Source organism: Klebsiella sp. KP20-425-1 (genome assembly GCF_025813515.1).
Lineage (GTDB): Bacteria > Pseudomonadota > Gammaproteobacteria > Enterobacterales > Enterobacteriaceae > Klebsiella > Klebsiella pneumoniae.
Genome location: NZ_CP109614.1, coordinates 2034256 through 2147995 on the forward strand (window position 1 = coordinate 2034256; position 113740 = coordinate 2147995).

The following is a 113740-nucleotide window of genomic DNA, read 5'->3' on the forward strand; positions in this document are numbered from 1 at the left end:
ATCGCGAAAAATGATCGGCGTCGGAATACTGACCCCCGGGTGGGCCACCAGGTACCATTTTTCCTCGGGTTCTACCGGCGTCAGTATTTCACCCACCCCCTCGGCGAAGGCGGCATGGCCGCGTACGAAAACCGGCACATCGGCCCCCAGCTGAAGGCCAAGAGTCGCCAGCTCATCTTCCGAGAGACCGCAGCCCCACAGATGGTTGAGCGCCACCAGCACGGTGGCGGCATTGGAGGAGCCACCGCCCAGGCCGCCGCCCATCGGCAGGCGCTTATCGATACTGATATCGGCGCCGCTGCCCGCCGGCAGGCGATCGCTTTCGCTGGCGGCATGCATCAGCAGACGCGCGGCGCGAACGATCAGATTCTCCTCGTCCGGCACGCCGGCCACCGGCGTCAGCAGGCGCAGTTGGCCGTCACTACGCGGTTCGATGGTCAACGTATCGCCGTAATCGAGAAACTGAAACAGCGTTTGCAGGGTATGGTAACCATCGGCCCGCTGGCCGGTGATATATAAAAACAGATTCAGTTTTGCAGGAGAGGGCCAGCGGGTCATCATTTCACGATCCAGTTATCCATCTTCAGCTTGATGCGCTGAGCGCCATTGTTCAGCTCGACATTGGACGGTAGGGCTGGCTGGGTATCGCTGGTGTAGCCGCCGTAGGTCACGTGCCAGGTTTTGCCGTTTTGCGTATAGTTCAGTTCACGCAGACGGTACCGATCGTCCAGCGAATAGTCGGTGGCGTCGCCCGGCAGGCCGATGATCCACTGGCGCAGGCTGTTCAACGGGATCGGCATCCCGGTCAGACGGCCAATCATCTCTTCGGCATCAGTGGCGGTATAGGTCTGGCCTTTGTTATCGATCAGCTGCACGCTGCCCGGCTGCGCGGTCAGCGACAGCTCGGTGCTGCCCAGCGGGTTGGTCAGCAGCAGGCGATAGCGGTCCTGGCCGGTTTGCTGCCAGAAGAAGCGGGCATAGACTTTTTGCTCATCGGAAAGATAGGCAAACGCCCCGCGGGTCTGGAACTGATTGAGGCTGCGGACAGCCTGCTGGTGCTGACGCCACTGCGGCGAATCCGGGCTTTTGCCAGGCCCTTGCGGCGTATGAAGAGAACAGGCGGTGAGGACGAGGCTGGCCAGCGGCAGCAGGCGGAACAGTCGATTCATAATGATGACAAATCCTTGATGTCTACAGGGAAAAACGGCGACAGGGAACAGCGGGCCGATTTGTGTAGCAGGTTACATTTATAACCCTTAATGCTAGCGTCGCCGGGCCATAGCGTCTACGTTCAAGTTGTCTGAAATCAAAAAATTAACCTTAATGGCGGTCTTGCTTTAACTATTACTCCAAAAGGGGAGCCTCTCTTTTATTGATTACGCGCATCCTGTATGATGCACTCAGACTAACCTTAGCAACGCTGGTACTACTCCCTCACAATGACCCTTTTAGCTCTTGGCATCAATCACAAAACAGCTCCGGTCGCCCTGCGAGAACGCGTCACGTTTTCGCCGGAAACGCTCGATAAGGCGCTGGAGAGCTTGCTGGCTCAGCCGATGGTGCAGGGGGGGGTGGTGCTGTCGACCTGCAACCGCACGGAACTCTATCTCAGCGTCGAAGAGCAGGATAACCTGCAGGAAGCGCTGATCCGCTGGCTGTGCAACTACCACGGCCTCAACGAAGAAGACCTGCGAAAAAGCCTTTACTGGCATCAGGATAATGACGCCGTCAGCCATCTGATGCGCGTCGCCAGCGGCCTCGATTCGCTGGTGCTGGGCGAGCCGCAGATCCTCGGCCAGGTGAAAAAAGCCTTCGCCGACTCCAGCCGCGGCCATCTTAACGTCAGCGAGCTGGAGCGGATGTTCCAGAAATCGTTTTCAGTGGCTAAGCGCGTGCGTACCGAAACCGATATCGGCGCCAGCGCGGTCTCTGTGGCTTTCGCCGCCTGTACCCTGGCGCGGCAAATCTTTGAATCGCTCTCCAGCGTCACCGTGTTACTGGTCGGCGCCGGTGAAACCATTGAGCTGGTAGCGCGCCATCTTCGCGAACATCACGTGCGCAAAATGGTGATCGCCAACCGCACCCGTGAACGCGCCCAGGCGCTGGCGGAGGAAGTGGGCGCCGAGGTGATAGCCCTCAGCGATATCGACGAACGGCTGAAAGAGGCCGACATCATTATCAGCTCCACCGCCAGCCCGCTGCCGATCATCGGCAAAGGCATGGTGGAGCGTGCGCTTAAGGCGCGGCGTAACCAGCCGATGCTGCTGGTGGATATCGCCGTCCCGCGCGACGTTGAACCAGAGGTCGGCAAACTGGCTAACGCCTACCTCTACAGCGTCGACGATTTGCAAAACATCATTCAGCATAACCTGGCGCAGCGTAAGGCTGCCGCGGTGCAGGCGGAATCGATCGTCGAGCAGGAAACCAGCGAATTTATGGCCTGGCTGCGCGCGCAGAGCGCCAGCGAGACCATTCGCGAATACCGTTCTCAGTCTGAGCAGGTCCGTGAGGAGCTGACGGCGAAAGCGCTGGCCGCGCTGGAGCAGGGCGGTGATGCCCAGGAAATTATGCAGGATCTGGCGCGCAAGCTCACTAACCGCCTGATCCACGCGCCAACCAAATCTCTTCAGCAGGCCGCCCGTGACGGGGACGACGAACGTCTGCATATTCTGCGCAACAGCCTCGGGCTGGAATAGCGCACCTTTCTCTTATTTTCAGGACAGGGTGAATTCACGCCTATGAAGTCTTCTATTGTTGCCAAACTGGAAGCGTTGTACGAGCGCCATGAAGAAGTGCAGGCGCTGCTCGGCGATGCCGCGACGATTGCCGATCAGGATAAATTCCGCGCGCTGTCGCGGGAGTATGCTCAACTGAGCGATGTGGCGCGCTGCTATACCGACTGGCGTCAGGTGCAGGAGGATATTGAAACCGCGCAGATGATGCTCGACGATCCGGAAATGCGCGAAATGGCGCAGGAAGAGCTGCGTGACGCCAAAGAAAAAGGCGACCAGCTGGAGCAACAGCTGCAGGTTCTCCTCCTGCCGAAAGATCCTGATGACGAGCGTAACGCCTTCGTGGAAGTGCGCGCCGGGACCGGCGGCGACGAAGCAGCGCTGTTTGCCGGCGATCTGTTCCGCATGTACACCCGTTACGCAGAATCGCGCCGCTGGCAGGTAGAGATCCTCAGCGCCAACGAAGGTGAGCACGGCGGCTTTAAAGAGGTGATCGCCAAGATCAGCGGCGACGGCGTTTACGGTCGGCTGAAATTTGAATCCGGCGGCCATCGCGTGCAGCGTGTGCCGGCCACCGAATCGCAGGGGCGGATCCACACCTCCGCCTGTACGGTGGCGGTGATGCCGGAGCTGCCGGAAGCCGAAATGCCGGACATTAACCCGGCGGATCTGCGCATCGATACCTTCCGTTCCTCCGGGGCAGGCGGTCAGCACGTTAACACCACCGACTCGGCTATCCGCATTACCCACCTACCCACCGGCATCGTGGTGGAGTGCCAGGACGAGCGTTCTCAGCATAAAAACAAAGCCAAGGCGCTGTCGGTGCTGGGCGCGCGCATCCGCGCCGCCGAAGTGGCCAAACGTCAGCAGGCGGAAGCCTCCACGCGCCGCAACCTGCTGGGCAGCGGCGACCGCAGCGACCGCAATCGCACCTATAACTTCCCGCAGGGCCGCGTGACCGACCACCGCATCAACCTGACGCTCTACCGTCTGGATGAGGCGATGGAGGGCAAACTCGACATGCTGATTGAGCCGATTGTCCAGGAACATCAGGCCGATCAGCTGGCGGCGCTGTCCGAGCAGGAATGATGACCTTTCAGGCCTGGCTGCAGCAGGCGATCGCCCGCCTGGCGGAGAGCGACAGCCCGAGACGCGACGCCGAGATCTTGCTGGGACACGTTACCGGCCGGGCGCGAACCTGGATTTTGGCCTTCGGTGAAACGACGCTCTCTGCTGACGAGGCGGCGAGGCTGGAGGCGCTCCTGGTGCGACGCCAGCGCGGGGAACCTATTGCTCATCTGGTCGGGCAGCGCGAGTTTTGGTCGCTGCCGCTGTTCGTCTCCCCGGCGACGCTGATCCCCCGCCCGGATACCGAATGTCTGGTAGAGCAGGCGCTGGCGCGTCTGCCAACCGCGCCGTGCCGTATTCTCGACCTCGGCACCGGGACCGGCGCCATTGCCCTGGCGCTGGCCAGCGAACGTCCGGACTGTGAGGTCACCGCGGTGGACGTGATGCCGGACGCCGTGGCGCTGGCGTTGCGCAATGCCGAACATCTGGGCATCGCTAACGTGACGATAAGTCAAAGCGACTGGTTTAGCGCGCTGGCCGGGCAGCGCTTCGCCACGATCGTCAGCAATCCCCCCTATATCGACGCCGCCGACCCGCATCTCGCCGAAGGCGATGTGCGCTTTGAGCCGTTGACGGCGCTGGTCGCAGGCGACCAGGGGCTGGCCGATCTGGCGCATATCATCCGCGAGGGACGGCAGTATCTGCAGCCCGGCGGTTGGATGCTGCTGGAGCATGGCTGGACTCAGGGCGAGGCGGTTCGCGCGCTGTTCCGCGAAGCGGGCTATCTGGACGTCGCGACCTGTCGCGACTATGGCGACAATGAGCGTCTGACCCTCGGACGTTTACCCGACATGGAGAATGTTGGCTGATGAACTTATTCACGGCTGTCCTCTACCTGCACATTGCCACAGTGGCGGTGTCGGTAGGATTGTTCGTTTTACGTTACTGGTGGATGTATCACCAGAGCCCGCTGCTGAACCAGCGGTGGGTGCGAATTGCACCGCACTGCAGCGATACGCTGCTGTTTCTCAGCGGCGCGGGGTTAATGGCGATAACGCACTACCTGCCGTTCACAGAAGACGGCGCATGGCTGACTGAAAAGCTGTTTGGCGTTATCATTTACATCGCATTAGGTTTTATCGCGTTGGGCCGTCGTCGTCCGCGCAGCCAGCAGAGCCGCTTTATCGCGTTCCTGCTGGCGCTGGTGGTGTTGTTTATCATCATTCAACTCGCCATCACAAGAATACCGATACTGGGGTAGGTCATGGGGTCATTAGCGGATTTCGAATTTAACAAAGCGCCATTGTGTGATGGCATGGTCCTCATTTCTGAACAGGTCCGCGACGATTTTCCGTCGCGTTTTGTCGAGGAAGAGCTGCAGCGATTGCTGCGCCTCGCGCAGGAGGAGATTGCGCCGTCGTGGGACCAGGAGCGCCAGATAGAACGATTGCTGGAGCTGTTTTACGACGAGTGGGGCTTTGGCGCCTCGCAGGGCGTGTATCGTCTTTCCGACGCGCTATGGCTGGATAAAGTGCTGGTTAACCGCCAGGGGAGCGCGGTGTCGTTAGGCGCGATCCTGCTGTGGATCGCCCAGCGCCTGGCGCTGCCGGTGGTGCCGGTGATCTTCCCGACCCAGATGCTGCTGCGTGCGGACCCGGAAACCAGCGAAGAGATGTGGCTGATTAATCCGTTTAACGGCGAGACCCTCGACGAGCATACCCTGGAGGTATGGCTGAAGGGCAACATCGGGCCGGTGGCGGAACTGTTTAATGAAGATCTCGACGAAGCGGATAACGCCGAGGTGATCCGCAAGCTGCTGGACACCCTGAAGTCGGCGCTGATGGAAGAGCGGCAGATGGAGCTGGCCCTGCGCGCCAGCGAAGCGCTGCTGCAGTTTAATCCGGAAGATCCGTATGAGATCCGCGACCGCGGGCTGATATACGCCCAGCTGGACTGCGATCACGTGGCGCTGTTGGATCTGAGCTATTTCGTTGAGCAGTGCCCGGAGGATCCGATCAGCGAGATGATCCGCGCGCAGATCAACACGATTTCGCATAAACAAATTACATTGCATTAGTCTGGAACCATTCCGGTTACACCCTGATAAGGCGAACTTATGAAACAAAAAGTGGTTAGCATTGGTGATATCAACGTAGCGAACGACCTGCCGTTCGTGCTGTTCGGCGGGATGAACGTGCTGGAGTCGCGCGACCTGGCGATGCGTATCTGCGAACATTATGTCACCGTTACGCAGAAGCTTGGTATTCCCTACGTATTCAAAGCCTCCTTTGATAAAGCCAACCGTTCCTCCATCCACTCCTATCGTGGGCCGGGTCTGGAAGAAGGGATGAAGATTTTCCAGGAGCTGAAGCAGACCTTTGGCGTGAAAATCATCACCGACGTTCATGAAGCCAGCCAGGCGCAGCCGGTAGCTGACGTGGTGGACGTGATCCAGCTTCCGGCTTTCCTCGCGCGCCAGACTGACCTGGTGGAAGCGATGGCGAAGACCGGGGCGGTGATCAACGTCAAGAAGCCGCAGTTCGTCAGCCCGGGTCAGATGGGCAACATCGTCGATAAGTTTATCGAAGGGGGTAACGACAAAGTAATCCTCTGCGACCGCGGCGCGAACTTCGGTTACGACAACCTGGTCGTGGATATGCTTGGCTTCGGCGTGATGAAGAAAGCCTCCAACAACTCGCCGGTCATTTTCGACGTCACCCACGCGCTGCAGTGCCGCGACCCGTTTGGCGCAGCCTCCGGCGGTCGTCGTGCGCAGGTGAGCGAGCTGGCCCGCGCCGGTATGGCGGTAGGTATCGCCGGTCTGTTTATTGAAGCGCATCCGGATCCGGACCACGCGAAATGCGACGGCCCGTCCGCGCTGCCGCTGGATAAACTGGAGCCGTTCCTCAAACAGATGAAAGCGATTGACGATCTGGTGAAAAGCTTCGACGAGCTGGATACCAGCAAGTAAGCCTGACTGCATCAGTAAAAAAGCCTGCCGGCGTCAAAACCGGCAGGCTTTTTTTCGCCCGGACTCCGCCGGGTGGGAAAACGGGGTCAGGCGAAAATGGTCATCAGATAGGCGGCGAACAGCGCCATGTGGGCCGCGCCGTTCAGCACATTGGTGCGTCCGGTGGAGAAGGAGATATGGCACAGCACCAGCGAGGCGACCATCACCACCATCTCCGGGGCGCCAAGGCCAAAGCGCAGCTCATTGCCGGTCAGGAAGGCGATGAGGGTGACCACCGGGACCGTCAGCGAGATGGTGGCCAGCACTGAGCCGAAAAACAGATTCATCGCCCGCTGAACCTGATTGTTGAGCACCGCTTTCAGGGCGCCAAGGCCTTCCGGCGACAGGATCAGCAGAGCCACCAGGAAGCCTGTAAATGCCACCGGGGCATTCATGTTGGTCAACAGCGTTTCCAGCGGGTTAGCGTTCATTTTGGTAACCGCGATCACTGCCACCAGGTGCACCAGCAGCCAGGCGGTATGCCACCCGCTGCTGTGGGCGGACGGTTTACCGTGGTGCGGGTCGTCATCGTCGCTGTCGTCTTCATGCTCATAAACAAACAGGCTCTGATGGGTTTTGGTCTGAATAAGCAGGAAAACGCCGTACATGGCCGCCGAAATTACCGCCACCAGCAGCGATTGCCCGGTGCTGAAGTTCGCGCCCGGCAGCGCCATCGGAAAGACCAGCACGATAATCGCTAGCGGAAACAGGGCGATAAGATACTGCTTAATGCCGAACAGATTCATATATTGGGTGGCGAATTTACGCCCGCCCAGCAGCAGAGAGAAACCGACCAGACCGCCGGTGACGATCATAATAATGGAGTAGAGGGTATCCCGCATCAAGGTCGGCGCGGCGTCGCCGGTGGCCATTAAGGCAGAGATCAAACTGACCTCAAGGATAACCACCGACAGGCTTAAAATCAGGGAGCCATAGGGTTCGCCCAGGCGGTGGGCGAGGACGTCGGCGTGGCGGACCACGCTGAAGGCGCTGCTCAAAATGCCGACCAGTGCGAGGATATTGATCGCGATAACCACTGGCAGTGACTGGCTGCTGCCCCAGAAAAACAGCACCGCCAGCGCCAGCACCGGAAAGACGAGGGAAGACTCCTTATGGCGGGTTTTTACCGCCTCATGTGCATGGGTCATGAACCATCTCCATTTATGCAGGTGTTATAATTATAAAAACGTAGGGCGGTAAAGTAACAGATCTTGCTAAATTACCGCTGGTTTTTTACTTAAATTTACGGGTATCGAGGGATATCTTGATTAGTTTATTATAATTTATGTTTACTTATATTTAGTTCTTATTATTCAGATAATTACTAAAATAATTTTTCTACTCATTTTGACCTTGATAGCCAGCCGACTGCGTACCAGACTTAAACTTAATGCTCAAACAGGAGGTCAGTATGCCCTATCGCAGTAAACAAGAACTCCCCGACAGCGTTCAGCATGTACTGCCTGCCCATGCGCAGGAAATTTATAAAGAAGCGTTTAACAGCGCCTGGGATCAATATAAAGATAAAGACGAGCGGCGCGATGACGCCAGCCGCGAAGAGACGGCGCACAAAGTCGCCTGGGCGGCGGTGAAGAACAGCTATGAGAAAGGCGATGATGATAAGTGGCATAAGAAAAAATAATCGCTGACGCCGCTTTTTCGCTTGCCAGCGCCCCGCTGATTGCTTATTGAAAGATAAAGCTGGATAATATTTCAGCAATATTGACGGATGCATGAGACGAACGCCGGGAAGCGGGCAGTGGCGGAGGTAGTAAACAGTGTTAACTCGTGATTTCTTAATGAATGCGGATTGTAAGACAGCGTTTGGCGCTATTGAGGAATCGCTACTCTGGTCGGCAGAACAACGTGCAGCCTCGCTGGCGGCGACGCTGGCCTGCCGCCCGGATGATGGCTCAGTATGGATCTTTGGCTACGGTTCGCTTATCTGGAACCCGGCGCTCAATTATCGCGAGTCCTGCACCGGCACGCTGCCGGGCTGGCACCGCGCGTTTTGCCTGCGGTTGACCGCCGGGCGCGGTAGTGCCTGCCAGCCGGGACGCATGCTGGCTCTCAAAGAGGGCGGCCGAACCACCGGCGTCGCCTATCGTCTGCCTGACGACACGCTGGAGGAGGAGCTGACCCTGCTGTGGAAGCGGGAGATGATCACCGGCTGCTATCTGCCCACCTGGTGCAAGCTGGAGCTGGACGACGGACGGACGGTGAATGCCCTGGTGTTTATTATGGATCCGCGCCATCCACTGTTTGAACCGGATACCAGTGCCCAGGTTATCGCCCCGCTGATCGCCCGGGCCAGCGGGCCGCTCGGCACCAACGCCCAGTATCTGTTTTCGCTTGAGCAGGCGCTGCGCAAGCTGGGCATGCACGATGCCAGTCTCGATGACCTGGTGGCCAGCGTCCGCGCGCTGTTGGGCGAGAGTCCGACGCCGGGCCTGGCCTGAGCGCGCGCAAAAGAAAACGCCCGGCATGACCGGGCGTCCGATTGCTGACCAGTAAGGAAAAAGCGTGGTTTTTCCTTACTGGTGGTTATCAGCCGAAAATCAATAAATTGATTTTCCTTGTTATTTTTCTGGTGCAATCTGCAAGTACAATGATTGCATGAGGTTTGTCATGAATCTCACGCCCGGCATGACCGGGCGTGTGTTCTGGCAGTGACGGTCAGGCCGGCACGTAGCTGATGGAGTGCTCCAGCGACTGGCTGTGACTGTCGATAAGTACGTTCCAGGTGCCGCTGTAGGGCACCGTCAGATACGCGCTGTCCCGATCCTGCACGCTCAGAATATCCGCATGACTGTCGCCCGGGACCTTCGCGCTCATCAGATGAATATGGCAGCGCTCTGAGCACCGCACCACCAGCGTGTCACCACCAAATAACGTCAAACTTGCTTTAACCATCGCCATTTTATACCCCGTTTCTGTCCCGCTACAGCATCCTGCCCACCCAGTCCTCGCGTGATATTGTTCACACTTTGCTCTGTGCATCACACCAAACGGCGCGGGTCGGGATGCTGATTTTGATCAAAAAAAGGGATAAAGATTAAACAAAAATGACGTTGTTCCTGAAAGCATTCAGCTAACGTTTTTTTTACCTCTGCAGGCGGCGAAACCTGATATTTCCTGCCGTTTGGCGCCCCAGATTCAGAAGGTCAGCACTTTATCTGCCGCCAGGGTCCACTGGGCCAGCTCAACGAGAGTGCCAACCTCCACGCCGTCAACCAGCGGCAGTGCGCTGACCCCGCGGCCGTCCGCGCAGGTTTTACACAGCTTCACGGGAACCTGCTGGGCGGTGAGGATCTCCAGCATCTGCTGCACATTATACCCTTCTGCCGGCTTCTGCCCCCGCAGCCCGGCGGTGACGGCGTCGGACATCAGAAACAGCTTGAGATCGAGGTCGGACTGCTGCTCGCGCAGGGCAATGGCCAGGCGCAGGCTGTTGAACAGGGATTCGCTGCCGTAGGCGGCGCCGTTGGCGATGATCACAATACGTTGCATACAAACTCCTTCTTAAAGGCACGGTTATTGCTTTAGGCAGTATAAAGCGTTAACCCGGAGGAGGGGTATGAATAATACGACTGGTCATGCGCACGATGCGACGGCCTGGCTGCAGCTGGCGCGTCGCCTGCAAAAACAACAGCTTCAGCAGCTTAGCCAACTGGGGGAACTGGCCAGCCAGCTCAGCGCGCTGGTGCATATGCTGCAGTGTGAGCGCGGGGCGTCGAATATCTATCTTTGCTCGGGCGGCTTGCTGTATACAGCGGAGTGTCGGGCGGGAGGGGCGCTGGTTGACGAGCGGCTAGCCCTGTTTTATGCCAGCCTCGAACGGGCGCGCGCGGTAGCCGGCAGCGCGCTGTGCTGGCGTATCGCCAGAGCGCTTGACGAGCTGGCGCAGCTCCCGGCGCTACGCGCGCAGATCGGCCGCCGGCAAATTGCCGCTGAAGCCGCGACGGAGCAGTTCAGCCGCGTCATCCGCCATCTGCTGAACATCGCCCCGCAGCTCAATGACAGCATTGACGATCCGCCGGTGGCTGGTCGGATGGTCGCCCTGTACAGCTTTATGCAGGGAAAAGAGCTGGTGGGCCAGGAGCGCGCGCTGGGAGCATTGGGCTTTACCCGCGGCGAGTTCAGCGACAGCCTGCGCCAGCAGCTGGTGGACCGTATTGACGGTCAGCAGCCCTGCTTCGACAGCTTTCAGGCGCTGGGCAGCCCGGCGACCGTCCAGTTGTTCAGAACCCAGTGCCACGCCGGTCTGGATATTGAACAGCTGCGGCGGATCGCCTGTACCCGCCAGCCGGCTGCCGACGGCGGGGAAACGGCGCTGCGCTGGTTTGGCCTGCAAACCCAACGGCTTGAGCAACTGCGCGAAGTGGAAGAGCAACTGATCGACGATCTGCTGGATGCCACCGACGCGCTGTTAGCAGACGACGCGCCTGGCTGGCAGGCCGGAGAGGAAGACGATAGCGTGACGCCACGGCTCGATAAACAGCTACTGCCGCTGGTGCGCCAGCAGGCCTATGAGCTGCAGCAGCTCTCCAGCCAGCTGGCCTCGCTGAAAGACGCGCTCGAAGAGCGCAAGCTGATCGAAAAAGCGAAAAGTCTGCTGATGACGCACCAGGGAATGCAGGAGGAGCAGGCCTGGCAGACGCTGCGCAAGATGGCCATGGACAAAAATCAGCGCATGGTTGAGATAGCCCGCGCGCTGCTGATGGTGAAGGCGATTTGGCCGCTAACACCAAAGGAGTAGATGCACAATCGATGGGCATTCTTTGCCTGCCGGCGGTGCACTTTTAGGTGAAAAACCGGCCAGCGTTGGGAAAAAGCCCGCCAGCGCGCTATTGCCAAAGCTGGCATCCCGTTTGCATTACTTATTAAGTGAATAAAAGTCCGGGTAACGAACCAATGGCGGTTCGGGGGCCCGTGGATAAAGGCGTCCTGCAGTGCGTATGCACTGTCGGGCGCTTTTTTTTTGCGCATGGTGGAGCGGATATGGGCGACAAATTTTCAATTTCCCGGCGGCGCTTGCTGCAGGCAGGGGCCGCGCTGGGCGGCGCGATGCTGCTGCCGGGCGTGATGCAGGCCGCCTGGGCCGGCGGCTCGGACAAACCGGAGCAAACCCGCGTGCGGGTCGGATTTATTCCGCTGACCGATTGCGCGCCGCTGGCCATCGCCGCGGCGAAGGGGTTTGACCAAAAATATGGCATCACCCTGGTGGCGAGTAAGGAAGCCAGCTGGGCGGCGGTGCGCGACAAGCTGGTGGCCGGCGAGCTCGACGCGGCGCATATTCTCTATGGCCTGCTGTACGGCCTCGAACTGGGGATCGCCAGCAAGCCGCAGGCGATGGCCAATTTGATGACCCTCAACCGCAATGGCCAGGCGATTACCCTCTCCAGCGAGCTGCAGGAGAAAGGGGTGACCGACCTCGGCGGGCTGAAGCGGCTGATCGACCGCAGCGCGCCGGGCAGTTACACCTTCGCCCATACCTTTCCTACCGGCACCCATGCCATGTGGCTTTACTACTGGCTGGCGAGCGCCGGCATCGATCCCTTCAACGATGTGCGCACCGTCGTGGTGCCGCCGCCGCAGATGGTGATGAACATGCGCATCGGCAATATGAGCGGCTTTTGCGTCGGCGAGCCATGGAACGCCCGCGCCATTAACGACCGTATCGGCTTCACCGCGGCCACTTCCCAGGATATCTGGCCCGAGCATCCGGAAAAGGTGCTGGGCACCCGTCGCGACTGGGTGGAACGCAACCCGAACACCGCCCGCGCGCTGGTGGCGGCCCTGATGGAGGCGCAGCGCTGGATCGCCGCCTCGCCGGAGAACACCCGGGAGACGGCCCGCCTGCTCGCCAGACGCGGCTGGCTCAATACCAAGGAGCAATACCTCACCGGCCGGATGCTTGGAGAGTATGACAACGGCCTTGGCCGCCGCTGGCAGGATGCCCATCCGATGCGCTTCTGGGCCGGGGGCGAGGTGAGTTTCCCGTGGCTATCGGACGGGATGTGGTTCCTCACCCAGTTCCGCCGCTGGGGGTTGCTGAAGCAGGCTCCGGATTACCTCGCGGTGGCGTCGCGCATTAACCGCATCGATGTCTGGCAGGCTGCCGCCCAGGCGGTAGGAGGGATCAGCGCGCCGGCAGCCAGGATGCGCAGCAGCACACTAATGGACGGGACGGTCTGGAACGGGTCCGACCCGGAAGGCTACGCCCGCCATTTCTCTATTCAACGTAAGGGGGCATGAGATGAAGCAGGCACAACGTAAGCAACCGGTCGTCAGCGTGGACAACGCGCCTGGCGAAGTGATTATCCTGCCGCCGGTGCAGGTCCGGCGCACCACGCCGACCGTCACGCGCTGGCTGCGTGAGCTCACCCAGCGCCTGCTGCCCCCGCTGTTGGGGCTGGGTGTGCTGCTGCTGGCCTGGCAGCTGGCGGCGATGCATAGCAAAGGCTTTCCCACGCCGCTGAGCACGCTGGACTCGGCGCTGACCCTGTTTGCCGATCCGTTCTATCAGGACGGGCCCAATGACATGGGCATCGGCTGGAACGTGCTGGCCTCCCTGCAGCGCGTGGCGGTGGGCTTCGGCCTGGCGGCGCTGGCGGGCATTCCGCTGGGGTTTTTGATCGGCCGTTCGCTGTTCTTCGCCCGCATGTTTAATCCGCTGATTGCTCTGCTGCGCCCGGTCAGCCCGCTGGCCTGGCTGCCGATTGGCCTGCTGCTGTTCCAGAAGGCGGAGCCGGCTTCCAGCTGGACCATTTTTATCTGCTCCATCTGGCCGATGGTGATCAACACCGCGGAGGGTGTGCGGCGGATCCCGCAGGACTATCTCAACGTCGCCCGCGTCCTCCAGCTCTCGGAGTGGACGGTGATGCGCAAAATCCTCTTTCCGGCGGTGCTGCCGGCGGTGCTTACCGGCGTGCGCCTCTCCATCGGCATCGCCTGGCTGGTGATCGTGGCGGCGGAAATGCTTACCGGCGGGCTGGGGATCGGCTTCTGGATCTGGAACGAGTGGAACAACCTCAATGTGGAAAACATCATCATCGCCATCGTCATTATCGGCGTCGTCGGCCTGCTGCTGGAGCAGGGCCTGATGCTGCTCGCTCGCCGCTTTAGCTGGCAGGAAAAATAAGGAGCCAACATGAAACCATTAATTCAGGTGCAGGCCGTCAGCCAACGCTTCAACACCGCCAGCGGCGAGTTCCTGGCGCTGCAGAATGTCTCCTTCGATATCGTCGAAGGGGAGACCATTAGCCTGATCGGCCACTCGGGTTGCGGAAAATCGACCCTGCTAAACCTGATCGCCGGGATCACCACCCCTACCGAGGGCGGACTACTGTGTGATAACCGGGAAATCGCCGGTCCCGGGCCGGAGCGGGCGGTGGTTTTCCAGAACCACTCGCTGCTGCCGTGGCTGAGCTGTTTCGACAATGTGGCGCTGGCGGTGGATCAGGTGTTCCGTCGCACAATGAGCAAGAGTGAGCGCCGGGAGTGGATCGAACACAACCTGGCGCGCGTACAGATGGGTCATGCGCTGCACAAACGTCCCGGGGAGATCTCCGGCGGCATGAAGCAGCGGGTGGGTATCGCCCGGGCGCTGGCGATGAAGCCGAAAGTGTTGCTGCTTGATGAGCCCTTCGGCGCCCTGGATGCGCTGACCCGCGCCCACCTCCAGGACACGGTGATGCATATCCAGCAGGAGCTCAATACCACCATCGTCATGATCACCCACGACGTTGATGAAGCGGTGCTGCTCTCGGATCGGGTGCTGATGATGACCAACGGTCCGGCGGCGACGGTCGGCGAGATCCTCGCGGTCGATCTGCCGCGTCCGCGCCACCGCGTTCAGCTGGCGGACGACAGCCGGTATCACCATCTGCGCCAGCAGATCCTCCATTTCCTGTATGAAAAACAGCCGAAAGCGGCGTAAGGAGGCGGTCATGACGCGGCGACTGGTGGTGATCGGTAACGGCATGGCGGCCACCCGGCTGGTGCAGCGGCTGGTTGAGCGCGACCCCGCGCGGTTTGCCATTACCGTCGTCGGCGACGAGCCGCACCCGGCCTATAACCGCATTCAGCTCTCGCCGCTGCTGGCAGGTGAAAAAACGGCGGCGCAGATCCCGTTGCTGCCGGCGGAGTGGTACACCCGGCACGGGGTGTGCCTGCGGTCTGGCGAGGCGGTCGATGAAGTCGATATTCAGCAACGGCGGCTGCGCATCGCGGAAACCTGGCTGCCGTGGGATGAGCTGGTGTTCGCCACCGGTTCGCGGCCCTTTATCCCGCCGCTGCCGGGCATTGATCGTCCGCAGGTTATGCCCTTCCGCACCCTGGCGGACGTGGAACGTATTCTGGCGATACCCGGCCCGGCGGTGGTGATTGGCGGTGGCGTGCTGGGGGTGGAAGCGGCGGCGGCGCTGCGTCGTCACGGCGGAGAGGTCACTCTTCTGCATCGCGGCAGCGGATTAATGGCGCCGCTGACCGACGCTTTTGCCGCCGATGAGCTCAGGCAGCAGCTTGAAGCGCGCGGCATTCGCTGCGTGCTGGAGTGCCGCATCGCCGCCATCGACGCCGATGGCGTGCGGCTGGCGGACGGGCGCGTATTCCGCGCCGCCAGAGTGGTGCTGGCTACCGGCGTGCAGCCCGACAGCCGTCTGGCGGCGCAGTCCGGCGTGCTGTGCCAGCGGGGGATCGTGGTCGACCGTCAGATGGCCTCCTCGCTGCCGGGGATCAGCGCCATCGGCGAATGTTGCGAAATTGACGGCCAGACCTGGGGGCTGGTGGCTCCCTGCCTGCGTCAGGCCGAGGTGCTGGTGGATCGCCTGTGCGGCGCCCCCGGCGAGGGCTTTGTCTGGCAGGACGCCGGGACCCGCCTGAAGGTCACCGGCATTGAACTCTTTAGCGCTGGCGAGCAGCAGGCCGGCGAACAGGATGACATTTATACCACCTGGGACCCCATCGACCGCCACTATCGCCGCCTGCTGCTGCGCGATGGCCGCCTGCGCGGCGTGCTGCTGATGGGCGACTGCACCGCCGCCGCCGCGCTTACCGCGCGCCTGGAAAGCGATGAGCCTGCCACCGTGGACTGGCTTTTTGACCCCTCTTCAACGCAGCCGCAGGCTGCAGGAATAATGACGATGACGAAACCTGTATTAGTGCTGGTGGGACATGGCATGGTCGGCCACCATTTTCTCGAACAATGCGTGAGCCGCAATCTGCATCAGCAATATCGAATCGTGGTGTTTGGCGAAGAGCGTTATCCCGCCTACGACCGGGTACATCTCTCCGAGTATTTTGCCGGACGCAGCGCCGAGTCGCTGTCGCTGGCGGCCGGGGATTTCTTTATTGAACACGGTATTGAACTCCGCCTCGGCGAGGCGGTGGCGAGCATCGACCGCGACGCACGGCTGGTGCGGGACGCCGAGGGGCATGAAATCCACTGGGATAAACTGGTGCTGGCGACCGGCTCGTATCCCTTTGTGCCGCCAATTCCCGGTAACGATCTCGCGGGGTGCTTTGTCTACCGCACTCTTGACGATCTCGACCGTATCGCCGCCCATGCCGCCGCGGCGAAGAGCGGGGTGGTTATCGGCGGCGGGCTGCTCGGGCTGGAGGCGGCCAACGCCCTGAAACAGCTGGGGCTGGAGACGCAGGTGGTGGAGTTTGCCCCGAACCTGATGGCCGTCCAGCTGGATAACGGCGGGGCGGCGATGCTCCGGGAGAAGATCGTCGCCCTCGGCGTGGGGGTGCATACCAGCAAAGCGACCACCGCCATCGTGCGCGAGGCCGACGGCCTGCGGCTGAACTTTGCCGACGGCGGCGCGTTGCGGACCGACATGGTGGTCTTCTCGGCGGGGATCCGCCCGCAGGACGCGCTGGCCCGCGGCTGCGCGCTGCAGGTGGGCGAACGCGGGGGAATTCACATCGACGGCCAGTGCCGTACCTCTGACCCGGACGTGCTGGCGATAGGCGAATGCGCCCTGTGGGACAATAAAATTTACGGTCTGGTGGCGCCGGGCTATCAGATGGCGCGCATCGCCGCGGCCACTCTCGCAGGAGAGGACGCCTGCTTTAGCGGCGCCGACATGAGCACCAAACTGAAGCTGCTGGGAGTCGACGTGGCCTCGTTTGGCGATGCGCAGGGGCGCACGCCGGGCTGTCAGAGCTATCAATGGACCGACGGTCCGCAGCAGATTTACAAAAAAATCGTCGTCAGTCAGGACGGCAAAGCCTTGCTTGGCGGCGTGCTGGTGGGGGATGCCAGCGACTATGCCACGCTGCTGCAGATGATGCTGAACGGCATGGCGCTGCCGCCGCGTCCGGAGAGTCTGATCCTGCCCGCGCTGGAGGGAGCCGCGCCGAAGGCGCTCGGCGTCGCGGCGCTGCCGGACAGCGCGCCGATCTGCTCCTGCCATAACGTCAGCAAAGGCGATATCTGTCAGGCGGTGAACAATGGGGCGGGGGATATGTCGGCGATAAAAAGCTGCACCAGAGCGGCTACCGGCTGCGGCGGCTGCAGCGCGCTGGTGAAACAGGTGATGGAGTATCAGCTGGCGGAGCAGGGCGTCGAAGTGAAAAAAGACGTCTGCGAACATTTCCCGTGGTCGCGCCAGGAGATCTACCACCTGGTGCGGGTTAACCATATCCATACCTTCGAGCAGTTGATTAGCCGCTACGGCCAGGGGCACGGCTGCGATGTCTGCAAACCGCTGGTGGCCTCGGTGCTGGCCTCCTGCTGGAACGAGTACCTGCTGAAGCCGGCGCACCTGCCGCTGCAGGATACCAACGACCGCTATTTCGCCAATATCCAGAAGGACGGGAGCTATTCGGTGGTGCCGCGGATGGCGGCAGGGGAAGTGACGCCGGACGGACTGATCGCCATCGGGCAGATCGCCAAACGTTACCAGCTCTACAGCAAAGTGACCGGCGGCCAGCGCATCGACCTGTTTGGCGCGCGGCTGGAACAGCTGCCGGCTATCTGGCGCGAGCTGGCCGACGCCGGGTTTGAAACCGGCCACGCCTACGGCAAGTCGCTGCGCACGGTGAAATCCTGCGTCGGCTCAACCTGGTGTCGCTACGGCGTGCAAGACTCCACCGGGCTCGCGGTACGGCTCGAGCATCGCTATAAAGGGCTACGCGCCCCGCACAAAATCAAGATGGCGGTCTCCGGCTGCACCCGCGAATGCGCTGAAGCCCAGGGGAAAGATATCGGGGTGATTGCCACCGACAAAGGCTGGAATCTGTACGTCTGCGGCAACGGCGGGATGAAACCGCGTCACGCCGACCTGTTTGCCAGCGATCTCGACGAAGCGACGCTGATCCGCAGCATCGATCGTCTGCTGATGTTCTATATCCGTACCGCCGATCGCCTGCAGCGAACCAGCACCTGGATGGATAACCTGGAGGGCGGCGTCACCTATCTGCGGCAGGTGGTGCTGGAGGATAGTCTTGGCATTGGCGAGGAGCTGGAGCAGGAGATGGCCCGGATCGTCGACAGCTACCAGTGCGAGTGGCAGACCACCCTCAACGATCCGCAGCGTCTGGCGCTGTTCCGCTCCTTCGTTAATAGCGACCAGCCCGACGAGGCTGTGCAGCGCCGCGATCTGCGCGTTCAGCCGCAGCCGCTGCTGACTGAGACGTTGCCCGAAGGCGAACTCCCATCCCGACCGTGGCAGGCGGTGTGCGATCTTGACGCCATTCCGGCGCAGGCGGGGATCGGCGCCCGCTTAGGGGAGCGGCAGATTGCCCTGTTCCGCTTCGGCGAGCGGGTCTACGCCCTCGACAACCGCGAGCCGGGCAGCGCGGCCAACGTGCTGTCGCGTGGGCTGTTAGGGGACGTCGGCGGCGAGCCGGTGGTGATCTCCCCGCTGTACAAACAGCGGATACGCCTGCGCGACGGCTGGCCGTGCGACGGCGACGAACAGGCGGTACGCGCCTGGCCGGTGAAAGTAGAAAACGGCAAAGTGTGGGTGGGCAACCAGCAGCTGCTGGCTCGCGCGGAGGCCTCCTGATGAAGACCATCCGAACGACCTGCCCCTACTGCGGCGTAGGCTGCGGGGTGCTGGCGAGCGTGGACGACGCGGGGCAGGTGAGCGTGCGCGGCGACGATCAGCACCCGGCGAACCTCGGCCGTCTGTGCGTCAAAGGGGCCGCCTTAGGGGAGACCACGGGTCTGGCGGGGCGGCTGCTGACGCCGGAGGTCGACGGCCAGCAGGTAGCCTGGCCTCAGGCGCTGGCGGAAACCGCTGCGCGCCTGAGACAGATCATCGACCAGCACGGACCGCAAGCGGTGGCCTTTTACGCCTCCGGCCAGCTGTTAACCGAGGATTACTATGCCGCCAATAAGCTGATGAAAGGGTTTATCGGCGCGGCGAACATCGATACCAATTCACGGCTGTGCATGTCGTCAGCGGTCACTGGCTACAAGCGGGCCTTTGGCGCCGACGTGGTGCCCTGCAGCTACGATGATGTGGAAAACAGCGATCTGGTGGTGCTGGTCGGCTCGAACGCCGCCTGGGCGCATCCGGTGCTGTTCCAGCGGCTGGCGCAGGCGAAGCGGGATAATCCCCGATTGCGGATCGTGGCGATCGACCCCCGACGCACCGCTACCTGCGAGATCGCCGACCGCCATCTGGCGCTGGCTCCGGGAAGCGACGGCGGGTTGTTTGTGGGGCTGCTTAACGCCCTGGCTGAGGCAGGAGCCTGCGTCGATGGCTTTCGCGACGGCCCGCAGGCGCTGGCCGCCGCCCGCGGCTGGGACGTGGCGAGGGTGGCGGCCTTTTGCGGTCTGCCTGCCGATGAGGTGGCGGGATTCTATCGCGAGTTCATCGCCGCCCCGCGGGCGATCACCCTCTACACCATGGGAATCAATCAATCCGCCAGCGGCAGCGACAAATGTAACGCCATCATCAACGTCCATCTGGCCAGCGGGAAGTATGGCCGCCGCGGCTGCGGCCCCTTTTCGCTGACCGGTCAACCCAACGCCATGGGCGGCCGCGAAGTCGGCGGGCTGGCGACGATGCTGGCGGCGCACATGGATTTTGTGCCAGACGATCTGCAGCGGCTGGCCCGCTTCTGGGGGACGGAACGGCTGGCGCAGACCCCCGGGCTGACCGCCGTGGAGCTGTTTGCCGCCATTGGCCGCGGCGAGGTCAAAGCGGTCTGGATCATGGGTACCAACCCGGTGGTGTCGCTCCCTGACAGCCACGCGGTGAGCCAGGCGCTGGCCGCCTGTCCGCTGGTGATCGTCTCGGATGTCGCCGCCCAGACCGATACCGGACGTTTCGCCCACATCCGCTTTCCGGCGCTGGCCTGGGGCGAGAAGAATGGCACGGTCACCAACTCGGAGCGGCGGATCTCCCGTCAGCGCAGCTTTCTGCCGCCGCCGGGGGAGGCGAAAGCGGACTGGTGGATCATCGCCAGAGTGGGCCAGGCGCTGGGGTATCGCGAGGCGTTTGCCTGGCAGCATCCGCATGACGTCTTCCGCGAGCATGCGGCGCTGTCCGGTTTCGAAAACGACGGCCAGCGGGCGTTTGATATCGGCGCGCTGGCGGATCTCAGCCGTGAGGCGTGGGACGCCATGCCGCCGGTGCGCTGGCCGGTCAGCCGCAGCGAGGCCGCCTGGGATATCACGCGCGGCTGGCATGGCGATGGCAGGCTGCGGATGGTGCCGGTGACGCCTCAACCGACCCGGGCGACAACCGATGCCTTTTATCCGCTGATCCTCAACAGCGGGCGGATCCGCGATCAGTGGCACACCATGACCCGTACCGGCGCAGTGCCGCGGCTGATGCAGCATATCGCGGAGCCAATGGTGGAGGTGGCGCCGCAGGATGCCGTTCGCTATCAGCTTCCCGCTGACGGGCTGGCGCGGATCTGGTCGCGGCATGGGGTGATGGTGGCGAAAGTGGCGATCAGCGAAGGGCAGCGCCCCGGCTCGCTGTTTGTTTCGATGCACTGGAACAACCAGTTTGCCCGTCAGGGGCGGGTGAATAACCTGCTGGCCGCCGTCACGGACCCGTATTCCGGCCAGCCGGAAAGTAAACAGGCGGCGGTGGCGATCGCCGCCTGGCAACCGGCCTGGCACAGCGAGCTTTTTTGCCGCGAACCGCTACCATTTCCTGCGGCCTGGCATTGGCGGCGGCGGGCGGCGCCAGGCGTGCTGCACTACTCGCTGGCCGGGGAGGCATCTGCCCGACAGTGGCTCAGCGCGTGGTGCGCCCGGCGCGGCTGGCAGTTACAGGTGGCTGACGGCGGCGCGGTGTGGAACCTGCTGGCCTGGCATCAGGGAAGGCTGATGCTCGGCTGGTGGAGCGATGCGCGCGAGCCGGCGGTGGATTGCGCATGGATAAGCGCTGCCTTTGCCGCGCCGCCGTCCGATGCTGTCCAACGACATGCCTTGCTTAGCGGCCGACCGGGCGCCGCCGTCGCGCCGCGGGGGCGGATCGTCTGCAGCTGCTTTGGGGTGGGGGAATGGTCAATTAACGAGGCCATCGCCAGCGGCTGCGCCAGCGTCGGGGCGCTGGGTGGGAAGCTGAAATGCGGGACCAACTGCGGCTCTTGCGTGCCGGAGCTCAACGCGCTGCTGGCGGCGCAACGAACCCGGGCGTAACGGTGGCGCGCAGCGACGCCTCCGGTTGGGCGGCACCTTACCCAACCGGTTTCAGCTTATTCCTGGAATTGCCCACAGGGCTGCGGGAGCAGGGAAAAAACGATAAACTAACACTTCTATCCATTTTTGTGAGCTTGCGCAAACTCTGTTAATGCCTGTGTCGTTCCGTTTGTTGCCAACGTTGACCTTTCTCCTGCTGTTGCCGGGCGTTCCCGTCTGGGCGCTGACCGCCAGCGACACCACCCGCCCTGCGCAAGCGCAAGATCCGCTGCCCGATATGGGGATTGCTCCCCAGGTTGATGACGACGCCCGGCACTTTGCCGAAGTGGCGAAGAAGTTTGGCGAGGCCAGCATGAGCGACAATGGTCTGACGGCGGGTGAACAGGCGCAGCTGTTTGCCATCAGTAAAATCGGCAATGAAGTGAGTCATCAGCTGGAGAGTTGGCTCTCGCCGTGGGGCAACGCCAATGTCGACCTGCTGGTCGATAAAGAGGGGAAATTCACCGGCAGTAAAGGGAGCTGGTTCGTGCCGTTGCAGGATAACGACCGTTATCTGACGTGGAACCAGTACTCGGTGACCCGGCGCGAGCACGATCTGGTGGGCAACATCGGGCTTGGCCAGCGTTGGCGGGTCGGCGGTTGGCTGCTGGGCTATAACTCGTTTTACGATAAAGTGCTGAGCGAAAGCCTGGCGCGCGGCAGCGTTGGCGCCGAAGCGTGGGGAGAATATCTCCGCCTGTCGGCAAACTATTACCATCCGCTGGGCGACTGGCAGCTACGCGATAATCAGACTCAGGAGCAGCGGATGGCCGCAGGGTATGACGTCACCGCCCAGGCGCGGCTGCCGTTCTACCAGCACATCAACACCAGCGTCAGCGTCGAACAATATTTCGGCGATAGCGTCGATCTGTTTCACTCCGGCACCGGCTACCATAATCCGGTGGCCGTCTCCGTTGGGCTCAATTACACCCCGGTCCCGCTGGTCACGGTGACCGCTAAGCATAAGCAGGGGGAAAATGGCGTCAGCCAGAACAATGTGGGCCTGAAGCTAAACTACCGCTTTGGCGTACCCCTTAAGCAGCAGCTTGCGGCAGACGAGGTGGCGATCAGCAACTCGCTGCGCGGGAGCCGCTTCGATAGTCCGGAGCGGGATAATCTGCCAGTGGTGGAGTATCGTCAGCGCAAAAATCTGACGGTCTATCTGGCCACGCCGCCCTGGGATCTGCAGTCCGGGGAGACGGTGCAGTTGAAGCTGCAGATCCATAGTCTGCATGGCATCAAGGCGCTGCACTGGCAGGGAGACACCCAGGCCCTCAGCCTGACGCCGCCGGTAGATGCCAGCAGCCCCGATGGCTGGAGCATCATTATGCCGGTGTGGAACAGTGAACCGGGCGCCGCGAACCGCTGGCGCCTGTCGGTGGTGGTGGAGGATAAACAGGGGCAGCGCGTCTCCTCCAATGAGATCGCCCTGGCGCTGACCGAGCCGCTGGTCAAGTTTACCACGCCAGGCGTCTCCTGGACGGACTCGCCTTAGAAGATTCGCTCCTGGTGGACCCATACCGCCGCTTCCACGCGGGATTTGAGCTTCATTTTCTTCAGCATGTGCTTTACGTGTACTTTGACGGTGCTTTCGGTGATATCCAGGCGACGGGCGATCATTTTGTTCGGCAGTCCCTGGGCTATCAGCTTGAGAATGTCGCGCTCGCGCGGGGTCAGCTGGCTGATGTCGCGATCGGAGGTGGCGCGGTTGGCGCGCAGGCTGGCGGCCAGCACCGGCGTTAATGCTTCGCTTAATACCATCTCTCCGGCGGCCGCCTGCTGCAGCGCTTTCAGCAGATCTTCCGGTTCCATGTCCTTCAACAAATAGCCATCGGCGCCGCGCTTCAGGGCGGTGACAACGTCCTCTTCATGGTTGGAGACGCTGAAGACCACTACCCGGCCAGAAAGGGATTTCTCACGCAGCTTATCCAGCGTCTCCAGACCGTTCATGCCCGGCATATTAAGGTCCAGCAGGATCAGGTCAGGATCCAGCGACTCGGCCAGCTCGATACCTTGCGCGCCATTGCTGGCCTCGCCAATCACCTGGATGTCCGGCGCCATGCTGATCAACTGTTTCACGCCGGTGCGCAGCATCGGATGGTCGTCAATGAGAAGGATAGTTGCCCGTTCCTGTTGACTCATGAGGGTCTCCTTATTGGATGGAAAACGTTTTTTCCGGGATAAACGTGACGATCACTTCGGTTCCACCGGTTTCCCGGCGTCGTACCTGACAGTCACCGCGCAAGCTCTGGGCGCGATCCCGCATAATAATTAAACCGTAATGGTTACTCCGTTCGGCGTGGTCCGGTACGCCGCGGCCGTTATCCGCTACCACCAGACGAACCTGATTATCGCGTTGTGACACCGTCACGGTTACTTCGGTTGCGCTGGCATGCTTCAGAGCGTTGCTCAACGCTTCGCGAGCGATCTGCAGCAGGTGGATCGCCTGATGCGAGGGCACAAAGCGCGGCGGGAGCTGGTAATCAAGCTGCACCGTAAAGCCGAAGTGGGCGCTGTACTCCTGACAGCTGGCCTCCAGCGCCGGGCGCAGCCCCGGCTCGGTCAACTGCAGGCGGAAGGTGGTTAACAGCTCCCGCAGCTGGGCCCACGAGGTATTCAGTTCGTTACGGATCTGCCCCAGCAGCTGGCGGCTTTCCGTCGGCAAGGCGTCGCCTTGCATCTGCAGACAGCTAACCTGCATCTTCATACAGGATAGCGACTGGGCGATGGAGTCGTGCAGCTCGCGGGCGATAGTGGCCCGTTCTTCCATGACGATCAGCTGCTGCTGCTTCTCCTGATGGCGGTCCAGCGCCAGGGTGCTGGTCAGCTGTTCCACCAGGGTATCCACCAGCTGCTGCTGATCGTGGCTGAGATGGCGGCCAACCGGCAGCGTCGCCAGCAGGATGCCGTACTGACTATGCGCATCCGACAGCCGCCACTTCAGCGTTGTTCCCCCATCCGGCAGCGGCGGCAGATTGCGTGGACAGAGGTAGCAGCCTTTATCATCACAGTCATCATCCGAGTGGCAGGTAAACTCCTGGTGATTATCTTCGTCTTCCAGGTCGTAAACCCGTACCTCGATATCGCGCAGCAGCGTCAGCCCCTGCAGGCCATTCAGTACCGGCGAAATACGTTCGCAGAGCGGGGCGCTGGAGTGCAGCCGGCGGTTGGCCTGCCATAAGAAAGCGAGGATCTCGTTCTTCTGCTCCAGTCCGGCAGTCTTCTCCTGCACCCGCCGCTCGAGCACGGCATAGCTTTCCGCCAGCTCTTCCGACATGTTATTCAGCGCCATGCCCAGGGTCGCCATTTCGTTGCGGCCGCTGATGTGCGCCCGCTGGGTGAAATCACGCTGACTCACCGCGCGCGCCATGCTCAGCAGCTGTTTCCACGGCCGCAGCAGGCGGGCGCGTAGCCAGATGATAGTGAAGATCAGCAGCAGCGCCATACCAATGGCGAGGATGCGATGGATCCAGACCACCCGTTCGATACGCTGCTCGGTGGTGTGGTCGAATGCGGTGACCAACTGGTCGATACGATCGACAAAGTCGGCGACATCCTGGGCCACTTCCGCCTGATTGACTGCGCGCTGCATGCCGGGGGCCAGCGCCAGCTGCCAGTACTGCTGCAGGGCTTTAAGCTGGATTTCCTGGCCGTCGCGGCGGGCGGAATTTTGCAGCTCCGGGCTGAAGACGGTGGCGGTCATGTCCGCCACCAGTTTTTGATCGTTTTCATTCAGCGGGATCGCCGCCAGCAGCCGGTAGCTTTGCATACGCAATGAACCGGCCTTGTTAATGGCGTGCGCGCTGCCCTGCACGCCGTTCACCAGGCGCGCGGAGATCGCCATGCCGGCGACGCCAATAATCGTGGCGAGCAGCACGATTAACGCCAGTTGATTGACCAGCGTCAGCGGGGTAAAAAGACGTTTTAACATGGAATGCGTGGCTCCTGACCGGTCATGTCTCCGGGAGTGGCGCTTATTCTCGACTATCCCCTGGAGTATACCCATACCCCTAAAGAGTTACTCCTTAATTGTCGGTGGTAGGCGATGTTAGGGGGGGGATTATACGCAACCCGGCAGCAGCGTGAAAAACCACACTTTTTTCCCCACCATTCTCTACTCACTTGGAGGCATGGTTTATTTTTGCACAAATTAGCTCGCGCTTTTCCTTTGATTTATATCAACTTACCGCCCCGGGTAACCCCTAAGGTAGCGGCAGGAAATATGAATAATCAGAGGTATCTATGAGTCAATCTTCCCTCCCGGAGAAGGCTAACCGCTCGGTCATAACCGACTGGCGGCCTGAAGATCCTGAATTCTGGCAACAGCGCGGCCATCGTGTGGCAAGCCGCAATTTATGGATCTCCGTTCCCTGTCTGTTACTGGCGTTCTGCGTTTGGATGTTGTTCAGCGCGGTTGCCGTTAACCTCAACAAAGTAGGCTTTCAGTTTACAACCGATCAGCTGTTTATGCTGACCGCGCTGCCGGCGCTGTCAGGCGCCTTATTACGCGTGCCTTACGCCTTTATGGTGCCGCTGTTCGGCGGCCGTCGCTGGACGGCGTTCAGCACCGGGATCATGATTGTGCCGTGCGTCTGGCTGGGCTTCGCGGTCCAGGATACCTCTACGCCGTTTAGCATCTTCGTGATTATCTCTCTGCTGTGCGGCTTCGCCGGAGCCAACTTTGCCTCCAGTATGGCCAACATCAGCTTCTTCTTCCCGAAAGCGAAGCAGGGCGGGGCGCTCGGCGTTAACGGCGGACTTGGCAATATGGGCGTCAGCGTGATGCAGCTGGTCGCGCCGCTGGTGGTCTCGATCTCTATCTTTGCCGTTTTTGGCGGTAACGGTAGCGAGCAACCGGACGGCTCGATGCTGTATCTGGAAAACGCCGCGTGGATCTGGGTGCCTTTCCTGATTATTTTCACTCTGGCGGCGTGGTTCTTTATGAACGACCTGTCGGCTTCGAAAGCGTCGCTGAGCGAGCAGTTGCCGGTACTTAAGCGCCTGCATCTGTGGATTATGGCGCTGCTCTATCTCGCGACCTTCGGCTCCTTTATCGGCTTTTCCGCCGGGTTCGCGATGCTGTCAAAAACTCAGTTCCCGGATGTGCAGATCCTGCATTACGCCTTCTTCGGCCCGTTCATTGGCGCGCTGGCGCGTTCGATGGGCGGGGCGATCTCCGACCGCCTCGGTGGGACCCGCGTAACGCTGGTCAACTTTGTGGTGATGGCTGTCTTCTGCGCGCTGCTGTTCCTGACCCTGCCGACCAACGGCCAGGGCGGTAACTTTATCGCCTTCTTCGCGGTGTTTATGGTGCTGTTCCTGACCGCCGGGCTGGGGAGCGCCTCCACCTTCCAGATGATCTCCGTGATCTTCCGTAAGCTGACTATGGACCGCGTGAAGGCCCAGGGCGGCAGCGAAGCGCAGGCGATGCGCGAGGCGGCGACCGATACCGCGGCGGCGCTGGGCTTTATCTCCGCCATTGGCGCTATCGGCGGCTTCTTTATTCCGAAAGCGTTCGGTATCTCGCTGGATCTGACCGGCTCGCCGGCCGGGGCGATGAAAGTGTTCCTCGTGTTCTATATTGCCTGCGTGGTGATCACCTGGGCGGTATACGGTCGTAAGCGTCAGTAATCGGCCGCGGTAACGTTGGCGTATAAAAAGGCGCGCTCCCCACGGAGGCGCCTTTTTTCACCGCTTAATTAGTTACAACATACTATGGGATAATATTGTCCGCATCGACCGCTGAGCCAGAACAGGTGGGCTTGCCAGTGAAATGGCTCTACCCCTTAATACCTCCGTTGTTAACAAATCCCGGTGAGGCGCTGCTTTTTGAGGTGAAAATCATTAAAAAACAGGAAGTTAAAAAATAACATCTTATACCACCTTGGTGGTAATCGAGGTTTTGCTACGCAGTAACAAGCCAGTTCGGATTGATCGCTATCAATTCTCGCCCTCTTTCATAGCGTTACCTTCGCTGCAAATCCAGCAATGTCGATTTATCAGAGAGCCGTCAGGCTCCATATCAGGAGAAACCCGATGAGTAAATTCCTGGACCGGTTTCGCTACTTCAAACAGAAGGGTGAAACCTTTGCCGATGGGCACGGCCAGCTTCTAAACACCAACCGGGACTGGGAGGATGGATACCGTCAACGTTGGCAGCATGACAAAATTGTGCGTTCCACTCACGGTGTCAACTGCACCGGCTCATGCAGCTGGAAGATTTATGTCAAAAACGGTCTGGTGACCTGGGAAACGCAGCAGACTGACTACCCGCGCACCCGCCCGGACCTGCCGAACCACGAACCACGCGGTTGCCCGCGCGGCGCCAGCTACTCCTGGTACCTGTACAGCGCTAACCGCCTGAAATACCCGCTGATGCGTAAACGCCTGATGAAGATGTGGCGGGAAGCGAAAGTTCAGCATAGCGATCCGGTTGAGGCATGGGCGTCGATTATCGAAGACGCCGACAAAGCTAAAAGCTTCAAACAGGCCCGCGGTCGCGGCGGTTTTGTACGTTCCTCCTGGCAGGAAGTGAATGAGCTGATTGCCGCCTCCAACGTTTATACCGTCAAAACCTACGGTCCGGACCGCGTGGCTGGCTTCTCGCCGATCCCGGCGATGTCGATGGTCTCCTACGCGTCCGGCGCCCGTTATCTGTCGCTGATCGGCGGCACCTGCCTGAGCTTCTACGACTGGTACTGCGACCTGCCGCCGGCTTCGCCGATGACCTGGGGCGAGCAGACCGATGTGCCGGAATCCGCCGACTGGTATAACTCCAGCTATATCATCGCCTGGGGCTCCAACGTGCCGCAGACCCGCACCCCGGATGCGCACTTCTTTACCGAAGTCCGCTATAAAGGGACCAAAACCGTAGCCATCACTCCGGACTACGCCGAAATCGCCAAACTCTGCGATCTGTGGCTGGCGCCGAAGCAGGGTACCGATGCCGCGATGGCGCTGGCGATGGGCCATGTGATGCTGCGTGAATTCCACCTCGATAAGCCGAGCCAGTATTTCACCGACTATGTGCGCCGCTATACCGACATGCCGATGCTGGTGATGCTCGAGGAGCGCGACGGTTATTATGCCGCCGGCCGTACGCTGCGCGCATCCGACCTCGTGGATTCCCTTGGTCAGGAGAACAATCCGGAATGGAAAACCGTCGCCTTTGACGAGAAGGGCGACATGACCGTACCGAACGGTTCCCTCGGATTCCGCTGGGGCGACAAAGGCAAATGGAACCTCGAACAGCGCGACGGTAAAACTGGCGAAGAGATTGAGCTACGTCTGAGCCTGCTGGGCAGCCATGATGAAGTGGCGAACGTCGGCTTCCCGTACTTCGGCGGCGAAGGGTCTGAGCACTTTAACAAAGTCGATCTGGAAAATATTCTGCTGCACAAACTGCCGGCCAAACGCCTGCAGCTGGCCGACGGCTCTACCGCCCTGGTCACCACCGTGTATGACCTGACCATGGCTAACTACGGCCTGGAGCGCGGTCTGAACGATGACAACTGCGCCGCCGGCTACGATGAAGTGAAAGCCTACACCCCGGCGTGGGCGGAGAAGATCACCGGCGTCTCCCGCGCGCATATCATCCGTACCGCCCGTGAATTTGCCGATAACGCCGATAAAACTCACGGTCGTTCGATGATTATCGTCGGGGCGGGCCTCAACCACTGGTTCCACCTCGACATGAACTACCGCGGCCTGATCAATATGCTGATCTTCTGCGGCTGCGTCGGTCAGAGCGGCGGCGGTTGGGCGCACTATGTGGGCCAGGAAAAACTGCGTCCGCAGACCGGCTGGCAGCCGCTGGCGTTCGCCCTTGACTGGCAGCGTCCGGCACGTCACATGAATAGTACCTCGTACTTCTATAACCACTCCAGCCAGTGGCGCTATGAAACGGTGACCGCGCAGGAACTGCTGTCGCCGATGGCGGATAAATCCCGTTACAGCGGCCACCTGATCGACTTTAACGTGCGCGCAGAGCGGATGGGCTGGCTGCCGTCGGCGCCGCAGCTTGGCGTCAACCCGCTGCGTATCGCTGACGAAGCGAAGAAAGCCGGCATGACCCCGGTGGATTACACCGTGAAGTCGCTGAAAGAGGGCTCGATTCGCTTTGCGGCCGAGCAGCCGGAAAATGGCAAAAACCACCCGCGTAACCTGTTTATCTGGCGTTCCAACCTGCTGGGCTCCTCCGGTAAAGGCCATGAATACATGCTCAAGTACCTGCTGGGTACCGAGAACGGCATTCAGGGCAAAGACCTGGGCAAGCAGGGCGGCGTGAAGCCGGAAGAAGTCGAATGGCGGGATAACGGCCTCGACGGCAAACTGGATCTGGTGGTGACCCTCGATTTCCGTCTGTCGAGCACCTGTCTCTACTCCGACATCGTGCTGCCGACCGCCACCTGGTACGAAAAAGACGACATGAATACCTCGGATATGCATCCGTTTATTCACCCGCTGTCGGCCGCCGTTGATCCAGCCTGGGAATCGAAGAGCGACTGGGAGATCTATAAAGGTATCGCGAAGAAATTCTCTGAAGTCTGCATGGGCCACCTCGGCAAAGAAACCGACGTCGTCACGTTGCCGATCCAGCACGACTCCGCCGCGGAAATGGCGCAGCCGCTGGATGTCAAAGACTGGAAAAAAGGCGAATGCGACCTGATCCCAGGGAAAACCGCGCCGCATATTATTCCGGTTGAGCGTGATTACCCGGCGACTTACGAACGTTTCACCTCGATCGGCCCGCTGCTGGAAACCATCGGTAACGGCGGGAAAGGCATCGCCTGGAACACCCAGAGCGAGTTGGATCTGCTGCGTAAGCTCAACTACACCAAGGCGGAAGGCCCGGCGAAAGGCCAGCCGAAGCTGGAAACGGCCATCGACGCCGCGGAAATGATCCTCACCCTGGCCCCGGAAACCAACGGTCAGGTGGCGGTGAAAGCGTGGCAAGCGCTGAGCGAGATCACCGGTCGCGAGCATACGCACCTCGCGCTGAACAAAGAAGACGAGAAGATCCGCTTCCGCGACATTCAGGCGCAGCCGCGGAAGATTATCTCCAGCCCGACCTGGTCTGGCCTGGAAGATGAGCATGTCTCCTACAACGCCGGTTACACCAACGTTCACGAGCTGATCCCGTGGCGCACGCTGTCCGGACGTCAGTCGCTGTATCAGGATCACCAGTGGATGCGCGACTTCGGCGAAAGCCTGCTGGTCTATCGGCCGCCGATTGACACCCGTTCGGTGAAAGCGGTGATGGGCGAGAAGTCCAACGGCAACCCGGAGAAGGCGCTGAACTTCCTGACCCCGCACCAGAAATGGGGTATCCACTCGACCTACAGCGATAACCTGCTGATGCTGACCCTGTCGCGCGGTGGGCCGATTGTCTGGATGAGCGAAGCGGATGCGAAAGATCTGGGTATCGAAGATAACGACTGGATCGAAGTGTTCAACGCCAACGGCGCCCTGACGGCGCGTGCGGTGGTGAGTCAGCGCGTTCCAGCCGGGATGACCATGATGTATCACGCGCAGGAACGTATCGTGAACCTGCCGGGCTCTGAAATCACCGGTCAGCGCGGGGGGATCCATAACTCCGTCACCCGTATTACGCCGAAACCGACCCACATGATCGGCGGCTACGGCCACCTGGCCTATGGCTTTAACTACTACGGCACCGTCGGCTCCAACCGCGATGAGTTTGTGGTGGTACGTAAGATGAAGAACATTAACTGGTTAGACGGCGAAGGCAACGACCAGGTACAGGAGAGCGTAAAATGAAAATTCGTTCACAAGTCGGCATGGTGCTGAATCTCGATAAGTGCATCGGCTGCCACACCTGCTCGGTGACCTGTAAAAACGTCTGGACCAGCCGTGAAGGGATGGAATACGCCTGGTTCAACAACGTGGAAAGTAAGCCGGGCGTCGGTTTCCCGAACGACTGGGAAAACCAGGAAAAATGGAAGGGCGGCTGGATCCGCAAAATCAACGGTAAACTGCAGCCGCGCATGGGCAATCGCGCGATGCTGTTGGGAAAAATCTTCGCCAACCCGCATCTGCCGGGCATCGATGATTACTACGAGCCGTTTGATTATGACTACCAGAATCTGCATAACGCGCCGGAGAGCAAACATCAGCCGATCGCCCGTCCGCGCTCGCTGATCACCGGTCAGCGGATGGACAAGATCACCAGCGGTCCGAACTGGGAAGAGATCCTCGGCGGCGAGTTTGAAAAACGCGCCAAAGATCAGAACTTCGACAACATGCAGAAGGCGATGTACGGCCAGTTCGAAAACACCTTCATGATGTATCTGCCGCGCCTGTGCGAGCACTGCCTGAACCCGGCCTGCGTCGCGACCTGCCCGAGCGGCGCCATCTATAAGCGTGAAGAAGACGGCATTGTACTGATCGACCAGGACAAGTGCCGCGGCTGGCGGATGTGTATCACCGGCTGTCCGTACAAGAAGATCTATTTCAACTGGAAGAGCGGGAAATCCGAGAAATGCATCTTCTGCTACCCGCGTATTGAATCCGGGATGCCGACGGTGTGCTCCGAAACCTGCGTGGGCCGTATCCGCTATCTCGGCGTCCTGCTATACGACGCGGACGCGATTGAAAACGCCGCCAGCACCGAGAACGAGAAAGATCTGTATCAGCGTCAGCTGGACGTGTTCCTCGATCCCAACGATCCGAAAGTGATCGAGCAGGCGCTGAAAGATGGCGTACCGCAGGGGGTCATTGAAGCTGCGCAGCAGTCGCCGGTTTACAAAATGGCGATGGACTGGAAGCTGGCCCTGCCGCTGCACCCGGAATATCGCACCTTGCCAATGGTCTGGTACGTGCCGCCGCTGTCGCCGATTCAGTCCGCCGCCGATGCGGGTGAACTGGGTAGCAACGGGATCCTGCCGGACGTGGAAAGCCTGCGTATTCCGGTGCAATATCTGGCGAACCTGCTGACCGCGGGCGATACCCAGCCGGTACTGCTGGCGCTGAAACGAATGCTGGCGATGCGCCATTATAAGCGTGCGGAAACCGTTGACGGCGTCGTCGATACCCGCGCGCTGGAAGAGGTGGGGCTGAGCGAAGCGCAGGCCCAGGAAATGTATCGCTATCTGGCGATCGCCAACTACGAAGATCGTTTCGTGGTGCCGAGCAGCCATCGTGAACAGGCGCGAGAAGCGTTTCCGGAGAAAAACGGCTGCGGCTTTAGCTTTGGCGATGGCTGCCACGGCTCTGACAGTCAGTTCAACCTGTTCAACAGCCGTCGCATCGACGCCATCGACGTGACCAGCAAAACGGAGCCGCACGCATGATTGAACTCGTGATTGTATCGCGTCTGCTCGAATATCCTGACGCTGCCTTATGGCAGCATCAGCAGGAGATGTTCGAGGCGCTCGCGTCATCAGAGAAACTCAGCAAAGAGGATGCCCACGCGCTGGGCGTTTTCCTGCGCGATTTAGTGGCTCAGGATCCGCTGGACGCCCAGGCGGCCTATAGCGAACTGTTTGACCGCGGCCGGGCCACCTCGCTGCTGCTGTTTGAACATGTCCACGGCGAATCCCGCGATCGAGGGCAGGCGATGGTCGACCTGATGGCGCAGTACGAGCGCCACGGTCTGCTGCTGGATAGCCATGAGCTGCCGGATCATCTGCCGCTATATCTGGAGTATCTGGCGCAGCTGCCGGAAGAGGAAGCGCTTGGCGGCCTGCGAGACGTCGCGCCGATCCTCGGTCTGCTCAGCGCCCGCCTGCAGCAGCGTGAAAGTCGCTATGCGGTGCTGTTCGAGCTGTTGCTGAAGCTGGCCAATACTCAGGTCGACAGCCAGAAGGTGGCGGAAAAGATTGCCGACGAAGCGCGCGACGATACGCCGCAGGCGCTGGACGCCGTCTGGGAAGAAGAACAGGTCAAATTCTTTGCCGACCAGGGCTGCGGCGAGTCGGAAATTTCCGCTCACCAGCGTCGTTTTGCCGGAGCCGTGGCCCCGCAATATCTGAATATCTCTAACGGAGGACAGCAATAATGCACTTCCTGAATATGTTCTTCTTTGACATTTATCCGTACATTGCGGGTTCGGTGTTCCTGATTGGCAGCTGGTTGCGCTATGACTATGGCCAGTACACCTGGCGCGCCGCCTCCAGCCAGATGCTGGACCGTAAGGGGATGAACCTGGCGTCGAACCTGTTCCATATCGGCATCCTGGGTATTTTCGCCGGCCACTTCCTCGGCATGCTGACCCCGCACTGGATGTATGAGTCCTTCCTGCCGATCGACGTCAAGCAGAAGATGGCGATGATCGCCGGCGGCGCCTGCGGCGTGATGACCCTGGTGGGCGGGTTACTGCTGCTCAAGCGTCGTCTGCTCAGCCCGCGCGTTCGCGCCACCACCACCGGAGCGGATATTCTGATCCTCTCGTTGCTGATGGTGCAGTGTGCGCTCGGCCTGCTGACGATCCCGTTCTCCGCTCAGCATATGGACGGCAGTGAAATGATGAAACTGGTCGGCTGGGCGCAGTCGGTGGTGACGTTCCACGGCGGCGCGTCACAGCATCTGGATGGCGTGGCGTTTATTTTCCGCGTTCACCTGGTGCTGGGCATGACCCTGTTCCTGCTGTTCCCGTTCTCCCGTCTGGTTCATATCTGGAGCGCGCCGGTCGAATACCTGACGCGCAAATACCAGATTGTCCGCGCCCGTCGCTAACTGGCCCGCGACTGCTCACTGACCCCGCCGCGGCGGGGTTTTTTTTCGCCCCAGCCGAGATTATTCCCTGCGGCGGCAAACAGAATAAGCATCCCACCGAGCAATTGCACCGCGGATAACGCATGGTGGAAGACCAGATAGTCAACCACCATCGCCACCAGCGGATAAATAAAGGAGAGCGAACCGGTAACGGGCGTCGGCAGTTTCTGTATCGCGCTATATAAAAGCTGATACATGATCCCGGTATGGACGATGCCGAGGATCAGCAGATAGCGCCAGGGGAAGCTGGCCGTCAATTCGGGGGCATGCACCAGCGGCAGCAGCATCACGACGCCGACGAGAACCTGAATGAAGGCGATATGTTGCGCGGGGAGCGGATGCAGTTTGCGCGCGATGATGGCGGTCAGGGCATAGAAGAATGCCGCGCCCAGCGCCAGCAACACGCCGGTGGTAAGCCCCTCTTCGTGTGCAGGCATCAGCTCGCTCGACAGCAGGATCACTAGGCCGCCAAAGGCCAGCAGTAACCATCCCCATTTCACGGCGCTGACCCGTTCCCCCAGCACCATCCCCATCAGTACCAGCATAAACGGCTGGGTGTTATAGACCACGGTGGCCATACCGATTGAGATCCGCGAATAGGCGGCAAACAGCAGCAGCCAGTTGACGACCAGCGCCGCGCCGCCAATCACCGCCAGAGCGAGAGTGAAACGCGTTAGCCGGTTGAAGGGCTGGCGGCTTAACACGATAAACACCAGCAGGGTTAGCGCGCCAATCAGGCAGCGCCAGAACACCACATCTGTCACCGGCAAACCAGAGAGCAGCACGAACGCGCCGATCGAGCCGGAGATTATCATTGCCAGGCTCATCTGCCAGACGCCGCGGGTAAGTTGCATTTTTCACCTCCACCATTTTTTAGTTATTGTGCGAAAAACCCTGACAGGGTGATATGGCTGAATTAAGGTAGAAGGGGGGAAATGCCTTTTATAATTAGGTGAAATATATGAATGACGTACTTGATGAAATTGACCGGGCGATCCTCACCTGCCTGACTCAGGATGCCAGAGTTTCGCTCAAGGTCCTGAGCGCGCGAGTGGGGCTGACCTCGCCGAGCACCGCCGAGCGGGTGAAGCGCCTGGAGGAGCGGGGTGTCATTCAGGGCTATGGGGCGCGGGTAAATCTCGCCGCGCTGGGCTATAGCCTGCAGGCGCTGGTGCGGGTCCGGCCGCTGCCTGGGCTGCTGCAGAAGGTGGATAAATATATCCAGGCGATGCCGGAATGTATTGAAAGTGACAAGGTGACCGGGGAAGATTGTTTTGTGATGCGTCTCGTGGTGCGCGATATTGCCCAGCTGGATACCCTGCTGGACGGTCTGGCGGAGTATGCGCAGTGTAACACCTCGGTGGTGAAAAGCTCGCCGGTAAAAAGGCGGTTGCCACCGCTGTGAGTTTTTCCGGAGGCGGTGCTGCGCACCTGTCCGGGCTACCAGACGGCACCACTTGTAGCCTCGCTAAGCGAAGCGCGAGCGATGAGACAGCAGAACAGGTGGCTGAGAGTGCAAGAGTGGTGGGGGAAGGATTACTCGGCGCTAAAGCGCCTCGCCTTCGGGCCATTGCCAGCGGCAACGTTCTCTCGCTTCGCTCGAGTCGAACCTTAGTCGAAGCTTCTCATCCTTCCCCGTGGGGCAGAATATAGCGTATCGCAGGTGGAATAAGCTGGGCAATACATGAAGAGATGGTGGTGGGGGAAGGATTACTCGGCGCTAAAGCGCCTCGCCCTTCGGGCCGTTGCCTGCGGCAACGTTCTCTCGCTTCGCTCGAGTCGAACCTTAGTCGAAGCTTCTCATCCTTCCCCATGGGGCAGAATATAGAATATCGTAGAGTAATTGGATTGAGGTGTTTTTTAAGAAGATGGTGGTGGGGGAAGGATTCGAACCTTCGAAGTCGATGACGGCAGATTTACAGTCTGCTCCCTTTGGCCGCTCGGGAACCCCACCAGGGGTAAAATCACATTGTAGGCTATTCAGCAAAATGAATGGTGGTGGGGGAAGGATAACTCGTCGCTATCTCTCCTCGCCCTTCGGGCCGTTGCCTGCGGCAACGTTCTCTCGCTGGCGCTCGAGTCGAACCTTAGTCGAAGGTTCTTACCCTTCCCGCTAAGTGCAAACATCGTTTACGCTTGTCGGGGAAACCATATCACTGTAGTGAATAATGGTGGTGGGGGAAGGATTCGAACCTTCGAAGTCGATGACGGCAGATTTACAGTCTGCTCCCTTTGGCCGCTCGGGAACCCCACCACGGGGTAATGCTTGGTACTGGCCTGCTTCCTTCTCGGGAAGCGGGGCGCATCATACCAAATGATGCGCCCCTGTAAAGCATTCGTTTGACAAAAATAAACTGGTTGCCTGATTTTTACACGTAACGCCGTAAAGCTAACCAATTCATTTCTCAGTCGATTAAAGAATAATCGTCCGGTTACCGTAAACGAAGACGCGCTGAGCCAGTACCTGATACAGCGCCCGGCTCAAGACGTTTTTTTCAACATCGCGCCCAGCGCGCATCATATCTTCTGCGGTATAAGTATGATCGACGTGAATCACGTCCTGCATGATGATCGGGCCTTCATCCAGATTGTCATTCACGTAGTGGGCGGTAGCGCCAATGATTTTCACGCCGCGCTCATAGGCCTGATGATAGGGACGGGCGCCGATAAACGCCGGCAAAAACGAATGGTGGATATTGATGATTTTGTTCGGGAAGCGGGCGACAAATTCTGGCGTCAGGACGCGCATATACTTGGCCAGCACCACGTAATCCGGTTCGTGGGCGGCGATAGCATCGCCCATCCGCTGATCGTGTTCTTCGCGGCTCAGTCCTTCATGGCTGACCAGCTCAAACGGAATACCAAAGCGCTCCACCAACGAGCGCAGGGTGTCATGGTTGCCGATAACCGCGGCAATATCGACATCCAGCCCGCCGTAGTTGGCTTTCATCAGCAGATCGCCCAGACAGTGCGCCTCTTTCGTCACCAGAATCACCACCCGGCGACGGCCTGCCGGATTCAGTTCGCGGATGGAGCCTTCAGGCAGGGCGCTGTCGAGATCGGCCAGCAGAGTAGCGTCGTTAAAAATGCCTTCCAGTTCGGTGCGCATAAAGAAACGACCGGTACGGTGGTCAACAAACTCATTGTTCTGCACAATGTTGAGTTCATGCTTGTAGCAGATATTGGTGATACGCGCGATGAGGCCTTTCTGATCAGGGCAAATAGTGCGTAGTACTTTACGTTGTAATGAATGCATCGCGAGGAAAATCCTGTAATGTTTGCAAGCGCTGCGCCAGCGTTACTGGCCGCAGCATTTTTTAAATTTTTTACCTGAGCCGCAGGGGCAGGGGTCGTTACGGCCAATCAGCGGTCGTGTCCCGTCGATATAGTACCACTGTCCATTTTCTTTTAAGAATCTGGAACGTTCAATAATGGCGCCAGGGCGGTTATTGTCAGTAAAGCGGGCGACAAAGCTGACAAAACCTTCATTTGGAGCTCGCCCCTCATCACTGGCGAACAGGGTTAAGCCCAGCCATTCGGTCTGGGAAAACCCTTTCTCCAGTTCGGCGCGAAATTGCTGCGCCTGACAGGACGGGTGCCAGGTTTTGATTAGATAGTCAGCGTCTTTCATGACGAACGCGCTATAACGGGAGCGCATAAGCTGTGACGGGCCCGGCGCAAGCTCAGCGCCGGACAGATATCGCTGGCAACATGAGCTATACTCCAGTGCGCTGCCACAGGGGCATAATTGCGACAAAACTGCCTCCATGGAAGAAAGAGTAACGGCGCTTCTACGCCAAAGGGCATTATGTTAACTGAGCCGTGACAATGTTGCCACGCTCAGAGTGGAAGGATAGTTATTAGTACTAATGAGAAAGCTTAAAATTGGTCTGGCGCTAGGTGCGGGAGCCGCTCGCGGATGGTCGCACATTGGCGTCATCAACGCCCTCCAGCGGGCCGGTATTGAGATTGATATCGTAGCCGGTTGTTCTATCGGTTCGCTGGTAGGGGCGGCGTATGCCTGTAACCGACTCCCGGCACTCGAATCATGGGTCTGCTCATTCAGCAACTGGGATGTCCTGAAGCTGATGGATCTCTCCTGGCGCAGGGGGGGACTGCTGCGGGGGGAAAAGGTATTCAATCATTACCGCCGCATTATGCCCGTCACCGAGATTGAACGCTGCGAGCGCCGGTTTGCCGCTGTTGCCACCAATTTAAGCACCGGTAGGGAGCTGTGGTTTACCGAAGGCGATCTACATTTAGCCATTCGCGCCTCCTGCAGTATGCCGGGGTTAATGTCGCCAGTAAGGCATAATGGTTACTGGCTGGTCGATGGCGCGGTGGTCAATCCGGTTCCTGTGTCGCTCACCCGGGCAATGGGAGCGGATATTGTGATTGCCGTCGACCTGCAACATGATGCCCATCTTATGCAGCAGGATTTGTTCTCCCTTGAAACGCCGCGGCAGGAAGCGGAAGAGAAAGAGGGGCCATGGCATACTCGTCTGCGCGCGCGCTTGACGCGAATGAGTTCCCGCCGTACGGCCGTGACGCCGACGGCGATGGAGATCATGACCACCTCTATCCAGGTACTGGAAAACCGTCTTAAACGCAATCGTATGGCGGGTGACCCGCCGGATATCCTGTTGCAGCCATACTGTCCGCAAGTTTCGACGCTTGATTTTCATCGCGCCGGAGAGGCGATTGCCGCGGGGCAACTGGCGGTAGAAAAGAAAATGGATGAATTATTACCCTTAGTGCGTACAGCCGTTTGACGTACGAGTTACTGACTTAAGCAAATTCTGACAGGCGATAGTGAGAATAGCGTGCCACTATTGAATTATCGTCAGCCAGGGGAGATATCATGACGCAGCCATTGGCGGGAAAACAGATTCTGATAGTTGAAGACGAACCCGTTTTCCGCTCACTCTTGCATGGATGGCTGACCTCGCTGGGAGCAACAACCTTCCAGGCGGAAGATGGCAAGGATGCCCTGCATAAAATGACGGAGGTGCATCCGGACCTGATGATTTGCGACATTTCTATGCCGAGAATGAACGGTCTGGAGCTGGTGGAAACGCTGCGTAACCGCGGCGAACAGTTACCGATCCTGATGATCTCCGCCACCGAAAACATGGCGGATATAGCTAAAGCGTTGCGACTTGGCGTCCAGGACGTGCTGTTAAAGCCAGTAAAAGATTTCGATCGCCTGCGCGAGACCGTTTACGCCTGTCTCTATCCCGCGATGTTCAGTTCGCGCGTGGAAGAGGAAGAGCGTTTATTTGAGGACTGGGATGCGCTGGTCAGTAATCCCATCGCCGCTTCAAGACTATTGCAGGAATTACAGCCGCCGGTGCAACAGGAAATGTCGCACTGCCGTATTCATTATCGACAACTGGTGTCGGCAGACAAGCCCGGTCTGGTACTCGATATCGCGCCGCTTTCGGAAAATGATTTGGCTTTCTATTGTCTGGATGTCACACGCGCAGGCGATAATGGCGTGTTGGCAGCATTATTGCTGCGCGCGTTGTTTAATGGTCTGCTGCAGGAGCAACTGGCGCACCAGGGACAACGGCTACCAGAAATGGGAAGTTTGTTAAAACAGGTGAATCAACTGCTGCGTCAGGCAAATCTTCCGGGCCAGTTCCCTCTGTTAGTAGGGTATTACCACAGCGGGCTGAAAAATTTAATTCTGGTGTCAGCGGGACTTAATGGCACGCTGAATACGGGGGAGCATCAAATTCAGATTAGTAATGGCGTTCCTTTGGGGACGCTGGGTGATGCTTATCTTAACCAAATTAGCCAACGCTGCACCTCGTGGCAGTGCCAAATTTGGGGGGCTGGCGGTCGTTTACGCTTAATGTTGTCTGCGGAATGAGCAATTGCGTTTATATCTAAGCAGACGGGATTACCTCTTGCCCTTTAGCGGTGGTAACATCGAGCAGTTTTATGCGTAAAAGTCCTAATTCGAGGCTATCGGCAGCTTTTCAGACCAGTAAATACGCGGTTGACTGATATACTCGACACGTTATTTGTAACGAGAAGTTTAAAAAACAAACAGTCCAGGAGATTTCAATGGCTGCCCTTAATTCTAAAGTCAGAAAAGCGGTTATCCCGGTTGCGGGATTAGGCACCAGGATGCTGCCGGCCACCAAAGCGATTCCAAAAGAAATGCTGCCGCTGGTAGATAAGCCGTTAATTCAGTACGTTGTTAATGAATGTATCGCTGCAGGAATTACTGAAATTGTTCTGGTAACGCACTCGTCGAAAAACTCTATCGAAAACCATTTCGATACCAGTTTTGAGCTGGAAGCGATGCTGGAAAAACGTGTAAAACGCCAGCTGCTGGAAGAAGTGCAGTCTATTTGCCCGCCGCACGTGACTATTATGCAAGTTCGTCAGGGCCTGGCGAAAGGTCTGGGTCACGCGGTGCTGTGCGCCCATCCGGTAGTGGGAGATGAGCCGGTCGCGGTTATTCTGCCAGACGTTATTCTGGATGAATATGAATCCGATCTGAGCCGCGATAACCTCGCTGAGATGATCTCTCGCTTCGATGAGACTGGCGCCAGCCAGATTATGGTTGAACCTGTTGAAGACGTAACCGCTTATGGCGTGGTTGACTGCAAAGGCGAATCCCTGAAGCCGGGCGAAAGCGTACCGATGGTGGGCGTGGTTGAGAAGCCAAAAGCTGACGTTGCGCCGTCCAACCTGGCGGTGGTGGGGCGTTATGTCCTCAGCGCCGATATCTGGCCGCTGCTGGCGAAAACCCCTCCGGGCGCTGGTGATGAAATTCAGCTGACTGACGCCATTGATATGCTGATCGAGAAAGAAACGGTTGAAGCTTATCATATGAAAGGCAAGAGCCATGACTGCGGTAATAAGCTTGGCTACATGCAGGCGTTTGTCGAATATGGTATTCGTCACAAAACGCTGGGCGACGATTTTAAAGCCTGGCTGGAAACGGCGGTAGCGAAGTAATCCGCGCGGTTGAAAGTACAAACCGGGAGCGCATCTGGGACTCCCGGTTTTTTTATATCGGCCCTGAGGGCAAAAAAAATCCCGCCGCAGCGGGATTTTTTATAGCGATCAACGGAGATTAGATCAGGAAATCGTCCAGTGATTTACCTTGCTCATCCATTGCTTTTTTGATCACAGCCGGGGTACGGCCCTGACCGGTCCAGGTTTTGGTTTCACCATTTTCGTCAACATAGCTATATTTAGCCGGACGTGCAGCACGCTTGGTTTTGGTACCGGCTTTAACGGCAGCCATGGTGCTCAGCAGTTCATTCGGATCAATACCGTCAGCAATCAGCATTTCACGGTATTGCTGCAGCTTACGCGTACGCTCTTCAATTTCTGCCGCGGCAGCGTTTTCTTCTTCACGGCGCTCGTTAACGACGACTTCTAATTTTTCCAGCATTTCTTCGAGCGTTTCCAGGGTGCATTCTCTTGCCTGCGCACGAAGAGTACGGATGTTGTTCAAAATTTTAAGTGCTTCGCTCATTGTAGTAATCTCAAACTTATATTGTGGGGTGGTTTGTTGAACTAATAATAGAGCGATAAAATGCGTTGTGCAATAGGGGGGAATGTAAGGAATTCAAAATTACTGGTTATTTGTCGCGAGAATTAATTAATTTAAGTTAAAATTCCCGTGCCGCTTCACATCTTTCATCGCTTATAGCGATGAGGCGAAGGCAAGCTAAAACATTGAGACGGTATGCTTTTTGAGAGGTTCAGTGAGAGAAATGATCCTTTACATGGGTAAATAACCCTCGTCAGTATTAGCGCATTTTTGGTTACAAGGCTTAATATAAAACAACCGGCAGCCCTGCTTATAGCCCATGGGCAACCGGTCTATAAGCACGAAAAGACAATGGTTACCGCGCCAGTAGCGTAACGGGGCGTACAAATAGTGGCCCTGAAAATTCAATTCATCTTCTTAATCCTTTCGGTTTGCAGGCCCTTCAGCTTCGCGACAATACCCCTGCTGAAAGCGCGGCTGTGCGCATAAAATATGGTACAATCGTCGCCGCGATAAAACACTTTGATTGGGGTCACGCAGCCGATGGCACAACTTTATTTCTACTACTCTGCAATGAATGCAGGTAAGTCGACCGCTCTGTTGCAATCTTCGTACAATTACCAGGAGCGGGGGATGCGTACCGTCGTTTATACCGCTGAGATTGATGACCGCTTTGGCGCCGGAAAAGTCAGTTCACGTATCGGGCTCTCCTCGCCGGCCCGATTGTATAATCCACAGACCTCGTTATTTGACGATATTGCGGCGGAGCACCAGCTAAAGCCGATTCACTGCGTGCTGGTGGATGAAAGCCAGTTTCTGACGCGTGAACAGGTTCATGAGCTGTCCGAAGTTGTCGATACGCTGGATATTCCGGTGCTTTGCTATGGGTTGCGGACGGACTTTCGTGGTGAGCTCTTTACCGGCAGCCAGTATTTACTGGCCTGGTCAGATAAGCTGGTTGAGCTGAAAACGATCTGCTTCTGCGGCCGCAAGGCCAGCATGGTATTGCGCCTCGATCAGGAGGGGCGTCCTTATAATGAGGGTGAGCAGGTCGTCATCGGCGGTAATGAGCGGTACGTATCGGTCTGCCGTAAGCATTATAAAGAGGCGCTGAGCGTCGGTTCGTTAACCAAGGTACAAAACCAGCACCGTCCCTGCTGATACCCTCAGAAGCTCGTACAGGCGCCTGTGGGCGCCTTTTTTATGTCTGCTATAGGTTGGCGTAGCTGGCGATAAAGAATGGCTGATAGCGGGGATAAAAAAAGCCCCGTCAGGTGACGGGGCTTGTCGCGATGCTATCGCTGTTGGTTAAGCGGATTTTTTCGCTTTTTTCTCAGCCTTTACCGGAGCAACTTCGGCTTTCGCACCGGCTTCGCCTTCGACGAATTCGCGGCCGTAGTAGGTATCCAGCAGGATCTGTTTCAGTTCGGAGATCAGCGGGTAGCGCGGGTTAGCGCCGGTGCACTGGTCATCGAATGCATCTTCAGACAGTTTATCAACGTGGGCCAGGAAGTCAGCTTCCTGAACGCCAGCTTCGCGGATAGATTTCGGAATACCCAGCTCAGCTTTAATGCTTTCCAGCCATGCCAGCAGTTTCTCGATTTTCGCTGCGGTGCGGTCGCCTGGTGCGGAGAGGCCCAGGTGATCGGCGATTTCAGCGTAACGACGACGAGCCTGCGGACGGTCGTACTGGCTGAACGCGGTCTGCTTGGTCGGGTTGTCATTCGCGTTATAGCGGATAACGTTGCAGATCAGCAGGGCGTTGGCCAGACCGTGCGGAATATGGAACTGGGAGCCCAGTTTGTGCGCCATCGAGTGACACACGCCGAGGAAGGCGTTAGCGAACGCGATACCGGCGATAGTCGCGGCACTGTGTACGCGCTCACGGGCAACCGGGTTCTTGGAACCTTCGTGATAGGAAGCCGGCAGGTACTCTTTCAGCAGTTTCAGCGCCTGCAGCGCCTGGCCGTCAGAGAACTCAGAAGCCAGTACGGAAACGTAAGCTTCCAGGGCGTGAGTCACCGCATCCAGACCACCGAACGCACACAGCGATTTCGGCATATCCATCACCAGGTTGGCATCGACAATGGCCATATCCGGGGTCAGCGCGTAGTCTGCCAGCGGGTATTTCTGACCGGTCGCGTCATCGGTCACCACGGCGAAAGGCGTAACTTCAGAACCGGTACCGGAAGTGGTAGTGATCGCCACCATCTTGGCTTTGACGCCCATTTTCGGGAACTTGTAGATACGTTTACGGATATCCATAAAGCGCAGCGCCAGTTCTTCGAAGTGGGTTTCCGGATGTTCGTACATGACCCACATGATTTTCGCCGCATCCATCGGGGAACCGCCGCCCAGGGCGATGATCACGTCTGGTTTAAAGGAGTTCGCCAGGTCGGCACCTTTACGTACGATGGTCAGCGTCGGGTCAGCTTCAACTTCGAAGAAGACTTCCGTCTCAACACCCGCAGCTTTCAGTACGGAAGTGATCTGATCGGCATAGCCGTTGTTGAACAGGAAGCGGTCAGTCACGATCAGCGCGCGTTTGTGACCATCGGTAATCACTTCATCCAGTGCGATTGGCAGGGAGCCACGACGGAAGTAGATAGATTTCGGAAGTTTGTGCCACAACATGTTTTCAGCTCGCTTAGCAACGGTTTTCTTGTTGATCAGGTGTTTCGGACCAACGTTTTCAGAGATGGAGTTACCACCCCAGGAACCACAACCCAGAGTCAGGGAAGGCGCGAGTTTGAAGTTGTACAGGTCACCGATACCACCCTGAGAAGCCGGGGTGTTGATCAGGATACGCGCGGTTTTCATCATTTGGCCGAAGTAAGCCACGCGAGCCGGCTGGTTGTCCTGGTCGGTGTACAGGCAAGAGGTGTGACCGATACCGCCCATGGCGACCAGTTTTTCTGCTTTGGCTACCGCGTCTTCGAAATCTTTTGCACGATACATAGCCAGCGTCGGAGACAGTTTTTCGTGAGCAAACGGCTCGCTCTCGTCAACGTTGGTCACTTCACCAATCAGAATTTTGGTGGTGGCCGGCACGGTGAAGCCTGCCAGTTCAGCGATTTTGGCCGCTGGCTGACCAACGATAGCCGCGTTCAGCGCGCCATTTTTCAGGATAATGTCCTGAACGGCTTTCAGCTCTTTACCCTGCAGCAGATAGCCGCCGTGGCTGGCGAAACGTTCGCGAACCGCGTCATAGACTGAATCAACCACCACAACGGACTGCTCAGAAGCACAGATCACGCCGTTATCGAAGGTTTTAGACATCAGTACGGACGCTACGGCACGTTTGATGTCGGCGGTTTCATCAATGACTACCGGGGTGTTACCGGCGCCGACGCCGATAGCAGGTTTACCGGAGCTGTATGCTGCTTTCACCATGCCTGGACCACCGGTCGCCAGGATCAGGTTGATGTCCGGGTGATGCATCAGCGCGTTAGACAGTTCTACAGACGGCTGATCGATCCAGCCAATCAGGTCCTTCGGCGCGCCGGCCGCGATGGCAGCCTGCAGCACGATATCAGCCGCTTTGTTGGTGGCTTCTTTTGCACGCGGGTGCGGAGAGAAAATGATGGCGTTACGCGTTTTCAGACTGATGAGCGATTTGAAAATGGCTGTTGAAGTCGGGTTAGTGGTCGGTACGATACCGCAGATGATGCCGATAGGCTCAGCAATAGTGATGGTGCCAAAGGTGTCGTCTTCTGACAGAACGCCACAGGTTTTTTCGTCTTTATAAGCGTTGTAAATGTATTCGGAAGCGAAGTGGTTTTTGATCACTTTGTCTTCAACGATACCCATGCCGGATTCGGCTACGGCCATTTTGGCGAGAGGGATTCGAGCATCTGCAGCGGCCAGAGCGGCGGCGCGGAAGATTTTGTCGACTTGTTCTTGAGTGAAACTGGCATATTCACGCTGGGCTTTCTTGACACGCTCAACAAGCGCGTTCAGTTCAGCGATATTAGTAACAGCCATAATGCTCTCCTGATAATGTTAAACTTTTTTAGTAAATCAGTCGCTCGATTCGACATTATAGACAGGCCGTTAACAGCTTGCATGTAAATGTTTATGTAGAAAAATCAGGGCGCTGTTTCACCGATTTACTAAAAAAGCTTTATCTCTTTCGCTTTCAGGTACTGCTGCCTTCCACTCTGTTGGTGTCATCAAGATTACTCACTTCTGAGTACAAATTACGTGATTTAGATCAAGTATTGTCGCTGCTGATACCTTTCAGCTGGCTGCTTTTTGACCGGTTCGATCAAGTGTGATGGGAGGGTTTTGAAATTAAAAAAACGATTAGCATTAAATATACAAATGGCTAACATTCGATACATATCACCGGGTTATGCATATTTATAATGAATATTGCAGGTAAAAAGCGTATGTTTCGCGCAGTTATTTTATGCTGTTAACAGTCAACCGCCAATTTTGATGATGCTGCGGAGCCCAATGTGACTCAATCACTGTTCGATTTTTCTGCATATTTCAAGTTTTTCATCGGCTTATTTGCCCTGGTTAACCCGGTTGGCATTATTCCGGTATTCATCAGTATGACCAGCTATCAGCCGGCTGCGGTGCGTAATAAGACCAACCTCACCGCCAACCTGTCGGTGGCGATCATCCTCCTGACGTCGCTGTTCCTCGGCGATGGCATTCTGCAGATTTTCGGTATCTCCATTGACTCCTTCCGTATCGCCGGCGGCATCCTGGTGGTGACCATCGCGATGTCGATGATCAGCGGTAAGCTCGGCGAAGATAAGCAGAACAAGCAGGAAAAGTCGGAGACGGCGGTCCGGGAGAGCATCGGCGTCGTTCCTCTCGCGCTACCATTAATGGCCGGGCCAGGGGCAATCAGTTCAACTATCGTCTGGGGGACCCGGTACCACTCCTGGGTGCATCTGGTCGGGTTCTCACTGGCGATAGCGGTATTTGCCCTCTGCTGCTGGGGGATTTTCCGTATGGCGCCGTGGCTGGTCCGTTTGCTGGGGCAGACGGGAATCAACGTCATCACCCGTATTATGGGCCTGTTGCTGATGGCCCTCGGCATTGAGTTTATTGTGACCGGGATTAAAGCGCTTTTCCCAGGGCTGCTGAGTTAGTTCGTCGCCAGCAGGCGGGGAGTCTCGCTTCACGCCTGCGCGATTATTAGCAAAACCTATTAGCCAGCGCGGAGCTGGCGGTAGGAATAATATTTTGCGATATCGCTATTAATTTCATGTTTTTCATTAAGATATGAAATATTTCTCTTAACATTCTCCTCACGCCTCCCCCTCCTGTGATGTTATTTTCTTCACATCATTCTCTGGTACTTGCTGTCGGATCATCGAAATGATATTAGTAATTTTAACAAGGCGGCAGATGAATGTGCTAAAAAGTAATCTATTGTTAAATTTTTGTACAAAAAACCATCTTGTGGTCGCTGCTCAGTATGCTGGCTGATGAAATTATCGTAATGCTCTGATAAATAATAATATTTTTACATCGACGTTTTATGGCAAACGCTTGTCACGCTGGCAAAACCGGCAATAAAAGAGAATTCGGTAACATATTTGCAAATTGCATTGGCGGAGGTGTTTACCTTTTGGTACTTTCCGCCGTTATCGTCTGCTGAATTATGTACGCAAATGAGAATTATTTTTAATTAACTCATTTCGCCAGAACGACCCTCCAGCGAGGGCAACGAATCGACGTTAAGACTGCCGTTCGAGCGGTCGTAATAAATAAGTCGGTGATAGCAATCTGCCAATCGCAAACTCCTGCGTTGGACAGAACCCGAAAACGGGAAAAACAGGCTGGTTAAAAAACCAGTAATTATAATGACTGGAGTTACAACACAATGACCATCATCACTAAAAAGCGTTTAATCGCCGCGGGAGTGCTATCCGCACTGATCGCCGGCAATATGGCAATGGCAGCGGATGTCCCGGCTGGAGTGCAGCTGGCAGAGAAGCAAACCCTGGTACGTAATAGCGGCGCCGAGCCGCAATCGCTGGACCCAAATAAAATCGAAGGGGTGCCAGAGGCCAATATTAGCCGCGACCTGTTCGAAGGTTTGCTGAATACTTCGCCGAAAGATGGCCACCCGATCCCTGGCGTGGCGGAGAGCTGGGATAATAAAGATTTTAAAGTCTGGACCTTCCATCTGCGTAAAGATGCAAAATGGTCTAACGGCGAGCCGGTTACCGCCCAGGACTTCGTATACAGCTGGCAGCGTCTGGTAGATCCGAAAACAGCTTCTCCTTATGCCAGCTATCCGCAATATGGTCATATAGTTAACGTCGACGAAATCATTGACGGCAAGAAAGCGCCGAGCGAGCTGGGCGTAAAAGCCATTGACGACCACACGCTGGAAGTCACCCTCAGCGAACCGGTACCCTATTTTTATAAACTGCTGGTTAACCCGGCGATGTCTCCCGTCTACAAACCGGCCATCGAAAAATTTGGCGAAAAGTGGACGCAGCCTGGCAATATCGTTACCAACGGCGCGTATACTCTGAAAGACTGGGTGGTCAACGAGCGGATCGTGATGGAGCGTAACCCGCACTATTGGGATAATGCTAAAACCGTCATTAACACCGTTACCTGGCTGCCGACCTCTTCCGAAGTGACCTATGTTAACCGCTACCGCAGCGGTGAACTGGACATGACTTATAACCAACTGCCGATCGAACTCTTCCAGAAGCTGAAAAAAGAGATCCCCAACGAGCTGCACGTTGACCCCTATCTGTGTACCTATTATTACGAAATCAACAACCAGAAGGCCCCGTTCACCGACGTGCGCGTGCGTACCGCGCTGAAGCTGGGTCTGGATCGCGATATTATTGCTAATAAGGTGAAAGGACAGGGCGATCTGCCGGCCTACGGCTACACCCCACCGTATACCGATGGCGCGAAGCTGAGCGAGCCGGAATGGTTTACCTGGTCGCAGGAAAAACGCAACGAAGAAGCGAAAAAACTGCTGGCCGAAGCCGGCTATAGCGCCGATAAACCGTTGACCTTCAACCTGCTGTATAACACCTCTGATTTGCACAAGAAGCTGGCGATTGCCGCCGCCTCGCTGTGGCGTAAAAACCTGGGCATTGACGTGAAGCTGGTCAACCAGGAGTGGAAAACGTTCCTCGATACCCGTCATCAGGGCACCTATGACGTGGCGCGTGCGGGCTGGTGCGCCGACTATAACGAGCCAACCTCTTTCCTGAACACCATGCTCTCTGACAGTTCAATGAACACCGCGCACTATAAGAGCCCGGCGTTCGACAAGATTATGGCTGAATCCGTAAAAGCATCCGATGAAGCGCAGCGCACGGCGGCCTATGCGAAAGCAGAGCAGCAGCTGGACAAAGACAGCGCGATCGTACCGGTTTATTACTACGTTAACGCCCGCCTGGTGAAACCGTGGGTCGGTGGCTATACCGGTAAAGACCCGATGGATAACGTCTATACCAAAGACCTCTACGTTATCAAACATTAATGGCAATACGTGGAGCGGGTCTCGGCTCGCTCCATCGTGTCTTATTTGAGAGCAGTGCAAAGGCACACGCCAGAAGGTACGGGCAATGTTAAAATTTATCTTACGTCGCTGTCTGGAAGCGATTCCGACGCTATTTATTCTTATCACCATCTCATTCTTCATGATGCGTCTGGCGCCGGGAAGTCCTTTTACCGGGGAACGCACGCTACCGCCGGAAGTCATGGCGAATATTGAAGCAAAATACCATTTAAACGACCCCATCATGACGCAGTACTTCAATTATCTGAAGCAGCTGGCGCATGGCGATTTTGGTCCCTCTTTTAAATACAAAGATTATTCCGTCAACGATCTGGTGGCCGCCAGCTTCCCGGTTTCAGCGAAACTGGGCTTCGCCGCCTTTTTACTGGCGGTGGTGATCGGCGTTGCCGCCGGGGTGATAGCCGCCCTGAAGCAAAATACCCGCTGGGACTACGCGGTGATGGGGGTAGCCATGACCGGCGTGGTTATTCCGAGCTTTGTGGTCGCGCCGCTGCTGGTGATGATCTTTGCCATTACCCTGCACTGGCTGCCGGGCGGCGGCTGGAACGGCGGGGCGCTGAAATTTATGATCCTGCCGATGGTGGCGCTTTCCCTGGCCTATATCGCCAGCATCGCGCGTATCACCCGCGGCTCAATGATTGAAGTGCTGCACTCTAACTTTATCCGCACCGCGCGGGCGAAGGGGCTGCCGATGCGTCGCATTATTCTGCGCCATGCGCTGAAGCCGGCGCTGCTGCCGGTGCTCTCCTATATGGGGCCAGCTTTCGTGGGCATCATCACCGGCTCAATGGTCATTGAAACCATTTACGGCCTGCCGGGGATCGGCCAGCTGTTCGTTAACGGGGCGCTTAACCGCGACTATTCGCTGGTGCTCAGCCTGACGATCCTCGTTGGCGCCCTGACTATCCTGTTCAACGCCATCGTTGACGTGCTGTACGCCGTTATCGATCCGAAGATTCGCTACTGAAGCCGGAGTTCGCCATGATGTTAAGTAAGAAAAATAGCGAGGCGCTGGAAAACTTCAGTGAGAAGCTGGAAGTGGAGGGGCGTAGCCTCTGGCAGGACGCGCGTCGCCGCTTTATGCATAACCGCGCCGCGGTGACCAGCCTGATTATGCTGGTGCTTATTGCGCTGTTCGTTACCTTCGCGCCGATGGTATCGTCGTTCTCCTACTTCGATACCGACTGGGGCATGATGTCCAATGCCCCGGATATGGCCTCCGGCCACTACTTCGGAACCGACTCCTCCGGGCGCGATCTGCTGGTGCGCGTAGCGATCGGCGGGCGCATTTCGCTGATGGTCGGGGTGGCGGCGGCGCTGGTGGCGGTGATCCTCGGCACGCTGTACGGTTCGCTCTCCGGTTATCTCGGCGGCAAAGTGGATTCGGTGATGATGCGTCTGCTGGAGATCCTCAACTCCTTCCCGTTTATGTTCTTCGTCATCCTGCTGGTGACCTTTTTTGGTCAGAATATCCTGCTGATCTTTGTCGCCATTGGCATGGTGTCCTGGCTGGATATGGCGCGTATCGTGCGCGGGCAGACGCTGAGCCTGAAGCGCAAAGAGTTTATCGAAGCCGCGCAGGTCGGCGGGGTCTCGACGGCGAGCATCGTGCTGCGCCATATCGTCCCCAACGTGCTGGGGGTGGTGGTGGTGTATGCCTCGCTGCTGGTCCCCAGCATGATCCTCTTCGAATCCTTCCTCAGTTTCCTGGGACTGGGGACGCAGGAGCCGCTCAGCAGCTGGGGGGCATTGCTCAGCGATGGCGCCAACTCAATGGAAGTTTCGCCCTGGCTACTGTTGTTCCCGGCGGGTTTCCTGGTGGTGACCCTGTTCTGTTTCAACTTTATCGGCGATGGTCTGCGTGATGCCCTCGACCCGAAAGACCGCTAAGGAGCGCTGCCATGACCATGATTGAAACGGCAAAAGCGCCGCAAGCGCAGAGCCACAGCGGGCTACTGCTGGACGTGAAAGATCTTCGCGTCACCTTTAAAACGCCGGATGGCGACGTCACCGCCGTCAATGATCTGAACTTCACCCTGCAGGCGGGCGAGACGCTCGGCATTGTGGGCGAATCCGGCTCCGGTAAATCGCAAACCGCCTTCGCCCTGATGGGACTGCTGGCGGCCAACGGTCGAATCGGGGGTTCCGCCACCTTTAACGGTCGGCAAATCCTCAATTTGCCCGAGCGTGAGCTGAACAAACTGCGCGCTGAACAAATCTCAATGATTTTCCAGGATCCGATGACCTCTCTTAACCCCTATATGCGGGTGGGCGAGCAGTTAATGGAAGTCCTGATGCTGCATAAAGGGCTGAGTAAAGCCGAAGCGTTTGAAGAGTCGGTGAAGATGCTCGACGCGGTAAAAATGCCGGAAGCGCGTAAGCGCATGAAAATGTTCCCGCACGAGTTCTCCGGGGGCATGCGTCAGCGCGTGATGATTGCCATGGCGCTGCTGTGCCGGCCCCGGCTGCTGATTGCGGATGAACCGACCACTGCCCTGGACGTTACCGTGCAGGCGCAGATCATGACGCTGTTGAATGAGCTTAAACGCGAATTCAACACGGCCATTATCATGATCACCCACGACCTTGGGGTGGTGGCAGGTATCTGCGATAAAGTGCTGGTGATGTACGCCGGGCGCACCATGGAGTACGGTCAGGCGCGCGATGTCTTCTATCAACCGTCGCACCCATACTCTATTGGGCTGTTGAATGCGGTTCCACGTCTGGATGCGGAAGGCGATGCGTTGTTGACCATTCCCGGCAACCCACCGAACCTGCTGCGATTGCCAAAAGGCTGTCCATTCCAGCCGCGTTGCCCGCATGCCATGGAGCAGTGCAGCAGCGCGCCGCCGCTGGAATCGTTCGCGCCAGGCCGCCTGCGCGCCTGCTTTAAACCGGTGGGGGATCTGCTATGAACGCCGTAACTGAACAACGAAAAGTCCTGCTCGAAATTGCCGACCTGAAGGTGCACTTCGATATCAAAGATGGCAAGCAGTGGTTCTGGCAGCCGTCGAAAACGCTGAAAGCGGTGGATGGCGTGACGCTGCGCCTTTACGAGGGTGAAACCCTCGGTGTGGTAGGGGAGTCGGGCTGCGGCAAATCGACCTTCGCCCGCGCCATTATTGGTCTGGTGAAAGCGACCGATGGCAAAGTGGCCTGGCTGGGTAAAGATCTGCTGGGCATGAAGCAGGAAGAGTGGCGCGACGTGCGCAGCGATATCCAGATGATCTTCCAGGATCCGCTGGCCTCGCTGAACCCGCGCATGACCATCGGAGAAATTATCGCCGAACCGCTGCGTACCTATCATCCGAAGATGCCCCGTCAGGAAGTGCGCGATCGCGTCAAAGCGATGATGATGAAAGTTGGATTGCTGCCCAACCTGATCAACCGCTATCCGCACGAGTTCTCCGGCGGTCAGTGTCAGCGTATCGGCATCGCGCGGGCGCTGATCCTTGAGCCAAAGCTGATTATCTGCGATGAGCCGGTCTCCGCGCTTGACGTGTCGATTCAGGCGCAGGTCGTCAACCTGCTGCAGCAACTGCAGCGTGAGATGGGGCTATCGCTGATATTTATCGCTCACGATCTGGCGGTGGTTAAGCATATCTCCGATCGGGTTCTGGTAATGTATCTGGGCCATGCGGTGGAGCTGGGGACCTACGACGAGGTGTACCATAATCCGCTGCATCCCTATACCAAAGCGCTGATGTCGGCGGTGCCGATCCCCGATCCTGATCTCGAGAAAACGAAAACTATCCAACTGCTGGAAGGCGAATTACCCTCGCCGATTAATCCGCCCTCAGGCTGCGTATTCCGCACCCGCTGTCCGCTTGCCGGACCGGAGTGCGCCAAAACCCGCCCGGTGCTGGAAGGCAGTTTCCGCCATGCGGTTTCCTGCCTTAAGGTAGACCCGTTATAATCTCAGGGGCTGACGCAGGTCAGCCCTTTTTTTTGCGAGGTTAACGAAGTGGGTATGCTTTCTGCCGCTCGTCTGCGGCTTTATCATTTACTTTTCGATCAGAACCGACGTTCCGGCCGCCGCTTTGAAGGGCTGTGCGGACTTTTCGCCCTGCTCAGCGTACTGGTGATATTTATCGAGTCGGGACTGGGCACGCAATATCACCTGACATTAGATGAATGGCATATTTTCGTCTGGCTGGAGCTGCTGGTGACCGCGGTCTTTACCCTGGAATACCTGCTGCGTATCGCTACCTGGCCCAATCCACTCCACTATATTTTCAGCTTTTGGGGCCTGATTGACCTGGCGACGATTTTACCGCTGTATGTGATGTGGCTATGGCCGGAAATTAGCCTCAATTATGTATTCGCCTGGCGGGCAATGCGGGCGATCCGCGCGCTGCGTATTCTCAAACTACTGCGCTTTATGCCTTCGCTCAACGTATTCTGGCGAGCGATTGTCAGCGCGCGCCATCAGCTGATCCTGTTTTATTCGTTTATCGCCATTGTGATGGTGATTTTCGGCTCGTTAATGTATCTGATTGAGGGGCCGGAATACGGCTTCACCACGCTTAACGCCTCGGTCTATTGGGCCATCGTGACCATCACCACCGTCGGCTACGGAGACATCACGCCGCACACGCCGTTGGGTCGCATCCTGGCCTCCATTCTTATCCTGATCGGCTACTCCATTATTGCCATACCGACCGGACTTATCACCACGCATATGACCAGCGCCCTGAATCGTCGACGACAGCAGCGCCTGTGTCCGCAGTGTCAGCAGGGCGACCATGACGATAACGCCCGTTTCTGCCATGCCTGCGGTCATGCCTTGCCGAAGTAAGCTGGCGACATAAAAAAGCCTGCCGGGAGAACCGCGGCAGGCTTTTTACTGGATGTTAAAGGTTATTCACGCCACAGAATATGGCACAGCTTATGATCTTTCTCGCGGCACAGCAGAACGCGGGCGAAGATATCATTGATTTCCCCGCCGTCGGTATCCGCCAGACCAATCACCACTTCGGCGAAGAAATCCGGGTTGAGATCGTAATCCACATGCTCTTCCCAGTCTGCCGAAGGGTCGAACAGTTCGGCGCCGCCGCGCTCCTCAAACTGCAGGTTAAACAGAATGATGTCCGCCGGGTCGAGGTTGTCGGCCGCCAGTTCGAGGAAGATATCGTAAGCCTGCTCGAGCGTTTCGTCTTCGGTCAGGCGGTTGTTTAAATCCATATCCATGATTGCTACTCATTCGGTATCTGATGGGCACGTTTTACAGCAACGGGCTGAAGAAGTAAAACAGTCGCTCGGCGATCCGCTGCCACAGCGGACGTTTTAACCAGAGACGGGCATCCAGCAGGCGCGAGCGAGAGATATAATCATCCTGAACCGCCGCCAGATCGCTGCCAAAACCGGCGTCATCGATGACCAGGGTAATCTCGAAGTTGAGCCACAGGCTGCGCATATCCAGGTTGACGGTCCCCACCAGACTTAGCTCGCCATCGACCAGCACGCTCTTGGTATGCAACAGTCCGCCCTCAAACTGATAGATTTTGACCCCGGCCGCCAGCAGCTCGGTGAAGAAGGCCCGGCTGGCCCAGCCTACCAGCAGCGAATCGTTCTTGCGCGGTAAAATAATGCTCACGTCAACGCCGCGCTGGGCGGCGGTACAGATCGCATGCAGCAGGTCGTCGCTGGGTACGAAGTAGGGGGTGGTCATGATCAGATGCTCTTTCGCCGCATAGGCGGCGGTGAGGAGAGCCTGATGAATCAGATCTTCCGGAAAGCCCGGTCCGGAGGCGATCGTGTGAATAGTATGTCCGCTGGCCTCTTCGAACGGCATGATATTGACGTCCGGGGGCGGCGGCAGAATGCGCTTGCCGGTCTCTATTTCCCAGTCGCAGGAGTAGACGATGCCCATCGAGGTCGCCACCGGGCCTTCCATTCGCGCCATCAGATCAATCCACTGTCCGACTCCTGAGTCCTGTTTAAAGTAGCGCGGATCGACCATATTCATGCTGCCGGTGTAGGCGATATAGTTATCGATCATCACCATTTTACGATGCTGACGCAGGTCCATCCGGCGCAGGAACACGCGCATCAGGTTAACCTTAAGAGCTTCGACGACTTCAATACCGGCGTTACGCATCATCGCCGCCCATGGGCTGCGGAAAAAGGCCACGCTGCCCGCGGAGTCGAGCATTAGCCGACAGTGAACCCCGCGGCGAGCGGCGGCCATCAGCGATTCAGCGACGCTGTCGGCCATGCCGCCGGGCTGCCAGATATAAAAGACCATCTCTATGTTGTGACGGGCCAGCTGAATATCGCGGATCAGGGCCTGCATCACGTCGTCAGATTCCGTCAGCAGCTGTAGCTGGTTGCCTTTTACGCCGCCAATGCCCTGACGCCGTTCGCACAGCTTGAACAGGGATTCGGCCACCGGGCTGTTATCTTCCGCGAAGATATGTTTGCAGGCTTTGAGGTCGTTTAACCACTTGGCCGTCGAGGGCCACATCGCCCTGGCGCGCTCGGCCCGACGCTTGCCGAGATGCAGCTCGCCAAAGGAGAGATAGGCGATGATCCCCACCAGCGGCAGGATATAAATGATCAGCAACCATGCCATGGCGGACGGGACAGCGCGGCGTTTCATTAGAATTCGTAATGTTACACCGGCGATCAACAGCCAGTACCCCAGAATGACCAGCCAGTTCACCACCGTGTAAAAGGTTGTCATAGATGTAAAATCCTTTTGAATGACGATATGTGATGAGTTTACGCATCAGTATTTTTCTGGCAAATAAAAACGCAGCGAAAGCGGTAGTCAGTTGCTGGCAGAGGTTTATAATGGGGGCTGTTTTCACTCGTAGAGTCGTTGCAATGAAGCGTAGTAGAACGGAAGTAGGGCGCTGGCGCATGCTGAGACAGGTGAATCGCCGTAAAGCGCGCTGGCTGGAAGCCCAATCGCGCCGCAATATGCGGATCCTCGCTATCAGGAAGGGGCTGGTGAAACGGCAGCGTCATGCCCTGCTGTTTATCTTCCCTGACAGCTAAGCGAGCAGGCAAACGGCACCGTACGCGGTGCCGTTGTCGTTTTCTCTCTGCGCTAAATTCCCGTTGCACATCTCCATAGGGCAATGATGGTTTTTCTTGCTGCGATGCGACGACAAAACAGAGCTCCCGCCTCAGTGAAAAAGAGATGCTACGCCTGGCTTGTAATGACGGACGACAAGATCCAGAGCCAAGTCGTTTGCGGCGCGACAGGAATTAACCGTCAGATAGCATTTATTGCCGCTCAGGGTTTATTGCCGCTCAGGAAGGGCATGGCGTTGTTAAATGCTTAATGATATGACCGGCCAGCTGCGGTAACCAGGCGGGAACTGAGGGAATGAGAAAACAGACTCAGACAGGCAAGGGGGTTATTAAGCGGTCCAGCGCGTTGAAGCTCAATGAACCGACCGATCCTGACCATGAATAATCTGAGCCTGTTATATTATCCAGAGAGGCCATGCAATAAGCATCCTGAATAAAACGCAATCGTTGCGCCAGCTTTTACTTATTTTGCATAGGCTTCCGTGGATAACGTGATGGTGACGTTATCACTTACCGCCGGCACATATTTATCAAGCTTAAAGTCTGAACGTTTTATCACCCCGGTGGCATCAAATCCAATGGCCTCTTTTTTCACCATTGGGTGCATATCCTGCTTATTCAGGACGGCATGCAGGACCACCGGTTTGGTGATGCCTTTAATGGTCAAATTACCTTCCACATCATATTTATTGTCGCCTTTGCTTTCCACTTTGGTACTCTGGAAAGTGGCGTTGGGAAACGTTTTAACATCAAAATACTCTTTGCCTAAAAACTCATCCGTTAACGCCTTGACGTGAGCGTCAATGGTTTTCACTGGCAGCGTGACGTTCACCGAGGATTTCTCCGGATTCTCTTTATCAAAGGCCAGTTTCCCTGAAACATCAGAGATATAGGCGGTAGGGTTTGAGAAGCCGAAATGGTTCCAGGAGATCACAACCGAGGTATGCTGTGGATCAAGACTGTATTCCTTAGCCGCGGCTTGCGACACAGGAATATATAAGGCAAGTACAGAAAGCAATGCGGTTTTTTTCAGGGTATTCACACAATAATCCTCAAAATCGGCAGGTACATAAATGTTAGCCCAAAAAAATACAGGGCTTATTGAAAACATTTGTTATTCCCTTTCAAATTTTTTAATCAAGCAGTGATGCCCCTACTATCACTCTGCGTGAAGTTTACGCAACGAAATTAATAGGCTTTAAAAATGATGCTCAGCAACTTAACGCTGGCAGCGTAGTTAATACCCCTTTATGCCTGCCAGGTAAACCTTTGTCTACAGGGGGGTTATTTCCACGTGCTTTCAAGCGGCTACGGTCCCGAATATAGCAAGATGGGCTACGTTCGGTTCCGCGGCATCCGCAGTGGATGCCCAATAATATTTTTTTTCAGGCTTTCATATCTGTCGTTAAGCAACTATCTTTCAGTTATTTTTTTCTTTCTATTGCATTGTAGATTTATAGGGCTATATCAGGATGTGCTGACATTAAATGCAAGCGCTAAATAACAACGCGATCCTCCTTAACAGCCTTACACAAGGTATTAGTAATTCACTATCACGCGCGGCGTCGATGTTTTGTCAGCATTTTCCATTGTCGAAAAAAGCGAGGCGATGGTCGATGATGGGGTAGCAGGAGAAAGTGCGTGCTCATCTTCCAGGCTTCTCAGGCGGATAACAGTCAACGCTTTCGCGAGGTTAAAAAGGGCGACACTTCAATGTCGTGTACCAAAATGCGCCCTTCATTCTGATGACCCGGGTGTTTTTGTGGTTAGCCAGAAAAAGGAAAGGGTATTTTCAAAAAACCTTCTTATACGGCTTAACTGAGACCTGGCGGTAAACCCCGGCGGCGATATACGGATCGTCATTGGCCCAGGCCTGGGCCGCTTCCAGCGATTCAAACTCGGCAATCACCGTTGAGCCGCTGAATCCTGCTGCGCCCGGTTCGTTACTGTCAACGGCCGGCATTGGCCCGGCGGTAAGCAGTCGGCCTTCATCGTGTAAGAGTTGTAAACGCGCGAGATGCGCGGGGCGAACCGACAGCCGCTTTTCCAGAGAATCGGCGATATCTTCAGCGTAGATAACGTAAAGCACGGCAAAGCTCCTTATCAATAATCAGGCGAATTACGTTAAGTTAAACAGCGATGGACTGCAATGCAAAGATGCGCTCTGGAGTGGAAAGCACTGCCGACGCAGCTTTTTTCTGCAAATGGCGGCAAAAATTGACTCAGGTTAAGACGCCTTATTGAATATGATTGCTATTTGCATTTAAAATCGGAGCATCATTTTTCAACAGAAACGACTATGAGCGCAATGACCCTTGATTTACCTCGCCGCTTTCCGTGGCCAACGCTGCTGTCCGTGGCTATCCACGGTGCCGTTGTGGCGGGGCTGCTTTATACCTCGGTACATCAGGTTATTGAACAGCCTTCTCCGACGCAGCCGATAGAGATCACAATGGTGGCGCCGGCCGATCTTGAGCCGCCTCCGGCGGCGCAGCCTGTCGTGGAGCCCGTTGTTGAACCCGAACCTGAGCCGGAGCCAGAGGTAGTGCCTGAACCGCCGAAAGAGGCGCCGGTGGTGATCCATAAACCGGAACCTAAGCCGAAGCCCAAACCTAAACCCAAGCCTAAGCCGGAGAAAAAGGTTGAACAGCCGAAGCGGGAAGTGAAGCCGGCTGCAGAGCCGCGTCCGGCCTCGCCGTTTGAAAACAACAATACGGCGCCGGCGCGTACAGCGCCAAGCACCTCGACAGCAGCGGCTAAACCCACCGTTACTGCTCCGAGCGGCCCGCGGGCGATCAGCCGCGTTCAGCCGTCCTATCCGGCGCGCGCTCAGGCGCTGCGCATTGAAGGGACGGTACGGGTGAAGTTTGACGTTTCGCCTGATGGCCGCATTGATAATCTGCAGATCCTCTCTGCTCAGCCGGCGAATATGTTCGAACGCGAGGTGAAAAGCGCGATGCGCAGATGGCGTTATCAGCAGGGAAGACCGGGTACCGGCGTAACGATGACCATCAAATTCCGCCTGAACGGCGTCGAGATTAACTGATAAAACGCTGCGGCGGACCGGCAAGGTCCGCCGTGAAGCTTGTTTAACGCATTTTCTCCATCAATACATCATCCAGCGCCTGCTGGGCCGTTACCAGGTGCTGGCCGCCAAACAAAATCGCTCTGTTCAGCAGAGTATAAAGCTGATAAATCGGCTGACGATCGAGAAAACCCGACGGCAGAGGCGAAACGGACTGATAGCCGTCATAGATTTGCGGGGGCTGTTCCGGATGCATCGGCAGCATGGCTAAATCGCACTCGCGGTCGCCCCAGTAGCAGGCGGGATCGAATATATAGGGGCCATCCGGCCCTAAGGCGCAGTTGCCGGACCACAGATCCCCGTGCAGCAGCGAAGGCTGCGGCTGATGGTTGGCCAGTCGCTGCTGTACCATATCGACTAAGGTATCGATATCGCCAAAGTGCAATCCCTTCTCCGCCGCGAGCTCCAGCTGCCAGCCGATACGCTGCTCGGCAAAAAAAACCGACCAGCGACGCTGCCAGGCGTTGGGCTGCGGCGTGGTGGAAAGATCGTTATCAAAATCCAGACCGAACTGCGGCTGATCGCTCCACTGATGGAGGTGGGCTAGCTGCTGGCCAAGCAGAAACGCATTGTGCGCATCCAGCGGACGGGGAGGGAGGTACTCCATGACCACGAAGCTATAGTCGCGATCGCTGCCGACGGCAAAGACCTGCGGTACGCGAACGGTTTTGCTTCGCGACAGCAGCTCCAGCTGATCGGACTCGGCGGTGAAGATAGGCAGAAGTTCCCGTTCGTCGCATTTCACGAAGTAATCTTTCCCGCCGAAGCGTAAATGCCAGGCGGAATGGATCTCTCCACCGGGCAGCTCGGTTTTCAGTTCGATTTCAGCGTCTTCGGTATGCCAATCGCGTAAAAGAGTACTGATTGCTTGCCACATGCTGTCTCTCCCCATGTTTTCCACCATATCATAAGGTTAGCGCATTACTACCGGGTAAACCTGGAACTGACGCACAACTGACGCTTTCCGTTGCGCTAAACGCACTTATTGAGCTTTTAACCACTCGGCGAATGTGGCCACAGCGATTTCCGCCGGGCGGCCAAGGGCCGCTTCCGCCAGGCCAGCGCTGAGGGCCTTAACTTCCTCGGCCGTCTGGCCGCTCAGCAGGCCGAAGGTGTTGGTACCCAGCTCATGGGGCGTGCCCTCTTCATCATTGAGCGTCAGTACAAACCCGGCACGGGTAAAATGGTTGCTGACCTCATTGATCTCCGTCAGCGCCTGTTCATGGAAGGTCACGCTGACGACCCAGGCGGTAATCTCATTACTCATCTCTACACCCCGTTGTTATGCATGGCCTTTCCAGCATAGACCATCCTGCTTATATTGTGATTCCCCTCCGCCGGCGCGGAGGGGGCAGGGAAGATCAACGCCCGCAGAGATAATCATAGATTTTTTGCGTATTGGCCCGCGAGCAGAGGCGGGTGCCCTGGTTGATGGTCGCGGCGCTACCGGCGGCGACGCCAAAGCGTACCATGTCTTCAAGGCTGGCGTTTTCCGCCAGACGCAAGGTCATGGCGCCCACCATGCTGTCGCCAGCGCCGACGGTGCTCTGGCTTTTCATCGGTGGCGGCACTACCTGAACGCTGCCGCTGGCGTCCACGCCTAATGCCCCCTGCGGACCCAGGGAGACCACCACCCGGCGCACTTTACCGGACTGGATCAACGACTGAGCGGCAAGGCGCACGTCATCGGGTTGGCTGAGATCGCGCTGCACGAGGGCGCTAAGCTCTTTCTGGTTCGGTTTCACCAGCTCAATATTGCCGACGTCCAGCGCGGCGGCCAGCGCATCGCCGGAACTGTCAATGATGCAGCGCAGTCCCTGCTGTTGCGCATTTTTCACCAGTTGCATCAGATTATCGACGCTAATACCTGGCGGCAGGCTGCCGCTGACCACCAGCAGAGAGCCGGGTTCGATAGTCAGAACCTTCTCTTCCAGACGGCGGAATTCATCGTCCGTCAGTGCCGCGCCGGGCATAACGAAGCGATACTGTTCGCCGCTGGCGGCCACGTGGACGTGCAGGTTTTGCCGCGTCCAGTCGCGGGTTTCGACGGTCTCGACCGGCACCTGCTCATCGGCCAGCAGGGCGGCAAGATGCTCGCCGGTAGCGCCACCGACCGGGAAAATGGCGGTGGCTTTGCCGCCGAGAAAGGTCACGGCGCGGGCCACATTGATCCCGCCGCCGCCAGGTTCAAATACCGGCGCGCTGCAGCGAAGTTTGCCTTCCGGGTAGATCTGTGGGGTTTGCGTGGCGCTATCCAGCGAGGGGGCCAGCGTGAGCGTGTAAATTTTGGTCATTCCTTCTCCTCCTTAATACGGCGACTGTCGTTAATTTAAGCATGGCACGATGACTCGGGGAGGGAAAGTCCAGTTCCTGACAGTTTTGCAAAGATGCCTCTATTTTCATTATGAAATAAAGATTGTTTCCGGAGCTGTCTTATTCAAAAAACGAAAGAGTAAGTGATTGCTATGTTATTCGTGCTTTTTTATAATTTGCTACCTTTCTTAGGACCTGCACTCCGCGATCCTCGCGAAAGTTTCCGGGACCCTCAGGTCTCTTTTATGTTGTACGGACGCTAAATTCAATGAGCCGGCGAGATTATGCCTGTTCATCATTTGTACTGTCCTAAAAAAATGTATTTTAGAGAGTTATAATGAAGCTTTTAAAGACAGTACCCGCAGCGGTTATGCTGGCGGGGGGGCTTTTTGCGTCTGTTGGCGCAATGGCCGATGATTCTGTATTTACCGTCATGGATGACCCTTCCGCTGCCAAAAAACCGTTCGAAGGGGTGGTTAACGCAGGCTACCTGGCGCAGTCCGGCAACACCAAGAGCTCTTCGATGACGGCGGATTCCACCCTGACCTGGTATGGTAATACCACCGCCTGGTCGCTGTGGGGCAACGCCAGCAACACGTCGTCCAATGATGAGCGATCCTCAGAAAAATATGCTGTCGGCGGACGTAGCCGCTACAACCTGACCGATATGAACTATGTTTTTGGTCAGGGTAGCTGGCTAACTGACCGCTACAACGGCTATCAACAGCGCGATGTTGTGACGGCGGGCTATGGTCGTCAGATCCTCAACGGGCCGGTGCACAGTCTGCGGTTTGAATTCGGTCCTGGCGTTCGCTATGACGAATATACCGACGGGGATACTGATACCCAGCCGCTGGGTTATGCTTCGGGTACATGGGCCTGGCAGATGACCGATAACGCCAAATTTTCGCAAGGGGTATCGGTGTTCGGCGCCGAGGACACCACGGTCAACTCAGAGAGCGCGTTAAACGTGGCGATTAACGCCCATTTCGCCCTGAAGGTCGCCTACAACGTGACCTGGAACTCTGAGCCGCCTGCGTCCGCGCCGGAGCATACCGATCGCCGGACCTCGCTCTCCCTCGGGTATAAGATGTAATATTTCAGGCCGGGTTTTCCCCGGCCTGTTCGTTTTGGTTTTAGCAATTAGTGATATTATTTTTTTCTGGCCGTTCGTTTTACTTTTTGTAAAAAGGAAATAGCCCTCCATTTTTTCTCCATTATTCACGAGCGCCTGACAAATATTCATTCTATTTGACACAAATAGCTAAATATTCGACGGACAAATATGTGATCTGGATCTATACTAACAAGCACTGACCGGAGGGCGACATTGCCCGGTCTGATTTCCGTAATAAGAGAATTAACATCATGAAAAACAATCGTTATACCATCGCAGCCCTGGCGCTGTGCGTGCTTTCTTTTGGCGCATCAGCCGCCACGCCCGTTCCGCCATCGGGTCATCAGGATCATACCCAGGTAGGTATCGCCAAAGCCACTGACGTTGAGGCTGGTTCGAATATTGCGCCCGGCGCCCCTAGCACCGGAAAATCCATGAACGACGCCTTTAATGTGCATACGCTGATGGCCGGCGAGTGGTCTTAATATTGCAGGCTATCGTTTCGCGAGCGGTCTAATAAGCCGGGTTAAGTGGTACCGGTTTAATGGCCCGCGGTATACATTCAGCAGGTAATATCTCTACCTCTCTTTTATCATGTCCGAATAATATCGTCCGGCGCCATTGGCCAATATTACCGCGCCACATCGCTTATATTCTGCTTTTTATCCGTGGCCCTCTTGTTTTCTCCGCATTCCGCCATCATTTATGCTGTCGCGGCTTTAATCACGTACCAATGATGTGTAAACTACTCCCCGGTGTTATCAGCAGGCGGTTGCAGGGGGGAGCGATCGTTCCGGTCGTGCTCCTATTTTCGCAGAGTGAAGCGGGAACTGCGCCTTAACCTGATGATAATTATGATTATATAGTTTTGTATGTGCTCTTTCGTGCGGGGCACCACTGCAAATAAGGACATAAAATGCCTGTAATTACGCTTCCTGATGGCAGCCAACGCCATTTTGACCACGCAGTTAGTCCGATGGATGTCGCGCTGGATATCGGTCCAGGCCTGGCGAAAGCCACCATTGCCGGGCGGGTAAACGGTGAACTGGTAGACGCCTGTGACCCGATCGAATCCGATTCCACTCTCTCTATCATCACCGCGAAAGATGAAGAAGGGCTGGAGATCATTCGTCACTCCTGCGCGCACCTGTTAGGCCATGCCATCAAACAGCTGTGGCCCAACACCAAAATGGCTATCGGTCCGGTTGTCGATAATGGTTTCTACTATGACGTAGACCTCGACCACACCCTGACCCAGGAAGATATCGACGCGCTCGAAAAACGTATGCATGAGCTCGCCGAGAAAAACTACGACGTTATCAAGAAGAAAGTGAGCTGGCATGAAGCGCGTGAAACCTTCGTGAAACGCGGCGAAAGCTATAAAGTTTCTATTCTTGATGAAAACATTGCCCATGATGACAAGCCAGGCCTGTATCATCATGAAGAATATATCGATATGTGCCGCGGTCCGCACGTACCGAACATGCGCTTCTGCCATCACTTTAAGCTGATGAAAACCGCCGGAGCCTACTGGCGTGGCGACAGCAACAATAAAATGTTGCAGCGTATCTACGGCACCGCGTGGGCAGATAAAAAAGCGCTGAATGCCTACCTGCAGCGTCTGGAAGAAGCCGCCAAGCGTGACCACCGTAAAATCGGTAAGCAGCTCGACCTGTATCACATGCAGGAAGAGGCGCCGGGGATGGTGTTCTGGCACAATGACGGCTGGACCATCTTCCGTGAACTGGAAACGTTTGTTCGTTCTAAACTGAAAGAGTACCAGTATCAGGAAGTAAAAGGTCCGTTCATGATGGACCGTGTGCTGTGGGAAAAAACCGGCCACTGGGACAACTACAAAGATGCGATGTTCACCACCTCTTCTGAGAACCGTGAATACTGTATCAAGCCGATGAACTGCCCGGGTCACGTGCAGATCTTCAACCAGGGGCTGAAATCCTACCGCGACCTGCCGCTGCGTATGGCGGAATTCGGTAGCTGCCACCGTAACGAACCGTCTGGCGCGCTGCATGGTCTGATGCGCGTGCGCGGCTTTACCCAGGATGATGCGCATATCTTCTGTACTGAAGATCAGGTTCGCGATGAAGTGAACGCCTGTATTCGTATGGTCTACGATATGTATAGCACCTTTGGCTTCGAGAAGATCGTCGTCAAACTGTCGACTCGCCCGGAAAAACGTATCGGTAGCGACGAGACCTGGGATCGCGCGGAAGCGGATCTGGCGGTGGCGCTGGAAGAAAATAACATCCCATTTGAATATCAACTCGGTGAAGGGGCGTTCTACGGCCCGAAAATTGAATTTACCCTGTATGACTGCCTCGATCGTGCATGGCAGTGCGGTACCGTACAGCTGGACTTCTCTCTGCCGCAGCGTTTAAGCGCCTCCTATGTGGGCGAAAACAACGAGCGTCAGGTGCCGGTCATGATTCACCGTGCGATTCTCGGTTCTCTGGAGCGCTTCATTGGCATCCTGACCGAAGAGTTCGCAGGCTTCTTCCCAACCTGGATTGCACCAGTGCAGGTAGTGGTCATGAATATTACCGATTCTCAGGCTGAATACGTTAACGAATTGACGCGTAAACTACAAAATGCGGGCATTCGTGTAAAAGCAGACTTGAGAAATGAGAAGATTGGCTTTAAAATCCGCGAGCACACTTTACGTCGTGTCCCGTATATGTTGGTCTGTGGCGACAAAGAAGTCGAAGCCGGCAAAGTGGCCGTGCGCACCCGTCGCGGGAAAGACCTCGGCAGCATGGACGTAAATGAAGTGATCGAGAAGCTGCAACAAGAGATTCGCAGCCGCAGTCTTCAACAACTGGAGGAATAAGGTATTAAAGGCGGAAAACGAGTTCAAACGGCACGTCCGAATCGTATTAATGGCGAGATTCGCGCCCAGGAAGTTCGCTTAACAGGTCTGGAAGGTGAGCAGCTGGGAATTGTGAGTCTGAGAGAAGCTATCGAAAAGGCTGAAGAGGCTGGAGTAGATTTAGTTGAAATCAGCCCTAACGCCGAGCCGCCAGTTTGTCGTATCATGGACTACGGCAAGTTCCTTTATGAAAAGAGTAAGTCTTCTAAGGAACAGAAGAAGAAGCAGAAAGTTATCCAGGTTAAGGAAATTAAATTCCGCCCTGGTACTGATGAAGGTGACTATCAGGTAAAACTCCGCAGCCTGATTCGCTTTCTCGAAGATGGCGATAAGGCCAAGATCACGCTGCGTTTCCGCGGTCGTGAGATGGCCCACCAGCAGATCGGTATGGAAGTGCTTAACCGCGTGAAAGACGATCTGGTTGAACTGGCAGTAGTCGAATCCTTCCCAACGAAGATCGAAGGCCGCCAGATGATCATGGTGCTCGCTCCTAAGAAGAAACAGTAAGGCCATCAAGAAACATTTCCGGTGGGCTTCGGCTCACTGGTTTTGTTCGCCTTTGTTTCGTTTATTAACAATGCGAAGTGGAAGTTATTAAAATGCCAAAAATTAAGACCGTACGCGGTGCTGCTAAGCGCTTCAAAAAAACCGGTAAAGGTGGTTTTAAGCACAAGCACGCTAACCTGCGTCACATTCTGACTAAAAAAGCTACCAAGCGTAAACGTCACCTGCGTCCGAAAGCCATGGTTTCCAAAGGCGATCTGGGCCTGGTTATCGCGTGCCTGCCGTACGCATAAGTCGTTAACGTTTAACTTTTTTAACTTAGAATAGATACAGGAGAGCACACATGGCTCGCGTAAAACGTGGTGTAATTGCACGTGCACGTCACAAGAAAATTTTGAAACAAGCTAAAGGCTACTACGGTGCGCGTTCTCGCGTATACCGCGTTGCCTTCCAGGCTGTTATCAAAGCTGGTCAGTACGCTTACCGTGACCGTCGTCAACGTAAACGTCAGTTCCGTCAACTGTGGATTGCACGTATCAACGCAGCAGCACGTCAGAACGGTATTTCTTACAGCAAATTCATCAATGGCCTGAAAAAAGCCTCTGTTGAAATCGACCGTAAGATCCTGGCTGACATCGCTGTATTCGACAAAGTAGCGTTCACCGCTCTGGTCGAAAAAGCGAAAGCAGCTCTGGCATAAGCCAGTTGAAAGAGGGAGCTTGTCTCCCTCTTTTCGTTTCAACACCATCAATACATTGACTTTTATCGGCGCAGGCTTTTCAATACAGCTCTGACGTTTCTTACCAGACAAGGTAATGCAAGCATGAATGCTGCTATTTTCCGCTTCTTTTTTTACTTTAGCACCTGAACTCAGGGGGCTTGCGCGTGAAAGAAGAAACGGAAAACAGCGCCAGAAAGCCTCCCCTGTGGAGGCTTTTTTCGTATATGGATTCGGAATATTAATTTCACTATAACCGGTGTCTGCACCGACATAATGAGGAAAACCATGTCACATCTCGCAGAGCTGGTTGCCAGTGCCAAGGCAGCCATTAACGAGGCATCAGATGTTGCTGCGCTGGACAACGTCCGCGTGGAATACCTGGGTAAAAAAGGGCATCTGACCCTGCAAATGACCACCCTGCGTGAGCTGCCGCCGGAAGAGCGTCCGGCAGCCGGTGCGGTCATCAACGAGGCGAAAGAGCAGGTGCAGCAGGCGCTGAACGCGCGTAAAGCTGAACTGGAAGGCGCAGCGCTGAATGCGCGTCTGGCCGCAGAGACCATTGACGTCTCGCTGCCGGGTCGCCGCATTGAAAACGGCGGCCTGCATCCGGTTACTCGCACCATCGACCGTATTGAAAGTTTCTTCGGTGAGCTCGGCTTTACCGTGGCGACGGGCCCGGAAATCGAAGACGATTACCACAACTTCGATGCGCTGAATATTCCGGGTCACCATCCGGCGCGCGCTGACCACGACACTTTCTGGTTCGATGCCACTCGCCTGCTGCGTACGCAGACCTCCGGCGTGCAGATCCGCACCATGGAAAACCAGCAGCCGCCTATCCGTATTATCGCGCCGGGCCGCGTCTATCGTAACGACTACGATCAGACCCACACCCCGATGTTCCATCAGATGGAAGGTCTGATCGTTGATAAAAATATCAGCTTCACCAACCTGAAAGGGACGCTGCACGACTTCCTGAACAACTTCTTTGAAGAAGATCTGCAGGTCCGCTTCCGTCCGTCCTACTTCCCGTTCACCGAACCGTCTGCGGAAGTTGACGTAATGGGTAAAAACGGCAAATGGCTGGAAGTGCTGGGCTGCGGGATGGTGCACCCGAACGTGCTGCGTAACGTGGGTATCGATCCGGAAGTCTACTCCGGCTTCGCCTTCGGCATGGGCATGGAGCGTCTGACCATGCTGCGCTATGGCGTCACCGATCTGCGCGCGTTCTTCGAAAACGATCTGCGTTTCCTCAAACAGTTTAAATAAGGGCAGGACAGAACAATGAAATTCAGTGAACTGTGGTTACGCGAATGGGTTAACCCGGCGATCGACAGCGAAGCGCTTTCCGATCAGATCACCATGGCGGGCCTCGAAGTAGATGGCGTTGAGCCGGTCGCCGGCAGCTTCAACGGCGTCGTTGTCGGTGAAGTGGTGGAGTGCGGTCAGCACCCGAACGCCGACAAACTGCGCGTCACCAAAGTCAACGTCGGCGGCGAACGCCTGCTGGACATCGTCTGCGGCGCGCCAAACTGCCGTCAGGGGCTAAAGGTCGCGGTAGCCACCATCGGCGCCGTGCTGCCGGGCGATTTCAAAATCAAGGCCGCGAAGCTGCGCGGCGAGCCGTCTGAGGGGATGCTGTGCTCCTTCTCCGAGCTGGGTATTTCCGACGACCATAGCGGTATCATCGAGCTGCCGGCAGATGCGCCCATCGGCACCGATATTCGCGAATACCTCAAGCTTGACGATAACACCATCGAAATCAGCGTCACGCCAAACCGCGCCGACTGCCTGGGCATCATTGGCGTGGCGCGCGATGTCGCTGTCCTGAACAAAGCGCCGCTGAACGCGCCGGAAATCACGCCGGTTGCCGCGACGATTGACGACGTGCTGCCGATTCAGGTTGACGCGCCGCAGGCTTGCCCGCGCTATCTGGGGCGCGTGGTGAAAGGTATCAACGTCAAAGCGCCGACGCCGCTGTGGATGAAAGAGAAGCTGCGCCGCTGCGGGATCCGCTCCATCGACGCGGTGGTTGACGTGACCAACTATGTGCTGCTTGAGCTGGGCCAGCCGATGCACGCCTTTGACCGCGACCGTATTGAAGGCGGGATCGTGGTGCGCATGGCGAAAGAAGGGGAAACCCTGGTCCTGCTCGATGGCTCTGAAGCAAAGCTCGACAGCGACACGCTGGTCATTGCAGACCATAACAAAGCGCTGGCGATGGGGGGGATCTTCGGCGGGGAACACTCCGGCGTTAACGACGAAACCCAGAACGTGCTGCTGGAATGCGCGTTCTTCAGCCCGCTGTCCATTACCGGCCGCGCGCGCCGTCATGGCCTGCACACCGATGCCTCTCACCGCTATGAGCGCGGCGTCGATCCGGCCCTGCAGTATAAAGCGCTGGAGCGTGCAACCCGTCTGCTGATCGACCTCTGCGGCGGTGAAGCCGGCCCGGTCATTGACGTTACCAGCAAAGAGAATCTACCAACACGCGCCACCATTACGCTGCGTCGCAGCAAGCTGGATCGCCTGATTGGCCACCATATCGCTGACGCGCAGGTCACCGACATTCTGCAGCGCCTCGGCTGCGAAGTGACGGTTGGCGAGGGCGAATGGCAGGCGGTTGCGCCGAGCTGGCGTTTCGACATGGAGATCGAAGAAGATCTGGTTGAAGAAGTGGCTCGCGTTTACGGCTACAACAACATTCCTGACGAGCCGGTGCAGGCGGGTCTGATCATGGGAACCCACCGCGAAGCGGACCTGTCGCTGAAGCGCGTGAAAACGCTGCTGAACGACAAAGGCTATCAGGAAGTGATCACCTACAGCTTCGTCGACCCGAAAGTCCAGCAGCTGATCCACGCCGGGGAAGAGGCGCTGATCCTGCCAAGCCCGATCTCCAGCGAAATGTCGGCGATGCGCCTGTCGCTGTGGACCGGCCTGCTGGGCACCGTGGTCTACAACCAGAACCGTCAGCAGAGCCGGGTGCGCATCTTTGAGAGCGGCCTGCGCTTTGTGCCGGACACCAATGCGCCGCTGGGCATTCGTCAGGATGTGATGCTGGCCGGGGCGATCTGCGGCAACCGCTACGAAGAGCACTGGACACTGGCGAAAGAGACGGTCGATTTCTATGATCTGAAAGGCGATCTGGAAGCCGTTCTGGATTTAACCGGAAAATTAGCGGATATCGAATTCCGTGCTGAAGCGACCACCGCGCTGCATCCGGGACAATCCGCAGCGATTTATCTTAAAGGTGAACGCATTGGTTTCATTGGGGTTGTTCATCCTGAGCTGGAACGTAAACTGGATCTGAACGGTCGCACTCTGGTGTTCGAACTGGAGTGGAACAAGCTCGCAGACCGCGTGGTGCCTCAGGCGCGCGATATTTCCCGCTTCCCGGCGAACCGTCGCGACATCGCGGTGCTGGTCGCGGAAAACGTGGCTGCCGCCGATGTTTTAGCCGAATGTAAGAAAGTTGGCGTAAATCAGGTAGTTGGCGTAAACTTATTTGACGTGTACCGTGGTAAGGGTGTGGCGGAAGGGTATAAGAGCCTTGCGATTAGCCTGATCCTGCAGGATACCAGCCGTACACTCGAAGAAGAGGAGATTGCCGCTACCGTTGCCAGATGTGTAGAGGCATTAAAAGAGCGATTCCAGGCATCATTGAGGGATTGAACCTATGGCGCTTACAAAAGCTGAAATGTCAGAATATCTGTTTGATAAGCTTGGGCTTAGCAAGCGGGATGCCAAAGAACTGGTCGAGTTGTTTTTCGAAGAGATCCGTCGTGCTCTGGAAAACGGAGAACAGGTCAAACTCTCCGGGTTCGGCAACTTCGATTTGCGGGATAAAAACCAACGCCCGGGACGTAACCCGAAGACGGGGGAGGATATTCCCATTACAGCCCGGCGCGTGGTGACCTTCAGACCCGGTCAGAAGCTGAAAAGCCGTGTCGAAAACGCGTCGCCGAAAGACAAATAATCTGAACTAATTAAAAAGGCCGCATTGCGGCCTTTTTCTTTTCTGTCAATCTTTACGCTTTGACGGCGGTGAGCATGATCTCCACCAGGATTTCTGGTCGCGCCATCTCCGCCTGCACGGCCGCTCGCGCCGGGCTATAGCCTTCCGGCATCCATTGCACCCACACCTCATTGAATGCGGCAAAGTCACGCTCGATATTTTTCAACCAGATCTGCGCGGAGAGAATGTGCTGCTTATCGCTCCCGGCTGCGGCCAGCAGCGCGTCGATCTTCTCCAGTACTTCACGGGTTTGTAAAATGATATCGTCTTCATTGCTTTTTGGCGTCTGCCCGGAGAGGAACAGCAGATCGCCATACGCAACGCTGGCGGCAAGACGAGGTTGTGGATTATTGCGAATAATTGTCATGCGGTTTGTTTCCATGTGAGACCTTCTAAAGAAATGTCTGGCATCTGATTGTCGATTAACGCGCCCAGCACCACCGCGCTGCCGGCGGCGAGAGTAAAGCCGAGGCTACCCTGGCCGAGGTTCATCCACAGGTTGGGGTAGCCGGCGCGCCCCAGCATCGGCGGGCCGGCTGGCGTTGACGGGCGCATGCCGGTCCAGACTTCGGCCTCGTCCAGCCCCTCCAGTTCAGGAAAGCTGCGGGCGACGATGTTTTTCAGCGCCTGAATGCGGCTTTCGCGCAGTTCGTCGCCGTCGTAGCCGATGTCCACCATCGCCGCGATACGCAGCTGTTGGCCAAGGCGGGCATAAACGATTTTGTGCCCGTAGTCGGTGACGCTGATGTCAGGGGCAATACCTGCTTTTTCAGGATAGGGCAGGGTCAGGCTGTACCCCTTCAGGGCGCACAGCGGCACGCGAACCCCCAGATGCCCAAGCAGAGAACCACTGCCGTTACCGGCGGCGACGACATACTCATCGCCGGTGAGGGTCCCCTGACTGGTCTCCAGGCTGCTGATGCGTCCCCCGCGCTTATGGAGTCGCCGCACCTCACACTGGGTCAGCAGGCTAAAGTCGCTGCTGGCATTGAGCTTGTCGAGCAGGGCAAGGCAGAACTGATGACAATCTGCCGTTTCATCGCCTGGCGAATAGATTCCGCCCTGCAGAGAAGGACTAATATGTTTGAGCGCCGGCTCCAGCTGCAGGCAGGCTTCAGCATTCAGCGCCTGCTGATACTGAGGATCAATCCCTTTTGCTGCTTTATTAAAATCATATTCGCGACGATGGATAATTAATTTTCCGCTGCGCCGCCAGTGGAAATCGGCAAGATTATCCTCATCCCGCCACGCCTGCATGACCTGACGGCTGAGCAGCGACAGGCGTAAAATATGGTCGCCATTCATTTTATTGGTCTGGTTATTACAGGCGCGCAGAAACTGCAGCAGCCAGCGCCACTGCTGGAGAGACATCCTGAGACGCATATTCAGCGGCGAATCGGCTTTGCCCATCCATTTCATTCCCTGCAGGGGAACGCCGCTGTCGGCAAGGGGGGCGACGTAGCGGTAACTTAATTGTCCGCCGTTGGCAAAACTGGTGGCGCTGCCCGGTTCGGCATTGCGCTCCAGTAATTGCACCTGATGGCCGCGCTTGATCAGTTCCCAGGCCGTGGCCAGACCGACCACGCCGCCGCCGATAATGACAATGCGTTTGTTCATAACCCGATATATCCACCGCTGATAAATTTATCGGGTTATGTCAAAGCATTTACCCCAGCGGCGCAATTGACTTTTTATGGTCAGGGTATAACCGCAGGTTAATCTCCTTGAGCTGCTGGCGCAGACGCTGGCAGAGAAAATCGACGAACTTTTGCGCCATCGGGCTCAGGGAAACGTCGGCCCGGCGTAACAGACAGAGGTTAATCGCCATCGGCGGCGTAATGGGATGGATCATCTCCGGGGCCAGGTTGTGCTGGGCGGAGAAGATATCAGTGATGCTGCAGCCCATGCCGCGCTTCACGAACTCGGTGGCCATATAGTAGGTCTGGACGTTTAGCCGGGTGGTGGAAAAGTCGCGACGGGTGGCGATGGCGGCAGAGAGCGAGTGCGGTCCCGGCGAGATCCAGCGCTGCTGGTCGATCTGATCGATCTCCACCGCCCCCTGACGATAATGACGGTCGATGTACACCAGCGGTACTTCGGCAATCAGGGTGGTCAGGATCTCCCCCTGCTGCACCGGCTGTAGCGTCAGCGCCAAATCTATCTCGCGCAAATCCAGTTTTTTGACCAGCGTCTCGGTGTGCTCGGTAGTGAGCGTCATCACCAGGTTGCTGTTTTGCTGATAAAAGTCGGTCACCAGCTCCGGCACCAGGCTTAACCCCAGGCTTGGCAGACAGCCTAAAGTGATCTTGGCGCGCGGATCGCGAGCCAGGTTGTCGGCCAGCAGGCGCAGGTTGTCCAGGTCCTGATAAATGCTCTGCGCTTTTTCGAAAAGTGTGATCGCCTCGCTGGTCGGCAGCAGCTTGCCGCGCACCCGCTGAAACAGGGTAAAACCCAGCTTCATTTCGGCGCTTTTTAACGCTTTGCTGGCCGCGGGCTGGGAGATATTGAGCGCTTCCGCCGCTCGCGATAAAGAGCCGCAGGTCATGACGGCATAGAAGATTTCCAGATGACGCAGTTTCATGAACAGTTAACTCAGGGTTATAGCCTACCGATAAAAAGTCATTTTCTACTAACACTAAGTTAACATAGATTTAATCACCAATCAGCGCATTGGTTACATCTTGTGCTGTAGACCCCGCCCAATGGCGGCATATTACGCTCTCAGAATCGTTTCCTTTGTACCCAAACAAACCCTCAGGCCGCGGCCAATCAATAATGAAAAAGAGGGAGGATATTTTCTGAGCAGGCCCCCATACACCACCTGACCATCATGGTCGGATTGATTGGCATTAAGGAGTGTTATGAGTGACTCAACGCTCACAGGCAATGCGCCTGTCAGACAAAATATCACGCGGAAAAACGTTATTATTGGTCTGTTATTGCTGCTGTTCGTGTTGATCGCGCTGTGGTGCCACGGTCGACCAGGCAGCGAGCTTGGTCTGCTGGGATTTACGCCGCTGGTGGCGCTAGCGATATTATCGCTGATCGGCGTTGATATTGTGCTGGCGGTCATCTCCTCGATTATTATCGCCATGATAATGACCTCGACCGGCCTGCCGGAAATGGGCACGATGCTGGCGAAATCCACCGGGTCATTTATTGCCACCGTTGGGCTTATCATTATGCTCGGCGCCGGCGTGGGGGAAGTGGCCACCCGCACCGGCGCAGCGGTTGAGCTGGTAAAATTTGTCGTCCATCGCATCGGGTTGTCGAGTCAGACGCGGGTGAAATTCGGCATTGTGGCGTCATCGATTTTAATTTGCGGTTCGCTGGGCACTATGGCCGGTGGCAATGCCATTATCGTGGCAGTAATCATTCCGGTGGCGGCAGCGGTACGCTTGACGCCGCCAACGGTCGCCGCGCTGATGATGACCGCCGGTTCCGTTGGGCTGTTTACCGGGCCTTTCACCCCCAGTACCGTGACGATCCTCAGCCTCGGTGGGTTGAGCTATCCGGACTATCTGCTGTACGTTGGTCTGCCGATGAGCGCGGTCACGCTGCTGGCCGGCTGGGTAATGGCGGGACGGATCCAGAAGATGACCGAAGGCAAACTGCGCTATGACGTCGATCTCGCGGAAAAGCCGCAAGAGGATCTCAGCGCCGCGCAGCAGCGTCGGCGTAAATTAAGCGCGCTGGCCTTCGCGGCGACCATCATCGTGATGGCGATCGTTGGCGTGGTGATTAAAGCCGGCTTCAGCTTCGCGATAATCGTGATGCTGCTGGTGGCCCTGATGACCGGCCTGGTAGGCGGCCTGCGACCGACGCAGATCCTTCAGGCACTGTATCACGGCTGCGGCCGTCTGGTGTGGATGTTTATTCTCTACTGGCTGTACAACCCGATCCTTGAGCTGATGGATGGCCTGCACGCCTATCAGGGGCTGCTGGAGTATACCCAACCGCTGCTGGAGGGGATCTCCCCGGCCTGGCTGTGCTTTAGCATCTTCGCGTTCAATATTATCGGCCATGTGCCCGGTGCGGCGGTGGCCCAGATGACCTTTACTCATAAAATCTTTGGCCCGATGCTGATGGCCGCCGGCGTGCCGCCCCAGGGGACCACCGCCGTGCTGCTGGCCTCATCCCAGGTGGACTGGTTCGGGCCGTTTCCCTCATCAGATATGTTCGCCCAGATGGGGCTGGCGCAGTCTACTCATCTGAAATATATGCTCTATAACGGCTGGGCAATCGTGGTGGCGAACATCATTCTCTTTGCGCTGCTGTTTCAGCTTCTGGTGTAAAGCGGGATGGTCGACGCGGGGGAGCCTCCTCCGCGTCGACGTTTGGTCGTGAGGTTTTCCTTTTCTCACCGCGACAGCCACCGTAAAATCAGCCTCTTGTTCCCACTGCGTAATGGAATCTATGCTGACTCTCGCCCATCTTCAACAGCGCCGTAGCCGGCGTTGGCTCTTCGGATTAACGCTGTTGCTGCTGGTCACCCTGCTGATCAGCCTGTGCGCGGGGGAGCAATGGATCCCGCCCGGCGAGTGGCTCAGCGCCAAAGGTCAGCTGTTTATCTGGCAGATCCGCCTGCCGCGAACCCTGGCGGTGCTGCTGGTGGGGGCGGCGCTGGCGCTCTCCGGGGCGATTATGCAGGCGTTGTTTGAAAATCCTCTGGCGGAGCCGGGGCTGCTGGGGGTCTCCAACGGCGCGGGCGTCGGGCTGATTGCCGCCGTCCTGCTGGGCAAAGGAGTCTTGCCCGGCTGGGCGCTCGGCCTGTGTGCCATCTTTGGCGCGCTGCTGATCACTTTTATTCTGCTGCGTTTTGCCCGCCGCCATCTGTCTACCAGCCGTCTGCTGCTGGCGGGGGTGGCGCTGGGGATCATCTGCAGCGCCCTGATGACCTGGGCAGTCTACTTCTCCACCTCTTTTGACCTGCGTCAGCTAATGTACTGGATGATGGGCGGGTTTGGCGGCGTCGACTGGCAACAGCTGTGGCTGATGATAGCCCTCCTGCCGGTGCTCTGCTGGGTCTGTCTGCAGTCGCAACCCCTGAATTTACTGGCGCTGGGCGAAGTCTCCGCTCGTCAGCTTGGGCTGCCGCTGTGGCTGTGGCGCAAATTACTGGTGGTGGCGACCGGCTGGATGGTCGGCGTTAGCGTGGCGCTGGCGGGGGCGATTGGCTTTATCGGTCTGGTGATCCCGCATATTCTGCGGCTATGCGGCTTGAGCGATCACCGGGTGTTGCTCCCGGCCTGTATGCTGGCCGGGGCAAGCGCCTTGCTGGGGGCGGATATCATTGCCCGGCTGGCGCTTTCCGCCGCAGAGCTGCCGATTGGCGTGGTGACGGCGACCCTGGGCGCGCCGGTCTTTATCTGGTTGCTGCTGCGTTCGCGGGGGCGGGGATAGCGCGGCGCCGTCGGCAGGGACGGCGCCGGTTCAGGCTTACCAGCCTTTGATCGCGTCGCCTTTGTAGACTTCCTTCGCTTTTTCCGCGACTTCGCTGGTCTGGAAGGCGGCTTTTAATTCCTGAATTTTCTTGCTGTCCTTATTATCCTCGCGGGCGACTATCGCATTCACGTATGGGGAATCCGGCCCCTCCATAAACAGACCGTCGCGGGCGGCCGACAGGCCCGCCTGGGCGGAGAAGTTGGTGTTAATGATTGACAGGCTGACGTTCGGATCGTCAAGGGTACGGGTCAGCTGCGGGGTATCCACTTCAACAATTTTCAGCTGTTTCGGATTGTCGATGATATCCAGCGTGGTGGGTAAATAGCCGACGCCCGGTTTCAGCTTGAGTAACCCCTGCGCCTGAAGCAGCAGCAGGCTGCGGCCCAGGGTGGTGGTTTCATTAGAGATGGTTACCGTCGCCCCTTCGGGCAGTTCGCTGATATTTTTGATCCGGTGAGAATAGGCGGCGATAGGGAAGACAAAGGTTTTACCGACCACCGCAAATTTATAGCCGCGTTCTTTCGACTGCGCCTCAAGGTACGGCAGGGTCTGGAAGGCGTTGGCATCGACATCTTTGTTGTTCAGCGCTTCGTTGGGCAGCACATAATCATTGAAGGAGACCACTTCGACGTCGAGGTGGTATTTATCCTTCGCCACCTGCTCCACCACTTTCCAGATGGCTTCGTCCGGCCCGGTATTGATAGCGACTTTAACTTTATTATCTTCATCCGGGGAGCAGGCGCTCAGCAGGGCGACAGAGGTGGCGATTAACGCCAGGCTAAACAACTTCTTCATCACTAAAACTCTCTTAAATTAACAATTAACGAAACCATATTACATTCATGGAACACTGTACACGGAAATGGTCGACGGCCCAATTGAGAGGATTTCATGTTGCCGGCGGCCAGCGAAGCGCTGTTACATCATGCGACAACTCGGGGGGAATGGCAGTAGAATGGCGGGCGCTGAATCCGCTACAGTAGAAAGGGATCACCTTCACCGGAAACCGGTTTATCCATTGAGGACAGGCTATGCAACATGACATTCTGAATACCGAAGTGACGACCATTGATGGCGAGAAAACCACCCTGGCATCCTTTGCCGGCAAGGTGCTGCTGATCGTCAATGTAGCCTCGAAATGCGGCCTGACGCCGCAGTATGAGCAACTCGAGGATCTGCAAAAGCAGTTTGCCGCCGAGGGCTTCAGCGTGCTGGGGTTCCCCTGCAACCAGTTCCTCGGCCAGGAGCCGGGCAGTGAAGAGGAGATTAAGACCTTCTGCAGCACTACCTACGGCGTCACCTTCCCGCTGTTTAGCAAAATTGACGTCAACGGCGAACATCGCGCGCCGCTCTATCAAAAACTGATTGCCGCCGCGCCGAAAGCGGTGGCCCCGGAAGGCAGCGGTTTTTATGAGCGGATGGCCAGCAAAGGCCGGGCGCCGCTGTATGTGGACGACATTCTGTGGAACTTCGAAAAATTCCTCATCAATCGCCAGGGCAACGTCATTCAGCGCTTCTCGCCGGATATGACGCCGGACGATCCGCAGCTGGTGGCGGCGATTAAAGGAGCGCTGGCGCAATAATGTCGTTTCTGATGCAGCTACAGGATGTAGAAGCGGCGGGGCGCCTGGCCCCGTTTTCTGCGGCCTTTCGCGCCGGGGAGATTGTCCATCTGGTGGGGCCGAACGGCGCAGGGAAGAGCACGCTGTTGACCCGCATGGCGGGGCTGTCCGACGGCCCCGGCATGGTTCATTTTAACGGCCGGCTGCTTGACGAGTGGCCGGCGAGGGAGCTGGCGCGCCGTCGCGGATATCTGAGTCAACACCAGACCCCGCCGTTCGCCATGCCGGTATGGCACTACCTGGCGCTGCATATGCAGCAGCAGGGTGATAGCGCCCGTCTGAGCGATATCGCGGCCAGGCTTGGTCTGGACAATAAGCTGGGCCGTCCGGTCAATCAGCTGTCGGGCGGCGAGTGGCAGCGCGTGCGGCTGGCGGCAGTGATCCTGCAGATCGATCCCTTGAGTAATTCCGCGGGTCAGCTGCTGCTGCTGGATGAGCCGATGAACAGTCTGGATGTGGCTCAGCAGGCGGCGCTGGATCGGCTGTTACACGAGCTGAGCGCGGCGGGGATTGCGGTGGTGATGAGCAGCCACGATCTCAACCATACCCTGCGCCACGCCGGTCAGAGCTGGCTGCTCTGCCAGGGGGAAGCCATCGCCTGCGGGGAGACCGCCGAGGTGCTGAATGAGGAAAATTTAACCGCCGCCTATGCGATCCCGTTCCAGCGCGTTGAGGTGGCCGGTCATATTATGCTCATCGCGTCACAGTAGCACGCAGTTATCTTGTCACTATATTGATAAACAAGCTAAATTATTGCGATAAAGAGACTAGGGACAGAGGGATCATCTGAAATGCGCTTCTGGTTCATGTTGGCGGCGGCGTTAATTTTAGCCGGCTGCAGCAGCCATCGGGCACCGCCGCCGAATCCTCGGCTGGCAGACTCCATTACGGTGGTGGCGAATCTGAACGAGCAGCTGCGCAGCTGGCGCGGCGCGCCGTATCGCTACGGCGGCATGACGCCGCGCGGCGTTGACTGCTCCGGCTTCGTGGTGCGCACGTTTCGCGATAAATTTGCCCTCCAGCTGCCGCGTGAAACCCGCGAGCAGGCGGAAATCGGCACCCGCATCGATAAGCGCGATCTGCTGCCCGGCGATCTAGTGTTCTTCAAAACCGGCTCAGGGGAGAGCGGTCTGCACGTTGGCATCTACGATACCGACAACCAGTTTATTCACGCCTCCACCAGCCAGGGCGTCACCCGTTCCTCGCTGGATAACGTCTACTGGAACAAAAAGTTCTGGCAGGCGCGGCGAATCTGACGTCATTCAGAAGCAAGAGGGAAGCGAACGCTTCCCTTTTTTATGCCGATAACCCTGCACTCCGCCCGTGTTAATCCGCTGTTCCAGGCACTACACTGGAGAGAGGAGGAACCATGACCCTTTCTTTTACCACCCACTGGCGGGATGAACTGCCGGACTTTTACACTTCCCTGTCACCAACGCCGTTGGATAACGCCCGACTCATCTGGCGCAACGCCCCGCTGGCGCAACAGCTGGGGGTGCCCGACGCCCTGTTTGCGCCTGAAAGCGGGGCCGGTGTCTGGGGCGGCGAAGCGCTGCTTCCGGGCATGTCGCCGCTGGCGCAGGTATATAGCGGCCATCAGTTTGGCGCCTGGGCCGGCCAGCTGGGCGACGGACGCGGGATCCTGCTCGGCGAGCAGCAGCTGGCGGATGGCCGCCGTTACGACTGGCATCTGAAAGGCGCCGGCCTGACTCCTTATTCGCGGATGGGGGACGGCCGCGCCGTGCTGCGCTCGACGATCCGGGAAAGTCTGGCGTCGGAGGCGATGCACGCTCTGGGGATCCCGACGACGCGCGCCCTGGCGATGGTGACCAGCGATACCCCGGTCTACCGCGAGCGCGTGGAGCCCGGTGCGATGCTGATGCGGGTGGCCGAGAGCCATGTGCGCTTCGGCCATTTCGAACATTTTTACTATCGCCGTGAGCCGCAGAAGGTCCAGCAACTGGCCGACTATGTTATTCGCCACCACTGGCCGCAGCTGCAGGATGAGGCGGATAAGTACCTGTTATGGTTCCGTGACATTGTCATGCGTACCGCGCAGACTATCGCCAGCTGGCAAACCGTGGGCTTTGCCCATGGGGTGATGAATACCGACAACATGTCGATTCTCGGTCTGACCATCGACTACGGCCCGTATGGCTTCCTTGACGATTTCCAACCGGACTTCATCTGCAACCACTCCGATTATCAGGGGCGCTACAGTTTTGAAAACCAGCCGGCGGTGGGGCTGTGGAATCTGCAGCGTCTCGCCCAATCGCTGTCGCCGTTTATCAGCGCTGAAGCGTTAAACGCGGCGCTGGATGAGTATCAGCACGCCTTGCTGACCGCTTATGGCCAGCGGATGCGCGATAAACTCGGCCTGTTCAGCCAGCAGAAAGGGGATAACGACCTGCTGGACGGGCTGTTTGCCCTGATGATCCGCGAGAAGAGCGACTATACCCGGACGTTCCGCCTGCTGAGCCACAGCGAACAGCTCAGCGCCGCATCGCCGCTGCGCGATGAGTTTATCGACCGCGCGGCCTTTGACAGCTGGTTTGCCGGGTATCGTGCGCGGCTGCGTGATGAACAGGTGGACGACGCGCAGCGCCAGCAGAGGATGCAGGGCGTGAATCCGGCGCTGGTGTTACGTAACTGGCTGGCGCAGCGGGCGATCGAGCAGGCTGAGGCGGGCGATATGGGCGAGCTGGAGCGCCTGCATGCCGCGCTGGCAGACCCCTTTACCGATCGCGAGGACGACTACGTCCGCCGCCCGCCGGACTGGGGGAAACGTCTGGAAGTCAGCTGCTCGAGCTAACTTGCCTCGCCCCGCGTTCAGCGGGGCGCTTACTTGGTCAGAATTAACTTCCCGGCGTGGGTCTGGCGCAGCAGATAGCGCTGGCCGCCATGCTCAATCACTACTCGTCCTTCGCTGCCTAACAGAACCCGACTGCTGATCTCTCTGTCCGTCGCCACGGGATAAGGGGCATTGTCTTTTGGTTTTTCAGCTGTGGCAGTGTTATCCATACGCGTCATAGCTCTCAAAATAAAAATCAAGGCAACAATGATAATCATTATCAATAATGTTGTTTTTGACGGCAAGCGTTATTTATCGTGTTACCGGATTTGGTAGGGGAGTCAGCGAAGAGAATTGCCCGCCGCAGGCGCGGCGGGCGGAGCGGTTACAGGCGGGTGGCGGTGGCCGCAGCCAGCTCGCTCAATAATCTTTCGCTGTCTTCCCAGCTCAGGCAGGGGTCGGTGATCGACTGGCCCCAGGTCAACGGCTGGCCGGGGACCACTTTCTGAGTGCCTTCCTGCAGGAAGCTTTCGGCCATAATCCCGGCGATGGCGGTGGAGCCCGCGCGAATTTGCTGACAGATATCGGCGCACACCTCCAGCTGACGGCGGTGCTGCTTCTGGCAGTTGCCATGGCTGAAATCAACGACCAGCTGTTCCGGCAGATCGAATTCACGCAGCGCCTCGCCGGCGGCGGCGATATCCTCGGCGTGATAGTTTGGCCGTTTGCCGCCGCGCATAATAATATGCCCATACGGATTGCCGCTGGTCTGGTAAATCGTCATCTGCCCCTGCTTGTCCGGAGAGAGGAACATATGGCTGGCGCGGGAGGCGCGGATGGCGTCCACCGCGATGCGCGTATTGCCGTCGGTGCCGTTTTTAAAACCGACCGGGCAGGAGAGCGCTGAGGCCATCTCACGGTGGATCTGGCTTTCTGTGGTGCGCGCCCCGATGGCCCCCCAGCTGATGAGATCGGCGATAAACTGACCGGTCACCATATCGAGAAACTCGGTGGCCGTCGGTACCCCCAGCTCATTAACCTGCAGCAGCAGGCGCCGCGCCAGCTCAATTCCGTGGTTGACCCGGTAGCTGCCGTTGAGGTCCGGATCGGAGATTAAGCCTTTCCAGCCCACCACGGTACGCGGTTTTTCAAAGTAGGTGCGCATCACGATCTCCAGCTGCGGCTGGTAGCGCTCGCGCATGCCCTGCAGGCGGCGGGCATACTCCAGCGCCGCGTCGGTGTCGTGAATGGAGCAGGGGCCGATAATCACCAGCAGTCGGCGGTCTTCGCCGTTGAGGATTTTTTCAATTCGGCGGCGGGAGGCCGAGACGTGGGCAGCCACGTCGGCCGTCACGGGATGGCGCTGGGCCAGCTCCGCGGGCGTTACCAGGCTCTCAATGCGCGCGGTACGCAATTCGTCTGTTTTATTCATTGGGGTCTCAAAAATCTGTTTCTTCCGCGGCGAAAATGCCGGGAAGTGATGCGCATCACGATAAACCAATCCCTGCTTATTGCAAGAGCAGGGCATGATCCTGTATAGGCCACGGGTGATAGCATAAACAAATTTTTAATAATGTACTAGTGTATTAGTACATTCTGCGATTCAGCCCCATGATGTCCATGATTTTTGTCGCTATTTCCTCAACGGAATAGTTGGTGCTGTTCAGGCAGGGGATTTTATTCTTGCGATACAGGGCCTCCACTTCGGTCACTTCCATCCGACACTGGCGCAGCGAGGCGTAGCGGCTGTTCTCCCGGCGCTCCTCGCGGATCGCCGCCAGACGCTCCGGATTGATGGTCAGGCCGAACATCTTATGCTGCAGGGGTTTCAGCGAGGCCGGCAGCACCAGATTGTCCATATCGTCGGCGATAAACGGATAGTTGGCGGCGCGAATACCGTACTGCATGGCGAGATACAGACTGGTGGGTGTTTTGCCGCAGCGCGAGACGCCGAGGAGGATCACCTGCGCCTGGTCAAGGTTGCGCAGCGAGATGCCATCGTCATGGGCGAGGGTATAATCGATGGCGGCGATACGCGCATCGTATTTAATCAGGTTGCCGGGGTTGAGGCCGTGGGTGCGGTGGGCCACCGGCGTCGGGTCGAGGTTGAGCTCCTGCTGCAGCGGGGCCACCAGCGCCTGCACGATATCCTGACAAAAGCCTTCACTTTGCAGAATAATGTCGCGTATTTCCGGGATGACGATGGAGTAGAACACCAGCGGGCGAATACCCGTTTGCTGATAGATGGCGTCGATCTGCTCCTTTACCGCCCGCGCGCGGCTGATGTTTTCCACAAACGGCAGGGTTACGCTGCTGATGGCGACCGGGAATTGCGACATCACGGCATGCCCCAGCACCTCCGCCGTGATGGCGGTACCGTCAGAAATATAAAATACGTGGCGATCTACAGCACTTTCCATTTTGACCATCCGGTATAATGAGTTTAATTGCCTGAAAGCGGATATTAAATTTAAGCATATCCCTGTTTGATTTGTCTCTTGTTAAAATTGAAACGCTATTTTTGTTTTTTATGAAAAGGGTGGTTCATTTTCTTTTTGTCGCCGTTATTTCCAGCGTTTTTCATCAGAATTCCTAAAAATCATCAAGTTAGCAATATCGGGGGAACAGTCCGAAAAATGAAAAAATAATTTGCTTGAACGATTCACCGTTTTTTTCAGCTTCATAAATATGTCAGGATAATCCTGCAGTCGATCGTGAAATTTTTTTCACTGGTATTAAATCACAAAAGGATTGTCTCGATGTCCAACAATGGCTCGTCACCGCTGGTGCTTTGGTATAACCAACTCGGCATGAATGATGTAGACAGAGTTGGGGGCAAAAATGCCTCCCTTGGTGAAATGATTACGAATCTGTCCGGTATGGGTGTTTCCGTACCTAACGGGTTTGCCACCACCGCTGATGCTTTCAATCAGTTCCTGGACCAAAGCGGTGTTAACCAGCGCATCTATGCGCTGCTGGATGAAACCGACATTGACGACGTTTCCGCATTAGCGAAAGCGGGCGCGCAGATCCGACAGTGGATCATCGATACCCCCTTCCAGAGCGAACTGGAAAACGCGATTCGCGATGCTTATGACCTGCTGTCCGCCGATGACGCCGAGGCCTCATTCGCCGTGCGCTCTTCCGCCACCGCGGAAGATATGCCGGACGCCTCCTTCGCCGGACAGCAAGAGACATTCCTCAACGTGCAGGGCTTTGACGCCGTGCTCGTTGCCGTGAAGCACGTGTTTGCTTCGCTGTTTAACGATCGCGCAATCTCCTATCGCGTGCATCAGGGTTACGATCACCGCGGCGTGGCGCTCTCCGCCGGGGTGCAGAGGATGGTCCGCTCCGATCTGGCCTCCTCCGGCGTCATGTTCTCCATCGATACCGAATCCGGCTTTGACCAGGTGGTGTTTATCACCTCTGCATGGGGTTTGGGCGAGATGGTGGTGCAGGGCGCGGTGAACCCGGACGAATTCTACGTCCACAAACCGACGCTGGCCGCTGGCCGTCCGGCGATCGTGCGCCGCACCATGGGGTCGAAAAAGATCCGTATGGTTTACGCGCCGACCCAGGAGCACGGTAAACAGGTGCGTATCGAAGATGTGCCGCAGGCGCAGCGCGATATTTTCTCGTTAAGCAACGAGGAGGTGCAGGAGCTGGCGAAGCAGGCGGTGCAGATCGAGAAGCACTACGGCCGTCCGATGGATATCGAGTGGGCGAAAGATGGCCACACCGGTAAGCTATTTATCGTCCAGGCGCGTCCTGAAACCGTGCGTTCCCGCGGCCAGGTGATGGAGCGTTATACCCTCCACGCTCAGGGGCAGATCATCGCCGAAGGGCGCGCCATCGGCCACCGCATTGGCGCCGGTCCGGTCAAGGTGATCCACGATATCAGCGAGATGAATCGCATTGAGCCAGGCGACGTACTGGTTACCGACATGACCGACCCGGACTGGGAACCGATCATGAAAAAAGCCTCGGCGATTGTCACCAACCGCGGCGGGCGTACCTGTCACGCGGCGATTATCGCCCGTGAGCTGGGGATCCCGGCGGTGGTCGGCTGCGGTGATGCTACCGATCGCATTCAGGAAAATCAGAATGTCACCGTCTCCTGCGCCGAAGGCGACACCGGCTATGTCTACGCCGAGCTACTCGACTTCAGCGTCAAGAGCTCCAGCGTCGGCGACATGCCGGATCTGCCGCTGAAGGTGATGATGAACGTCGGCAACCCGGATCGCGCGTTCGACTTCGCCTGCCTGCCGAACGAAGGCGTCGGTCTGGCGCGGCTGGAATTTATCATCAACCGTATGATTGGCGTTCATCCGCGCGCGCTGCTGGAGTTTGACGACCAGGAGCCGGGCCTGCAGAACGAAATCCGCGAGCTGATGAAAGGCTACGATTCGCCGAGAGAGTTCTACGTTGGCCGCCTGACCGAAGGGATCGCCACCCTCGGCGCCGCTTTCTATCCGAAACGGGTGATCGTGCGTCTGTCGGACTTCAAATCGAACGAATACGCCAACCTGGTGGGCGGCGAGCGCTATGAGCCGGAAGAAGAGAACCCGATGCTCGGCTTCCGCGGCGCCGGACGCTACGTTTCCGAAAGCTTCCGCGACTGCTTCGCCCTTGAGTGCGAAGCGATGAAGCGCGTGCGTAACGATATGGGACTGACCAACGTTGAAGTGATGGTCCCGTTCGTCCGTACCGTCGCCCAGGCGAAAGCGGTGGTCGAAGAGCTGGAGCGTCAGGGGCTGAAGCGCGGCGAGAACGGGCTGAAGATCATTATGATGTGCGAGATCCCATCGAACGCCTTGCTGGCGGAGCAGTTCCTCGAGTACTTCGACGGCTTCTCCATCGGTTCGAACGACATGACCCAGCTGGCGCTCGGTCTGGACCGCGATTCCGGTGTGGTTTCTGAGCTGTTTGATGAACGCAACGACGCGGTGAAAGCCCTGCTGTCGATGGCCATCCGCGCGGCGAAGAAACAGGGTAAATACGTCGGCATTTGCGGCCAGGGGCCGTCTGACCATGAGGATTTCGCCGCCTGGCTGATGGAAGAGGGGATTGATAGCTTGTCCCTGAACCCGGATACCGTGGTACAAACCTGGTTAGGTCTGGCGGAACTGAAAAAATAAGTTCGCCCTGACAGGACCGATCCCCGGCAGCGATGCCGGGGATTTTTTTTACCGGTGTCAGGCTATCTGGTGTCGTGATGCGCAGGGCAAAAAAAAGCCCATCGTGGGAGATGGGCAAAGACTACACACAGCAATTCGTTGTTTCACTCAGGGGATTTCCATGCTTATAAATCAAGGTGTTGATTTATAACCGTGAGCTAATAGTAGGCAGCGGGGCCTTTGCCGTCGATCAGATTCCTCTCAATAGTTAAATTGTTGTGAAGGACCGGGGGAGGAAAGCGAGGTGAAGGGCGCGCGGGGCCAGCGCATTGCCGGCGATCAATAAATTTTGCTTAACAATATGCGGGCAAAGAAACAGGCGGGTCTCCCCGCCTGCCAGGCATTACTTGCGACCGGCCTCCAGCTCACTAAGCTCTTCAAGGACGACGTCAGGGTCTTTCGGCGGCGGCGGCACCTCATGCACCCAGGCGTCATACAGCCGCCAGGAGACGGCGAGCAGCACCGGACCGATAAACAGGCCGATCATGCCGAAGGCGATCAGGCCGCCAATGACGCCGGTGAGGATAAGGATCATTGGCAGATCGGCGCCCATGCGGATCAGCACCGGACGAATAACGTTGTCCATGGTGCCGACTACGCAGCTCCAGACCAGCAGCACGGTGCCCCAGGTGGTGTCCCCGCTCCAGTAAAGCCAGATAATCGACGGCACCAAAACCAGTAAAGGGCCGAGCTGGACCAGACAGGTAAAGATCATCACCACGGTCAGCAGAGCGGCGTAGGGCACGCCGGAGACGGCAAGGCCAATCCCGCCCAGTACCGCCTGAGTGAGGGCAGTGACCACCACGCCCAGCGCCACGGCGCGCACGGCCTGGCCGGCCAGCAGCACCGCGGCGTCGCCGCGTTTGGCCGCGAGGCGCGTGGCGAAGTAGCGGAAACCATAGGCCACCTGCTCGCCGCGCCAGTAGAGCAGCGCGCTGAACAGCAGCATCAAACCGCAGTAGACCAGCAGCTTGCCGATGTGCGCCGCCTGACCGACAAACCAGCTGGTGGTGGTGCCAATATAGGGACGAACCTTGGCCATAATCGCCGAGCCGCCCATATCCAGCAGACCGTGCCAGGCGGAGTACAGTTTATCGCCGACCAGCGGTACGCTGTTGAGCCAGGCGAAATCCGGCAGCGTCACATTTCCGCTGCTGATGAGTTTGATCAGCGGAACGCTGTTATCCACCAGGCTGTTGACCAGCAGAGCGATAGGAATAACGAATAGCAGAAACAGCAACAGGGTCATCGCCAGCACCGCCAGCAGTCGTTTGCCGAACAGCACACGCTGCAGACGCAGCAGCACCGGCCAGGTGGCGATCACCACCGTACCGGCCCAGGCGAAGGACAGAATAAACGGCTGCACAACCCACAGGCAGGATATGATAATCAGGGCCAGGAACAGCACCGACAGCAGTATTTGCGGAATGTCCCGAGGCTGATGGGGATTAATCATAGAGAAATTTTACCTTTCCAGTCGCGCCAAACAGCTGGCGCCGCGTAAATCCATATACTGATAATAATATCAATAATTTTGCCGGGCTGATTTTGCACAGAAAACACGTGGGCGCATATGAAAAAAATGTGATAAAAAGTTGAATGCGCTACGCAAACGTTTAGTTAGCACCAACACAATATTTTCAAACACAACATAGTCAGGCAGGGTCAAGCGTGATGATCCCACAAATTTCTCAGGCGCCAGGGGTAGTTCAACTGGTGCTGAATTTTTTGCAGGTACTGGAGCAACAGGGTTTTACCGGCGATACCGCCACCAGCTATGCCGACAGGCTAACGATGGCCACCGACAACAGCGTCTATCAGCTGCTGCCGGATGCGGTCATTTTTCCACGATCCACGGCGGACGTGGCGCTGCTGGCGCGCGTCGCCGCCGAACCGCGTTTTAAATCGCTGATTTTCACCCCGCGTGGCGGCGGCACCGGCACTAACGGCCAGGCGCTGAACGGCGGGATTATCGTCGATATGTCCCGCTATATGAACCGCATTATCGAAATCAACCCCGAAGAGGGCTGGGTGCGCGTTGAAGCCGGGGTCATCAAAGATCAGCTGAACCAGTTTCTTAAACCCTATGGTTACTTCTTTGCGCCTGAGCTATCCACCAGCAACCGCGCCACGCTGGGGGGGATGATTAACACCGACGCGTCCGGCCAGGGATCGCTGGTGTACGGCAAAACGTCGGATCACGTGCTCGGCCTGCGGGCGGTGCTGATGGGCGGGGATATCCTCGATACCCAGGCGGTGCCGGTGGCGCTGGCGGAGACGCTGGGCAATACCCCCTCGACGGTTGGCCGGATCTACAACACGGTCTACCAGCGCTGCAAGGCGCAGCGTGACCTGATCATTGATAAGTTTCCCAAACTCAACCGCTTCCTCACCGGATACGATCTGCGTCACGTCTTTAACGATGAGATGAGCGAGTTCGACCTGACCCGTATTTTAACCGGTTCGGAAGGGACGCTGGCGTTTATTACCGAAGCGCGGCTGGATATCACCCGCCTGCCGAAGGTGCGCCGTCTGGTCAACGTCAAATATGACTCCTTCGACTCTGCGCTGCGCAATGCGCCCTTTATGGTCGAAGCGAAAGCCCTGTCGGTGGAGACCGTCGATTCTAAAGTTCTCAATCTGGCGCGCGAGGATATCGTCTGGCACTCGGTAAGCGAACTGATCACCGACGTACCGGATAAAGAGATGCTCGGGCTCAATATCGTCGAATTCGCCGGCGATGACGCGGCGCTGATTGACCAGCAGGTTACTACCCTGTGCCAGCGGCTGGACGAGCTGATGGCCGCTAGCGAGGCGGGCGTCATTGGCTGGCAGGTCTGTCACGATCTTGAAGGCGTGGAGCGCATCTATGCCATGCGCAAGAAGGCCGTCGGCCTGTTGGGCAATGCCAAAGGCGCCGCCAAGCCTATTCCTTTCGCCGAGGACACCTGCGTACCGCCCGAACATCTGGCGGATTACATCGTCGAGTTCCGCGCGCTGCTCGACAGCCACGGCCTAAGCTACGGCATGTTTGGCCACGTTGATGCCGGGGTGCTGCACGTGCGCCCGGCGCTGGACATGTGCGATCCGCAGCAGGAGGTGCTGATGAAGCAGATCTCCGACGAGGTGGTAGCGCTGACGGCGAAGTATGGCGGCCTGCTGTGGGGCGAACATGGCAAAGGGTTCCGCGCGGAGTACAGCCCGGCCTTCTTTGGCGAGACGCTGTATGCCGAGCTGCGCAAGATCAAAGCGGTCTTCGATCCCGATAACCGCCTGAATCCGGGGAAAATCTGTCCTCCGGAAGGTATCGACGCGCCGATGATGAAAGTCGATGCGGCGAAGCGCGGCACCTGGGATCGGCAGATCCCCATCGCGGTGCGCAGCAGCTGGCGTGGGGCGATGGAGTGTAATGGCAACGGGCTGTGCTTCAACTTTGACGTCAAGAGCCCGATGTGTCCGTCGATGAAAGTCAGCAACCAGCGCATCCACTCGCCAAAAGGGCGGGCGACGCTGGTGCGGGAATGGCTGCGCCTGCTGGCCGACCGCGGCGTCGATCCCAACCAGCTGGAGAAGGCGCTGCCGGAGCAGGGCGTCAGCCTGCGCTCGCTGGTGGCGCGCACGCGCAACAGCTGGCATGCGCGCAAAGGCGAATATGACTTCTCGCATGAGGTCAAAGAGGCGATGTCCGGCTGTCTGGCCTGTAAAGCCTGTTCGACCCAGTGCCCGATCAAAATCGATGTTCCCGAGTTCCGCTCGCGCTTCCTGCAGCTGTACCACAGCCGCTATCTGCGGCCGGTGCGCGATCATCTGGTGGCCTCGGTCGAATCTTATGCGCCGCTGATGGCGCAGGCGCCGAAGACCTTTAACTTTTTTATTAACCAGCCTTGGCTGAAAAAGCTGTCGGAGAAGCATATCGGGATGGTCGATCTGCCGCTGCTCTCGGCGCCGTCGCTGAAGCAGCAGATGGCCGGCCACCGTTCCGCCAATATGACCCTTGAGCAGCTCGAAGCGCTGAGCGCCGAGCAGAAAGCGAAGATGGTGCTGGTGGTGCAGGATCCCTTCACCAGCTACTACGACGCCCAGGTGGTGGCCGACTTTATCCGTCTGGTCGAGGCCTTAGGCTATCAGCCGGTGCTCCTGCCGTTCTCGCCGAACGGCAAGGCGCAGCATATCAAAGGCTTCCTCACCCGCTTCGCGCGCACCGCGCAGAAGACGGCGGACTTCCTCAACCGCGTGGCGCAGCTGGGCATGCCGCTGGTGGGCGTCGATCCGGCGCTGGTGCTCTGTTACCGCGATGAGTACAAGCAGACGCTCGGCGACAAGCGCGGCGATTTCCAGGTGCTGTTAGTCCATGAGTGGTTGCCGAAGGCCCTAACCAGCGACGCCCGTCCCGATCTGGGCGGTGAGCCCTGGTACCTGTTCGGTCACTGTACCGAAGTGACCGCGCTACCGGCGGCGACAAAGCAGTGGGCAGATATTTTTGCCCACTTCGGCGCGAAGCTGGAAAACGTCAGCGTTGGGTGTTGCGGGATGGCTGGCACCTATGGTCATGAAGTGAAAAACCACGCCAACTCGTTGGCCATTTACGCGCTCTCCTGGCAGCAGGCGATGCAGCGGCTGCCGCGAAACCGCTGTCTGGTGACGGGCTACTCCTGCCGCAGTCAGGTGAAGCGTATTGAAGGTAGCGGCGTTCGCCACCCGCTGCAGGCGTTACTGGAGATAATCGGATGATTTGGAAACGTCAGGCCACGCTGGAGCAGCTCAACCGGCTCGGTGAGGGGAACATGGTAGGGCTGCTCGATATTCGCTTTGAGACCGTTACCGACGATACGCTGGAGGCCACTATGCCGGTCGATAGCCGCACACAGCAGCCGTTTGGCCTGCTGCACGGCGGAGCGTCGGTGGTGCTGGCGGAGACCCTGGGGTCGGTGGCAGGCTATCTGTGCAGCGAAGGCGAACAAAAGGTGGTGGGGCTGGAGGTTAACGCCAACCACATCCGTTCGGCGCGCGGGGGCCGGGTGCGCGGCGTCTGCAAAGCGCTGCACGTCGGGACGCGCCATCAGGTCTGGCAAATTGAAATCTTCGACGAACAGTCGCGGTTATGTTGTTCATCTCGACTAACCACCGCGGTAATATAAGCCGCATGGCGGGAGGCGAATAGCCTCCCTTTTTTTAAGGTAATAAGCGAGAGCCGGCCTGCCAGAGCCAGAGAGGTTGTCACAAGATCAGCCGGGCGTCGGCAGGGAATTATCTAATATTTATATTATTACCGATCCACTCTCGTTATTTATGCTACTCTTTTCAATACTAAATGCTTAAAGGTAACAAGAGGACGGTTAACCATGGGTATTCTTTCCTGGATCATTTTTGGACTTATTGCCGGTATTTTAGCCAAGTGGATTATGCCGGGAAAAGATGGCGGCGGATTTATCGTGACCGTTATTTTGGGGATCATCGGCGCCGTGGTCGGCGGCTGGATCAGTACCCTGTTTGGTTTTGGCAAGGTCGATGGGTTTAATTTCGGCAGCTTCGTGGTAGCGGTTATCGGTGCGCTGGTGGTACTGTTTATCTACCGGAAAGTGCGTAGCTAATTTTCAGCTGCTCAGCTGTAAATAAATACATAAAAGCTGCCGCGATATGCGGCAGCTTTTTTATTGCTGACAGATGACAGCGTAGATCTCCTTTGGGCTATTGTCTGTCGGTTCCCTCGCCAACCGGCACCACCTCAACGTGCACTTCGTAGTGTTTCGCCTGGCCGGCGGGGATCAGCGCGGTCAGTTTGTTAATGGTTTCCGCTGGCGTATCGGTTGCTACCGTGGCTGAAAACAGCACCGGTCTGTGCGGCGGAAGCTGCGGCGGGAACGGCGGCAGGGGGCCACGATCCCTCTCCATCGGCGGGCGGACTCCGTTATCGACGACAGGCGCCGGGACGTCGGTTTTATCAGCCGCAAAGGCGCTGGCGGCGGTAACGGTGGCGATAGCGAACAGGGCAAGCAGAGCTTTTTTCATCCGGGATTCCTCAATAAGCAAGTCCCAAAAGAGTAGAGGGTGCCGGCAGGCGGAACAATCCCAGGCGGCGCGAATCCTCTGAATCTTCTTTTTTCCTCGCGAATGTGGAGGTCAGATGAGAGCGAGTGTCATTGCGTTCGGGAGCCTCTTAATTCAGCAGTACGCTCATAATCAGCAGTACGGCCATGCACATCGACATAATACTGATATCAACAATCATTCTGTACGACAAAAGCTCCAGCTAAACGGGTACGGCGGGCAGGTAAAAGCCCATCTTATAGTGGTTAAAGAGTGTACCCTGCCTACATCCATTGAACAAACGTTTATTGACTAATATTGTCGGCCTGCGTCGGCCATCGGCCACCGCCTGGAGCAACATGAGGATGGCTCATGTTGCATTGAATTTAAGTCGCTTTCCCTCCAGCGCTGACTCTGGCAAAAATAGGTTCATTAACGAATCAACAACATTTACCGGTTGAAGCGCGCCCGGCCTGACTCCGCGTCGCCAGGCTGGTGGAGAGTATTCCGCCGGGTTCGCTTTATGCCCGCCATCAGGATGGACAATCGCCATGAATAATAAATTTACCTATACGATTAAGCGCACCCGGTTTGATGAAAATTATAACCCTGCGGAAAATACGCGTATTACCACCAACTTCGCTAATTTAGCCAGAGGGGTGAACCGTGAGGAAAATCTGCGCAATACGTTAATCATGATGAATAACCGTTTTAATAGCCTGGCCCACTGGGATAATCCCCATAACGATCGCTATGCGGTGGAACTGGATATTATTTCTGTCGAGATGAATATTGCTCAGGATAGCGCCAGCTTCCCGGTGATTGAGATCCTGCAAACGCATATTGTCGATAAAAAGAGCGGGGAGCGTCATGCCGGTATCGTCGGCAATAACTTCTCCTCCTATGTGCGGGATTACGATTTTAGCGTACTGCTTCTGGAACATAATAAGGACCAGAGTCGCTTCAGCGTACCGGAAAACTTTGGCGAGTTGCACGGCAATATCTTTAAGGATTTTGTGCAATCCAGCGCCTGGCGCGCCAACTTCAGCAAGGCGCCGGTGATTTGCCTGAGCGTCTCCAGTAAAGATGTTTACCATCGCACCGGTAACGAACATCCGGTCCTCGGCATTGAATATGCTCAGGAAGGCGTCTCGCTGACCGAGCGCTATTTCAGCAAAATGGGTCTGCAGGTACGCTATTTTATGCCAAAAAACAGCGTCGCGCCGTTGGCCTTTTATTTTACCGGCGATCTGCTCAGCGATTACACCAGCATGGAACTGATCGCCACCATCAGCACGATGGAGACGTTTCAGAAAATATATCGCCCGGAGATCTACAATGCCAACTCCCCGGCGGGGCAATACTATCAGCCCAATCTCAGCCACCTGGATCATTCATTAACAAAAATCGTCTATGACCGGGAAGAGCGCAGCCTGTTGGCGATTGAGCAGGGGAAATTTACACAACAACATTTTATCAACCCGCACAAGACGTTGCTTGAGCAATGGTCTGCTAATTTCGCGCTTTGCTAAACCCATATAAAAGGCTAATGACTATGAAAACATGGCTTCCGACATCGACCGCCGGCAGTTTACCGAAACCTTCCTGGCTGGCGCAGCCAGAGACTCTGTGGTCGCCCTGGAAACTGTCCAGCGAAGAATTACTGGCCGGCAAGCGCGACGCCTTGCGGTTATCCCTCGACGACCAGCTGCGGGCCGGGATCGATATTGTCAGCGACGGCGAGCAAACGCGGCAGCACTTTGTCACCACCTTCATCGAGCACCTCAGCGGGGTGGATTTTGCCAAACGCGAGATCGTGAAAATTCGTAACCGCTATGAGGCCAGTGTTCCAACGGTGGTGGGCGCCGTGGAGCGCCAGAAACCGGTCTTCGTGGAGGACGCTCGCTATCTGCGGCAGCTCACCAGTCAGCCGATCAAATGGGCGCTTCCGGGCCCGATGACCATGATCGACACGCTGTATGACAACCACTATAAAAGCCGGGAAAAGCTGGCCTGGGAATTTGCCAAAATCCTCAATCAGGAAGCGAAAGAGTTAGAGGCTGCGGGGGTTGATATTATTCAGTTCGATGAGCCGGCCTTTAACGTCTTCTTCGATGAGGTCAACGACTGGGGGATCGCCGCCTTAGAACGAGCCACCGAAGGGCTGAAGTGTGAGACAGCGGTGCATATCTGCTACGGCTATGGCATCAAGGCCAATACCGACTGGAAAAAGACGCTGGGCTCCGAGTGGCGACAGTATGAAGAGGCTTTCCCGCAGCTGCAGAAATCGTCCCTTGATATTATCTCTCTCGAGTGCCACAACTCGCGCGTGCCGATGGATCTGCTGGAGTTGATCCGCGGTAAAAAGGTGATGGTCGGGGCGATCGATGTCGCCAGCCATGCTATCGAAACCCCGGAAGAGGTGGCTGGAACCCTGCGCAAGGCGCTGGCGTTCGTCGATGCCGACAAACTCTACCCGTCCACCAACTGCGGTATGGCGCCGCTGCCGCGCCATGTCGCGACCGGCAAACTGCACGCCCTGAGCGCCGGCGCCGAGATTATTCGTCGCGAGCTGGCGGCAAAGTAAGGCGGGGCGCGCCCGTTATCTTCCCCAGGCGGTGTACTTTATCGTCGGTTCACTTCCAGAGCGGGCTGTTGCCCGCTCTGCGTCATGTTGCCGCCAGCGGGCGACAGATTGCCCGCAGGGCGACGGCGCTGCACAGCGGAAACAGCGCCAGCAGAAGCCAGGGATAAACCGCCTGCGGCGACGGAATGAGCGCCAGGTCAAGCAAATGACCGAGCAGTAAATTCCCGGCTAACACCGCGCATCCTCCTGCGGTGGCGAGCGCTCCGTAGTGGGCGCCCAGCGTCGACTCCTCGGCGAACAGCGGGATCAGATCCTTGGCTGCGGGCACTAACAGCATCTGGCCGAGGGTGAGCAGTGTGACAAAACCAGCCACCGGCATTAACCGCAGCCAACCTTCGGCGGGTGGGGCGGCGGCGAATAACGCCACGCTGGCAAAGGAAGCCGACAGCAGCAGAAAGCCCACCGGCAGGATGCGCACGGCGCCCATTCGCCGGGCGAAGCGGGCGAGAGGGAGCTGGAGGGTGATAATCAACAGTGAGGCCAGCATAAAGAGCGGCGCCAGATCCTGCTCGCGGCTGCCGGAACGTTGGATCTCCACCGGCAGGGCGAGGTACAGTTGGTTGTAGCTCAACAGCCATGAGCTGTAGGCGAGAATAAACGCGACAAAGCGCGGCTGGCGCAAAGGCGTCCACCATGGGACTCGTCTGCGCGTTGTTGTCGTGTGCCCGTCGGCGGGCAGACAGAAAAAGAGCACCGCCAGCGCCAGAAGAAATATTCCCGCGCCGGCGAGGGCGATATGCCGAAAGCCGATCCCGCTCAGCACGCCTCCGGCCACAGGGCCGATCACCGCTCCCAGTTCACCGCATACCGCAAACAGCGCAAACCACTCGGCGCGACTGCGTTTCCCGTTGGCCTGGCTGAGGGTACCGGCCCGCGCCAGCAGGGCCTCTATCGACGGGGAGAACAGGGCGCCGCCGACGCCGGTCAGGCAGGCGCCGAGGATAATGGGCCACAGCGACGCCCCGCACGCCAGCAGGAGAAAACCGGCGACGCGAACGACGCAGCCGGCGAGAATGATCGCCTTAGCGCCATAGCGGTCGGCCAGCGTCCCGCCGAGGATAAACATGCCCTGTTGGGAGAAGGTACGCAGCCCGAGGATCAGGCCGATAAGTCCGCCTGAGAGCAGCATGTCGTCGCGCAGGAAGAGGGCGAGGAAAGGAACGACCGCGTAAAAGCCAATATTAAAAACGAACTGGCTTCCCAGTAACACCGGAGGCCAGAGGGTTGCCGCAGGGCGCAGGGAGAAAAGAGGCATATCCGCCCAACCTAAACGATGAAATGAATGTGCTTTTTGCCGTGGTAAGGGGAGATCTCGATTTTGGTTTTCACCCGGAAAACGTCCCACAGCAGCGCTTCGGACAAAATCTCCTCCGGCGTCCCGCTGGCGAGGATCTGCCCCTGCTGCATCACGATCAGCGAATCGCAGAACATCGCGGCATGGTTAAGATCGTGAATGGCCACAATGCTGGTTACCGGCAGCTCGCTGATCAACTGCATTAACTGCATCTGATGGTGTATATCCAGATGGTTGGTCGGCTCATCCAGCAGGATTTCGCTCGGACTCTGCGCCAGCGCGCGGGCGATATGCACCCGCTGCCGCTCGCCGCCGGAGAGGCTTAACCATCCCTGTTCGCTTTTCTCCAGCATCGCTACCCGCTGCAGCGCGGCGGCAATCGCCTCGTCATCCTGAGCGCTCCAGTTTGAGAACGGAGAGTGGTGGGGAATGCGTCCCAGGCGCACGACGTCGCGCACCCGCATATTGGCCTCGGTCATGCCGTGTTGCTCGACGAAAGCCACGCGGCGGGCGAGCTGCTTTTTCGCCATCCGGGCGATATCCTGGCCGTCGAGGGTGACGCGACCTGCATCCGGGCGGCGCAGGCCCGCCAGAACGCGCAGCAGCGAGGATTTGCCGCAGCCGTTGGGTCCCAGCAGTCCGACCGTTTCGCCTCGCGGCACCCGCAGCGAGACATTATTGACGATGACCTTTTTGCCTGCCTTCCAGGTGATATTTTCAGCGCAAATACTCATCACTTATTCCTTGAGCGGTAGATAATCACGGCAAAGAAAGGCACCCCAACCAGGGCGGTTACTACCCCAACGGGCAGACTTTGCGGGGCAATCAGCAGGCGCGACGCAATGTCCGCCAGTACCATCAATATCGCCCCTGCCAGCGCGCTGGCGATCAGCAACGTTCGGTGCAGCGGGCCAAAGAAGAAACGCATCACGTGGGGCACCACCAGGCCAACAAAGCCGATTGAGCCGGCCATGCTGACGATGGTGGCGGTGATCAGCGCCGCAGTGGTGAAGAGGATCAGGCGCACGCGCGGCACAGCAATCCCCAGCGAGGCGGCGGCATCGTCGCCGAAGGTGAACGCGTCCAGCGCCCGGGCATACCACAGGCAGACCGCCAGACCCGCGAGCACCACCACGATGACCAACTGGAATTCGGGCCAGCGAACGCCGCTGAAGCTGCCCAGCAGCCAGAACATCACATCGCGCGCCTGCTGCGCGCTGGCGGAGGTGCTGATGGTATAGGCCGTGATGGCGTTAAATAACTGCGAGGCGGCGACGCCCGCCAGAATGGTTCGCTCATTACCGCCGCGCGCACCGTTAGTCAGCAAGGCGACAAAGGCGAAGGCGGCGAAGGCCCCGGCAAAGGCGCCTGCCGAGAGGGAAATCGCGCCAGCGCCAAGGCCCAGCACCACGATCGACACCGCGCCGGTGGAGGCCCCGGCGGAGACGCCGAGGACGTAGGGTTCCGCGAGGGCATTTTTCAGCAGGCTTTGCAGCACGACGCCGCAGATAGCGAGGCCGGCGCCGCAGCAGGCGGCGACCAGCGCGCGGCTGAGGCGGAAATCCCAGATTACGCTCTCATAGATACGGTTGAGCGGTTCAGCGGTTAAGCCGGTTCTGTTGCTGATAGCATAAAAGACATTCTGCAGCGGGATGGCCAGCTCGCCGACGCTGACGCCCACAGCGATCACCAGCGCCAGCACGATCGCTGCCAGTAAACACCAGCCGGTGAGCAGTATGCTGCGGCGCGTCTCAATCGCGGCGACGCTCATCAGTTCAGCCCCATTTTTCTCAGCTGCTCGCCCACCTGTTCCGCGCCGTAAAGCGTGCGAATGGTCGGATTCATCGCCTGACCGTCCATGACCACGATATGGCCTTTTTTCACCGCCTCCAGCTGGCTGACGGCGGGATCGCTTTTGAGGAATTTGATCTTCTCCTCGGCCTTATCCAGCGCCCAGCGGTTACGGTCCAGACTGGCGACCACGATCACATCCGGGTTGGCGGCAATAATGCTCTCCCAGCTCACCGTGGGCCACTCGGTCTCGGAGGTAATCGCATTATGTCCGCCCAGCACGCTGGCGATAAATCCGGAGGCGCTGTTTTTGCCGCCGACATAGGCATCGGCCGAAGGCGAGGCGCTGGAGAACCAGAAGACGAAGGAGAGATCTTTTTTGCTTTTACCAAACTCCTGGCGCAGGTCGGCTTCACGTTTTTTGAAATCGGCAATTAGCGCCTGACCACGATCTTCGACGTTGAAAATGCGGGCGAAATCGCTAATCTCCTGATACAGCCAGGTCATATCCCACAGCTTTTGCCGGCTGCCGTACATATCGCCGGTGGCCTTTTTAGTGGCGCACATCCCCGGTGAAACGTAGCTGTTCACGCCGACGGTGGCGAGATCTTCACGCCTGGCGACTTTGCTTTCCGGCCCCAGCAGCAGCGGCAACTGGGCGGGAACGAAATCAGGATTTTGCGCCAGCACCGATTCCAGGCTCGGAATTTCCACCGTCAAGGTTTTAATCTTCGCGTTTTGCTCAGCCAGCTGCGGTAAAACGCTGGTCGGCCAGAAGGCGCTGGCGACCACCTGCTTTTGCAGCCCGAGCAGCAGCAGAATTTCGACCGTATTTTGCCCCAGCGCGACCACGCGCTCCGGCGGCCGGGTGAAGGTCTCCTGATAGCCGCAGTTTTCAATCGTCAGGGGGTAGGTTGTTGCCAGCGCGGAACTGACGGCGGTGAACATCAAGCCTAACGCGCAAAGGACCTTCTTCATTAAACGCTATCCTTGTAAACAGGCGAGTGGATGACCAGCAAATGGGAGTAATGCAAATGAAACTCATTATTGGGGCGGGGTTTTATACAATGCCATATTTACAGTGTCAATGAGTGACTATTTCCGCAGGCAATGAAATGCCCGCGCGATGGGGCGGGTCAGCTCGCCAGTGGGCCACGAATATACGCCTGCACCCCCTGGGCGAGAAAATCAAATACCCGCTTACAGGCAGGGCTGTGACGCAGATCCTCATGCATTATCAGCCAGGTATCAAGATACAGAGAAAAGTCGGCCGCCAGCACTCGCTGCAGGGGAATAATGCCATCCGCAAGGGGCACCTGGCAGATGCCGATCCCCGCTCCGGCGCGAATCAGGCTCAACTGGGCGAGGTCGCTATCGGTCCGCATCGCGAACGCCTCGCGCTGAAAACGAGGGTAAGCCTGCAGCGCCCGGCGAACAAGTGGGGTGGCGCTATCGAAACCAATCAGCGCGTGGCTGGCCAGATCGTCGAAGGTCGTGGGCAGGCCCTGGCGCGTCAGGTAGGCGGCGGTGGCATGTAACCCAAGCTCAATCCTGCCGAGACGGCGGGCGATAAGCTGCTCCTGCTGCGGGGCGACCATCCGCACCGCGATATCCGCCTCCCGGTGAAGCAGATCCTGAAATCGATTGGAGAGCATCAGTTCGATGACGATATTCGGGCACGCCTGCCTGAGCCGGGCAACCAGCGGCGGCAGCACCTCGGCGCCGACCACCTCGCTGGCGGCCACCCGCACCACGCCACGCAGATCGGCTCTGTCGCGACTAAAGTTGGCCGCCGTGCGTTCCAGCGCCCGGGCGGTGTTGTCCATCGCCTCGGCATGCACCCGCAGCGCCAGCGCCGCGTCGGTCGCCAGCAGGCCGGTTTGCGAGCGGGTAAATAAGGCCTGGCCGAGGGCGGTTTCCAGCCCGGCAATATGGCGCCCCGCCGTCGGCTGAGTGATGTTCAGGGTGCGCGATGCGCCCGATAAAGAGCCTTCCTGCAGGACGGCGAGAAAGGTTCGGTACCACTCCCAGGGAATAGAGGTATTCATACAAATATGTATAGCCGTTCGACGATGGTATGCAATTTCATTTGATATGAGCCGCAGGTAGGCTGTCAAGCATCCATTAGCGAACGGGGAAAGAGGATGAACAGCAGCGGCAAGGTACTTATTCTGGGAGCAAGCGGGGGCATTGGCGGGGAAGTGGCGCGCCGGCTGGTGGCAGACAACTGGCAGGTTCGGGCGCTGAAGCGCGGCGCCCAGATGCGTGATCCCGAAGATGGCATACAGTGGATAGCCGGCGACGCGCTGGATGGCGGCCAGGTCGCGGCGGCGGCTGCCGGTTGCGACGTCATCGTCCATGCGGTGAATCCGCCGGGCTACCGGCACTGGCGGCAACAGGTACTGCCTATGCTGCGCAACACCCTGCAGGCCGCCGAACGGCAGCGGGCGCTTGTAGTCCTGCCCGGCACGGTCTACAACTATGGACCGGATGCCTTTCCGCTGATTGCTGAAGAGGCCGCACAACAGCCGGTGACCCGCAAAGGCGCCATCCGGGTGGCGATGGAGCTGGCGCTGAAGGATTACGTGCAGCGCGGCGGCCGGGCGTTGATTGTTCGGGCGGGCGATTTTTTTGGTCCACGCGCCGGAAATAACTGGTTTTCTCAGGGGCTGGTCAAGCCTGGTCAGCTTCCCCGCATCATTAGCTACCCGGGGGCGATCGGCGTGGGGCATCAGTGGGCCTGGCTGCCCGACGTGGCCGCCACCATCGCCGCGCTGCTGGCCCGCAGGCATGAGCTTGAGCCGTTCGCCCGCTTTCATATGCAGGGCCACTGGGACCCGGACGGCAGCGAAATGAGTCAGGCGATCCAGCGGGTGGTCGCCCGCTATGGCGGCAGGGCGGTAGTGAAGTCCTTTCCCTGGTGGCTGGTGAAGCTGGCGGCGCCCTTCAACGCCACCCTGCGCGAAATGGTCGAGATGCACTATCTCTGGCGTCTGCCGGTACGCCTGCGCAACGATAAACTGGTTGATTTTTTAGGCGCGGAACCGCATACCCCGCTCGACAGCGCGGTGTATCAGACGCTGCAAGGCCTGGGTTGTCTGCCCGCCGGCGCGATAAACCAAGAGGCGGGTGAGGCGTAACGCGGCAAGAGGATCACAGAGCGGGGCGTTATTGTGACCAAATCATAATAACGTCACTCGTTGTCAAACGATAGCGATCGCATTAAGCTAAACGGATGACGAAAAATACCCCCACCCCTGCAAGCCGTGGTCCCCATGACCACAGCGTTCGGGACCAGATTCTTGACGCGGCCATGGCGCACTTTAGTCGCTATGGCTATGAGAAAACGACGGTCACCGATCTCGCCAAAGCGATAGGCTTTTCCAAAGCCTATATCTATAAATTCTTTGACTCCAAGCAGGCGATTGGCGAGGCGATTTGCGCCAGCCGGCTGGAGAAGATCATGGTGGCCGTCAGCGCGGCCATCGCCGATGCGCCGTCCGCCAGCGAGAAACTGCGCCGCCTGTTCCGGGCGCTGACCGAGGCCGGCAGTGAACTGTTTTTCGAGGATCGCAAACTGTACGACATCGCCGCCGTCGCGGCGCGCGATAAATGGCCTTCAACGGAACAGTATGCCGGTCATCTGCAGCAGCTGATTGGTCAAATCCTTGTCGAAGGCCGCCAGGCGGGTGAGTTCGAGCGCAAAACCCCGCTGGATGAAGCGACCCTGGCGGTCTATATGGTGATGTGTCCTTTCATCAACCCGGTGCAGTTGCAATACAATCTCGACACCGCGCCCACCGCGGCGGTGCTGCTTGCCTCCCTGATCCTGAGAAGTCTCTCCCCCTGATGAGTGACTATTGACTTTATTGGTCACTAGTCTGAGAATGCGGTCACCATCCGGTCTTTTCATTAAGGTGACCCATGCTCAGGCTCAACGCCGTCCATCTTGCCGTCTGCCTCCTGCCGCTGGCCCTCGCGGGCTGCGGCGAACCTGCCGATCATGACGACCCCCGCATCCGGCCGCCGCTGGTCCGGGTGGCGACCGTCGAGCGCGCGGAGGCCGGCTCGCGGGCCTTTACCGGCGTGATAGTGGCCCGAACCCAAAGCGACCTCGGTTTCAGGGTGGCGGGAAAAGTGCTTGAACGGCGGGTGGAAACCGGGCAGAGCGTCAAGCGCGGTCAGCTGCTGCTGCGCCTGGATCCGGCTGATCTAGCCTTGCAGGCGCAGTCCCAACAGCGGGCCGTAGATGCCGCGCGGGCGCGAGCCAAAAAGGCGGCCAACGATCTGGCCCGCTATCGCGGCCTGGTGGCGAGCGGCGCCATCTCTGCCGCGGAATTCGACCAGATTAACGCGGCAGCAGAGGCGGCGAGAGCCGACCTCAGCGCGGCCCAGGCGCAGGCCAATGTGGCGCAAAACGCCACCGGCTATGCCGGACTGCTGGCGGATGCTGACGGCGTGGTGGTGGAAACCCTCGCTGAGCCGGGGCAGGTGGTCAGCGCCGGGCAGGTGGTGATCCGCCTGGCGCGGGCGGGGCAGCGCGAAGCGCGGGTGCAACTGCCGGAGACGCTGCGCCCGGCGGTCGGCAGCGAGGCGCTGGCGACACGCTATGGCAGCGAATCTCAGCCGGTCACGGCGACCCTGCGCCTGCTTTCGGACGCGGCTGACGCCACCACCCGCACCTTTGAAGCGCGCTATGTGCTGAACGGCGCGCTGGCGAATGCCCCGCTGGGGTCTACCGTGACCCTGCGCATCGGCAACGACCAGGCGCCAGGCCAGGTGCTGGCGGTGCCCCTGGCGTCGGTCTACGATCCGGGTAACGGCCCTGGCGTCTGGCGCATTGCCTCTCGTCCGGCCACCGTCTCCTGGCAACCGGTGACCGTGCTCGGCCTGGATGATGAAACCGCGCGGGTGACCGGCCCGCTGAAGCCCGGCGAGCCGATCGTCGCCTTGGGCGCCCATCTTCTGCACCAGGGCGAGGCGGTGCGTCTGGCGGAACGACGCGAGCATAATGCCGCCGGGAGCCAGCCATGAGCGCCGGGCGTTTTAATCTCTCCGCGCTGGCCGTCCGCGAGCGGTCGGTGACCCTGTTTTTGATTATCCTTATCTCCGTCGCCGGGCTGGTGGCGTTCTTCGGACTCGGGCGAGCGGAAGATCCGCCCTTTACGGTCAAGCAAATGACGGTCATTACCGTCTGGCCCGGCGCCACCGCGCAGGAGATGCAGGATCAGGTCGCCGAGCCGCTGGAAAAACGGCTCCAGGAGCTAAAGTGGTACGATCGCACGGAGACCTATACCCGGCCTGGCATGGCGTTGATCACCCTGTCGCTGCAGGATCAGACCCCGCCTTCCGAGGTGCCGGAGCAGTTTTATCAGGCGCGCAAGAAGCTGGGCGACGAGGCGAAAAATCTGCCTGCCGGCGTCTCCGGCCCGATGATGAATGACGAATTCGCCGACGTCACCTTTGCGCTCTTTGCCCTGAAGGCGCGGGGAGAGCCGCCGCGGCAGCTGGTGCGTGACGCCGAAGCCTTACGCCAGCAGCTGCTGCATGTTCCCGGGGTGAAAAAAGTGAATATTCTCGGCGAACAGGCGGAGCGCATTTATCTCTCCTTTTCTCATGACCGTCTCGCCACTCTGGGTCTCTCGCCGGAGGCGATTTTTGCCGCGCTGAACAGCCAGAATGTGCTGACCGCCGCCGGGGCTATCGAGACCCGGGGCGGGCAGATCTTTATCCGCCTCGATGGGGCATTTGACCGCCTGCAGCAGATCCGCGACACGCCGATTATTGCCGGGGGCAGAACGCTGAAACTGGCCGATGTCGCCACGGTTGAGCGGGGGTACGAAGATCCCGCCACCTTCCTGATCCGCAATCAGGGCGAACCGGCGCTGCTGCTGGGCGTGGTGATGCGCGAGGGCTGGAATGGTCTGGCGCTGGGGAAAGCGCTGGATGCCGAAACGACCAGCATCAATCAGAGCCTGCCGCTCGGCATGTCGTTGACCAAAGTGACCGATCAGTCGGTGAATATCAGCGCCGCGGTCGATGAGTTCATGATCAAATTCTTTGTCGCCCTGCTGGTGGTGATGGCGGTGTGCTTTGTCAGCATGGGGTGGCGCGTGGGCGTGGTGGTCGCGGCGGCGGTGCCTTTAACCCTCGCCGTGGTGTTTGTGGTGATGGCGGCGACCGGCAAAAACTTCGACCGCATCACTCTCGGCTCGCTGATCCTCGCCCTGGGGCTGCTGGTGGATGATGCCATCATTGCCATCGAAATGATGGTGGTAAAAATGGAGGAGGGGTACGACCGCCTCAAAGCCTCGGCCTATGCCTGGAGCCATACCGCCGCGCCCATGCTGGCCGGTACCCTGGTGACGGCCGTGGGCTTTATGCCCAATGGATTTGCGCAGTCCACCGCCGGGGAGTACGCCAGCAATGTGTTCTGGATCGTCGGTATCGCGCTGATTGCCTCCTGGATGGTGGCGGTGATTTTTACCCCCTGGCTGGGGGTGCACCTGTTGCCGGACAGAAAGCCCGCGGCGGCCGGCCACGCCGCGCTGTATGACACCCCGCGCTATCAGCGCTTCCGTCGGCTGCTGACCCGGGTTATTGCTCACAAATGGCGCGTGGCCGCCGGGGTGGTGGCGCTGTTTATCGTGGCGATCCTGGGCATGAGCGTGGTGAAAAAGCAGTTTTTCCCCACCTCCGATCGTCCGGAAGTGCTGGTTGAAGTGCAGCTGCCTTACGGGTCGTCGATTAGCCAGACCAGCGCCGCGGCGGCGAAAATTGAGCACTGGCTGCAGCGGCAGCCGGAGGCGAAGATTGTCACCAGCTATATCGGCCAGGGCGCGCCGCGCTTTTACCTGGCGATGGCTCCGGAATTGCCCGATCCCTCCTTCGCCAAACTGGTGGTGTTGACCGACGGGCAGGGTGCCCGCGAGGCGCTCAAGCGGCGGCTGCGGGAGGCGGTGGCCAATGGCCTGGCGCCGGAGGCGCGGGTGCGCGTCACTCAGCTGGTGTTTGGCCCTTATTCGCCTTATCCGGTCGCCTGGCGGGTGATGGGGCCCGATCCGCACGCTCTGCTCGACATCGCCGAGCGGGTTAAATCGGTGCTGCAGGCCAGTCCGCTGATGCGCACCGTCAATACCGACTGGGGTTCGCGGGTACCGGTGATGCATTTCAGCTTCAATCAGGACCGGCTGCAGGCGAGCGGACTCAGCTCCCAGTCCGTCGCCCAGCAGCTGCAGTTCCTGCTGTCAGGGATCCCGATCACCACCGTCCGGGAAGATATTCGCGCCGTGCAGGTGATCGGCCGCGCGGCGGGCGACATCCGTCTGGATCCGGCGAAAATCGCCGACTTCACCCTGGTGGGCAGCGGCGGGCAGCGGGTTCCCTTGTCACAGATTGGCGACGTGTCGATCAGGATGGAGGACCCGCTGCTTCGCCGTCGCGACCGCACGCCGACCATCACCGTCCGCGGAGATGTTGCGGAGAACCTGCAGCCGCCGGATGTCTCCACCGCGCTGATGAAGCCGCTGCAGCCCATTATCGACTCGCTGCCGCCTGGCTATCGCATCGAGACGGCGGGGTCGATTGAGGAATCCGGCAAGGCCACCCGGGCGATGGTGCCGTTATTTCCGATAATGATCGCCCTCACGCTGCTGATCATTATCCTGCAGGTGCGTTCGCTGTCGGCGATGGTCATGGTTTTCCTGACCGCGCCGCTGGGGCTGATTGGCGTGGTCCCGACGCTGCTGCTGTTCAATCAGCCGTTTGGCATCAATGCCCTGGTGGGCCTGATCGCCCTGTCGGGGATCCTGATGCGCAATACGCTGATCCTGATTGGCCAAATCCATCATAACCAACAGGCGGGGCTCGATCCGTTCCACGCGGTGGTGGAGGCGACGGTGCAGCGCGCCCGCCCGGTTCTGCTGACCGCGCTGGCGGCGATCCTGGCGTTCATTCCGCTCACTCATTCGGTCTTCTGGGGAACGCTCGCCTATACGCTGATTGGCGGGACGCTGGGGGGAACCATCATGACCCTTATCTTCCTGCCGGCCATGTACGCGATCTGGTTCCGCATCCGCCCGGAGAACACGGTACAGCAGACAGAGTTGCACCTTCAGAGGTAATTCCACTTTGCCGGACCTGGGCGAGGCACATGGCCAGGCCAGGTCACGGGCAGCGTCAGGCAGGTAAGGATACCGGCACCGCATGAGTGCGGTGTTGATCCTGTTCGAGGCGATCAAGGCAATCGAGGCTGATGGCCGATGGCGAGGTCGCGCCGGTGAGGGTCATGGTAACCTTCATATCCTCGGCAAATAAGCGCAGCAGATGCGCCACGCCCGCTTCGCCCGCCGCGGCCAGGGCATAAATATAGGCCCGACCGAGCAGCACGCCTTTCGCGCCGAGGGCCAGCAGACGTATAACGTCCACGCCGGAGCGCACCCCGGAATCGGCAAGCACTGTTAGATCGTCGCCGACCGCATCCACCACCCTGGGTAGCGCCCGGGCGGTGGGGATGGCGCCATCGAGCTGTCTGCCGCCATGATTCGACACCACAATACCATCGGCGCCCAGCCGCACGGCATTGCGCGCATCGTCGGCATCGAGGATCCCTTTGATGATTAATTTCCCTTGCCAGCTGTCGCGGATCCACTCCAGATCGTGCCAGGCGATGGACGGGTCGAAGTTGTTGCTGATGAACCCCATATAGTCGTCCATGGTCATTTTGTGGCCGGTGTAGGCTTCGATATTACCAAACGACAGGGGTCTGCCCGCCAGCCCGACGTTCATCGCCCAGCGCGGATGGGTGCAAGCCTGGAGATATTGTCGCAGGGTGGCGTGCGGCCCGGACATCCCTGAGCGGTTATCGCGATACCGCGAGCCGGGGATTGGCATATCGACGGTAAATACCAGGGTTTTCATGCCAGCGGCCCAGGCGCGCTCCAGCGCGTTACGCATATAGCCGCGATCTTTCAGTACGTACAGCTGGGACCAGAGCGCGCCGCTGGCGTGGCTCGCCACCTCTTCAATCGAGCAGACCGACACGGTGGATAAGGTGTACGGGATCCCGGCGCGGGAGGCGGCGCGGGCCGCCTGGACTTCGCCGCGGCGGGCGTACATCCCGGTGGCGCCGACGGGCCCCAGCGCCACGGGCATCGCCCATGGGGCATCAAGGATCGTGGTCGCCAGCGTCGGTTCGCCGGCCCCGCACAGTACGCGCTGGCGAAGAGCTACCGAGGCAAGCTCGGCGGCGTTGGCGTTCATGGTGTTTTCCGCCACCGCGCCACCGTCAATATAATCGAAAAGGAAGCGGGGCAGACGACGACGAGCGGCTTCGCGATAATCGCTGGGGGCTGAAACAATCATTATTATGTCCTTATGTTTTTTAACCTTAGTGGATGTTCTGCAGGTAAAAAAACTATAGGCCTCTAAAAACCGGCGAGGAAATGAAATATTAGCATTCCAGCTATTCCCTGCTGGAATAATCTGGTTTTATCGCTGAGGCTGCTATTTCCTTTTTTTACTCTTCGGCGCGCGCGTTATTTTTATTTATTTCCGCGCAACGTGAAGCTGGCAAAATAAAGACCCGGTATGAGGCGACAGCGCTTTGCGCCATCGCCAGCAGGGGGAAGGAGAGGTCAGTGCGGCGCCTGCGTTTTCCGGGAGGTGTAAAGAAGATGAATTTGAAATTGAGCTGGTGGTATCTTTTGCTAGCCTTTCTCTGGAGGACAGACGGAGCGACACCATGAAAGATAAAGATGAACAAACGGCATTGATTGGCATGGCCATCGGCGCGGCGGTCATTAGCTTAGTGGCGACCCAAAAGCAGATTAATCAGGGGAGTATCGTGGATGAACTGGTGAGGCTGGGCAGACAGAAGGGGGACGGGGTAGAGGATGAGGTCTTTGTCCAGGCCGCCCGGCTGGTGAGTAAAGGCACCTAGCCAGCCGGTATCCCGCCTGGCAGCCCCGTTTGCGCGTTTTATTTTGGTTTTTATTCCCCAAATGCGGCCAGGCGAGCGGCGCTTATTCCTTTCCTGAAGCGTTACCGGCGGGCGCTTTCACTACCCGCTTTTTTCTAGCGCATGGCCGGGGCCGCGCCCCGCGCTGGCATGGTCTTTCAGTTACGTTGTCACTTTATGCTCGCCTGCAAGCGATAACCAGCAAGGTGGTGGTCTGCCGCTATTGCATAAATCGGTATTTTCGATACATCTTTGCCATTGCGTGCGGAGATAGAATGATTTCAAAATAACATATTATAAATCAATCAATTAAGTTCTATTTGCACACCCTGATAATCCCTGGGCGAGGGTCTATGCTTATAAAAAGCACTAAATGAGGCAATACCCCTGCTGCAGAAGGGTTGAAGTGATAATCATTATCACTAACATGGCGGTATGCCTTGATGGCGCCAACCTGGAGGTCTATCGATGGAAGTACAAGCAGGAACTTTTAATCCCGCCGATTTCAGCTGGCAGGGACTGACCATGACGCCGGCCGCTGCCGCGCATATCCGCGATCTGATGCGCAAGCAGCCGGATAAGAAAGGGCTGCGGCTGGGCATTAAAACCAGCGGCTGCGCCGGTTTTGGCTATGTGCTCGAAATGATTGCCGAGCCGGCGCCCGACGATCTGCTCTTTGAATCTGACGGAGCGAAGCTGTTTGCGCCGCTGCAGGCGATGCCGTTCATCGACGGCACCGAGCTGGATTATGTCCGGGAAGGTTTAAATGAAATCTTTAAATTTCATAACCCGAAAGCGCAGCATGAGTGCGGCTGCGGCGAAAGTTTTGGGGTGCAGGCGGAGTAACTATGTCGCGTAATACTGAAGCAACTGACGATGTCAAAACCTGGACCGGCGGCCCGCTCAACTACAAAGAGGGCTTTTTTACTCGCCTGCAAACCGATGAGCTGGCCAAAGGCATTAATGAAGAAGTCGTTCGGGCTATCTCGGCTCGCCGCAATGAGCCGCAGTGGATGTTGGAGTTTCGTCTGAATGCCTACCGGGCGTGGCTGGAAATGGAGGAGCCGCACTGGCTGAAAGCGCATTACGATAAGCTGAATTATCAGGATTACAGCTACTATTCCGCGCCCTCCTGCGGCAACTGCGATGAGACCTGCGCCTCCGAGCCTGGCGCGGTGCAGCAGACCGGGGCCAATACCTTTCTGACCAGCGAGGTGGAAGAAGCCTTTAACCAGCTGGGCGTGCCGGTACGCGAAGGGCGCGAGGTGGCGGTGGACGCGATATTTGACTCGGTGTCGGTGGCGACCACCTACCGAGAAAAGCTGGCCGAGCAGGGGATCATCTTCTGTTCTTTCGGCGAGGCGATCCACGACCATCCGGAACTGGTGAAAAAGTATCTGGGCACCGTAGTGCCGGGGAATGACAACTTCTTTGCCGCGCTGAACGCCGCGGTGGCTTCGGACGGCACCTTTATCTATGTGCCGAAGGGCGTCCGCTGCCCGATGGAGCTGTCGACCTATTTCCGCATCAACGCCGAAAAGACCGGGCAGTTTGAACGCACCATTCTGGTGGCCGATGAAGGCAGCTACGTCAGCTATATTGAAGGCTGCTCGGCGCCGGTGCGCGACAGCTATCAGCTGCATGCCGCGGTCGTTGAAGTCATCATCCATAAAGACGCGGAAGTGAAATACTCCACAGTGCAGAACTGGTTCCCCGGCGATAACAACACCGGCGGGATCCTCAACTTCGTCACCAAGCGCGCCCTGTGCGAAGGGGAGAACAGCAAAATGTCATGGACCCAGTCTGAAACCGGCTCGGCCATCACCTGGAAATACCCCAGCTGCATCCTGCGCGGCGATAACTCGATCGGCGAATTCTTTTCGGTGGCGCTGACCAGCGGCCATCAGCAGGCGGACACCGGCACCAAAATGATCCATATCGGCAAGAACACCCGCTCGACCATCATCTCGAAAGGGATCTCCGCCGGACACAGCCAGAACAGCTATCGCGGGCTGGTCAAAATCATGCCGACCGCCACCAACGCCCGCAACTATACCCAGTGCGATTCGATGCTGATCGGCCCGGACTGCGGGGCGCATACCTTCCCGTATGTTGAATGCCGCAACAACAGCGCCCAGCTGGAGCACGAGGCGACCACCTCGCGGATTGGCGAAGATCAATTGTTCTACTGCCTGCAGCGCGGGATCAGCGAAGACGATGCCATCTCGATGATCGTCAACGGTTTCTGTAAAGACGTCTTCTCCGAGCTGCCGCTGGAGTTCGCTGTAGAGGCGCAAAAATTGCTGGCCATTAGCCTTGAACATAGCGTCGGCTGATAATTAAGGAAAAAAGATGTTAAGTATTCAAGATTTACACGTCGCCGTCGAAGATAAAGCGATCCTGCGCGGGCTGAACCTTGAGGTGCGCCCGGGAGAGGTCCACGCCATTATGGGGCCGAACGGCTCAGGCAAAAGTACGCTTTCGGCCACCCTGGCCGGGCGTGAAGATTATGAGGTGACTGGCGGTCGCGTCGAATTTAAGGGCAAAAACCTGCTCGAACTCGCTGCGGAAGATCGCGCCGGGGAAGGTATCTTTATGGCCTTCCAGTATCCGGTAGAGATCCCCGGCGTCAGCAACCAGTTTTTCCTGCAGACTGCGCTGAATGCCGTGCGCAACTATCGTGGCCAGGAGGCGCTGGATCGTTTCGATTTCCAGGACTTAATGGAAGAAAAGATCAAGCTGCTGCAGATGCCGGAAGATCTCCTGACCCGCTCGGTGAACGTTGGCTTCTCCGGCGGTGAGAAAAAGCGCAACGATATTCTGCAAATGGCGGTGCTTGAGCCGGAGCTGTGCATTCTCGATGAATCGGATTCGGGGTTGGATATCGATGCCCTGAAAATCGTCTCCCAGGGAGTGAATGCCCTGCGCGACGGCAAACGCGCCTTTATCATTGTCACCCACTATCAGCGCATCCTTGACTATATCAAGCCGGACTATGTCCATGTGCTGTATCAGGGACGGATTGTGAAGTCGGGCGATTTCTCTCTGGTCAAACAGCTGGAGGAGCAGGGCTATGGCTGGCTTACCGAACAGCAGTAACGCGCTGCAGCAGTGGCACCATCTGTTTGAAGCGCAGGGCGGCCCGCGTACCCCGGAGGCCAGTCAGCATCTGCAGCAGCTGCTGCGCCTTGGGCTGCCGACGCGCAAGCACGAGGACTGGAAATACACTCCGCTGGATGCCCTACTTAACGGTCGCTTTGTCGCCGATGAGGGGGCCTCTCTCAGCGCTGAACAGCGTGATGCGCTGGCGCTGCCGCTGGACGCCTGGCGGCTGGTGTTTATCGATGGCCGCTATCATCCTCAGCTGAGCGACGATCTTGCCGCCAGCGGCGTGGAGGTCAGTGTCGATAATCAGCGCCAGCATCTGCCGGATGCCCTGCAGCCGGAGGTGTTTCTCCATCTGACCGAAAGCCTGGCCCAGACGGTGACCCGCATTCGCGTGCCGCGCAACCGCCGCCTGGATAAACCGCTGCTGCTGATGCATCTCACCAGTGGCCTGGCCGGCGATGCGCTGAATACCGCCCACTATCGCCATCACCTGGCGCTGGAGAGCGGGGCGGAGGCGACGATTGTCGAGCATTACCTGAGCCTCAATGAGCAGCCGCATTTCACCGGCGGGCGATTGACCATGACGGTGGCCGATAACGCGCACCTCCAGCATATCAAGCTGGCATTTGAGAATGCCCGCAGCTATCACTTCGCCCATAACGACCTGCTGCTGGGCCGCGACGCCTCGGCCTTCAGCAGCAGTTTCCTGCTTGGCGGCCAGGTGCTGCGTCACCAAACCAGCACCCGCCTGGGCGGCGAAAACAGCAACCTGCGCCTCAATTCGCTGGCGATGCCGGTGAAAAATGAGGTCTGCGATAGCCGCACCTGGCTCGACCATCAGGTCGGCTACTGCACCAGCCGCCAGCTGCACAAAACCATTGTCAGCGATAAGGGGCGGGCGGTGTTTAACGGGCTGATCAACGTCGCGCCGCTCGCGCTGAAAACCGACGGCCAGATGACCAACAATAATCTGCTGCTCGGGCGGCTGGCGGAGGTCGACACCAAACCGCAGCTGGAAATTTACGCCGATGACGTGAAATGCAGCCACGGGGCGACGGTGGGGCGCATTGACGAAGAGCAGCTGTTCTATCTGCGCTCGCGCGGTATCGAACAGCAGGCGGCGCAGCAGATGATCCTCTACGCCTTTGCCGCCGAGCTCACCGAGGCTATCCGCAGCGACGCGCTCAGAGAGCAGGTGCTGGCGCGTATTGGACAGCGTTTGCCGGGAGGCACAGTATGACATTTTCAGTAGAACAGGTTCGCGCCGATTTTCCGGTACTGAACCGGGAGGTCAACGGTCAGCCGCTGGTCTATCTCGACAGCGCCGCCAGCGCCCAGAAGCCGGAGGCAGTGATCGGCGCCGAAGCGGAATTCTATCGCCACGGCTACGCGGCGGTGCACCGCGGCATCCATACCCTCAGCGCGGAAGCCACCGCGCGGATGGAAGCCGTGCGTCAGCAGGCGGCCACCTTCCTTAACGCCGGATCGGCGGAGGAAGTGGTGTTCGTCCGCGGCACCACCGAGGGTATCAACCTGGTGGCCAACAGCTGGGGAAACGCCAACGTCGGCGCCGGGGATAACATCATCATCAGCGAAATGGAGCACCACGCCAATATTGTGCCGTGGCAGATGCTCTGCACCCGCGTCGGGGCTGAGCTGCGGGTGATCCCCCTGAACCCGGACGGTACGCTGCAACTGGATGTTGTCCCGGGACTGTTTGACCCGCGCACCCGCCTGCTGGCGATAACCGAGGTCTCCAACGTGCTGGGGACGGAAAACCCGCTGGCGGCGCTGATTGCTCTTGCGCATCAGCATGGCGCGAAAGTGCTGGTGGATGGCGCCCAGGCGGTGATGCACCACCCGGTGGACGTCCAGGCGCTGGGCTGCGATTTTTATGTTTTCTCCGCCCACAAGCTGTATGGGCCGACCGGGATCGGCGTGCTCTACGCCCGGTCCGAGCTGCTGCAGACGATGGCGCCTTGGGAAGGGGGCGGGTCGATGATCGCCACCGTCAGCCTGACGGAGGGCACCACCTGGAATCAGGCGCCGTGGCGCTTTGAGGCCGGCACGCCGAATACCGGGGGGATCATCGGCCTCGGCGCGGCGCTGACCTACGTCAGCCAGCTGGGACTGACGCAGATTGCCGAGTATGAGCAGACGCTGATGCGCTACGCGCTCGATGCCCTGCGCGCGGTACCGGATCTGATCCTTTACGGCCCGGCGCAGCGTAAAGGGGTAATTGCTTTCAACCTCGGTCAGCATCACGCCTATGACGTCGGCAGCTTCCTCGATAACTACGGGATCGCCGTGCGCACCGGACACCACTGCGCGATGCCGTTGATGGCCCGGTATCAGGTACCGGCTATGTGTCGGGCATCGCTGGCGATGTACAATACCACGGAAGAGGTGGACCGCCTGGTGGCCGGCCTCCAGCGGATCCGCAAACTGTTAGGGTAAAGGACGGGACAATGGCGGCACTACCGGACAAAGACAAACTGTTGCGTAACTTTAGCCGTTGCGCCAACTGGGAAGAGAAGTATCTCTATATCATCGAGCTTGGCCAGCGTCTGGCGCCGCTAAGCCCGGAAGAACATAGCGTGCAGAACATTATTCAGGGCTGTCAAAGCCAGGTCTGGATCGTGATGGACCAGGATCCCACAGGCGTGATCACCCTGCGCGGCGATAGCGATGCGGCGATCGTCAAGGGTCTGATAGCGGTGGTGTTTATCCTCTATGACCGGATGACCGCTCAGGACATCACCGAGTTCGACGTGCGTCCGTGGTTTGAAAAAATGGCGCTCACCCAGCATCTCACCCCCTCCCGCTCGCAAGGCCTCGAAGCCATGATCCGCGCGATACGCGCGAAAGCGGCAAATATTAGCTAGAATAAACAGGTAGATTTCATTCTGTTACGTCCGGCAGGGCGCTGACCCTGCCGCCGTTCAGTCTCCTGGCGTT

106 protein-coding genes, 2 tRNA genes, 4 other RNA genes and 1 other annotated feature (1 of these 113 cut by a window edge) are annotated in these 113740 nt (G+C 57.9%); of the genes, 69 read left to right on the forward strand and 43 right to left on the reverse strand.

Annotation, left to right across the window (positions count from 1 at the left end; translation table 11 throughout):
- Together ispE and lolB are read right to left on the reverse strand one after the other, a co-directional pair.
- Nucleotides 1-558 carry the 5' portion of a 4-(cytidine 5'-diphospho)-2-C-methyl-D-erythritol kinase gene (gene ispE, locus OHJ17_RS09935; RefSeq protein WP_014343188.1) on the reverse strand. Its footprint begins 291 nt before the window's first position, so the window shows 558 of its 849 coding nt (coding positions 1-558); the start codon lies at nt 556-558; its stop codon lies off the left edge, out of view.
- Nucleotides 558-1169 carry a lipoprotein insertase outer membrane protein LolB gene (gene lolB / locus OHJ17_RS09940; RefSeq protein ID WP_002910405.1) on the reverse strand — a complete coding sequence of 204 codons (612 nt, stop codon included), beginning with the start codon at nt 1167-1169 and terminating at the stop codon, nt 558-560. Before lolB ends, ispE begins: the two co-directional genes overlap by 1 nt.
- A gap of 270 nt (nt 1170-1439) precedes the next feature.
- Here lolB and hemA point away from each other — a divergent pair, with 270 nt between their 5' ends.
- The 6 genes from hemA to kdsA are packed head-to-tail and all read left to right on the forward strand — an operon-like array spanning nt 1440 to nt 6771.
- A complete protein-coding gene (hemA, locus tag OHJ17_RS09945) occupies nt 1440-2696 on the forward strand; it encodes a glutamyl-tRNA reductase (protein ID WP_002910404.1) in 1257 nt (418 codons plus the stop codon).
- 42 nt (nt 2697-2738) lie between these two features.
- A complete protein-coding gene (gene prfA / locus OHJ17_RS09950) occupies nt 2739-3821 on the forward strand; it encodes a peptide chain release factor 1 (RefSeq protein WP_002910403.1) in 1083 nt (360 codons plus the stop codon).
- Complete coding sequence (prmC, locus tag OHJ17_RS09955; protein ID WP_004180387.1) at nt 3821-4669, forward strand: peptide chain release factor N(5)-glutamine methyltransferase; 849 nt, start codon at nt 3821-3823, stop codon at nt 4667-4669. The genes prfA and prmC overlap by 1 nt, the downstream gene beginning before the upstream one ends.
- Nucleotides 4669-5061 carry an invasion regulator SirB2 gene (gene sirB2 / locus OHJ17_RS09960; protein WP_004145428.1) on the forward strand — a complete coding sequence of 131 codons (393 nt, stop codon included), beginning with the start codon at nt 4669-4671 and terminating at the stop codon, nt 5059-5061. Before prmC ends, sirB2 begins: the two co-directional genes overlap by 1 nt.
- A gap of 3 nt (nt 5062-5064) precedes the next feature.
- A complete protein-coding gene (gene sirB1, locus OHJ17_RS09965) occupies nt 5065-5877 on the forward strand; it encodes an invasion regulator SirB1 (RefSeq protein ID WP_002910395.1) in 813 nt (270 codons plus the stop codon).
- Between the two features lie 39 nt (nt 5878-5916).
- Nucleotides 5917-6771: a 3-deoxy-8-phosphooctulonate synthase gene (gene kdsA / locus OHJ17_RS09970; RefSeq protein ID WP_002910393.1), complete on the forward strand. Its 855-nt coding sequence runs from the start codon at nt 5917-5919 to the stop codon at nt 6769-6771.
- Nucleotides 6772-6857: 86 nt separating this feature from the next.
- Here kdsA and chaA read toward each other — a convergent pair whose 3' ends face one another.
- Nucleotides 6858-7958, reverse strand: a complete 1101-nt coding sequence (gene chaA, locus OHJ17_RS09975) for a sodium-potassium/proton antiporter ChaA (protein WP_039818241.1) — start codon at nt 7956-7958, stop codon at nt 6858-6860.
- 263 nt (nt 7959-8221) lie between these two features.
- On the opposite strand from chaA, the gene chaB reads away from it, so the two are divergent.
- Both chaB and OHJ17_RS09985 read left to right on the forward strand, forming a co-directional pair.
- Complete coding sequence (chaB, locus tag OHJ17_RS09980; RefSeq protein WP_002910389.1) at nt 8222-8452, forward strand: putative cation transport regulator ChaB; 231 nt, start codon at nt 8222-8224, stop codon at nt 8450-8452.
- A gap of 136 nt (nt 8453-8588) precedes the next feature.
- Nucleotides 8589-9269, forward strand: a complete 681-nt coding sequence (locus OHJ17_RS09985) for a gamma-glutamylcyclotransferase (RefSeq protein WP_004152258.1) — start codon at nt 8589-8591, stop codon at nt 9267-9269.
- 217 nt (nt 9270-9486) lie between these two features.
- On the opposite strand, the gene OHJ17_RS09990 is transcribed toward OHJ17_RS09985, so the two are convergent.
- Both OHJ17_RS09990 and OHJ17_RS09995 read right to left on the reverse strand, forming a co-directional pair.
- Entirely contained in the window at nt 9487-9729 is a 243-nt protein-coding gene (locus OHJ17_RS09990) for a DUF1883 domain-containing protein (protein WP_002910387.1), read from the reverse strand.
- A gap of 237 nt (nt 9730-9966) precedes the next feature.
- The gene (locus tag OHJ17_RS09995; protein ID WP_002910380.1) at nt 9967-10320 is read right to left on the reverse strand and encodes a DsrE/DsrF/TusD sulfur relay family protein; all 354 of its coding nucleotides are present in this window, start codon (nt 10318-10320) and stop codon (nt 9967-9969) included.
- 67 nt (nt 10321-10387) lie between these two features.
- Between OHJ17_RS09995 and nasR the strand changes: the two genes are divergently transcribed.
- The 7 genes from nasR to OHJ17_RS10030 all read left to right on the forward strand — a co-directional run bounded on the left by nasR (nt 10388) and on the right by OHJ17_RS10030 (nt 22964).
- Nucleotides 10388-11569 carry a nitrate regulatory protein NasR gene (nasR, locus tag OHJ17_RS10000; RefSeq protein ID WP_004200290.1) on the forward strand — a complete coding sequence of 394 codons (1182 nt, stop codon included), beginning with the start codon at nt 10388-10390 and terminating at the stop codon, nt 11567-11569.
- 242 nt (nt 11570-11811) lie between these two features.
- Nucleotides 11812-13068 carry a CmpA/NrtA family ABC transporter substrate-binding protein gene (locus OHJ17_RS10005; RefSeq protein ID WP_004175561.1) on the forward strand — a complete coding sequence of 419 codons (1257 nt, stop codon included), beginning with the start codon at nt 11812-11814 and terminating at the stop codon, nt 13066-13068.
- A 1-nt stretch (nt 13069) separates the two neighbouring features.
- Nucleotides 13070-13954: a nitrate ABC transporter permease gene (ntrB, locus tag OHJ17_RS10010; protein WP_004152255.1), complete on the forward strand. Its 885-nt coding sequence runs from the start codon at nt 13070-13072 to the stop codon at nt 13952-13954.
- 9 nt (nt 13955-13963) lie between these two features.
- Entirely contained in the window at nt 13964-14752 is a 789-nt protein-coding gene (locus OHJ17_RS10015) for an ABC transporter ATP-binding protein (RefSeq protein ID WP_004145418.1), read from the forward strand.
- 10 nt (nt 14753-14762) lie between these two features.
- A complete protein-coding gene (nirB, locus tag OHJ17_RS10020; protein WP_267303158.1) occupies nt 14763-18830 on the forward strand; it encodes a nitrite reductase large subunit NirB in 4068 nt (1355 codons plus the stop codon).
- A complete protein-coding gene (locus OHJ17_RS10025) occupies nt 18830-21430 on the forward strand; it encodes a nitrate reductase (RefSeq protein ID WP_267303159.1) in 2601 nt (866 codons plus the stop codon). Before nirB ends, OHJ17_RS10025 begins: the two co-directional genes overlap by 1 nt.
- 151 nt (nt 21431-21581) lie before the next feature.
- Nucleotides 21582-22964: a YchO/YchP family invasin gene (locus OHJ17_RS10030; protein ID WP_002910201.1), complete on the forward strand. Its 1383-nt coding sequence runs from the start codon at nt 21582-21584 to the stop codon at nt 22962-22964.
- On the opposite strand, the gene narL is transcribed toward OHJ17_RS10030, so the two are convergent.
- Both narL and narX read right to left on the reverse strand, forming a co-directional pair.
- Nucleotides 22961-23611, reverse strand: coding sequence for a two-component system response regulator NarL (gene narL, locus OHJ17_RS10035; RefSeq protein WP_002910198.1), 651 nt, complete (start codon nt 23609-23611; stop codon nt 22961-22963). The genes OHJ17_RS10030 and narL overlap by 4 nt on opposite strands.
- A gap of 10 nt (nt 23612-23621) precedes the next feature.
- Nucleotides 23622-25400 (reverse strand): nitrate/nitrite two-component system sensor histidine kinase NarX, encoded by a 1779-nt coding sequence (narX, locus tag OHJ17_RS10040; protein ID WP_004175566.1) that lies wholly within the window; start codon nt 25398-25400, stop codon nt 23622-23624.
- Between the two features lie 311 nt (nt 25401-25711).
- On the opposite strand from narX, the gene OHJ17_RS10045 reads away from it, so the two are divergent.
- The 6 genes from OHJ17_RS10045 to narI all read left to right on the forward strand — a co-directional run bounded on the left by OHJ17_RS10045 (nt 25712) and on the right by narI (nt 34165).
- Complete coding sequence (locus OHJ17_RS10045; protein WP_004175568.1) at nt 25712-27100, forward strand: NarK family nitrate/nitrite MFS transporter; 1389 nt, start codon at nt 25712-25714, stop codon at nt 27098-27100.
- A gap of 125 nt (nt 27101-27225) precedes the next feature.
- Entirely contained in the window at nt 27226-27339 is a 114-nt protein-coding gene (locus OHJ17_RS10050) for a hypothetical protein (protein WP_033831755.1), read from the forward strand.
- A gap of 166 nt (nt 27340-27505) precedes the next feature.
- Nucleotides 27506-31249 (forward strand): nitrate reductase subunit alpha, encoded by a 3744-nt coding sequence (locus tag OHJ17_RS10055; RefSeq protein ID WP_039818246.1) that lies wholly within the window; start codon nt 27506-27508, stop codon nt 31247-31249.
- Nucleotides 31246-32781, forward strand: coding sequence for a nitrate reductase subunit beta (gene narH, locus OHJ17_RS10060; RefSeq protein ID WP_002910193.1), 1536 nt, complete (start codon nt 31246-31248; stop codon nt 32779-32781). The genes OHJ17_RS10055 and narH overlap by 4 nt, the downstream gene beginning before the upstream one ends.
- Nucleotides 32778-33488, forward strand: coding sequence for a nitrate reductase molybdenum cofactor assembly chaperone (narJ, locus tag OHJ17_RS10065; RefSeq protein WP_002910191.1), 711 nt, complete (start codon nt 32778-32780; stop codon nt 33486-33488). Before narH ends, narJ begins: the two co-directional genes overlap by 4 nt.
- Complete coding sequence (narI, locus tag OHJ17_RS10070; RefSeq protein WP_002910189.1) at nt 33488-34165, forward strand: respiratory nitrate reductase subunit gamma; 678 nt, start codon at nt 33488-33490, stop codon at nt 34163-34165. Before narJ ends, narI begins: the two co-directional genes overlap by 1 nt.
- On the opposite strand, the gene OHJ17_RS10075 is transcribed toward narI, so the two are convergent.
- Entirely contained in the window at nt 34162-35058 is an 897-nt protein-coding gene (locus OHJ17_RS10075) for a DMT family transporter (protein ID WP_039818248.1), read from the reverse strand. The two genes, narI and OHJ17_RS10075, sit on opposite strands and share 4 nt — an antisense overlap.
- A 107-nt stretch (nt 35059-35165) precedes the next feature.
- Between OHJ17_RS10075 and OHJ17_RS10080 the strand changes: the two genes are divergently transcribed.
- Entirely contained in the window at nt 35166-35609 is a 444-nt protein-coding gene (locus OHJ17_RS10080) for an Lrp/AsnC family transcriptional regulator (RefSeq protein ID WP_004152249.1), read from the forward strand.
- Nucleotides 35610-35723: 114 nt separating this feature from the next.
- Here OHJ17_RS10080 and OHJ17_RS10085 read toward each other — a convergent pair.
- The 7 genes from OHJ17_RS10085 to OHJ17_RS10115 form a co-directional block, all read right to left on the reverse strand.
- Nucleotides 35724-35854, reverse strand: a non-coding RNA gene (locus OHJ17_RS10085) — RtT sRNA.
- Between the two features lie 43 nt (nt 35855-35897).
- Nucleotides 35898-36029: non-coding RNA, RtT sRNA (locus tag OHJ17_RS10090), on the reverse strand.
- Between the two features lie 44 nt (nt 36030-36073).
- Nucleotides 36074-36158 (reverse strand) — tRNA-Tyr (locus OHJ17_RS10095).
- Nucleotides 36159-36197: 39 nt separating this feature from the next.
- A non-coding RNA gene (locus tag OHJ17_RS10100) (RtT sRNA) lies at nt 36198-36330 on the reverse strand.
- A 43-nt stretch (nt 36331-36373) separates the two neighbouring features.
- Nucleotides 36374-36458: transfer RNA gene (locus OHJ17_RS10105), tRNA-Tyr, on the reverse strand.
- A 159-nt stretch (nt 36459-36617) separates the two neighbouring features.
- Nucleotides 36618-37460 (reverse strand): formyltetrahydrofolate deformylase, encoded by an 843-nt coding sequence (purU, locus tag OHJ17_RS10110; RefSeq protein ID WP_004151854.1) that lies wholly within the window; start codon nt 37458-37460, stop codon nt 36618-36620.
- Between the two features lie 42 nt (nt 37461-37502).
- Nucleotides 37503-37961, reverse strand: coding sequence for a YchJ family protein (locus OHJ17_RS10115; RefSeq protein WP_039818250.1), 459 nt, complete (start codon nt 37959-37961; stop codon nt 37503-37505).
- A 112-nt stretch (nt 37962-38073) separates the two neighbouring features.
- Here OHJ17_RS10115 and rssA point away from each other — a divergent pair, with 112 nt between their 5' ends.
- The 3 genes from rssA to galU all read left to right on the forward strand — a co-directional run bounded on the left by rssA (nt 38074) and on the right by galU (nt 41179).
- The gene (gene rssA, locus OHJ17_RS10120) at nt 38074-38976 is read left to right on the forward strand and encodes a patatin-like phospholipase RssA (RefSeq protein ID WP_002910108.1); all 903 of its coding nucleotides are present in this window, start codon (nt 38074-38076) and stop codon (nt 38974-38976) included.
- An 89-nt stretch (nt 38977-39065) separates the two neighbouring features.
- Nucleotides 39066-40079: a two-component system response regulator RssB gene (rssB, locus tag OHJ17_RS10125; protein ID WP_002910107.1), complete on the forward strand. Its 1014-nt coding sequence runs from the start codon at nt 39066-39068 to the stop codon at nt 40077-40079.
- A gap of 197 nt (nt 40080-40276) precedes the next feature.
- Nucleotides 40277-41179: a UTP--glucose-1-phosphate uridylyltransferase GalU gene (gene galU / locus OHJ17_RS10130; RefSeq protein WP_002910105.1), complete on the forward strand. Its 903-nt coding sequence runs from the start codon at nt 40277-40279 to the stop codon at nt 41177-41179.
- A gap of 118 nt (nt 41180-41297) precedes the next feature.
- On the opposite strand, the gene hns is transcribed toward galU, so the two are convergent.
- Entirely contained in the window at nt 41298-41705 is a 408-nt protein-coding gene (gene hns / locus OHJ17_RS10135) for a histone-like nucleoid-structuring protein H-NS (RefSeq protein ID WP_002910103.1), read from the reverse strand.
- Nucleotides 41706-42127: 422 nt separating this feature from the next.
- A complete protein-coding gene (locus tag OHJ17_RS10140) occupies nt 42128-42259 on the reverse strand; it encodes a hypothetical protein (protein WP_004145401.1) in 132 nt (43 codons plus the stop codon).
- 7 nt (nt 42260-42266) lie between these two features.
- Here OHJ17_RS10140 and tdk point away from each other — a divergent pair, with 7 nt between their 5' ends.
- Nucleotides 42267-42884 (forward strand): thymidine kinase, encoded by a 618-nt coding sequence (gene tdk, locus OHJ17_RS10145; protein ID WP_002910100.1) that lies wholly within the window; start codon nt 42267-42269, stop codon nt 42882-42884.
- Nucleotides 42885-43031: 147 nt separating this feature from the next.
- Here tdk and adhE read toward each other — a convergent pair whose 3' ends face one another.
- Complete coding sequence (gene adhE / locus OHJ17_RS10150) at nt 43032-45707, reverse strand: bifunctional acetaldehyde-CoA/alcohol dehydrogenase (RefSeq protein WP_002910097.1); 2676 nt, start codon at nt 45705-45707, stop codon at nt 43032-43034.
- A 77-nt stretch (nt 45708-45784) separates the two neighbouring features.
- Here adhE and OHJ17_RS10155 point away from each other — a divergent pair, with 77 nt between their 5' ends.
- The 8 genes from OHJ17_RS10155 (at nt 45785) to OHJ17_RS10190 (ending at nt 54040) form a co-directional block, all read left to right on the forward strand.
- Nucleotides 45785-46000, forward strand: coding sequence for a hypothetical protein (locus OHJ17_RS10155; protein ID WP_004145398.1), 216 nt, complete (start codon nt 45785-45787; stop codon nt 45998-46000).
- 183 nt (nt 46001-46183) lie between these two features.
- Nucleotides 46184-46831: a YchE family NAAT transporter gene (locus tag OHJ17_RS10160; protein ID WP_002910095.1), complete on the forward strand. Its 648-nt coding sequence runs from the start codon at nt 46184-46186 to the stop codon at nt 46829-46831.
- A gap of 737 nt (nt 46832-47568) precedes the next feature.
- Nucleotides 47569-49203, forward strand: a complete 1635-nt coding sequence (oppA, locus tag OHJ17_RS10165) for an oligopeptide ABC transporter substrate-binding protein OppA (RefSeq protein WP_004148754.1) — start codon at nt 47569-47571, stop codon at nt 49201-49203.
- Nucleotides 49204-49288: 85 nt separating this feature from the next.
- Nucleotides 49289-50209, forward strand: coding sequence for an oligopeptide ABC transporter permease OppB (gene oppB, locus OHJ17_RS10170; RefSeq protein WP_002910089.1), 921 nt, complete (start codon nt 49289-49291; stop codon nt 50207-50209).
- A 14-nt stretch (nt 50210-50223) separates the two neighbouring features.
- Nucleotides 50224-51132, forward strand: a complete 909-nt coding sequence (oppC, locus tag OHJ17_RS10175) for an oligopeptide ABC transporter permease OppC (RefSeq protein ID WP_004145396.1) — start codon at nt 50224-50226, stop codon at nt 51130-51132.
- 11 nt (nt 51133-51143) lie between these two features.
- Nucleotides 51144-52157, forward strand: coding sequence for an ABC transporter ATP-binding protein (locus tag OHJ17_RS10180; protein ID WP_004151853.1), 1014 nt, complete (start codon nt 51144-51146; stop codon nt 52155-52157).
- Nucleotides 52154-53158, forward strand: coding sequence for a murein tripeptide/oligopeptide ABC transporter ATP-binding protein OppF (oppF, locus tag OHJ17_RS10185; RefSeq protein ID WP_002910083.1), 1005 nt, complete (start codon nt 52154-52156; stop codon nt 53156-53158). Before OHJ17_RS10180 ends, oppF begins: the two co-directional genes overlap by 4 nt.
- A gap of 54 nt (nt 53159-53212) precedes the next feature.
- Complete coding sequence (locus OHJ17_RS10190; protein ID WP_002910080.1) at nt 53213-54040, forward strand: ion transporter; 828 nt, start codon at nt 53213-53215, stop codon at nt 54038-54040.
- Nucleotides 54041-54102: 62 nt separating this feature from the next.
- Here the strand turns inward: OHJ17_RS10190 and OHJ17_RS10195 are convergent, their stop codons facing one another.
- On the reverse strand, nt 54103-54432 hold the full coding sequence (locus tag OHJ17_RS10195; RefSeq protein WP_002910079.1) for an HI1450 family dsDNA-mimic protein: 330 nt from the start codon (nt 54430-54432) through the stop codon (nt 54103-54105).
- A 34-nt stretch (nt 54433-54466) separates the two neighbouring features.
- A complete protein-coding gene (gene cls, locus OHJ17_RS10200) occupies nt 54467-55927 on the reverse strand; it encodes a cardiolipin synthase (protein WP_002910077.1) in 1461 nt (486 codons plus the stop codon).
- Nucleotides 55928-56070: 143 nt separating this feature from the next.
- Between cls and OHJ17_RS10205 the strand changes: the two genes are divergently transcribed.
- The gene (locus OHJ17_RS10205; protein ID WP_004194006.1) at nt 56071-56244 is read left to right on the forward strand and encodes a YciY family protein; all 174 of its coding nucleotides are present in this window, start codon (nt 56071-56073) and stop codon (nt 56242-56244) included.
- Between the two features lie 502 nt (nt 56245-56746).
- Here the strand turns inward: OHJ17_RS10205 and OHJ17_RS10210 are convergent.
- The 3 genes from OHJ17_RS10210 to OHJ17_RS10220 all read right to left on the reverse strand — a co-directional run bounded on the left by OHJ17_RS10210 (nt 56747) and on the right by OHJ17_RS10220 (nt 58372).
- The gene (locus OHJ17_RS10210; RefSeq protein WP_072196945.1) at nt 56747-57394 is read right to left on the reverse strand and encodes a YceI family protein; all 648 of its coding nucleotides are present in this window, start codon (nt 57392-57394) and stop codon (nt 56747-56749) included.
- Nucleotides 57395-57822: 428 nt separating this feature from the next.
- Nucleotides 57823-57963 carry a hypothetical protein gene (locus tag OHJ17_RS10215; RefSeq protein ID WP_009485717.1) on the reverse strand — a complete coding sequence of 47 codons (141 nt, stop codon included), beginning with the start codon at nt 57961-57963 and terminating at the stop codon, nt 57823-57825.
- A gap of 112 nt (nt 57964-58075) precedes the next feature.
- The gene (locus OHJ17_RS10220) at nt 58076-58372 is read right to left on the reverse strand and encodes a YciI family protein (RefSeq protein WP_002910042.1); all 297 of its coding nucleotides are present in this window, start codon (nt 58370-58372) and stop codon (nt 58076-58078) included.
- A 210-nt stretch (nt 58373-58582) separates the two neighbouring features.
- On the opposite strand from OHJ17_RS10220, the gene tonB reads away from it, so the two are divergent.
- A complete protein-coding gene (gene tonB, locus OHJ17_RS10225; protein WP_004145385.1) occupies nt 58583-59329 on the forward strand; it encodes a TonB system transport protein TonB in 747 nt (248 codons plus the stop codon).
- 43 nt (nt 59330-59372) lie between these two features.
- On the opposite strand, the gene OHJ17_RS10230 is transcribed toward tonB, so the two are convergent.
- The 3 genes from OHJ17_RS10230 to pfkB all read right to left on the reverse strand — a co-directional run bounded on the left by OHJ17_RS10230 (nt 59373) and on the right by pfkB (nt 61662).
- Nucleotides 59373-60245, reverse strand: a complete 873-nt coding sequence (locus tag OHJ17_RS10230) for a fructosamine kinase family protein (protein WP_002910036.1) — start codon at nt 60243-60245, stop codon at nt 59373-59375.
- Between the two features lie 105 nt (nt 60246-60350).
- Nucleotides 60351-60635 (reverse strand): type V toxin-antitoxin system endoribonuclease antitoxin GhoS, encoded by a 285-nt coding sequence (gene ghoS / locus OHJ17_RS10235; protein WP_002910033.1) that lies wholly within the window; start codon nt 60633-60635, stop codon nt 60351-60353.
- 94 nt (nt 60636-60729) lie between these two features.
- Complete coding sequence (gene pfkB / locus OHJ17_RS10240; protein WP_004145382.1) at nt 60730-61662, reverse strand: 6-phosphofructokinase II; 933 nt, start codon at nt 61660-61662, stop codon at nt 60730-60732.
- A gap of 356 nt (nt 61663-62018) precedes the next feature.
- On the opposite strand from pfkB, the gene OHJ17_RS10245 reads away from it, so the two are divergent.
- The 10 genes from OHJ17_RS10245 (at nt 62019) to ihfA (ending at nt 70883) form a co-directional block, all read left to right on the forward strand.
- The gene (locus tag OHJ17_RS10245) at nt 62019-62777 is read left to right on the forward strand and encodes a DUF481 domain-containing protein (protein WP_002910030.1); all 759 of its coding nucleotides are present in this window, start codon (nt 62019-62021) and stop codon (nt 62775-62777) included.
- 272 nt (nt 62778-63049) lie between these two features.
- Entirely contained in the window at nt 63050-63283 is a 234-nt protein-coding gene (locus OHJ17_RS10250) for a YdgH/BhsA/McbA family protein (RefSeq protein ID WP_039818253.1), read from the forward strand.
- A gap of 431 nt (nt 63284-63714) precedes the next feature.
- Nucleotides 63715-65643, forward strand: coding sequence for a threonine--tRNA ligase (gene thrS / locus OHJ17_RS10255; RefSeq protein ID WP_002910026.1), 1929 nt, complete (start codon nt 63715-63717; stop codon nt 65641-65643).
- A 3-nt stretch (nt 65644-65646) separates the two neighbouring features.
- Entirely contained in the window at nt 65647-66189 is a 543-nt protein-coding gene (infC, locus tag OHJ17_RS10260; protein ID WP_004189469.1) for a translation initiation factor IF-3, read from the forward strand.
- Between the two features lie 92 nt (nt 66190-66281).
- A complete protein-coding gene (gene rpmI / locus OHJ17_RS10265; protein ID WP_001124225.1) occupies nt 66282-66479 on the forward strand; it encodes a 50S ribosomal protein L35 in 198 nt (65 codons plus the stop codon).
- 50 nt (nt 66480-66529) lie between these two features.
- Nucleotides 66530-66886, forward strand: a complete 357-nt coding sequence (gene rplT, locus OHJ17_RS10270; RefSeq protein WP_000124850.1) for a 50S ribosomal protein L20 — start codon at nt 66530-66532, stop codon at nt 66884-66886.
- A 118-nt stretch (nt 66887-67004) separates the two neighbouring features.
- Nucleotides 67005-67129, forward strand: a sequence feature (Phe leader region).
- Entirely contained in the window at nt 67010-67054 is a 45-nt protein-coding gene (gene pheM / locus OHJ17_RS10275) for a pheST operon leader peptide PheM (RefSeq protein ID WP_001386830.1), read from the forward strand. Its footprint overlaps the feature before it by 45 nt.
- Nucleotides 67130-67192: 63 nt before the next feature.
- The gene (gene pheS, locus OHJ17_RS10280) at nt 67193-68176 is read left to right on the forward strand and encodes a phenylalanine--tRNA ligase subunit alpha (RefSeq protein ID WP_002909105.1); all 984 of its coding nucleotides are present in this window, start codon (nt 67193-67195) and stop codon (nt 68174-68176) included.
- A 15-nt stretch (nt 68177-68191) separates the two neighbouring features.
- Entirely contained in the window at nt 68192-70579 is a 2388-nt protein-coding gene (pheT, locus tag OHJ17_RS10285; RefSeq protein ID WP_002909101.1) for a phenylalanine--tRNA ligase subunit beta, read from the forward strand.
- Nucleotides 70580-70583: 4 nt separating this feature from the next.
- A complete protein-coding gene (ihfA, locus tag OHJ17_RS10290; RefSeq protein ID WP_002909098.1) occupies nt 70584-70883 on the forward strand; it encodes an integration host factor subunit alpha in 300 nt (99 codons plus the stop codon).
- A 52-nt stretch (nt 70884-70935) separates the two neighbouring features.
- Here the strand turns inward: ihfA and OHJ17_RS10295 are convergent, their stop codons facing one another.
- Genes OHJ17_RS10295 through OHJ17_RS10305 form a run of 3 tightly spaced genes read right to left on the reverse strand, consistent with a single transcriptional unit; the run spans nt 70936 to nt 73503 of the window.
- Nucleotides 70936-71289: a RidA family protein gene (locus OHJ17_RS10295; protein WP_039818255.1), complete on the reverse strand. Its 354-nt coding sequence runs from the start codon at nt 71287-71289 to the stop codon at nt 70936-70938.
- Complete coding sequence (locus OHJ17_RS10300) at nt 71286-72539, reverse strand: D-amino acid dehydrogenase (RefSeq protein WP_004180373.1); 1254 nt, start codon at nt 72537-72539, stop codon at nt 71286-71288. Before OHJ17_RS10300 ends, OHJ17_RS10295 begins: the two co-directional genes overlap by 4 nt.
- Before the next feature lie 49 nt (nt 72540-72588).
- Nucleotides 72589-73503, reverse strand: a complete 915-nt coding sequence (locus OHJ17_RS10305; RefSeq protein ID WP_002909089.1) for an HTH-type transcriptional regulator AdmX — start codon at nt 73501-73503, stop codon at nt 72589-72591.
- Between the two features lie 280 nt (nt 73504-73783).
- Here OHJ17_RS10305 and OHJ17_RS10310 point away from each other — a divergent pair, with 280 nt between their 5' ends.
- Together OHJ17_RS10310 and btuC are read left to right on the forward strand one after the other, a co-directional pair.
- On the forward strand, nt 73784-75217 hold the full coding sequence (locus OHJ17_RS10310; RefSeq protein WP_039818257.1) for a hypothetical protein: 1434 nt from the start codon (nt 73784-73786) through the stop codon (nt 75215-75217).
- Nucleotides 75218-75338: 121 nt separating this feature from the next.
- Nucleotides 75339-76325 (forward strand): vitamin B12 ABC transporter permease BtuC, encoded by a 987-nt coding sequence (gene btuC / locus OHJ17_RS10315; RefSeq protein ID WP_004151850.1) that lies wholly within the window; start codon nt 75339-75341, stop codon nt 76323-76325.
- A 36-nt stretch (nt 76326-76361) separates the two neighbouring features.
- Here btuC and OHJ17_RS10320 read toward each other — a convergent pair whose 3' ends face one another.
- Nucleotides 76362-77162 carry a MetQ/NlpA family ABC transporter substrate-binding protein gene (locus OHJ17_RS10320; protein WP_002909085.1) on the reverse strand — a complete coding sequence of 267 codons (801 nt, stop codon included), beginning with the start codon at nt 77160-77162 and terminating at the stop codon, nt 76362-76364.
- Nucleotides 77163-77398: 236 nt separating this feature from the next.
- Between OHJ17_RS10320 and OHJ17_RS10325 the strand changes: the two genes are divergently transcribed.
- The 4 genes from OHJ17_RS10325 (at nt 77399) to selO (ending at nt 80801) form a co-directional block, all read left to right on the forward strand.
- A complete protein-coding gene (locus OHJ17_RS10325; protein ID WP_004175610.1) occupies nt 77399-77950 on the forward strand; it encodes a glutathione peroxidase in 552 nt (183 codons plus the stop codon).
- Nucleotides 77950-78699 carry a vitamin B12 ABC transporter ATP-binding protein BtuD gene (btuD, locus tag OHJ17_RS10330; RefSeq protein ID WP_032417273.1) on the forward strand — a complete coding sequence of 250 codons (750 nt, stop codon included), beginning with the start codon at nt 77950-77952 and terminating at the stop codon, nt 78697-78699. The genes OHJ17_RS10325 and btuD overlap by 1 nt, the downstream gene beginning before the upstream one ends.
- Before the next feature lie 81 nt (nt 78700-78780).
- Nucleotides 78781-79245 carry an NlpC/P60 family protein gene (locus OHJ17_RS10335; RefSeq protein ID WP_002909082.1) on the forward strand — a complete coding sequence of 155 codons (465 nt, stop codon included), beginning with the start codon at nt 78781-78783 and terminating at the stop codon, nt 79243-79245.
- Nucleotides 79246-79358: 113 nt separating this feature from the next.
- Complete coding sequence (gene selO / locus OHJ17_RS10340) at nt 79359-80801, forward strand: protein adenylyltransferase SelO (RefSeq protein ID WP_004184566.1); 1443 nt, start codon at nt 79359-79361, stop codon at nt 80799-80801.
- Nucleotides 80802-80830: 29 nt separating this feature from the next.
- On the opposite strand, the gene hemP is transcribed toward selO, so the two are convergent.
- The 4 genes from hemP to OHJ17_RS10360 all read right to left on the reverse strand — a co-directional run bounded on the left by hemP (nt 80831) and on the right by OHJ17_RS10360 (nt 83464).
- The gene (gene hemP / locus OHJ17_RS10345; RefSeq protein ID WP_014343179.1) at nt 80831-81010 is read right to left on the reverse strand and encodes a hemin uptake protein HemP; all 180 of its coding nucleotides are present in this window, start codon (nt 81008-81010) and stop codon (nt 80831-80833) included.
- 155 nt (nt 81011-81165) lie between these two features.
- Nucleotides 81166-82212 carry a 3-deoxy-7-phosphoheptulonate synthase AroH gene (gene aroH / locus OHJ17_RS10350; protein ID WP_004180369.1) on the reverse strand — a complete coding sequence of 349 codons (1047 nt, stop codon included), beginning with the start codon at nt 82210-82212 and terminating at the stop codon, nt 81166-81168.
- Between the two features lie 154 nt (nt 82213-82366).
- Nucleotides 82367-83200 (reverse strand): posphoenolpyruvate synthetase regulatory kinase/phosphorylase PpsR, encoded by an 834-nt coding sequence (locus OHJ17_RS10355; RefSeq protein WP_002909061.1) that lies wholly within the window; start codon nt 83198-83200, stop codon nt 82367-82369.
- 144 nt (nt 83201-83344) lie between these two features.
- On the reverse strand, nt 83345-83464 hold the full coding sequence (locus tag OHJ17_RS10360; protein WP_002909058.1) for a hypothetical protein: 120 nt from the start codon (nt 83462-83464) through the stop codon (nt 83345-83347).
- A 75-nt stretch (nt 83465-83539) separates the two neighbouring features.
- Between OHJ17_RS10360 and ppsA the strand changes: the two genes are divergently transcribed.
- The gene (gene ppsA, locus OHJ17_RS10365) at nt 83540-85918 is read left to right on the forward strand and encodes a phosphoenolpyruvate synthase (protein WP_002909055.1); all 2379 of its coding nucleotides are present in this window, start codon (nt 83540-83542) and stop codon (nt 85916-85918) included.
- Nucleotides 85919-86004: 86 nt separating this feature from the next.
- Here the strand turns inward: ppsA and rprA are convergent.
- Together rprA and ydiK are read right to left on the reverse strand one after the other, a co-directional pair.
- An RNA gene (gene rprA / locus OHJ17_RS10370) (antisense sRNA RprA) lies at nt 86005-86112 on the reverse strand.
- 188 nt (nt 86113-86300) lie between these two features.
- A complete protein-coding gene (ydiK, locus tag OHJ17_RS10375) occupies nt 86301-87413 on the reverse strand; it encodes an AI-2E family transporter YdiK (protein ID WP_004148729.1) in 1113 nt (370 codons plus the stop codon).
- A 218-nt stretch (nt 87414-87631) separates the two neighbouring features.
- Here ydiK and OHJ17_RS10380 point away from each other — a divergent pair, with 218 nt between their 5' ends.
- The 3 genes from OHJ17_RS10380 to OHJ17_RS10390 all read left to right on the forward strand — a co-directional run bounded on the left by OHJ17_RS10380 (nt 87632) and on the right by OHJ17_RS10390 (nt 91548).
- Nucleotides 87632-90688: a D-2-hydroxyglutarate dehydrogenase YdiJ gene (locus tag OHJ17_RS10380; protein WP_004175614.1), complete on the forward strand. Its 3057-nt coding sequence runs from the start codon at nt 87632-87634 to the stop codon at nt 90686-90688.
- On the forward strand, nt 90685-91095 hold the full coding sequence (menI, locus tag OHJ17_RS10385; RefSeq protein WP_002909015.1) for a 1,4-dihydroxy-2-naphthoyl-CoA hydrolase: 411 nt from the start codon (nt 90685-90687) through the stop codon (nt 91093-91095). Before OHJ17_RS10380 ends, menI begins: the two co-directional genes overlap by 4 nt.
- A gap of 204 nt (nt 91096-91299) precedes the next feature.
- Nucleotides 91300-91548: a GlsB/YeaQ/YmgE family stress response membrane protein gene (locus OHJ17_RS10390; RefSeq protein ID WP_002909014.1), complete on the forward strand. Its 249-nt coding sequence runs from the start codon at nt 91300-91302 to the stop codon at nt 91546-91548.
- Nucleotides 91549-91645: 97 nt separating this feature from the next.
- Here OHJ17_RS10390 and OHJ17_RS10395 read toward each other — a convergent pair whose 3' ends face one another.
- Nucleotides 91646-91966, reverse strand: coding sequence for a hypothetical protein (locus OHJ17_RS10395; RefSeq protein WP_004184563.1), 321 nt, complete (start codon nt 91964-91966; stop codon nt 91646-91648).
- Between the two features lie 569 nt (nt 91967-92535).
- On the opposite strand from OHJ17_RS10395, the gene OHJ17_RS10400 reads away from it, so the two are divergent.
- Nucleotides 92536-93516, forward strand: a complete 981-nt coding sequence (locus OHJ17_RS10400) for a DUF1852 domain-containing protein (protein ID WP_029602805.1) — start codon at nt 92536-92538, stop codon at nt 93514-93516.
- A gap of 23 nt (nt 93517-93539) precedes the next feature.
- Nucleotides 93540-94571, forward strand: coding sequence for a methionine synthase (locus OHJ17_RS10405; protein WP_002909005.1), 1032 nt, complete (start codon nt 93540-93542; stop codon nt 94569-94571).
- 82 nt (nt 94572-94653) lie between these two features.
- Here the strand turns inward: OHJ17_RS10405 and OHJ17_RS10410 are convergent, their stop codons facing one another.
- The 5 genes from OHJ17_RS10410 to OHJ17_RS10430 all read right to left on the reverse strand — a co-directional run bounded on the left by OHJ17_RS10410 (nt 94654) and on the right by OHJ17_RS10430 (nt 99764).
- Nucleotides 94654-95841 carry an MFS transporter EitD gene (locus OHJ17_RS10410; protein ID WP_072196949.1) on the reverse strand — a complete coding sequence of 396 codons (1188 nt, stop codon included), beginning with the start codon at nt 95839-95841 and terminating at the stop codon, nt 94654-94656.
- Nucleotides 95842-95897: 56 nt separating this feature from the next.
- On the reverse strand, nt 95898-96659 hold the full coding sequence (locus tag OHJ17_RS10415) for a siderophore ABC transporter ATP-binding protein EitC (RefSeq protein WP_004212506.1): 762 nt from the start codon (nt 96657-96659) through the stop codon (nt 95898-95900).
- Complete coding sequence (locus tag OHJ17_RS10420) at nt 96659-97696, reverse strand: FecCD family ABC transporter permease (protein WP_002908998.1); 1038 nt, start codon at nt 97694-97696, stop codon at nt 96659-96661. Before OHJ17_RS10420 ends, OHJ17_RS10415 begins: the two co-directional genes overlap by 1 nt.
- Entirely contained in the window at nt 97696-98694 is a 999-nt protein-coding gene (locus OHJ17_RS10425) for a siderophore ABC transporter substrate-binding protein EitA (RefSeq protein ID WP_004200258.1), read from the reverse strand. Before OHJ17_RS10425 ends, OHJ17_RS10420 begins: the two co-directional genes overlap by 1 nt.
- A 158-nt stretch (nt 98695-98852) precedes the next feature.
- Nucleotides 98853-99764, reverse strand: coding sequence for a LysR family transcriptional regulator (locus OHJ17_RS10430; RefSeq protein ID WP_039818262.1), 912 nt, complete (start codon nt 99762-99764; stop codon nt 98853-98855).
- A 96-nt stretch (nt 99765-99860) separates the two neighbouring features.
- On the opposite strand from OHJ17_RS10430, the gene OHJ17_RS10435 reads away from it, so the two are divergent.
- From OHJ17_RS10435 to OHJ17_RS10450, 4 genes are all read left to right on the forward strand, one after another.
- Entirely contained in the window at nt 99861-100856 is a 996-nt protein-coding gene (locus OHJ17_RS10435) for an NAD-dependent epimerase/dehydratase family protein (RefSeq protein WP_039818267.1), read from the forward strand.
- 173 nt (nt 100857-101029) lie between these two features.
- Nucleotides 101030-101566, forward strand: a complete 537-nt coding sequence (locus OHJ17_RS10440; protein ID WP_015958592.1) for a TetR/AcrR family transcriptional regulator — start codon at nt 101030-101032, stop codon at nt 101564-101566.
- A 74-nt stretch (nt 101567-101640) separates the two neighbouring features.
- Nucleotides 101641-102750 carry an efflux RND transporter periplasmic adaptor subunit gene (locus OHJ17_RS10445; protein ID WP_032446178.1) on the forward strand — a complete coding sequence of 370 codons (1110 nt, stop codon included), beginning with the start codon at nt 101641-101643 and terminating at the stop codon, nt 102748-102750.
- Nucleotides 102747-105839, forward strand: coding sequence for an efflux RND transporter permease subunit (locus tag OHJ17_RS10450; protein ID WP_039818269.1), 3093 nt, complete (start codon nt 102747-102749; stop codon nt 105837-105839). Before OHJ17_RS10445 ends, OHJ17_RS10450 begins: the two co-directional genes overlap by 4 nt.
- Nucleotides 105840-105894: 55 nt before the next feature.
- On the opposite strand, the gene lldD is transcribed toward OHJ17_RS10450, so the two are convergent.
- The gene (gene lldD, locus OHJ17_RS10455; RefSeq protein WP_004151846.1) at nt 105895-107079 is read right to left on the reverse strand and encodes an FMN-dependent L-lactate dehydrogenase LldD; all 1185 of its coding nucleotides are present in this window, start codon (nt 107077-107079) and stop codon (nt 105895-105897) included.
- Nucleotides 107080-107458: 379 nt separating this feature from the next.
- Between lldD and OHJ17_RS10460 the strand changes: the two genes are divergently transcribed.
- From OHJ17_RS10460 to sufE, 7 genes are all read left to right on the forward strand, one after another.
- Nucleotides 107459-107656: a hypothetical protein gene (locus tag OHJ17_RS10460; RefSeq protein ID WP_002908880.1), complete on the forward strand. Its 198-nt coding sequence runs from the start codon at nt 107459-107461 to the stop codon at nt 107654-107656.
- Between the two features lie 486 nt (nt 107657-108142).
- Nucleotides 108143-108520 carry a Fe-S cluster assembly scaffold SufA gene (sufA, locus tag OHJ17_RS10465; RefSeq protein WP_004143232.1) on the forward strand — a complete coding sequence of 126 codons (378 nt, stop codon included), beginning with the start codon at nt 108143-108145 and terminating at the stop codon, nt 108518-108520.
- Nucleotides 108521-108522: 2 nt separating this feature from the next.
- Nucleotides 108523-110010, forward strand: coding sequence for a Fe-S cluster assembly protein SufB (sufB, locus tag OHJ17_RS10470; protein WP_002908877.1), 1488 nt, complete (start codon nt 108523-108525; stop codon nt 110008-110010).
- Nucleotides 110011-110026: 16 nt separating this feature from the next.
- Entirely contained in the window at nt 110027-110773 is a 747-nt protein-coding gene (gene sufC, locus OHJ17_RS10475; RefSeq protein WP_002908876.1) for a Fe-S cluster assembly ATPase SufC, read from the forward strand.
- Entirely contained in the window at nt 110748-112022 is a 1275-nt protein-coding gene (gene sufD, locus OHJ17_RS10480; protein ID WP_039818273.1) for a Fe-S cluster assembly protein SufD, read from the forward strand. Before sufC ends, sufD begins: the two co-directional genes overlap by 26 nt.
- On the forward strand, nt 112019-113239 hold the full coding sequence (gene sufS / locus OHJ17_RS10485) for a cysteine desulfurase SufS (protein WP_039818274.1): 1221 nt from the start codon (nt 112019-112021) through the stop codon (nt 113237-113239). The genes sufD and sufS overlap by 4 nt, the downstream gene beginning before the upstream one ends.
- 11 nt (nt 113240-113250) lie before the next feature.
- The gene (gene sufE, locus OHJ17_RS10490) at nt 113251-113667 is read left to right on the forward strand and encodes a cysteine desulfuration protein SufE (RefSeq protein ID WP_002908865.1); all 417 of its coding nucleotides are present in this window, start codon (nt 113251-113253) and stop codon (nt 113665-113667) included.
- The last annotated feature ends 73 nt before the right edge of the window (nt 113668-113740 follow it).

Coding starts and splice junctions, on each gene's coding strand:
- lolB (WP_002910405.1), bottom strand. CDS start 1,169: ATGAATCGACTGTTCCGCCTGCTGCCGCTGGCCAGCCTCGTCCTCACC.
- hemA (WP_002910404.1), top strand. CDS start 1,440: ATGACCCTTTTAGCTCTTGGCATCAATCACAAAACAGCTCCGGTCGCC.
- prfA (WP_002910403.1), top strand. CDS start 2,739: ATGAAGTCTTCTATTGTTGCCAAACTGGAAGCGTTGTACGAGCGCCAT.
- prmC (WP_004180387.1), top strand. CDS start 3,821: ATGACCTTTCAGGCCTGGCTGCAGCAGGCGATCGCCCGCCTGGCGGAG.
- sirB2 (WP_004145428.1), top strand. CDS start 4,669: ATGAACTTATTCACGGCTGTCCTCTACCTGCACATTGCCACAGTGGCG.
- sirB1 (WP_002910395.1), top strand. CDS start 5,065: ATGGGGTCATTAGCGGATTTCGAATTTAACAAAGCGCCATTGTGTGAT.
- kdsA (WP_002910393.1), top strand. CDS start 5,917: ATGAAACAAAAAGTGGTTAGCATTGGTGATATCAACGTAGCGAACGAC.
- chaA (WP_039818241.1), bottom strand. CDS start 7,958: ATGACCCATGCACATGAGGCGGTAAAAACCCGCCATAAGGAGTCTTCC.
- chaB (WP_002910389.1), top strand. CDS start 8,222: ATGCCCTATCGCAGTAAACAAGAACTCCCCGACAGCGTTCAGCATGTA.
- OHJ17_RS09990 (WP_002910387.1), bottom strand. CDS start 9,729: ATGGCGATGGTTAAAGCAAGTTTGACGTTATTTGGTGGTGACACGCTG.
- OHJ17_RS09995 (WP_002910380.1), bottom strand. CDS start 10,320: ATGCAACGTATTGTGATCATCGCCAACGGCGCCGCCTACGGCAGCGAA.
- nasR (WP_004200290.1), top strand. CDS start 10,388: ATGAATAATACGACTGGTCATGCGCACGATGCGACGGCCTGGCTGCAG.
- OHJ17_RS10005 (WP_004175561.1), top strand. CDS start 11,812: ATGGGCGACAAATTTTCAATTTCCCGGCGGCGCTTGCTGCAGGCAGGG.
- ntrB (WP_004152255.1), top strand. CDS start 13,070: ATGAAGCAGGCACAACGTAAGCAACCGGTCGTCAGCGTGGACAACGCG.
- OHJ17_RS10015 (WP_004145418.1), top strand. CDS start 13,964: ATGAAACCATTAATTCAGGTGCAGGCCGTCAGCCAACGCTTCAACACC.
- nirB (WP_267303158.1), top strand. CDS start 14,763: ATGACGCGGCGACTGGTGGTGATCGGTAACGGCATGGCGGCCACCCGG.
- OHJ17_RS10025 (WP_267303159.1), top strand. CDS start 18,830: ATGAAGACCATCCGAACGACCTGCCCCTACTGCGGCGTAGGCTGCGGG.
- OHJ17_RS10030 (WP_002910201.1), top strand. CDS start 21,582: ATGCCTGTGTCGTTCCGTTTGTTGCCAACGTTGACCTTTCTCCTGCTG.
- narL (WP_002910198.1), bottom strand. CDS start 23,611: ATGAGTCAACAGGAACGGGCAACTATCCTTCTCATTGACGACCATCCG.
- narX (WP_004175566.1), bottom strand. CDS start 25,400: ATGTTAAAACGTCTTTTTACCCCGCTGACGCTGGTCAATCAACTGGCG.
- OHJ17_RS10045 (WP_004175568.1), top strand. CDS start 25,712: ATGAGTCAATCTTCCCTCCCGGAGAAGGCTAACCGCTCGGTCATAACC.
- OHJ17_RS10055 (WP_039818246.1), top strand. CDS start 27,506: ATGAGTAAATTCCTGGACCGGTTTCGCTACTTCAAACAGAAGGGTGAA.
- narH (WP_002910193.1), top strand. CDS start 31,246: ATGAAAATTCGTTCACAAGTCGGCATGGTGCTGAATCTCGATAAGTGC.
- narJ (WP_002910191.1), top strand. CDS start 32,778: ATGATTGAACTCGTGATTGTATCGCGTCTGCTCGAATATCCTGACGCT.
- narI (WP_002910189.1), top strand. CDS start 33,488: ATGCACTTCCTGAATATGTTCTTCTTTGACATTTATCCGTACATTGCG.
- OHJ17_RS10075 (WP_039818248.1), bottom strand. CDS start 35,058: ATGCAACTTACCCGCGGCGTCTGGCAGATGAGCCTGGCAATGATAATC.
- OHJ17_RS10080 (WP_004152249.1), top strand. CDS start 35,166: ATGAATGACGTACTTGATGAAATTGACCGGGCGATCCTCACCTGCCTG.
- purU (WP_004151854.1), bottom strand. CDS start 37,460: ATGCATTCATTACAACGTAAAGTACTACGCACTATTTGCCCTGATCAG.
- rssA (WP_002910108.1), top strand. CDS start 38,074: ATGAGAAAGCTTAAAATTGGTCTGGCGCTAGGTGCGGGAGCCGCTCGC.
- rssB (WP_002910107.1), top strand. CDS start 39,066: ATGACGCAGCCATTGGCGGGAAAACAGATTCTGATAGTTGAAGACGAA.
- galU (WP_002910105.1), top strand. CDS start 40,277: ATGGCTGCCCTTAATTCTAAAGTCAGAAAAGCGGTTATCCCGGTTGCG.
- hns (WP_002910103.1), bottom strand. CDS start 41,705: ATGAGCGAAGCACTTAAAATTTTGAACAACATCCGTACTCTTCGTGCG.
- tdk (WP_002910100.1), top strand. CDS start 42,267: ATGGCACAACTTTATTTCTACTACTCTGCAATGAATGCAGGTAAGTCG.
- adhE (WP_002910097.1), bottom strand. CDS start 45,707: ATGGCTGTTACTAATATCGCTGAACTGAACGCGCTTGTTGAGCGTGTC.
- oppA (WP_004148754.1), top strand. CDS start 47,569: ATGACCATCATCACTAAAAAGCGTTTAATCGCCGCGGGAGTGCTATCC.
- oppB (WP_002910089.1), top strand. CDS start 49,289: ATGTTAAAATTTATCTTACGTCGCTGTCTGGAAGCGATTCCGACGCTA.
- oppC (WP_004145396.1), top strand. CDS start 50,224: ATGATGTTAAGTAAGAAAAATAGCGAGGCGCTGGAAAACTTCAGTGAG.
- OHJ17_RS10180 (WP_004151853.1), top strand. CDS start 51,144: ATGACCATGATTGAAACGGCAAAAGCGCCGCAAGCGCAGAGCCACAGC.
- oppF (WP_002910083.1), top strand. CDS start 52,154: ATGAACGCCGTAACTGAACAACGAAAAGTCCTGCTCGAAATTGCCGAC.
- OHJ17_RS10190 (WP_002910080.1), top strand. CDS start 53,213: ATGCTTTCTGCCGCTCGTCTGCGGCTTTATCATTTACTTTTCGATCAG.
- OHJ17_RS10195 (WP_002910079.1), bottom strand. CDS start 54,432: ATGGATATGGATTTAAACAACCGCCTGACCGAAGACGAAACGCTCGAG.
- cls (WP_002910077.1), bottom strand. CDS start 55,927: ATGACAACCTTTTACACGGTGGTGAACTGGCTGGTCATTCTGGGGTAC.
- OHJ17_RS10205 (WP_004194006.1), top strand. CDS start 56,071: ATGAAGCGTAGTAGAACGGAAGTAGGGCGCTGGCGCATGCTGAGACAG.
- OHJ17_RS10210 (WP_072196945.1), bottom strand. CDS start 57,394: ATGTTTTCAATAAGCCCTGTATTTTTTTGGGCTAACATTTATGTACCT.
- tonB (WP_004145385.1), top strand. CDS start 58,583: ATGAGCGCAATGACCCTTGATTTACCTCGCCGCTTTCCGTGGCCAACG.
- OHJ17_RS10230 (WP_002910036.1), bottom strand. CDS start 60,245: ATGTGGCAAGCAATCAGTACTCTTTTACGCGATTGGCATACCGAAGAC.
- ghoS (WP_002910033.1), bottom strand. CDS start 60,635: ATGAGTAATGAGATTACCGCCTGGGTCGTCAGCGTGACCTTCCATGAA.
- pfkB (WP_004145382.1), bottom strand. CDS start 61,662: ATGACCAAAATTTACACGCTCACGCTGGCCCCCTCGCTGGATAGCGCC.
- OHJ17_RS10245 (WP_002910030.1), top strand. CDS start 62,019: ATGAAGCTTTTAAAGACAGTACCCGCAGCGGTTATGCTGGCGGGGGGG.
- OHJ17_RS10250 (WP_039818253.1), top strand. CDS start 63,050: ATGAAAAACAATCGTTATACCATCGCAGCCCTGGCGCTGTGCGTGCTT.
- thrS (WP_002910026.1), top strand. CDS start 63,715: ATGCCTGTAATTACGCTTCCTGATGGCAGCCAACGCCATTTTGACCAC.
- rpmI (WP_001124225.1), top strand. CDS start 66,282: ATGCCAAAAATTAAGACCGTACGCGGTGCTGCTAAGCGCTTCAAAAAA.
- rplT (WP_000124850.1), top strand. CDS start 66,530: ATGGCTCGCGTAAAACGTGGTGTAATTGCACGTGCACGTCACAAGAAA.
- pheS (WP_002909105.1), top strand. CDS start 67,193: ATGTCACATCTCGCAGAGCTGGTTGCCAGTGCCAAGGCAGCCATTAAC.
- pheT (WP_002909101.1), top strand. CDS start 68,192: ATGAAATTCAGTGAACTGTGGTTACGCGAATGGGTTAACCCGGCGATC.
- ihfA (WP_002909098.1), top strand. CDS start 70,584: ATGGCGCTTACAAAAGCTGAAATGTCAGAATATCTGTTTGATAAGCTT.
- OHJ17_RS10295 (WP_039818255.1), bottom strand. CDS start 71,289: ATGACAATTATTCGCAATAATCCACAACCTCGTCTTGCCGCCAGCGTT.
- OHJ17_RS10300 (WP_004180373.1), bottom strand. CDS start 72,539: ATGAACAAACGCATTGTCATTATCGGCGGCGGCGTGGTCGGTCTGGCC.
- OHJ17_RS10305 (WP_002909089.1), bottom strand. CDS start 73,503: ATGAAACTGCGTCATCTGGAAATCTTCTATGCCGTCATGACCTGCGGC.
- OHJ17_RS10310 (WP_039818257.1), top strand. CDS start 73,784: ATGAGTGACTCAACGCTCACAGGCAATGCGCCTGTCAGACAAAATATC.
- btuC (WP_004151850.1), top strand. CDS start 75,339: ATGCTGACTCTCGCCCATCTTCAACAGCGCCGTAGCCGGCGTTGGCTC.
- OHJ17_RS10320 (WP_002909085.1), bottom strand. CDS start 77,162: ATGAAGAAGTTGTTTAGCCTGGCGTTAATCGCCACCTCTGTCGCCCTG.
- OHJ17_RS10325 (WP_004175610.1), top strand. CDS start 77,399: ATGCAACATGACATTCTGAATACCGAAGTGACGACCATTGATGGCGAG.
- btuD (WP_032417273.1), top strand. CDS start 77,950: ATGTCGTTTCTGATGCAGCTACAGGATGTAGAAGCGGCGGGGCGCCTG.
- OHJ17_RS10335 (WP_002909082.1), top strand. CDS start 78,781: ATGCGCTTCTGGTTCATGTTGGCGGCGGCGTTAATTTTAGCCGGCTGC.
- selO (WP_004184566.1), top strand. CDS start 79,359: ATGACCCTTTCTTTTACCACCCACTGGCGGGATGAACTGCCGGACTTT.
- hemP (WP_014343179.1), bottom strand. CDS start 81,010: ATGGATAACACTGCCACAGCTGAAAAACCAAAAGACAATGCCCCTTAT.
- aroH (WP_004180369.1), bottom strand. CDS start 82,212: ATGAATAAAACAGACGAATTGCGTACCGCGCGCATTGAGAGCCTGGTA.
- OHJ17_RS10355 (WP_002909061.1), bottom strand. CDS start 83,200: ATGGAAAGTGCTGTAGATCGCCACGTATTTTATATTTCTGACGGTACC.
- OHJ17_RS10360 (WP_002909058.1), bottom strand. CDS start 83,464: ATGAAGCTGAAAAAAACGGTGAATCGTTCAAGCAAATTATTTTTTCAT.
- ppsA (WP_002909055.1), top strand. CDS start 83,540: ATGTCCAACAATGGCTCGTCACCGCTGGTGCTTTGGTATAACCAACTC.
- ydiK (WP_004148729.1), bottom strand. CDS start 87,413: ATGATTAATCCCCATCAGCCTCGGGACATTCCGCAAATACTGCTGTCG.
- OHJ17_RS10380 (WP_004175614.1), top strand. CDS start 87,632: ATGATCCCACAAATTTCTCAGGCGCCAGGGGTAGTTCAACTGGTGCTG.
- menI (WP_002909015.1), top strand. CDS start 90,685: ATGATTTGGAAACGTCAGGCCACGCTGGAGCAGCTCAACCGGCTCGGT.
- OHJ17_RS10390 (WP_002909014.1), top strand. CDS start 91,300: ATGGGTATTCTTTCCTGGATCATTTTTGGACTTATTGCCGGTATTTTA.
- OHJ17_RS10395 (WP_004184563.1), bottom strand. CDS start 91,966: ATGAAAAAAGCTCTGCTTGCCCTGTTCGCTATCGCCACCGTTACCGCC.
- OHJ17_RS10400 (WP_029602805.1), top strand. CDS start 92,536: ATGAATAATAAATTTACCTATACGATTAAGCGCACCCGGTTTGATGAA.
- OHJ17_RS10405 (WP_002909005.1), top strand. CDS start 93,540: ATGAAAACATGGCTTCCGACATCGACCGCCGGCAGTTTACCGAAACCT.
- OHJ17_RS10415 (WP_004212506.1), bottom strand. CDS start 96,659: ATGAGTATTTGCGCTGAAAATATCACCTGGAAGGCAGGCAAAAAGGTC.
- OHJ17_RS10420 (WP_002908998.1), bottom strand. CDS start 97,696: ATGAGCGTCGCCGCGATTGAGACGCGCCGCAGCATACTGCTCACCGGC.
- OHJ17_RS10425 (WP_004200258.1), bottom strand. CDS start 98,694: ATGAAGAAGGTCCTTTGCGCGTTAGGCTTGATGTTCACCGCCGTCAGT.
- OHJ17_RS10430 (WP_039818262.1), bottom strand. CDS start 99,764: ATGAATACCTCTATTCCCTGGGAGTGGTACCGAACCTTTCTCGCCGTC.
- OHJ17_RS10435 (WP_039818267.1), top strand. CDS start 99,861: ATGAACAGCAGCGGCAAGGTACTTATTCTGGGAGCAAGCGGGGGCATT.
- OHJ17_RS10440 (WP_015958592.1), top strand. CDS start 101,030: ATGGCGCACTTTAGTCGCTATGGCTATGAGAAAACGACGGTCACCGAT.
- OHJ17_RS10445 (WP_032446178.1), top strand. CDS start 101,641: ATGCTCAGGCTCAACGCCGTCCATCTTGCCGTCTGCCTCCTGCCGCTG.
- OHJ17_RS10450 (WP_039818269.1), top strand. CDS start 102,747: ATGAGCGCCGGGCGTTTTAATCTCTCCGCGCTGGCCGTCCGCGAGCGG.
- lldD (WP_004151846.1), bottom strand. CDS start 107,079: ATGATTGTTTCAGCCCCCAGCGATTATCGCGAAGCCGCTCGTCGTCGT.
- OHJ17_RS10460 (WP_002908880.1), top strand. CDS start 107,459: ATGAAAGATAAAGATGAACAAACGGCATTGATTGGCATGGCCATCGGC.
- sufA (WP_004143232.1), top strand. CDS start 108,143: ATGGAAGTACAAGCAGGAACTTTTAATCCCGCCGATTTCAGCTGGCAG.
- sufB (WP_002908877.1), top strand. CDS start 108,523: ATGTCGCGTAATACTGAAGCAACTGACGATGTCAAAACCTGGACCGGC.
- sufC (WP_002908876.1), top strand. CDS start 110,027: ATGTTAAGTATTCAAGATTTACACGTCGCCGTCGAAGATAAAGCGATC.
- sufD (WP_039818273.1), top strand. CDS start 110,748: ATGGCTGGCTTACCGAACAGCAGTAACGCGCTGCAGCAGTGGCACCAT.
- sufS (WP_039818274.1), top strand. CDS start 112,019: ATGACATTTTCAGTAGAACAGGTTCGCGCCGATTTTCCGGTACTGAAC.
- sufE (WP_002908865.1), top strand. CDS start 113,251: ATGGCGGCACTACCGGACAAAGACAAACTGTTGCGTAACTTTAGCCGT.